Source organism: Acidovorax sp. Leaf73, from assembly GCF_916855635.1.
Taxonomy (GTDB): domain Bacteria; phylum Pseudomonadota; class Gammaproteobacteria; order Burkholderiales; family Burkholderiaceae_C; genus Acidovorax; species Acidovorax facilis.
Window position 1 is genome coordinate 1 of record NZ_CAKASI010000007.1, and the last position, 112412, is coordinate 112412.

112 protein-coding genes (1 of these 112 running past the window's edge) are annotated in these 112412 nt (G+C 65.0%); 59 read left to right on the forward strand and 53 right to left on the reverse strand.

What is annotated here, in order from left to right; translation table 11 throughout:
- Positions 1 to 341 precede the first annotated feature (341 nt).
- On the forward strand, positions 342 to 2240 hold the full coding sequence (gene abc-f / locus LPA35_RS21745) for a ribosomal protection-like ABC-F family protein (RefSeq protein ID WP_228898919.1): 1899 nt from the start codon (positions 342 to 344) through the stop codon (positions 2238 to 2240).
- Between the two features lie 77 nt (positions 2241 to 2317).
- Here abc-f and LPA35_RS21750 read toward each other — a convergent pair whose 3' ends face one another.
- The 7 genes from LPA35_RS21750 to LPA35_RS21780 form a co-directional block, all read right to left on the reverse strand.
- Positions 2318 to 3415, reverse strand: a complete 1098-nt coding sequence (locus LPA35_RS21750) for a chemotaxis response regulator protein-glutamate methylesterase (RefSeq protein ID WP_055398272.1) — start codon at positions 3413 to 3415, stop codon at positions 2318 to 2320.
- A gap of 15 nt (positions 3416 to 3430) precedes the next feature.
- Entirely contained in the window at positions 3431 to 4180 is a 750-nt protein-coding gene (gene cheD / locus LPA35_RS21755) for a chemoreceptor glutamine deamidase CheD (protein ID WP_055398273.1), read from the reverse strand.
- Between the two features lie 27 nt (positions 4181 to 4207).
- Entirely contained in the window at positions 4208 to 5113 is a 906-nt protein-coding gene (locus LPA35_RS21760; protein ID WP_121421273.1) for a CheR family methyltransferase, read from the reverse strand.
- Positions 5114 to 5214: 101 nt separating this feature from the next.
- Positions 5215 to 5703: a chemotaxis protein CheW gene (locus tag LPA35_RS21765; RefSeq protein ID WP_010466005.1), complete on the reverse strand. Its 489-nt coding sequence runs from the start codon at positions 5701 to 5703 to the stop codon at positions 5215 to 5217.
- A gap of 52 nt (positions 5704 to 5755) precedes the next feature.
- The gene (locus LPA35_RS21770; protein ID WP_228898920.1) at positions 5756 to 7909 is read right to left on the reverse strand and encodes a chemotaxis protein CheW; all 2154 of its coding nucleotides are present in this window, start codon (positions 7907 to 7909) and stop codon (positions 5756 to 5758) included.
- Between the two features lie 40 nt (positions 7910 to 7949).
- Positions 7950 to 8312: a response regulator gene (locus tag LPA35_RS21775; RefSeq protein WP_010466008.1), complete on the reverse strand. Its 363-nt coding sequence runs from the start codon at positions 8310 to 8312 to the stop codon at positions 7950 to 7952.
- A 49-nt stretch (positions 8313 to 8361) separates the two neighbouring features.
- Positions 8362 to 8808, reverse strand: a complete 447-nt coding sequence (locus LPA35_RS21780; RefSeq protein ID WP_010466010.1) for a hypothetical protein — start codon at positions 8806 to 8808, stop codon at positions 8362 to 8364.
- A 182-nt stretch (positions 8809 to 8990) separates the two neighbouring features.
- Between LPA35_RS21780 and LPA35_RS21785 the strand changes: the two genes are divergently transcribed.
- Positions 8991 to 10103, forward strand: coding sequence for an ATP-binding protein (locus tag LPA35_RS21785; RefSeq protein ID WP_228898921.1), 1113 nt, complete (start codon positions 8991 to 8993; stop codon positions 10101 to 10103).
- Entirely contained in the window at positions 10100 to 10729 is a 630-nt protein-coding gene (locus LPA35_RS21790) for a response regulator transcription factor (protein WP_228898922.1), read from the forward strand. Before LPA35_RS21785 ends, LPA35_RS21790 begins: the two co-directional genes overlap by 4 nt.
- 24 nt (positions 10730 to 10753) lie before the next feature.
- Here the strand turns inward: LPA35_RS21790 and fliR are convergent, their stop codons facing one another.
- The 13 genes from fliR to fliF all read right to left on the reverse strand — a co-directional run bounded on the left by fliR (position 10754) and on the right by fliF (position 22063).
- Positions 10754 to 11524: a flagellar biosynthetic protein FliR gene (gene fliR / locus LPA35_RS21795; RefSeq protein WP_228898924.1), complete on the reverse strand. Its 771-nt coding sequence runs from the start codon at positions 11522 to 11524 to the stop codon at positions 10754 to 10756.
- Between the two features lie 80 nt (positions 11525 to 11604).
- Positions 11605 to 11874: a flagellar biosynthesis protein FliQ gene (gene fliQ, locus LPA35_RS21800; RefSeq protein ID WP_015015801.1), complete on the reverse strand. Its 270-nt coding sequence runs from the start codon at positions 11872 to 11874 to the stop codon at positions 11605 to 11607.
- Between the two features lie 11 nt (positions 11875 to 11885).
- The gene (gene fliP / locus LPA35_RS21805) at positions 11886 to 12593 is read right to left on the reverse strand and encodes a flagellar type III secretion system pore protein FliP (protein WP_121422887.1); all 708 of its coding nucleotides are present in this window, start codon (positions 12591 to 12593) and stop codon (positions 11886 to 11888) included.
- Positions 12594 to 12648: 55 nt separating this feature from the next.
- Positions 12649 to 13005 (reverse strand): flagellar biosynthetic protein FliO, encoded by a 357-nt coding sequence (locus LPA35_RS21810; protein ID WP_228898927.1) that lies wholly within the window; start codon positions 13003 to 13005, stop codon positions 12649 to 12651.
- A gap of 7 nt (positions 13006 to 13012) precedes the next feature.
- Entirely contained in the window at positions 13013 to 13450 is a 438-nt protein-coding gene (gene fliN / locus LPA35_RS21815) for a flagellar motor switch protein FliN (RefSeq protein ID WP_055398281.1), read from the reverse strand.
- A complete protein-coding gene (fliM, locus tag LPA35_RS21820; protein ID WP_010466026.1) occupies positions 13440 to 14444 on the reverse strand; it encodes a flagellar motor switch protein FliM in 1005 nt (334 codons plus the stop codon). The genes fliN and fliM overlap by 11 nt, the downstream gene beginning before the upstream one ends.
- Positions 14445 to 14462: 18 nt before the next feature.
- On the reverse strand, positions 14463 to 15035 hold the full coding sequence (gene fliL, locus LPA35_RS21825; protein WP_228898928.1) for a flagellar basal body-associated protein FliL: 573 nt from the start codon (positions 15033 to 15035) through the stop codon (positions 14463 to 14465).
- A gap of 372 nt (positions 15036 to 15407) precedes the next feature.
- Positions 15408 to 16763, reverse strand: coding sequence for a flagellar hook-length control protein FliK (locus LPA35_RS21830; protein ID WP_228898930.1), 1356 nt, complete (start codon positions 16761 to 16763; stop codon positions 15408 to 15410).
- 2 nt (positions 16764 to 16765) lie between these two features.
- Positions 16766 to 17230: a flagellar export protein FliJ gene (gene fliJ, locus LPA35_RS21835; protein WP_228898931.1), complete on the reverse strand. Its 465-nt coding sequence runs from the start codon at positions 17228 to 17230 to the stop codon at positions 16766 to 16768.
- Positions 17231 to 17249: 19 nt separating this feature from the next.
- Positions 17250 to 18644: a flagellar protein export ATPase FliI gene (fliI, locus tag LPA35_RS21840; protein ID WP_121508460.1), complete on the reverse strand. Its 1395-nt coding sequence runs from the start codon at positions 18642 to 18644 to the stop codon at positions 17250 to 17252.
- On the reverse strand, positions 18634 to 19365 hold the full coding sequence (locus LPA35_RS21845; RefSeq protein WP_228898932.1) for a flagellar assembly protein FliH: 732 nt from the start codon (positions 19363 to 19365) through the stop codon (positions 18634 to 18636). Before LPA35_RS21845 ends, fliI begins: the two co-directional genes overlap by 11 nt.
- Complete coding sequence (fliG, locus tag LPA35_RS21850) at positions 19349 to 20344, reverse strand: flagellar motor switch protein FliG (protein ID WP_055398286.1); 996 nt, start codon at positions 20342 to 20344, stop codon at positions 19349 to 19351. Before fliG ends, LPA35_RS21845 begins: the two co-directional genes overlap by 17 nt.
- Before the next feature lie 24 nt (positions 20345 to 20368).
- Positions 20369 to 22063 (reverse strand): flagellar basal-body MS-ring/collar protein FliF, encoded by a 1695-nt coding sequence (fliF, locus tag LPA35_RS21855; protein WP_055398287.1) that lies wholly within the window; start codon positions 22061 to 22063, stop codon positions 20369 to 20371.
- Positions 22064 to 22235: 172 nt separating this feature from the next.
- On the opposite strand from fliF, the gene fliE reads away from it, so the two are divergent.
- Positions 22236 to 22547, forward strand: a complete 312-nt coding sequence (fliE, locus tag LPA35_RS21860; RefSeq protein WP_055398288.1) for a flagellar hook-basal body complex protein FliE — start codon at positions 22236 to 22238, stop codon at positions 22545 to 22547.
- Between the two features lie 412 nt (positions 22548 to 22959).
- On the opposite strand, the gene LPA35_RS21865 is transcribed toward fliE, so the two are convergent.
- From LPA35_RS21865 to LPA35_RS21880, 4 genes are all read right to left on the reverse strand, one after another.
- Positions 22960 to 23259 carry a flagellar protein FliT gene (locus tag LPA35_RS21865; protein WP_010466046.1) on the reverse strand — a complete coding sequence of 100 codons (300 nt, stop codon included), beginning with the start codon at positions 23257 to 23259 and terminating at the stop codon, positions 22960 to 22962.
- A gap of 2 nt (positions 23260 to 23261) precedes the next feature.
- Positions 23262 to 23717 (reverse strand): flagellar export chaperone FliS, encoded by a 456-nt coding sequence (fliS, locus tag LPA35_RS21870; RefSeq protein ID WP_228898933.1) that lies wholly within the window; start codon positions 23715 to 23717, stop codon positions 23262 to 23264.
- A 65-nt stretch (positions 23718 to 23782) separates the two neighbouring features.
- Positions 23783 to 25216, reverse strand: coding sequence for a flagellar filament capping protein FliD (gene fliD / locus LPA35_RS21875; RefSeq protein ID WP_218301584.1), 1434 nt, complete (start codon positions 25214 to 25216; stop codon positions 23783 to 23785).
- Between the two features lie 197 nt (positions 25217 to 25413).
- On the reverse strand, positions 25414 to 26901 hold the full coding sequence (locus LPA35_RS21880) for a flagellin (RefSeq protein WP_218301583.1): 1488 nt from the start codon (positions 26899 to 26901) through the stop codon (positions 25414 to 25416).
- A gap of 321 nt (positions 26902 to 27222) precedes the next feature.
- Here LPA35_RS21880 and LPA35_RS21885 point away from each other — a divergent pair, with 321 nt between their 5' ends.
- Both LPA35_RS21885 and LPA35_RS21890 read left to right on the forward strand, forming a co-directional pair.
- Entirely contained in the window at positions 27223 to 28707 is a 1485-nt protein-coding gene (locus LPA35_RS21885) for a flagellin (RefSeq protein WP_228898934.1), read from the forward strand.
- 118 nt (positions 28708 to 28825) lie between these two features.
- Positions 28826 to 31045 (forward strand): acetylglucosamine transferase, encoded by a 2220-nt coding sequence (locus tag LPA35_RS21890; protein ID WP_228898935.1) that lies wholly within the window; start codon positions 28826 to 28828, stop codon positions 31043 to 31045.
- 110 nt (positions 31046 to 31155) lie between these two features.
- Here the strand turns inward: LPA35_RS21890 and LPA35_RS21895 are convergent, their stop codons facing one another.
- From LPA35_RS21895 to rfbF, 7 genes are read right to left on the reverse strand one after another with little or no spacing between them, the layout of a single operon-like run.
- The gene (locus tag LPA35_RS21895; protein WP_228898937.1) at positions 31156 to 31935 is read right to left on the reverse strand and encodes a cephalosporin hydroxylase family protein; all 780 of its coding nucleotides are present in this window, start codon (positions 31933 to 31935) and stop codon (positions 31156 to 31158) included.
- On the reverse strand, positions 31932 to 32783 hold the full coding sequence (locus tag LPA35_RS21900; RefSeq protein WP_228898940.1) for an NAD(P)-dependent oxidoreductase: 852 nt from the start codon (positions 32781 to 32783) through the stop codon (positions 31932 to 31934). The genes LPA35_RS21895 and LPA35_RS21900 overlap by 4 nt, the downstream gene beginning before the upstream one ends.
- The gene (locus LPA35_RS21905) at positions 32780 to 33268 is read right to left on the reverse strand and encodes a DapH/DapD/GlmU-related protein (protein ID WP_228898942.1); all 489 of its coding nucleotides are present in this window, start codon (positions 33266 to 33268) and stop codon (positions 32780 to 32782) included. The genes LPA35_RS21900 and LPA35_RS21905 overlap by 4 nt, the downstream gene beginning before the upstream one ends.
- Complete coding sequence (locus tag LPA35_RS21910; RefSeq protein ID WP_228898944.1) at positions 33269 to 34510, reverse strand: class I SAM-dependent methyltransferase; 1242 nt, start codon at positions 34508 to 34510, stop codon at positions 33269 to 33271.
- A complete protein-coding gene (locus LPA35_RS21915; protein ID WP_228898946.1) occupies positions 34507 to 35067 on the reverse strand; it encodes a dTDP-4-dehydrorhamnose 3,5-epimerase family protein in 561 nt (186 codons plus the stop codon). The genes LPA35_RS21910 and LPA35_RS21915 overlap by 4 nt, the downstream gene beginning before the upstream one ends.
- The gene (rfbG, locus tag LPA35_RS21920) at positions 35064 to 36131 is read right to left on the reverse strand and encodes a CDP-glucose 4,6-dehydratase (protein ID WP_228898954.1); all 1068 of its coding nucleotides are present in this window, start codon (positions 36129 to 36131) and stop codon (positions 35064 to 35066) included. The genes LPA35_RS21915 and rfbG overlap by 4 nt, the downstream gene beginning before the upstream one ends.
- 5 nt (positions 36132 to 36136) lie before the next feature.
- Positions 36137 to 36907, reverse strand: a complete 771-nt coding sequence (gene rfbF / locus LPA35_RS21925) for a glucose-1-phosphate cytidylyltransferase (RefSeq protein ID WP_228898962.1) — start codon at positions 36905 to 36907, stop codon at positions 36137 to 36139.
- A 395-nt stretch (positions 36908 to 37302) separates the two neighbouring features.
- Between rfbF and motA the strand changes: the two genes are divergently transcribed.
- The 9 genes from motA to LPA35_RS21970 all read left to right on the forward strand — a co-directional run bounded on the left by motA (position 37303) and on the right by LPA35_RS21970 (position 46968).
- Entirely contained in the window at positions 37303 to 38163 is an 861-nt protein-coding gene (gene motA / locus LPA35_RS21930) for a flagellar motor stator protein MotA (protein WP_055398297.1), read from the forward strand.
- Positions 38164 to 38193: 30 nt separating this feature from the next.
- Entirely contained in the window at positions 38194 to 39126 is a 933-nt protein-coding gene (gene motB, locus LPA35_RS21935) for a flagellar motor protein MotB (RefSeq protein ID WP_055398298.1), read from the forward strand.
- A gap of 72 nt (positions 39127 to 39198) precedes the next feature.
- The gene (gene cheY / locus LPA35_RS21940) at positions 39199 to 39585 is read left to right on the forward strand and encodes a chemotaxis response regulator CheY (protein WP_010466076.1); all 387 of its coding nucleotides are present in this window, start codon (positions 39199 to 39201) and stop codon (positions 39583 to 39585) included.
- A gap of 4 nt (positions 39586 to 39589) precedes the next feature.
- Positions 39590 to 40210 carry a protein phosphatase CheZ gene (locus LPA35_RS21945; protein WP_121421289.1) on the forward strand — a complete coding sequence of 207 codons (621 nt, stop codon included), beginning with the start codon at positions 39590 to 39592 and terminating at the stop codon, positions 40208 to 40210.
- A 231-nt stretch (positions 40211 to 40441) separates the two neighbouring features.
- Positions 40442 to 41596 carry a flagellar biosynthesis protein FlhB gene (locus LPA35_RS21950; RefSeq protein WP_228898963.1) on the forward strand — a complete coding sequence of 385 codons (1155 nt, stop codon included), beginning with the start codon at positions 40442 to 40444 and terminating at the stop codon, positions 41594 to 41596.
- Positions 41593 to 43674 (forward strand): flagellar biosynthesis protein FlhA, encoded by a 2082-nt coding sequence (gene flhA, locus LPA35_RS21955; protein WP_121421290.1) that lies wholly within the window; start codon positions 41593 to 41595, stop codon positions 43672 to 43674. The genes LPA35_RS21950 and flhA overlap by 4 nt, the downstream gene beginning before the upstream one ends.
- The gene (gene flhF / locus LPA35_RS21960; protein ID WP_228898964.1) at positions 43671 to 45167 is read left to right on the forward strand and encodes a flagellar biosynthesis protein FlhF; all 1497 of its coding nucleotides are present in this window, start codon (positions 43671 to 43673) and stop codon (positions 45165 to 45167) included. The genes flhA and flhF overlap by 4 nt, the downstream gene beginning before the upstream one ends.
- The gene (locus tag LPA35_RS21965; protein ID WP_121421292.1) at positions 45160 to 45957 is read left to right on the forward strand and encodes a hypothetical protein; all 798 of its coding nucleotides are present in this window, start codon (positions 45160 to 45162) and stop codon (positions 45955 to 45957) included. Before flhF ends, LPA35_RS21965 begins: the two co-directional genes overlap by 8 nt.
- Before the next feature lie 294 nt (positions 45958 to 46251).
- Positions 46252 to 46968, forward strand: a complete 717-nt coding sequence (locus LPA35_RS21970; RefSeq protein ID WP_121421293.1) for an RNA polymerase sigma factor FliA — start codon at positions 46252 to 46254, stop codon at positions 46966 to 46968.
- Between the two features lie 262 nt (positions 46969 to 47230).
- Here the strand turns inward: LPA35_RS21970 and LPA35_RS21975 are convergent, their stop codons facing one another.
- The 3 genes from LPA35_RS21975 to flgA form a co-directional block, all read right to left on the reverse strand.
- Positions 47231 to 47605 (reverse strand): hypothetical protein, encoded by a 375-nt coding sequence (locus LPA35_RS21975; protein WP_121508443.1) that lies wholly within the window; start codon positions 47603 to 47605, stop codon positions 47231 to 47233.
- A 71-nt stretch (positions 47606 to 47676) separates the two neighbouring features.
- Positions 47677 to 47997, reverse strand: coding sequence for a flagellar biosynthesis anti-sigma factor FlgM (gene flgM / locus LPA35_RS21980; protein WP_121508442.1), 321 nt, complete (start codon positions 47995 to 47997; stop codon positions 47677 to 47679).
- Positions 47998 to 48090: 93 nt separating this feature from the next.
- Positions 48091 to 48891 (reverse strand): flagellar basal body P-ring formation chaperone FlgA, encoded by an 801-nt coding sequence (gene flgA, locus LPA35_RS21985; protein ID WP_228898966.1) that lies wholly within the window; start codon positions 48889 to 48891, stop codon positions 48091 to 48093.
- Between the two features lie 220 nt (positions 48892 to 49111).
- Here flgA and flgB point away from each other — a divergent pair, with 220 nt between their 5' ends.
- The 12 genes from flgB (at position 49112) to LPA35_RS22045 (ending at position 61529) form a co-directional block, all read left to right on the forward strand.
- Complete coding sequence (flgB, locus tag LPA35_RS21990; protein WP_121508441.1) at positions 49112 to 49570, forward strand: flagellar basal body rod protein FlgB; 459 nt, start codon at positions 49112 to 49114, stop codon at positions 49568 to 49570.
- Positions 49571 to 49606: 36 nt separating this feature from the next.
- Positions 49607 to 50011 (forward strand): flagellar basal body rod protein FlgC, encoded by a 405-nt coding sequence (gene flgC, locus LPA35_RS21995; protein ID WP_121421298.1) that lies wholly within the window; start codon positions 49607 to 49609, stop codon positions 50009 to 50011.
- Positions 50012 to 50026: 15 nt separating this feature from the next.
- Positions 50027 to 50683: a flagellar hook assembly protein FlgD gene (locus LPA35_RS22000; RefSeq protein ID WP_121421299.1), complete on the forward strand. Its 657-nt coding sequence runs from the start codon at positions 50027 to 50029 to the stop codon at positions 50681 to 50683.
- Positions 50684 to 50722: 39 nt separating this feature from the next.
- Positions 50723 to 52003 (forward strand): flagellar hook protein FlgE, encoded by a 1281-nt coding sequence (gene flgE / locus LPA35_RS22005; protein ID WP_121421300.1) that lies wholly within the window; start codon positions 50723 to 50725, stop codon positions 52001 to 52003.
- Positions 52004 to 52061: 58 nt separating this feature from the next.
- The gene (gene flgF, locus LPA35_RS22010; protein ID WP_121421301.1) at positions 52062 to 52802 is read left to right on the forward strand and encodes a flagellar basal-body rod protein FlgF; all 741 of its coding nucleotides are present in this window, start codon (positions 52062 to 52064) and stop codon (positions 52800 to 52802) included.
- 37 nt (positions 52803 to 52839) lie between these two features.
- A complete protein-coding gene (gene flgG / locus LPA35_RS22015) occupies positions 52840 to 53622 on the forward strand; it encodes a flagellar basal-body rod protein FlgG (protein ID WP_121421302.1) in 783 nt (260 codons plus the stop codon).
- A 29-nt stretch (positions 53623 to 53651) separates the two neighbouring features.
- Positions 53652 to 54344: a flagellar basal body L-ring protein FlgH gene (locus tag LPA35_RS22020; RefSeq protein ID WP_218301570.1), complete on the forward strand. Its 693-nt coding sequence runs from the start codon at positions 53652 to 53654 to the stop codon at positions 54342 to 54344.
- Positions 54345 to 54701: 357 nt separating this feature from the next.
- Entirely contained in the window at positions 54702 to 55853 is a 1152-nt protein-coding gene (locus LPA35_RS22025; protein ID WP_121421304.1) for a flagellar basal body P-ring protein FlgI, read from the forward strand.
- Positions 55854 to 55868: 15 nt separating this feature from the next.
- Complete coding sequence (gene flgJ / locus LPA35_RS22030) at positions 55869 to 56789, forward strand: flagellar assembly peptidoglycan hydrolase FlgJ (protein WP_176887176.1); 921 nt, start codon at positions 55869 to 55871, stop codon at positions 56787 to 56789.
- Positions 56790 to 56964: 175 nt separating this feature from the next.
- Positions 56965 to 58941, forward strand: coding sequence for a flagellar hook-associated protein FlgK (gene flgK, locus LPA35_RS22035; RefSeq protein WP_055398315.1), 1977 nt, complete (start codon positions 56965 to 56967; stop codon positions 58939 to 58941).
- Positions 58942 to 58968: 27 nt separating this feature from the next.
- Positions 58969 to 60222: a flagellar hook-associated protein FlgL gene (gene flgL / locus LPA35_RS22040; RefSeq protein ID WP_228898970.1), complete on the forward strand. Its 1254-nt coding sequence runs from the start codon at positions 58969 to 58971 to the stop codon at positions 60220 to 60222.
- A gap of 71 nt (positions 60223 to 60293) precedes the next feature.
- The gene (locus LPA35_RS22045) at positions 60294 to 61529 is read left to right on the forward strand and encodes an HDOD domain-containing protein (RefSeq protein ID WP_121421308.1); all 1236 of its coding nucleotides are present in this window, start codon (positions 60294 to 60296) and stop codon (positions 61527 to 61529) included.
- A 147-nt stretch (positions 61530 to 61676) separates the two neighbouring features.
- Here LPA35_RS22045 and LPA35_RS22050 read toward each other — a convergent pair whose 3' ends face one another.
- The gene (locus LPA35_RS22050) at positions 61677 to 63167 is read right to left on the reverse strand and encodes a PLP-dependent aminotransferase family protein (protein ID WP_228898972.1); all 1491 of its coding nucleotides are present in this window, start codon (positions 63165 to 63167) and stop codon (positions 61677 to 61679) included.
- 147 nt (positions 63168 to 63314) lie between these two features.
- On the opposite strand from LPA35_RS22050, the gene LPA35_RS22055 reads away from it, so the two are divergent.
- The 13 genes from LPA35_RS22055 to LPA35_RS22115 all read left to right on the forward strand — a co-directional run bounded on the left by LPA35_RS22055 (position 63315) and on the right by LPA35_RS22115 (position 73018).
- The gene (locus tag LPA35_RS22055; RefSeq protein ID WP_228898974.1) at positions 63315 to 63929 is read left to right on the forward strand and encodes a LysE family translocator; all 615 of its coding nucleotides are present in this window, start codon (positions 63315 to 63317) and stop codon (positions 63927 to 63929) included.
- A complete protein-coding gene (locus LPA35_RS22060) occupies positions 63926 to 64840 on the forward strand; it encodes a DMT family transporter (protein ID WP_228898976.1) in 915 nt (304 codons plus the stop codon). Before LPA35_RS22055 ends, LPA35_RS22060 begins: the two co-directional genes overlap by 4 nt.
- The gene (locus LPA35_RS22065) at positions 64837 to 65307 is read left to right on the forward strand and encodes a RidA family protein (RefSeq protein WP_228898978.1); all 471 of its coding nucleotides are present in this window, start codon (positions 64837 to 64839) and stop codon (positions 65305 to 65307) included. Before LPA35_RS22060 ends, LPA35_RS22065 begins: the two co-directional genes overlap by 4 nt.
- A 5-nt stretch (positions 65308 to 65312) precedes the next feature.
- Positions 65313 to 65642: a DHCW motif cupin fold protein gene (locus LPA35_RS22070; protein ID WP_228898980.1), complete on the forward strand. Its 330-nt coding sequence runs from the start codon at positions 65313 to 65315 to the stop codon at positions 65640 to 65642.
- A 20-nt stretch (positions 65643 to 65662) separates the two neighbouring features.
- Entirely contained in the window at positions 65663 to 65986 is a 324-nt protein-coding gene (locus LPA35_RS22075; protein WP_228898981.1) for a cupin domain-containing protein, read from the forward strand.
- A complete protein-coding gene (locus LPA35_RS22080; protein ID WP_228898982.1) occupies positions 65983 to 67185 on the forward strand; it encodes a PLP-dependent aminotransferase family protein in 1203 nt (400 codons plus the stop codon). The genes LPA35_RS22075 and LPA35_RS22080 overlap by 4 nt, the downstream gene beginning before the upstream one ends.
- Positions 67186 to 67354: 169 nt before the next feature.
- The gene (locus LPA35_RS22085) at positions 67355 to 67981 is read left to right on the forward strand and encodes a glutathione S-transferase (RefSeq protein ID WP_055398324.1); all 627 of its coding nucleotides are present in this window, start codon (positions 67355 to 67357) and stop codon (positions 67979 to 67981) included.
- 14 nt (positions 67982 to 67995) lie between these two features.
- Entirely contained in the window at positions 67996 to 68859 is an 864-nt protein-coding gene (locus LPA35_RS22090) for a PhzF family phenazine biosynthesis protein (protein ID WP_228898983.1), read from the forward strand.
- A gap of 172 nt (positions 68860 to 69031) precedes the next feature.
- Entirely contained in the window at positions 69032 to 69907 is an 876-nt protein-coding gene (locus tag LPA35_RS22095) for a PhzF family phenazine biosynthesis protein (RefSeq protein ID WP_228898984.1), read from the forward strand.
- A 29-nt stretch (positions 69908 to 69936) separates the two neighbouring features.
- Positions 69937 to 70623, forward strand: a complete 687-nt coding sequence (locus LPA35_RS22100) for a VOC family protein (protein ID WP_228898985.1) — start codon at positions 69937 to 69939, stop codon at positions 70621 to 70623.
- Between the two features lie 5 nt (positions 70624 to 70628).
- A complete protein-coding gene (locus tag LPA35_RS22105) occupies positions 70629 to 71270 on the forward strand; it encodes a LysE family translocator (protein ID WP_228898986.1) in 642 nt (213 codons plus the stop codon).
- A complete protein-coding gene (locus LPA35_RS22110; protein ID WP_121508428.1) occupies positions 71267 to 72250 on the forward strand; it encodes a threonine dehydratase in 984 nt (327 codons plus the stop codon). Before LPA35_RS22105 ends, LPA35_RS22110 begins: the two co-directional genes overlap by 4 nt.
- 96 nt (positions 72251 to 72346) lie before the next feature.
- Entirely contained in the window at positions 72347 to 73018 is a 672-nt protein-coding gene (locus LPA35_RS22115) for a histidine phosphatase family protein (protein ID WP_228898987.1), read from the forward strand.
- Positions 73019 to 73193: 175 nt separating this feature from the next.
- Here the strand turns inward: LPA35_RS22115 and LPA35_RS22120 are convergent, their stop codons facing one another.
- The 3 genes from LPA35_RS22120 to LPA35_RS22130 are packed head-to-tail and all read right to left on the reverse strand — an operon-like array spanning position 73194 to position 74944.
- Complete coding sequence (locus LPA35_RS22120) at positions 73194 to 73658, reverse strand: GNAT family N-acetyltransferase (protein WP_228898988.1); 465 nt, start codon at positions 73656 to 73658, stop codon at positions 73194 to 73196.
- 34 nt (positions 73659 to 73692) lie between these two features.
- Positions 73693 to 74553: a creatininase family protein gene (locus tag LPA35_RS22125; RefSeq protein ID WP_228898989.1), complete on the reverse strand. Its 861-nt coding sequence runs from the start codon at positions 74551 to 74553 to the stop codon at positions 73693 to 73695.
- Between the two features lie 31 nt (positions 74554 to 74584).
- Entirely contained in the window at positions 74585 to 74944 is a 360-nt protein-coding gene (locus LPA35_RS22130; RefSeq protein ID WP_228898995.1) for a hypothetical protein, read from the reverse strand.
- 112 nt (positions 74945 to 75056) lie between these two features.
- Between LPA35_RS22130 and LPA35_RS22135 the strand changes: the two genes are divergently transcribed.
- The 5 genes from LPA35_RS22135 to LPA35_RS22155 all read left to right on the forward strand — a co-directional run bounded on the left by LPA35_RS22135 (position 75057) and on the right by LPA35_RS22155 (position 83814).
- Positions 75057 to 75818 carry an alanyl-tRNA editing protein gene (locus LPA35_RS22135; protein WP_055398334.1) on the forward strand — a complete coding sequence of 254 codons (762 nt, stop codon included), beginning with the start codon at positions 75057 to 75059 and terminating at the stop codon, positions 75816 to 75818.
- A 178-nt stretch (positions 75819 to 75996) separates the two neighbouring features.
- Positions 75997 to 79815 (forward strand): DUF748 domain-containing protein, encoded by a 3819-nt coding sequence (locus tag LPA35_RS22140; protein ID WP_228899003.1) that lies wholly within the window; start codon positions 75997 to 75999, stop codon positions 79813 to 79815.
- A gap of 113 nt (positions 79816 to 79928) precedes the next feature.
- Positions 79929 to 82178 (forward strand): protein-disulfide reductase DsbD, encoded by a 2250-nt coding sequence (locus LPA35_RS22145; RefSeq protein WP_228899004.1) that lies wholly within the window; start codon positions 79929 to 79931, stop codon positions 82176 to 82178.
- 65 nt (positions 82179 to 82243) lie between these two features.
- Entirely contained in the window at positions 82244 to 83092 is an 849-nt protein-coding gene (gene lgt / locus LPA35_RS22150) for a prolipoprotein diacylglyceryl transferase (RefSeq protein ID WP_228899005.1), read from the forward strand.
- A 107-nt stretch (positions 83093 to 83199) separates the two neighbouring features.
- The gene (locus LPA35_RS22155) at positions 83200 to 83814 is read left to right on the forward strand and encodes a thioredoxin family protein (RefSeq protein WP_121421326.1); all 615 of its coding nucleotides are present in this window, start codon (positions 83200 to 83202) and stop codon (positions 83812 to 83814) included.
- A 9-nt stretch (positions 83815 to 83823) separates the two neighbouring features.
- Here LPA35_RS22155 and LPA35_RS22160 read toward each other — a convergent pair whose 3' ends face one another.
- Positions 83824 to 84174, reverse strand: a complete 351-nt coding sequence (locus LPA35_RS22160) for an MliC family protein (RefSeq protein WP_228899006.1) — start codon at positions 84172 to 84174, stop codon at positions 83824 to 83826.
- Between the two features lie 105 nt (positions 84175 to 84279).
- On the opposite strand from LPA35_RS22160, the gene LPA35_RS22165 reads away from it, so the two are divergent.
- A complete protein-coding gene (locus LPA35_RS22165) occupies positions 84280 to 84795 on the forward strand; it encodes a CoA-binding protein (protein ID WP_228899007.1) in 516 nt (171 codons plus the stop codon).
- Positions 84796 to 84883: 88 nt separating this feature from the next.
- A complete protein-coding gene (locus LPA35_RS22170) occupies positions 84884 to 86209 on the forward strand; it encodes an O-acetylhomoserine aminocarboxypropyltransferase/cysteine synthase family protein (RefSeq protein ID WP_228899008.1) in 1326 nt (441 codons plus the stop codon).
- On the opposite strand, the gene LPA35_RS22175 is transcribed toward LPA35_RS22170, so the two are convergent.
- Complete coding sequence (locus LPA35_RS22175; protein ID WP_218301552.1) at positions 86206 to 86661, reverse strand: isoprenylcysteine carboxylmethyltransferase family protein; 456 nt, start codon at positions 86659 to 86661, stop codon at positions 86206 to 86208. The genes LPA35_RS22170 and LPA35_RS22175 overlap by 4 nt on opposite strands.
- Positions 86662 to 86751: 90 nt before the next feature.
- Between LPA35_RS22175 and LPA35_RS22180 the strand changes: the two genes are divergently transcribed.
- Positions 86752 to 87345, forward strand: a complete 594-nt coding sequence (locus tag LPA35_RS22180) for a Crp/Fnr family transcriptional regulator (RefSeq protein ID WP_218301551.1) — start codon at positions 86752 to 86754, stop codon at positions 87343 to 87345.
- Positions 87346 to 87352: 7 nt separating this feature from the next.
- On the opposite strand, the gene LPA35_RS22185 is transcribed toward LPA35_RS22180, so the two are convergent.
- A complete protein-coding gene (locus LPA35_RS22185) occupies positions 87353 to 88165 on the reverse strand; it encodes an IclR family transcriptional regulator (protein WP_228899010.1) in 813 nt (270 codons plus the stop codon).
- A 142-nt stretch (positions 88166 to 88307) separates the two neighbouring features.
- On the opposite strand from LPA35_RS22185, the gene LPA35_RS22190 reads away from it, so the two are divergent.
- The 4 genes from LPA35_RS22190 to LPA35_RS22205 all read left to right on the forward strand — a co-directional run bounded on the left by LPA35_RS22190 (position 88308) and on the right by LPA35_RS22205 (position 92478).
- Positions 88308 to 89267, forward strand: a complete 960-nt coding sequence (locus LPA35_RS22190; RefSeq protein ID WP_228899012.1) for an MBL fold metallo-hydrolase — start codon at positions 88308 to 88310, stop codon at positions 89265 to 89267.
- Between the two features lie 187 nt (positions 89268 to 89454).
- On the forward strand, positions 89455 to 91107 hold the full coding sequence (locus LPA35_RS22195; protein ID WP_228899014.1) for an FAD-dependent oxidoreductase: 1653 nt from the start codon (positions 89455 to 89457) through the stop codon (positions 91105 to 91107).
- A 26-nt stretch (positions 91108 to 91133) separates the two neighbouring features.
- Positions 91134 to 91391: a DUF2783 domain-containing protein gene (locus LPA35_RS22200; protein ID WP_228899016.1), complete on the forward strand. Its 258-nt coding sequence runs from the start codon at positions 91134 to 91136 to the stop codon at positions 91389 to 91391.
- 118 nt (positions 91392 to 91509) lie between these two features.
- Positions 91510 to 92478, forward strand: coding sequence for a tripartite tricarboxylate transporter substrate binding protein (locus LPA35_RS22205; protein ID WP_228899017.1), 969 nt, complete (start codon positions 91510 to 91512; stop codon positions 92476 to 92478).
- A gap of 108 nt (positions 92479 to 92586) precedes the next feature.
- Here the strand turns inward: LPA35_RS22205 and LPA35_RS22210 are convergent, their stop codons facing one another.
- Positions 92587 to 93129, reverse strand: coding sequence for a DUF2062 domain-containing protein (locus LPA35_RS22210; RefSeq protein WP_228899021.1), 543 nt, complete (start codon positions 93127 to 93129; stop codon positions 92587 to 92589).
- 17 nt (positions 93130 to 93146) lie between these two features.
- Entirely contained in the window at positions 93147 to 94127 is a 981-nt protein-coding gene (locus LPA35_RS22215) for a TerC family protein (RefSeq protein ID WP_228899026.1), read from the reverse strand.
- Between the two features lie 150 nt (positions 94128 to 94277).
- Here LPA35_RS22215 and LPA35_RS22220 point away from each other — a divergent pair, with 150 nt between their 5' ends.
- The gene (locus tag LPA35_RS22220) at positions 94278 to 95180 is read left to right on the forward strand and encodes a LysR family transcriptional regulator (RefSeq protein WP_228899027.1); all 903 of its coding nucleotides are present in this window, start codon (positions 94278 to 94280) and stop codon (positions 95178 to 95180) included.
- A 76-nt stretch (positions 95181 to 95256) separates the two neighbouring features.
- Here LPA35_RS22220 and LPA35_RS22225 read toward each other — a convergent pair whose 3' ends face one another.
- From LPA35_RS22225 to LPA35_RS22240, 4 genes are all read right to left on the reverse strand, one after another.
- On the reverse strand, positions 95257 to 95985 hold the full coding sequence (locus LPA35_RS22225; RefSeq protein ID WP_228899028.1) for an alpha/beta hydrolase: 729 nt from the start codon (positions 95983 to 95985) through the stop codon (positions 95257 to 95259).
- 262 nt (positions 95986 to 96247) lie between these two features.
- Positions 96248 to 97219: a helix-turn-helix domain-containing protein gene (locus LPA35_RS22230; protein WP_228899029.1), complete on the reverse strand. Its 972-nt coding sequence runs from the start codon at positions 97217 to 97219 to the stop codon at positions 96248 to 96250.
- A gap of 65 nt (positions 97220 to 97284) precedes the next feature.
- The gene (locus LPA35_RS22235; protein WP_228899031.1) at positions 97285 to 98613 is read right to left on the reverse strand and encodes a sulfatase; all 1329 of its coding nucleotides are present in this window, start codon (positions 98611 to 98613) and stop codon (positions 97285 to 97287) included.
- Positions 98610 to 99563 carry a Bug family tripartite tricarboxylate transporter substrate binding protein gene (locus tag LPA35_RS22240; protein ID WP_228899032.1) on the reverse strand — a complete coding sequence of 318 codons (954 nt, stop codon included), beginning with the start codon at positions 99561 to 99563 and terminating at the stop codon, positions 98610 to 98612. Before LPA35_RS22240 ends, LPA35_RS22235 begins: the two co-directional genes overlap by 4 nt.
- Before the next feature lie 117 nt (positions 99564 to 99680).
- On the opposite strand from LPA35_RS22240, the gene LPA35_RS22245 reads away from it, so the two are divergent.
- Positions 99681 to 100250: a MarR family winged helix-turn-helix transcriptional regulator gene (locus LPA35_RS22245; protein ID WP_228899033.1), complete on the forward strand. Its 570-nt coding sequence runs from the start codon at positions 99681 to 99683 to the stop codon at positions 100248 to 100250.
- 49 nt (positions 100251 to 100299) lie between these two features.
- On the opposite strand, the gene LPA35_RS22250 is transcribed toward LPA35_RS22245, so the two are convergent.
- On the reverse strand, positions 100300 to 100887 hold the full coding sequence (locus LPA35_RS22250) for a hypothetical protein (RefSeq protein ID WP_228899034.1): 588 nt from the start codon (positions 100885 to 100887) through the stop codon (positions 100300 to 100302).
- 226 nt (positions 100888 to 101113) lie between these two features.
- Between LPA35_RS22250 and LPA35_RS22255 the strand changes: the two genes are divergently transcribed.
- The 3 genes from LPA35_RS22255 (at position 101114) to LPA35_RS22265 (ending at position 104902) form a co-directional block, all read left to right on the forward strand.
- Entirely contained in the window at positions 101114 to 102697 is a 1584-nt protein-coding gene (locus LPA35_RS22255; RefSeq protein ID WP_228899035.1) for an MFS transporter, read from the forward strand.
- A 155-nt stretch (positions 102698 to 102852) separates the two neighbouring features.
- Entirely contained in the window at positions 102853 to 103965 is a 1113-nt protein-coding gene (gene hemE / locus LPA35_RS22260) for a uroporphyrinogen decarboxylase (RefSeq protein WP_121508406.1), read from the forward strand.
- 58 nt (positions 103966 to 104023) lie between these two features.
- A complete protein-coding gene (locus tag LPA35_RS22265; protein WP_228899036.1) occupies positions 104024 to 104902 on the forward strand; it encodes a helix-turn-helix domain-containing protein in 879 nt (292 codons plus the stop codon).
- 26 nt (positions 104903 to 104928) lie between these two features.
- Here the strand turns inward: LPA35_RS22265 and LPA35_RS22270 are convergent, their stop codons facing one another.
- Complete coding sequence (locus LPA35_RS22270) at positions 104929 to 105390, reverse strand: NADH-quinone oxidoreductase subunit B family protein (RefSeq protein WP_370641504.1); 462 nt, start codon at positions 105388 to 105390, stop codon at positions 104929 to 104931.
- 846 nt (positions 105391 to 106236) lie between these two features.
- Between LPA35_RS22270 and priA the strand changes: the two genes are divergently transcribed.
- Positions 106237 to 108375 carry a primosomal protein N' gene (gene priA / locus LPA35_RS22275; protein WP_228899037.1) on the forward strand — a complete coding sequence of 713 codons (2139 nt, stop codon included), beginning with the start codon at positions 106237 to 106239 and terminating at the stop codon, positions 108373 to 108375.
- A gap of 6 nt (positions 108376 to 108381) precedes the next feature.
- Here priA and LPA35_RS22280 read toward each other — a convergent pair whose 3' ends face one another.
- The 3 genes from LPA35_RS22280 to LPA35_RS22290 all read right to left on the reverse strand — a co-directional run bounded on the left by LPA35_RS22280 (position 108382) and on the right by LPA35_RS22290 (position 111041).
- Complete coding sequence (locus LPA35_RS22280) at positions 108382 to 108945, reverse strand: midcut-by-XrtH protein (RefSeq protein ID WP_228899038.1); 564 nt, start codon at positions 108943 to 108945, stop codon at positions 108382 to 108384.
- A 149-nt stretch (positions 108946 to 109094) separates the two neighbouring features.
- Positions 109095 to 110612: a carotenoid oxygenase family protein gene (locus LPA35_RS22285; protein WP_228899040.1), complete on the reverse strand. Its 1518-nt coding sequence runs from the start codon at positions 110610 to 110612 to the stop codon at positions 109095 to 109097.
- An 18-nt stretch (positions 110613 to 110630) separates the two neighbouring features.
- Complete coding sequence (locus LPA35_RS22290) at positions 110631 to 111041, reverse strand: DUF2141 domain-containing protein (protein WP_228899042.1); 411 nt, start codon at positions 111039 to 111041, stop codon at positions 110631 to 110633.
- Between the two features lie 316 nt (positions 111042 to 111357).
- Between LPA35_RS22290 and LPA35_RS22295 the strand changes: the two genes are divergently transcribed.
- A complete protein-coding gene (locus tag LPA35_RS22295; protein WP_228899044.1) occupies positions 111358 to 112086 on the forward strand; it encodes a hypothetical protein in 729 nt (242 codons plus the stop codon).
- Positions 112087 to 112166: 80 nt separating this feature from the next.
- Here the strand turns inward: LPA35_RS22295 and LPA35_RS22300 are convergent, their stop codons facing one another.
- Positions 112167 to 112412 carry the end of an AEC family transporter gene (locus LPA35_RS22300; protein WP_228899045.1) on the reverse strand. Its footprint extends 708 nt past the window's final position, so the window shows 246 of its 954 coding nt (coding positions 709-954); the start codon falls outside the window, past its right edge; it ends in the stop codon at positions 112167 to 112169.

Consider the following 112412-nt stretch of genomic DNA (forward strand, 5'->3'; position numbering starts at 1 on the left):
ACCACCCACATCTTCAGCGTCACCACATTTCTGCAGAACCGCCTCAGTAGCGAAGCCCTCGACTATAGCACTAATTTAGAGAGACTGGAAAGAGATGGGGACGAAAATTCGCAAGACTACTGGGCAGGCGCTCTTGCCGCCACTCTTGGGCGGCAAGAGCGCCCGACTCATTCGATATCTGGGTTCTACCGGAGCGCGGACGGAGCAACAGGCACATACACACAGTGCTGCAAGCGCATGTCACATGCACAGCACTACCCATGTGAAGAGACGAGCCCACTGAAGCAGCGCCGAAGATCCCCAAAAGGCTTATAGGGCCCCGCCCCGATAATCTTGCTCTTATGGCACTTATCACCTTACTGGACGCCCAACTCGCATTTGGGCATGTTGCATTGCTGGACCACGCTGGCTTTTCTCTGGAGACTGCGGAACGTGTCGGCCTGATCGGCCGCAATGGCGCAGGCAAATCCTCGCTTCTCAAAATTCTTGGAGGCCTGGCAAAACCAGACGACGGCTCGCTCCAGGTACAGCAAGGAGTGCGGATTGCATTTGTGGCCCAGGAACCTTCCCTGGACGCTGCCGCCACCATCTTCAAGGCGGCATCCGAAGGATTGCAGAGGGTCATCGCTATCCGCGACCAGTACCTGTCGGGTGCGGAAGGACTGGACCTGGATGCATTGCAGTCGGAGATTGAAGCGTACGACGCCTGGAACTGGGAGCAGCGGGTGGAGGAAACCCTGCAGCGGCTGCACCTTGATCCAGACGCGGTGGTCGGCACGCTGTCGGGCGGAACCAAAAAACGCGTGGCCTTGGCACAGGCCTTGGTGGCACGCCCAGACGTACTGTTGCTGGATGAACCGACCAACCATCTGGATCTTGATTCGATTGAATGGCTGGAGGACCTTCTGCTCGATTTTCCCGGCAGCGTTGTCACCATCACCCATGATCGATCGTTCCTGGACCGGGTCGCCACGCGCATTGTGGAACTCGACCGAGGCCAGCTCCGGTCTTACCCCGGAAACTTCGCGCAGTACCAGATACAGAAAGAAGAACAGCTGGCGCAGGAGGCTGTCATCTCGGCCAAGGCCGACAAGCTTTTGGCACAGGAAGAGGTCTGGATACGCCGTGGCGTCGAAGCACGCCGTACCCGCAGCCAGAGCCGCATCAGCCGCCTGGAGCATTTGCGTGCGCGCCGCGAAGCACGTCGCGAGGTGGTCGGCAGCGTTCGCATGGATGTGGCAACAGGTGGTTCCAATGGCTACCAGGGCAAGATCGTCGCTGAACTGACCGGGGTGGGCAAATCGTTCGGCGACAAGACCATTGTTCGCAACTTCACGGGGACCATCCTGCGCGGCGACAAGGTGGGACTGATTGGCCCCAATGGTGCAGGCAAGACCACGCTCCTCAAGATGATCCTTGGCGAGCTCGCGCCTGACGAGGGCACCATCCGCCAGGGAGCCAACCTGCAAGTTGCGTATTTCGACCAGATGCGCCACGCGGTCAATCTGGATGCCACGCTGGAAGACTTCATCAGCCCGGGCAGCGAATGGATCGAGATTGGCAACCAGCGCAAACACGTGAAAAGCTATCTGAGCGATTTCCTGTTCTCTCCGGCCCGCGCGCACTCTCCGGTTCGCTCGCTATCGGGTGGGGAACGTAACCGCTTGCTGTTGGCGCGGCTGTTCGCCCGTCCTGCCAACGTCCTGGTGCTGGATGAACCCACCAATGATCTGGACATCGACACGCTGGATCTCCTAGAAGAGCTGCTGGAGAACTATGAAGGTACGGTCTTCCTCGTCAGCCACGACCGGACATTTCTCGACAACGTCGTCACCAGTACCATCGCATTTGAAGGCGATGGACTGTGGCGAGAGTACGAAGGCGGCGTGCAGGACTGGCTGCTGCAATCCAAGCGCAGCAGGGCTCTCAACGCTTCAGCACCCGCCACCAAAAAGGTTGATGCGGAAATTTTGAGTCAAAATGCCGATCAGCGCTTATCCAGAAAGCCCGAACAGCTATCAAAAAAGAAGCTTAGCTACAAGGAGCAGCGCGAACTGGATCAGCTCCCGGCGCAGATCGCCAGCCTGGAATCCGAACAGCAGGCGCTCCAAGAGGCACTGGCAGATGGGACCCTCTACAGCACCGATCCGGCGCGGGCAGCAGTCATGACCGCGAGGGCGGGCGCGATCGAAGACGAGTTGATGGCCGCACTGGAGCGCTGGACAGCCCTGTCCGCATAGCGTTAGCCGGTCGAGGAACATAGCGCGGCCCGCAGGAAACCATCCAGCCTGCAGCGCTCAAGGGCCGCGTTATTCCATCAGATGCGGTGGTGCAGCCGATCCGTAGCGCCGCGCAGACGGGTGATCAGCGCAGGCGCGATCTGCCCCAGCGGCAGAACCTCATCAGCAGCGCCATGGGCAATGGCCTCACGCGGCATGCCAAAGACAATACAGGTCGCCTCATCCTGCACATAGTTGTAGCTGCCGGCGTCCTTCATTTCGCGCATCGCAGCCGCTCCATCATTACCCATTCCAGTGAGCATGATGCCGAAGGCGTTGCGTCCAACCACTGCGGCGGCAGATTTGAACAGCACTTCCACCGAGGGCTTGTGACGATTCACGGGCGGACCATCATCCACCACCGCCACATAGTTGGCACCACTACGTGCTACATGGAACTGGGTGCCACCCGGCGCGATGTAGGCATGGCCAGGCAATATGCGCTCGCCATTGACCGCCTCTTTGACCGTAATCTGGCACAAACCATTCAAGCGGGCAGCAAAGCTGGTGGTGAACCCTGGAGGCATGTGCTGGGTAATGACAATCGCGGGCGAATCCGCAGGCATTTGCACCAGCACCTCCTTGATAGCCTCCGTCCCCCCTGTGGAAGCACCAATGCAGATCAGCTTTTCGGTGGACAGACGGCCCAGGAGAGCCGAGGCTGGGGGCGCAACAGCAGCCCCGGCGCCGCCCCCTGCTGGCGCAGCGTCACGCACGGGTGCACGGCGGACCTGGGCGACCGCAGCCACACGGATCTTGTCCACGATCTGCGCAGCGAGATCATTGAGGCCGCTGGCCAGCCCCACCCGGGGCTTGGCCACAAAATCGACGGCACCCAGTTCGAGCGCTTTCATGGTCACCTCGGCGCCCCGCTCCGTCAGCGTGGAAATCATCACCACAGGCATCGGGCGCAAGCGCATCAGACGCCCCAGAAAATCGATGCCATCCATCCGGGGCATCTCAACATCCAGTGTGATGACATCAGGATTGAGCTCGCGGATCATCTCGCGTGCCACCAAGGGATCGTTGGCCGTGCCAATGCACTCCATGTCCCGCTGCCGGTTGATGATCTCGGACAGCAGACTACGGACCAGCGCCGAATCGTCCACCACGATCACCCGGATTTTCCTGCTCATTAACTCACGCCTTCCTCAAAACAGATCGACAGAACCGCCCGAGGTAGTCTTTGCCACAGTAGCTGCATTGCCACGCACTTCCTGGGCCACCAGGGTTTCGGGATGTGCGTGTGCCAATCGCTTGACCATGGCCTTCCCCGTGATGGGGAAAAAAACCACCTTGCGCGGATAAATATCCAATACATCCTCGGAGACGATGGGAATCCGCTCCGTGTGCAGGTAGTTCAAAACAAAATTGGTGTTGCGCTCACCGACGTTCATGGTCGTGAAGTTGTGCATGACCTGCGCACCGCCAAATATCTTGGCCTGCATGGTCTCGCGCCGGGCGCCCAGCTTGAGCATCTCGTTGATCAGCAATTCCATCGCGTACGAACCATAGCGGCCCGACGCATCCGCCACGTCACCATCGGGCAGCATGAAATGGTTCATCCCTCCCACATGCGCGCGGCTGTCCCACAAGCAGGCGGCAATACACGACCCCAACACGGTCATGATGATCATGTTCTCGTCGCCCACGAAATACTCACCAGGAAGCACCTTCACAGCGTTGTGCTGGAAATGATGGTCCAGGTAGAAAAAGGATGCCTCCCCAGGCTTGCGGCTGCGCGCTTTGAGATCTTGCAGCGATGATTCCCTTGCAGGACCTGCCCCCGCAGAGTAGATGTCCGCACTCAACGGCGCAATGCGAGGGGCACGGCGCCGCTCGGACGCGCCAGAAGAGGCGGCGGCCGGAGAAAGAGAGGATCCTGATGGAATATTGGTCATGGGCTAGGTGCGAGGCAACATGGCAGGTCAGCGACGCTCGTACACGGTCTTGCCACGCAGCGTAAACAGGTCTCTGGACTCGCTAAAGTTTTCGGCATGCCCCACAAACAGCATGCCCCCGGGTTTCAGGACCCGGTGAATCCTTTCCAGCACGCGTCGCTGCGTGGCGGCGTCAAAGTAGATCATCACATTGCGGCAGAAAACCACATCGAAGGGCTCTTTGAACGGCCAGTCATCCCGGATGAGGTTCACGCTCATAAAGTCAATCGCGCGGCGCAACTCCGGCTTGGCCCGCACCATCCCCAGGTTGCCACCCTTTCCCCGCAGAAAAAACTTTTGCAGGCGCTCCGGGCTCAGCCCCTTGAGACTGTCAAGGCGGTACACCCCTTGCGCCGCCGTCGCCAGCACGCGGGAATCAATGTCACTGGCAGTCAGCTTGAAAGAAGCGTTGGCTCCCAGCGCCTCGAATGCGGTCATGACAATGGAATAAGGCTCTTCTCCGGTGGATGCCGCATTGCACCAAACCTTCCAGCTGGCAGACGGCTTGCTCCGCAGGTGCGAAGCAAAAATCTCAAAGTGGTGCTGCTCGCGGAAGAACGCAGTGAGGTTGGTGGTCAGGGCATTGATGAACTCCTGCCACTCCGGCCCGTCGTGCGTCTCCAGCCATCCCAGATAGTCGTGAAAGCTGCTGTGGCCCGTGTCCCGCAAGCGGCGTGAAAGGCGGCTATACACCATGGCGTGCTTGCCATCGTGCAAGCTGATCCCGGCCCGTTGATAGATCAAGGCCTGCACCCGCGCAAAATCTGCATTGGTCCAGACGAATTCACGCCCTTGAGCCAGCGGCCCCGACGGCGCTGCAGCAGCGGCAAACGCTGGATCCGCCCTGCCAACGGGAGGCCGGGCTGTTGAAGAGGCACTGGTGGGTTGGGCCATATTGATCATCCGACGGGAAATCCTGTTCGCTCCTAGAGATCTGCAAGCCACACCTGAAATCTGGCAGGTGCCGGGTCCACCACGTTGGTGACGGAGGAGTCCTACTCGTTGGCAGTCACCAGCCCCATGTCTACGCCGGACATGAGTTTCTCGATGTCCAGCAAAATCAGCATCCGCTCCCCCACCGACCCCAGCCCCAGGATGCAGCTGTTGTCGATGGCGCTTTCGATATCAGGCGCCGAACGGATGCTCTCAGGTGTCAGCTCCATCACATCGCTGACGGAGTCCACCACGATTCCGACCACCCGATTGCGAAGGTTCAGAATGATGACCACCGTGAAGCTGTTGTAGTCGGCTTGCGCGCAGTTGAACTTGAGCCGCATGTCAACGATGGGCACGATGGTGCCGCGCAAATTGACGACACCCTTGATGAAGTTAGGGGCGTTCGCGATCCGTGTAGGTGGCTCATAGCCACGTATCTCCTGCACCTTCAGGATGTCGATACCGTACTCTTCCTGGTCGAGACGGAAAGTCAGATATTCACGGGTGCCCGTTGGCACCGCCTCTGCTGTTTTACCCATCACACTCATGGTGCTTCTCCTTTCGTGACAGCGCCGTGCCCCTGGGAACGGCCGCTTGAATCTAGTGGCGCGCCCTGCGCACCAAGCCGCCTGTGTCCAGAATGAGTGCGACCGTGCCGTCACCCAAGATGGTGGCCCCCGATACGTTGGGAACCTTGCGGTAGTTCGACTCCAGGTTCTTGACCACCACCTGGTGTTGGCCCAGCAGCTCATCGACCAACAGCGCCACACGGCTGCCATCCGCCTCGACCACCACCATGATGTTGCTGGATTTGTTGGGATCGAAACGCGGCACCTGGAAAATTTTCTCCAGCGCAATCACCGGCATGTATTCATCGCGCACTTTCACCAGTTGCGAACCTTGGGCCACGGTGCTCACATCGTCTGCATTGACCTGGAAGGACTCCACCACCGAAGACAGCGGAAGAATGTAGACCTCATCACTCACCCCCACGGACATGCCATCCATGATGGCCAGCGTCAGTGGCAGGCGCACAGAAACCTTCATTCCGTAGCCTTCAGCGGAATCGATTTCGACCGAACCATTGAGTGCGGCGATGTTGCGCTTGACCACATCCATTCCCACGCCACGCCCGGACACATCCGTCACCTCGTCAGCTGTGGAGAAGCCGGGCGCGAAAATCAATTGCCAGACCTCCGCGTCGCTCATCTGCTCGGACACTTCAATGCCACGCTCTTGGGCCTTGCTGAGAATCTTCTCGCGCGAGAGCCCACGGCCATCGTCGCGTACCTCAATCACGATCGAGCCGCCTTGGTGAGAGGCAGACAACGTGATGGTCCCATGCTCGGATTTGCCCTTGGCCAATCGGTCTGCGGGCATCTCAATACCGTGGTCGCAACTGTTGCGCACCAAGTGAGTCAGCGGATCGGTGATCTTTTCCACCAGCCCCTTGTCCAGTTCGGTGGCTTCGCCCAGCGTCACCAGTTCCACCTTCTTGCCCAGCTTGTTGGCCAGGTCCCGGAGCATGCGGGGGAAACGGCTGAAGACAATGGACATCGGAATCATGCGGATCGACATGACCGACTCCTGAAGATCGCGGGTATTGCGATCCAGGTCAGCCAGCCCTGCCAGCAACTGCTGGTACGCACCAGCATCCAGGCCCCGGCTGTTTTGCGCCAGCATCGCCTGGGTGATCACCAGTTCGCCCACCAGATTGATGAGCTGGTCGACCTTTTTCACATCGACCCGAATGGTCGTGGACTCCATCTGCGCCTGCATGGCAACCTTCGGCTCGCTGGCCTTGGGGGCTGCAGCAACCTTCACAGCTTGGGTTGGGGCCTGCGCTGCGTGAGGTGCATCCGCACGTGGGGCGCCAGGCGCTTCGCTGAAGAAACCGTAGGCCTCACCCCCAGCGGCGCCAGCAGCAAGGACCGTTTCTTCATCCTCGTCGGCGGCAGCGCCGGACGCTGGCGCCGCAGCTTCACGGATCAGCACCTGTTCCTTGGCCACATGAAAGGCAAACAGGTCGAGCAGATCGTCATTGGTGGAGGTGGTTTCCACCGCGAAACTCCGCGTATTGGCCTGTGGACTTTCTATGTCACGGATCGCCCCGAGGCCCGGGATATCCCGAAAAAGCTCCTTGATGGCATCCGCCTGCTCCAGTCGATCCAAGGGCCCAATCTGAATCTCCAGGGTCCGCGCCTGTCCGGCTACCGACGGTGTCACTACCTTCAGTGCTGGCGCTGGTGCTGCAGCCTGTGGAGCTGGAGTTGGAGCAGGTGCGGCTGGCGGCGGGGGCGGAGCGACAGCAGGGGCATCCCCGGGGACCAGCCCTGCAGCAAGTTCACTAATGCGACGCACCAGTGAGGTGGTGGAAACAGCTTCGCCCTGCCCACCTGCTTGGTGGCGGGCCAGCAGGCTCCGTGAGGCGTCGGCAGATTCGAGGAGCACATCCACCATCTGCGGAATCGGCTGGAGCTCGTGGCGGCGCAAGCGGTCCAGGAGAGACTCCATCTGGTGGGTCAACTCCGCAACATCCGAGAATCCAAAAGTGGCTGAACCACCCTTGATGGAATGGGCGCACCGGAAGATGCCATTGAGTTCTTCGTCATTGGCGCTACTCAAATCCAGATCCAGAAGCATCTGCTCCATCTGGTCCAGGTTTTCGCCCGCTTCCTCGAAAAAGATCTGATAAAACTGGCTCAGGTCGAAGTCAGCACCTGCACCCGATCCTTCTTGGTAAGTTTCCGCCATCATGGGCTCCTGTGTACTTGGTGATCCCGGACAACCCGACTCAGCGGATCACTTTCTGGATAACTTCAATCAGGCGATTGGGATCGAAGGGCTTGACCAACCAGCCGGTCGCGCCAGCAGTACGTCCCGCCTGCTTCATCTGATCACTGGACTCGGTGGTGAGGATCAGAATGGGAATGGTCTTGAACTTAGGGTTCTCACGCAGTTTCCGAGTGAGCCCGATCCCGTCAAGCCGGGGCATGTTCTGGTCAGCCAGCACAAGATCAATATTGTGGCTCTCGGCCTTTTCCAGGGCATCCTGCCCATCCACCGCCTCCACGACGTGATAGCCGGCACCCGTCAGAGTGAACGACACCATTTTCCGCATGGACGGTGAATCATCTACGGCAAGGATCGATTGCATGTAAGGCTCCAACTGACTTAAATATATAGGTTAACCAGTGATGTAAAGATCAGAACAGGTCCACCGAACCGGCATCCATCTCGCTCTGCGTGACAGGGTTAGGCCGGTCGGGCGCCATCTCCGCAAAGGGCGCTGCTTCTTCGCCATCTTCATTGCCCATGGCTTCGGAAGCCAAACGGAACGCGCATCCTTGAAGCACCTTGGTCGTGTGCCATATCAGCTGGGACGCCATATCCTGGAACTGCAACTCAGTCACTGCACTGCGCAGCGCAGCGCGGGCAGCCACCAGCTCCGGGGAATCTGCAACGGCAGCATCCGTCAGCACCGCGTTTGCCTCCCCAAAGCGTTCCAGCAGGTTATCGGTAGCATGGTTGAGCAGTCCTTCCAGGCGATGCAGGTCATGCATAACGACCAGCAACGAATCCTGCAGTTCTGCCGCCACCATGACGGGAACCTGGACAGCAGGTCCTCCAGACGTTGTTAGCGTAGATTGCATCGTTTCTCCATCGCGGCACGCAGCAGCAAAGCACGCAAAAACACAGAACTACGACACCCGCACAGTGGCCCCAAGCCCGTGTGCACCGTGGTGTCAGCGCCCATTGGACGCTGACGCTGAAACCATCCCAATCGGACAAACACCCTTGTTTGTTCCAATTTGTATCCTATGATAGCGCTCCTATGGTCACCATAGCATCAGACCAGACCCTCAACATCCTGCATCTTGAAGATTCACTGGCAGATCATGAGTTGACCGCATTGACCCTGCGGCGCTCCGGTCTCCACTGCCACCTCCATCGGGTGGATTCGCTCTCCGAATTCCAGCGGCTCACAGATATCCAGCCGTTCGACATCATCTTGGCAGATTACCGGCTGCCCGGCTTCACGGCATTGGACGCGTGGGCACATGTGGTGCAAAAGCCGCAACACCCCCCCTTTATCCTTCTGTCGGGAGCCATCGGCGAGGCAGCAGCTGTAGATGCGATCCGCCTGGGCATTGCCGATTACCTGCTTAAAGACGACCTTCAGCGGCTGCCGCATGTCATTGCACGCGCCCTGGAGGTTCATGAAGCCCGTCAGGCGCGCGAACTGGCTGTCTCGCAACTGGAAGCCTCGGAGCGCCGACTGGCTGACCTGACGGAACATCTGCAAACCTCGATCGAGCAGGAACGTGCGTCCATTGCCCGCGAGATCCATGACGATATCGGCGGCGCACTGACCGCCGTCAGGTTCGATGTGGCATGGATCGGACGCCATAGCACCAATACGGAGATGCAAGAGCATGCAGCCTCAGCGGCAGAGATGCTGCAGCATGCCATTGGAGCAAGCCAACGCATCATGATGAACCTGCGCCCCCCGATTCTTGAACAGGGACTGGTGGCAGCGGTGCAATGGCTTGCCGCCGGATTTGAGCGTCGCTCGGGCATTCCCGCCCGGGTTATCAGCAGCAGCGAATCTATCCGGGCCACCGCAGATATTCAGCTGGTTGCCTATCGCACAGCGCAGGAGGCGCTGACCAACATCTCCAAACACGCACATCCCCGTGCAGTGCACATTGACCTCTCCGACAAAGAGGATGTCCTGACATTGGAAGTGACTGACGATGGGCAAGGCATTGACCCCTGCATGCTCGAAAAACCAAAAGCCTTTGGGCTCAAAGGCCTGCATGAGCGTGCCCGTACCGTGGGGGGATGGCTGGACATCAGCAGTCGGCCCGGCCAAGGCACGTCCGTGATCCTGTCCATACCGCTAACATCGCACCCAACACCACCAGCTCCAGGAGATGCGCAGTGATTCATGTGGTCCTGTGCGATGACCACGCCGTCTTGCGGCGCGGAATACGCGATACGCTGGCCGAGGCGCCCGACATCCAGGTAACCGGCGAGGCCGGAGGGTATTCCGAGTTGCGCGAGGTCTTGCGCTCCGCCGCCTGCGACGTATTGCTGCTGGACTTGAATATGCCGGGCCGCAGCGGCTTGGAGGTGCTCACCAGCTTGCGCGAAACCCATTCCGCCATCAAGGTGCTGGTGGTCTCGATGTATCCAGAAGATCAGTACGCCCTGCGCTGCCTGAAAGCTGGCGCGCAAGGATATGCCAACAAGGCAGGGGACCCGGTCGAGCTGATTGCTGCCGTGCGGACCGTCATGCAGGGACGCAAGTACCTCACGGCAGAAGTGGCGCAGATGCTCGCGGACAGCCTGGCACAGCCTACGCCGGAAGCGCCACACACGGCCTTGTCGGAGCGGGAGCTGCAAACGCTGGTCAAAATCGCGTCCGGACGCAGGCTGTCGGACATTGCAGAAGAGCTGATGCTGAGTCCAAAGACAGTGAGTGTCTACCGTTCACGGGTGCTGGAAAAGCTCAAGCTGTCCAACAATGCGGAGCTTACCGTCTACGCCATCCGAAACCAGCTGGTCTGAACCTGCCCCCAGCGCCACCTATGACTACCGCTGAGCAGCAAACAGATCGACTGCCTGCTGCATGAGCGCGAGCACGGGTTGCTCCAGTAGCGGCAGTGTGGCCACAATACCCAGCATGCCTACCGTCAACGTCACGGGGAAACCGACCGCATAGATATTCATTTGTGGTGCCACGCGGGAAATGATGCCCAGCGTCAAATTGACAAACAGCAACAGCGCAATCATCGGCAGAGCGATCCAGAGCGCGCTGGCGAACAGCGACGAGCCCAGTTCATAAAGGCGCATCTGCCCGAGCGCATGCAAAAAGTTTCCATCGACAGGAAAGCGGTCAAAGCTTTTCACCACGGCCATCAGGATCAGCAAGTGACCATTGATGACCACAAAAAGCAGCATGGCCATATGCCCAAAAAACCGCGCAACGGCGCTGATCTGCGCATTGGACGACGGGTCAAAGAACGACGCGAAATTCAAGCCCATCTGCAAACCGATGATTTCACCCGCCAGTTCCACGGCCGCAAACACCAGCCGGACAGAGAAACCGATCGCAAGGCCCACGGCCACCTGCTGAGCAACAGCACCAAACGCCTCACGACCATTGACGCTGATGACCGGCTGATCACCCAGCACACCCTGCGCGCACAGTGCCACCAGAAACGCCAGTCCAATTTTGACGCGCATGGGAACTGTGCGCATGGAGAACACCGGCGCGACCGAGAACACGGCCAGCACGCGCAAAAAGGGCCACAGAATGGGCGAAAGCCAAGCCATCAGCTGAGCCTCGGTGAAAGTGATCACACGATCCTCAACGGGCTTTGAAGCGGGCGTCTGGAGGACCCGGCTTCAGGAAAAAACCCATAGCTCGCCCTCTCACCGGGCTAGCCAATCATCGAAGGAATCGATTCGATGGTCCGGCGGATAAAGTCCACCAGGGTGCTGAGCATCCAGGGGCCTGCAATGGCAAAAACCACCATCGCAGCAATCAGCTTGGGAACAAACGCAAGCGTCGCTTCGTGGATCTGGGTTACGGCCTGAAAAATGCTCACGAGCAATCCCACCGCCATGACGACCCCGAGCACGGGCATCGAAATCATCAGAAGCAATGTCAGCGCGTCACGCCCGATGGTCAGCACCATTTGTGAAGTCATTGGCAGCTCCTTCAGGGTACAAAACTGGCAGCCAGCGAGCCGATCAGCAGGTTCCAGCCGTCCGCAAGCACAAACAGCATGAGCTTGAACGGCAATGCCACCAGCACCGGAGACAACATCATCATGCCCAAAGACATGAGGATGCTCGACACCACCATGTCGATCACCAGAAACGGAATGAAGATCATGAACCCGATCTGAAACGCCGATTTCAGCTCACTGGTGACAAATGCAGGCACAAGCACCCTGAGGGGTGCAGTTTCTGCGGTCACACTGGAATCCAGTCGCGCCAAGCGGGAAAACAGGGCAAAGTCAGACTGCCGGGTCTGCTTGAGCATGAAACTGCGCATCGGCGCTTCGGCCTTTTCCAGAGCCTGTTCAAAACTGATGGTGTTATTGGTGTAAGGCACATAGGCATCCTGGTACACACGGTCCAGGGTAGGCCCCATGACAAAAAAAGTGAGAAACAGCGACAGCCCGATGATGACCTGGTTGGGCGGCGCGGACTGGGTGCCCAGCGCCTGGCGCAACAGCGACAAAACAATCACGATCCGGGTAAAGCCCGTCATCATGAGCAACACCGCTGGCAAGAAGGACAGCGCCGTGAAGAACAACAGTGTCTGAATAGGCACCGAGTAACTGTTGCCAGACGGACCGCTCCCCACCACCAGCGGCAGGGACCCGGCAGACGCCTGCGCGAAGGCCAGATCATGCCCCATGAGCCCCACAGAAGCGACCGCTCCCAGCAGCGCCACGCGACGGGTGAGCGATACATCAGCCATTGGCGGTGCTTCCTGGGGCATTCACGGCGGACGCGACTACCTGCGCGAAAGAAGGCTCCGTTCTGGGTGCCGAATGGGGGGCGGCTGACGGGCCAGCAGGGAACACATGCAGACAGCTCACTTGCTGAGCGGTAACGCCCAGCACCAGCCAGGTTCGCGCATGCTCGGGCCCGACTTCCACCGTCACCACGCGCTGATGGGGGCCGACAGCCACTGCGGACAGTACCCGGGACGCGGCACCCACACCAGCGCTGCCTGCAGCCTGCCGCTGCTGCAACCGGCGGACAAGCCAGGGCAGTAGAGCCATGGCCCCCACAAAAAGGACGACCACGACCAGCGTCTGGGTCATGCTGCCACTATCCACGACTGACCCGCCGCAAACGCTCGGAAGGCGTCACCACGTCCGTGAGGCGAATACCAAACTTGTCATTTACAACCACCACCTCGCCCTGGGCAATGAGATAGCCATTGACCAGAACGTCCATCGGCTCACCCGCGAGTGCATCGAGCTCCACGACCGAGCCTTGCGCGAGCTGAAGGATGTACTTGATGGGTACCTTTGTGCGGCCAAGCTCCACCGATAACTGGACGGGTATGTCCAGCACCATATTGATGTCGTTGACCGTGCCATCGCCACCACCGGAGAAAGGGCGTACAGGCTCACCAGACAACGGGCCACCCTGCTCCCCGTCGCCCGGCTTGTCGTCGGTGCGCTTTTGTTCTTCAAGTGCCTCGGCCCAACCCGCAAACGGGTCGTCCGCGCCAGCATCCTTGTTATCTTCTTCAGTTGACATCTTTTTCTCCCAGCCAGCTCATGTCGGCATTGCGCAGGCATTCTTCGATACGAATGGCGTACTTGGAATTGTGCGTTCCGTACTGGCACTCAAAAATGGGGACCCCACCAATCGATGCGCGAATGCGGGGTTCTCGGTCCAGCTCGATGAAATCGCCAGGCTTCATGGCCAGCAACTGCTCCACGGTGGCATCGGCGCGTGCCAACTCGGCCACCAGGGTCACTTCGGCTGCCTGGATTTCCCGGGTCAGCACGCGGACCCAGCGGCGATCCACTTCAATGGAGTCGCCCTGGGTGGACGAATACAACACGTCACGGATCGGCTCCAGCGTCGCGTAGGGCATGCAGATGTGGATGGCGCCCGAAAGGTCCCCGATTTCCAGCTGAAACGCCGTGGATACGACGATTTCGCTGGGGGTGGCAATGTTGGCAAACTGCGGCTGCATCTCAGACCGCTGGTACTCCAGCTCCAGCGGGTAAATGCCCTGCCAGGCCTTTTTGTATTCAGCACAGATCACGTCCACCAGGCGGTTGATGACCCGTTGCTCCGTGGGCGAAAAATCCCGACCTTCAATCCGTGTCTGGAACTTGCCCACGCCGCCGTACAGCGTGTCGATGATGCCGAAAACCAGCGAGGGCTCGCACACGATCAGTCCGCTGCCGCGCAGCGGACGGATGGCCACAATGTTGAAGTTCGTGGGTACCGCCAGCTCGCGCAGAAAGGCGCTGTAACGCTGCACGGATACCGTGCCCACCGAAATTTCAGGACTGCGGCGGATGAAATTGAAGAGCCCGATGCGGAAGTTGCGTGCAAACCGCTCGTTGACGATTTCCATCGTCGGCATACGCCCGCGGACGATGCGCTCCTGGCTGGAAATGTCGTAGTTGCGTACGGAGCCCGCCTCCGCGACCTCCTCGACCGACTTCTGGCTCTCACCAGTAACCCCTTCAAGAAGGGCATCAACTTCTTCCTGGGAAAGAAATGAATCACTCATGACTGGTCCTCGCCCGGGTCATTGGATGATGAAGCTGGAAAAAAGCACACGGTGCACCGGGTTGCGCTCTGTGCGCCGACGCGAAGGCCGGTCCTCCGCATCCTCTTCCTTGTCGGCCGCCGCAGGCCGTGCACGCTCCGTAGGAACCGTGTAACCCAGGGGGCGGGAGACTTCCCGCAGGATGTCTGCAGCCAGCTTTTCCTTGCCTTCCCGCTGCAGCAGTTCAGTGGAAGTCCGCTGGGAAACCAGCATCAGGATGCCACTGCGTATGGAGGGCAAATACAGCTTCACCTGCTCTGCTGTCTTGGCATCTTCCAACTCCAGGGTGATACCAATCTGGGCAAACCGGTCACCGCCAGGGTCTGCCAGGTTCACCACCATGTTCTCCATGGGCAGGAACGTGGGAGCCACCTTGGGCGCCTCCTTGCGGACTGGTGCTGCCCCATCTTCTTCGTCGGCATGGGAGCGGCTGGAAATGAACCAAGCCGCCGCGCCGCCACCAATCACCAGCACCGCCACCACAACGCCGATGATGATGATGAGCATCTTCTTGCTTTTGGCCGGGGCCGCTGCGGGAGTATTGGCTGACACGTTGCGGATTCCTTGCGGTGGGAGACGGGCCGGGCCCGCGCAATCCATGGGCGAGCAAAACCGGATGGCCCATTATTGGGCGGGGCTGCAACCAATAATAGCCAGAATAAAAGCCCAAAACCATGGCATTCACTGCGCTATGGACTCTGCACGCAAGCACCGGAACAGAGTTCGGTCGCGCTGCAGCGGCAAGACCTGATGGAATGCAGGAGTAGCCACCACTGCAAAGCAACCCATCAGAAGTGCTCTGGGGTAGGGAGCAACACGGTACTCGCGTACCGCCAGCAACAGCGTAAAGACGCTGCCCGAGCGATTTCCTGACCCAAGGGGTGAAGCGGGCGGCAGGCGGGTAGCCCCGTCTGCCCGCCGGGCTCACACAAAGACGTCTACTGCGCGATCCGGGGCGCCACCGCGCAGCAGTGAAGCCGTGCCAGTGGGTGCTGCAGCGACCACCTTCGCCTGGCGAGCGCCATCGCGCTGGCCCTGCCGCTCAGCCCCACCCGCATCGTCACGTTGCCCCGCCGATGTGCCAACCGACATGCCCGACAGCACGAGGCCCTCACTGCGCAACAGCTCACTCAATTGCGCCATGCTGCGGTCCAGCAGCTCACGGGTCTGCGGCTGGTCGCTGCGGAACGTCACGTGGGCCTCATTGCCCGACAGTGACACCGACACCTCTACCGGCTGCCCGTCGCGGTTGAGCGTCAGTTCCGCATTCTGTGTTTTCTGGTTGACCCAATAAGCCACCTGCTCGGCGACCTGCTCCTCAACACCTGCCTGTGCGGGGTCGGCAAACACCGTGGCCCCATCCAGGGAGCCCGGCTCCACCGGCGCAGAACCGCTGCCGCTATCCAACCAAGCCCCGGCGCTGGAACGCCCCTCGCCAGAGCGGCCTCCAGCGTCCGCACCCTCCCCACCTCGCGCGGACGCTACCGGAGACAGCAACCCCTCTGCAACGGAGGCGACCACAGCGCCACCCGCCGGGTCCACCATGCCCCCAGGACTGCGATCAGATGCGCCAGCAACTGGCATTCCCACCATTCGCTCGCTGGCCATCTGCACCGCAGCCAGGGCCACGCCTTGATGGCCCGGCAACTGCTGCGCAGCGCCTCCTCCGAGGGAGCGACCTGTAGACATTTCCACTGCATCTGCCTTCTGGGCCAAGGCACTTTGCATGCGGGAGAAAATCCGACCCTGCGCCATCCCGCCGACCGGCGGGAGCCCTTCCTGCAAGTCTGCCGAAGTGTCGAGCCTGGCTGTTTCAGCCACGATGCCTTGCGAAAGACCGTCCGTTCCAGGAAGGATTCCCGCCAGGGACGCCAGCCCCCCTTGGGCGCTACCACCCTGCGCTTCCAGCCCCAATACCGCTCCGGTCTGCGCTCCGGCACTCAAAATGCTGCCGCCCTGCCCGCGCTCTGCCGCAGCAGCATCAACCCGCACATTAGCGCCGGGCACCAGCAAACCCTGCCAGCCAGCCATGGCCGAGGCCTCCATGGCCGCCTTTGCAGCGTCCGTCAAAGCCACATCGGAAGGAGCGGCTCCGGAGGCCGCCAGATCCAGCGGAGCGCCATCGCCTCCGCCCATCGCCCCATCGCCCAAAGCTGCCAGCAGCGCCAGAAAGCCGCCAGCGCCCGGTTCGTTAGCGTCCGGGGTCTGCGCTGTGGAGCGGTGCCGAGCGGCATGGGCGGACTGGGTGCCCTGGGGAGAAGAAATTTTGGTGGGTTCCATGGTCAATACTCCCGGCCCTCAGAGCCCTGAATCGCACTGCGGTACTGCAACGCAGCCCGCTCATCGGTTTGTTTCTGATCTCTTCGCATTTCGGCCAACTCCAGGTCGTGGCGCCGCTTTTCCATGACCTTGCGCAGGCTTGCCAGACGCAATTCCGCCTCCAGCAAGGCGCGCCTGGCGGCCTCCACCCGATGGGCGTGGTCTCCCACCACACCATGCTGGACACCCGCCGCGTGGCCCAGGCGGTCCATGAACTGGTAGTGGTGGTACATCACCTCGGGCTTCATCGTGGTATCGGCCTTCATGCCCCAACGCGCCTGGGTCTCTCGGGCGTAATCTTCCAGCTGGTCGAGCTGGGCACGCGCCGCCTGCTGCGCAGCCAACATGTCCTGCAGCGCCTGGCGCGCGTCGTCCCGCTTGCGGGAGGCGACTTCCACAGCGACGGCGAGCGAGTTCAGGCTGGACATGACTGACTACCCCAGGTGTTCAATGGTCCAACACCGCTGCCATGCCCGCCACGCTCTGGTCCATCGAGGCGGCCTCGAACATGTCCTGCTGCAAGAAGGCGGCCATCTGCGGCTGCAGGCGAATGGCTTCGTCCAGGGCAGGATCGGAGCCGCTCATGTACGCCCCGACCTGCACCAGATCCCGGCTCTTCTGGTAGCGCGAATACACCGCCCGAAAGCGTCGCGCCAGATCAAAATGCCCGCGCGACACCACGTTGTGCATCACGCGGGATGCAGACTGCTCGATGTCGATGGCGGGGAAATGCCCCGTCTCGGCCAACGCCCGCGACAGCACGATGTGCCCATCCAGAATCGCACGCGCCGCGTCAGCGATCGGGTCTTGCTGGTCATCGCCCTCAGACAGCACCGTGTAGAAAGCCGTGATCGAGCCAACCCCATGCAGCCCGTTGCCACTGCGCTCCACCAGTTGCGGCAGTTTGGCAAAGCAGGAGGGCGGATAGCCCTTGGTGGCGGGAGGCTCACCGATGGCCAGCGCAATTTCGCGCTGCGCCATGGCATAGCGGGTGAGCGAATCCATAAGCAGCAGCACATGCTTGCCCTTGTCCCGAAAGTGCTCGGCCACCGCCGTGGCATACGCAGCCCCCTGCATGCGCAAGAGCGGCGGTGCATCAGCAGGCGCTGCCACCACCACCGATCGCGCACGGCCATCCTCACCCAAAATGTCTTCCACAAATTCCTTGACCTCGCGCCCCCGCTCGCCAATAAGCCCCACCACGATCACATCTGCCTGTGTGTAGCGGGCCATCATGCCCAGCAAGACGCTTTTGCCCACCCCTGAACCGGCAAACAAACCCAGGCGCTGCCCACGCCCCACGGTAAGCAGGGCATTGATGGCGCGCACGCCCGTGTCCAGCGATTCGCGCACAGGGTCCCGGTCCATGGCATTGATCTGGCGGCGCCCCATGGGCTCAGACACCACGTCCTGCACGGGCCCGCCATGGTCCAGCGGCAGTCCCTGCGCATCCACCACCCGGCCCAGCAGGCCTTCGCCCATCGGCAAGCGCAGTACACCCGCACGCTGGATGGCCCGCGCGGGCTCGCCGAGACGGGGGATGGGGATGTAGGGCGCAGCGGGCACCACACTGGCACCACTGGAGAGTCCGTGGATATCTCCCGCAGGCATCAGAAAAGCGCGGTCCGCAGAAAAACCCACCACTTCTGCCAGCACGGGGGCATGCCCCGGCATCTGGACCATGCACTGCGAGCCCACGGGCACGCGGATGCCCACAGCCTCCAGCACCAGGCCCGTCAGCCGGGTCAGCGTGCCGCGCGTCTCCAGCGGCGCGCCTTCAGCGACGCGCGCACGCGCGTCATCCATCAGGCGTGTCCAGGCAGAAGGAGATTCAACGGCCATCACTGCCCTCTTCTTCCTCTTGCCATGGCGACTGGAGCCCCAGTGCGGCAATGGCCCGCTGCCAGCGTTTTTCAAGGCTGCCGTCCACCGCCGTACCGGCTGATTCCACCAGGCAGCCGCCCGGCGGCACCGCAGCATCCGCCATCCACTGCACACCGGGGGCATCGATTTCTTCGCGCAGAGGCTGGGCCATCGCCTCCATATCTGCAGGGTTCAGGCGGACCATGGCAGGTCGCCCCTCGGTCACCAGCATGCCTACCGCCTCCCTCACCACGGGCTGCAAGGCGTTGGGGTTGACGGACAGTTCCTGGCGCACCACCTGGCGCGCAATGTCACAGGCCAGCTCCAGCAGTTGCTGGGCCATCTGCTGCTGCATGTCGATCAGGCTTGCATCGAGGGTCTGCACCACGCTCTGCAGCCGCTGCGCCGTTTCGTGTCCTTGCTGGGCAATGTATTCGTCCATGCGCCGCTGCCATTCCAGCGCCGTTTGGGCCTGCCCCTGGGCAAAGCCCTCGGCATAGGCGTCATCACATGCCTGCTGAATCAGTGCCTGCTGCGCAGCCTCATCAATTTCGGCCGGAATCTCCGCCACAGGCTCGGGCTCCGCTGGCTCAACCAGGTCGGAGCCGTCCACCGCACCAAACTTCCACTGCGTGAAATCGCCCACTTCCTCGCTGGGAATGAAGCGCGAATAAGAGCGCTGGCTAGACGAAGGCATCATCACCGCCGGATCCAATCACGATTTGACCCTCGTCGGACAAGCGACGCACGGTCTTCAGGATTTCCTTCTGCTGAGCCTCGACCTCGGACAACCGCATCGGGCCGCGCGATTCGAGGTCTTCGCGCAATGCCTCGGAGGCACGCGAGGACATGTTCGACAGGAACTTCTCGCGCAGCTCGGGCACTGCTCCCTTGAGTGCCACGATGAGCGTTTCGGACGCCACTTCCTTGAGCACAGTCTGGATCGCCTTGTCGTCGAGCTTGAGCACGTCTTCGAACACGAACATCTTGTCCATGATCTTCTGGGCCAGATCGGGGTCGTAACCCCGGATGGATTCGAGCACCACGGCATCCATGTTGCCACCCAGCAGATTGATGATCTCGGCCGCAGCCTTGACACCACCCAGCGAGCTCTTTCGGATCTTGTCGCCACCCGCCAGCACCTTGAACAGCACCTCGTTCAGGTCCTTGAGCGCCGTCGGCTGAATACCTTCCAGCGTGGCCACGCGCAGCAAAATTTCACTGCGCTGACGGTCAGTGAGGTGCATCAGGATGCCCGACGCCTGGTCGCTGTCCAGGTGCACCAGGATGGCTGCAACGATTTGGGGATGTTCGTTGCGCAGCAGTTCAGCCACCGACAGTGGGTCCATCCACTTGAGGCTCTCGATGCCCGACACGTCGCCGCCCTGCAGGATGCGGTCGATGAGCAGGCCCGCCTTGTCGTCGCCCAGCGCGCGGCGCAGCACGGCGCGCACGTAATTACCGGTGTCGGACACCAGCAGGCTCTGCGCAGCAGCGGCGCCGGAGAACTTGTTGATGACCTCGTCCACTTTCTCGCGCGACACCGAGCGCATGCGCGCAATGGTTTCGCCGAGTTTCTGCACTTCCTTGGGCGAGAAGTGCTTGAACACTTCGGCAGCCTCTTCCTCGCCGAGGGACATCAGCATGATGGCGGCGTCGTTGAGTCCTTGGTCGTCCATGGTCGTCGTCCGTGGTGTCGGTAATTAGACCGGCTCGCCGTTCAGCCAGGTCTTCAGGATATTGGCCACAGCCACCGGGTTCTCCTTGGCCAGCACGCGCGCCTCTTCCAGACGCAATTGCTCCGGCGTGGCAGGAAGCACCTCGTTTTTCTTGGCGGGCGCAGGCAGCGCCGGGCGTTCGGGCGTTTCCGACTCCACGGCATCCAGCTGGCCACCGGCCACCGGGATGGCACGGGGCTTGGCCGCCGCGCCAGTACCCTTGAGGGCCGGACGCACCAGGCCCATCAGCACCAGGGCCGCAAACAGCACCGCACCCACCGGCCAGGCAAACGATTTGGCCAGATCGATCACTTCAGGCTGCTTCCACAGCGGAATGTCGCTGGTTGGCGTTGCAGTCACCTGGAACGGTGTGTTCATGAGATTGACGGAGTCGCCGCGATCCCGGTTGAAGCCAATGGTCTCGCGCACCAGCGCCGTCATCTGCTCCAGTTGCTCGGGTGTGAGCGCCTTCGACACGGTCTTGCCCTTGTCTTCCGTGGACTGGTAGTTCACCACCACCGCCGCGCTCACCCGCTTGAGGGCACCACTGCCGCCGCGCGTGACGCGCACCGTCTTGTCAACCTCGTAATTGGTGATGGATTCGCGCTTGCTGCCCACTGCTTGGGCGCCCTGAGCCTGCTGGCCGGCGGCGGTGGGCGGCGGGTTGGCGCCATTGATGGGCGCGGCAGACGGTGCAGGGGGCTGATTCGTCGTGGCGCCCGGCACGCCAGTGGGCAGCGGATTGCCTTGGGGGCCTGTGCTTTCCACCACCTGCTGGCTGCGGATGGCGCTGGCATCGGTGGCCAGGTTGGGCCGGTGCTGCTCGGAGGTAGATTCGGTCTGTGTGAAATCCACCTCGGCCGTCACCTGCGCCTTGACGTTGTCGCGGCCCACCACGGGCTCCAGGATGTCCAGGATGCGGCGGGTGTACTGCTGTTCGATCTGCTGCACATACAGCAGTTGCTGCGCATCCACACCGTTTCCAGCGGCGGTATCGGGCGACTGGGACAGCAGTTTGCCTGTATCGTCCAGCACGCTCACGGCGGACGGAGACAGCTCTGGCACGCTGGAAGCCACCAGGTGCACGATGCCCGCCAGCTGCGCACGGTCCAGAATACGGCCCGGGTGCAGGCTCACCAGCACCGACGCCGAAGGCTTTTGCTGCTCCCGGAAAAATCCGTTCTGGTTGGGAAGCGCCAGATGCACCCGCGCACCCTGCACCGACGACAGCGCCTGGATGGAGCGCGTGAGTTCGCCCTCCAGGCCCCGCTGAAAATTCAGGCGCTCCTGGAACTGCGTCATCCCAAATTTGCTCGATTCCATCAGTTCGAAGCCCGCCACCGAACCCTTGGGCAGGCCCTGGGTGGCCAGGCGCAGGCGCACATCGTGCACGCGGTCTGCAGGGATCAAGATGGCACCACCGCCATCGGCGTGCTTGTAAGGCACATTCATCTGCGACAACTGGGCCACGATGGCACCGCCATCTTTGTCGTTCAGATTGGCAAACAACACGCGGTAGTCAGGCTGGCGCCCCAGCACGATGGCCGCAATGGCCACCGCCACCAGCAGCGCCGCGCCCACACCCAGCCGCATGCGCTGCGCCCTGTCGAGGGCAGACAGCCGCTGCAGCCAGTTCGGGCTGGCAGGGGGGGTGAGAGGAATTTCAGCAACTGCAGACATCTTGCTTTCCAGTAGGGTGGCCCGGCAAGGACCAAAGCGTGGGGTCGATTATTCGGTCACGCCTCCAAAATGTTCGCTGGATAAGCCGCGCGTTTGGCCATCAATTCAGAGCGATGGGTCCCGGCGCGATGGCTAGGATACGCAGCATACCGCCATTCCCACGGATACAGCCATGGACCTTCGCATCTCAAGCTCTACCGCCCCGCTCACGGGCGCTGGCGTGGCGCGCCGTGCTGCAGCGCCGCAAAACGACGCCAATGACGTGGGTTTCTCGGGGGCGCTCAAAGGCGCACTGCAGTCGGTCAGCGCCGCACAAAACCGCTCTTCGAACCTGCAGACCGAGGTGCAGATGGAAAACCCTTCTGTCAGCCTCGAAGAAACCATGGTGGCGATCCAGAAGGCCCAGATCGGCTTTCAAGCCACGCTGCATGTGCGCAACCGGATGGTGCAAGCCTATACCGACATCATGAACATGCAGGTATAGCAGCGGCACTCCCCTGAGCGGCTGCGCCGCTTCCCCTCGCTCTCACAGCGCTGCGCGCTGTGGGCAAGGGGACGATGCCCTCGCTGCGGGGCGGACCTTGCTGGGCATCCCTCGCGTGGGGCGCGCCGGTATCGAGCGGTGGAGCCCCTTCTTAACTCCTAAATTTGTAGCATATTGCATTTTATGGGCAAGCACTATGGGCACTTTTTATCCCCAAAGACAAGCCACGCTCTGGGTACCAGAGGCTGAGCGATGCATCGCTGGCCGCGGCGAGCTGGATGCCAAGCGCCAGGAACCGTCTGCTCTCAATTTAATAGCTGCCTGCGCTTGATAGATAAGCGGCATAGCCCTATTCGCCCATGAAAAAGCCGACCTCACAGGGTCGGCTTTTTCTTGGGGCTCGGTACGGCCCTCAGTGCATCATCTGCGGCTGACCTTCGAACAGGTGTTCAAACTGCGCCAGCCAGGGCTCAGCGAGGCAGCGAATCTGGGCATCGTTGCGCAGGATGCGCTGCATGATGCGGGTCTTCTCACGTTTGTGCTCGGGCAGCAGTTCGTGCTCTTGCGACTTGAAGCGCAGCTGCTCAATCAGCACGGCGCAGGCGCCTTCGTAGCGCACCACCCCATCCCAGTCCTTGAGCTTGGCGGCCTCCAGCATCTTGGCGCTGCTGTCTTCAATCGCCTTGTAATAGTCAATCAGCATGTGTGACATGGTTATGCCTCCACCAGCACAGGCTGGCCAGTGGCGGCGGGCGCATCGGACGAAGCCGCGGTGCCGGTTTTCTTGATTTCGTTCCAGCCTTGGGCCACGGGCTCGATCAGGCGCATGACTTCTTGCATGATGGCGTCGTCGTTGCGGGCGTTGGCCAGGATCAGGCGGCGAATGCAGTAGTCGTACAGCGCACCCAGGTTTTCGGCCAGTTCGCCCCCATCGACTTTGTCGAGCGAGGTGCTCAGGCCCTCCTCCAGAATGCGCACGGCCTTGGAGATGGCATTGACTTTGGCCAGCACATCACCACGTGCCAGGGCGCCACGTGCCGTGGCGATGGCATTGAGGACACCTTCATACAGCAGGCTGACCAGCTGGTGCTGGTCCATCGTGTGCATGCTGGTTTCCACATTGATACGCTGGTAAGCGTTGGCTGCACGGGGGCTGTAGGCGCTGAACATGCTGACAATCCTTCCGAGGTATTACTTAAGTTATCGGCATGTGCCAGAAAAACTGAAGCCCCTGATTAACCAGTCGATTTGTTCCAGGCAGTGACCTGCTGTGAGATATACGCGTTCAGGCCATTGAGGCTGCTCAGCTGGGTATCGAGTGCGTTATACCGCTGTGTAATGCGCTTTTCAAATGCCTCGACCTTCTCATTCACACGTGTCTGGTCCTGGCTGTTGCGCTTGAGGCTCAGCTGCAGGGTGGCATCCTTGGATTTGAAGAAACCGTCGTTGGAGAGCAGGTTGGTGGTCAACGCCTTCAGCTGGACGGCAATGCCATCGGCAGCGCCGCCGCCGGTATTGCGGAACAGGTTTTTCACGTCGTCGGGGTTCTCGGACAGCGCCTTGGTGAGCTTGGAGGAATCAACCGCCAGATCTCCGCCCAGCTGCTGGGTAATGCCAATGTCCGCCAACCGCTGGAAAGCACCGCCCCCTGTAGTGACCGACTGGATGGCATTGCGCAGGGAGTTTTGCAGCGCTACGGCCGTCGAGTCGCCTTGCAGCAACCCTGCCGACTTGGTAGCGGCGTCGTACTTGGTGGCGTCCTGCAGCAACTGGTTGATGGCGTTGTAGGCCTTCACGAATCCATCAATGTTGGACTGGATCGCGGAGTTGTCCTTGCTCACGGTGATATCAATGGGAGCCGTCGTCACTTGCTCGGCCTTGAAGGTCACGCCCGAAATCGTGGAGGCAAACGTATTGGTGGCTGAAGACACCGCGATCCCATTGACCGTGGCCTTGGCATCGGCGGCAGCCTGCGTGACCGTGGCACCGTTGACGAGGCGGGACAAGCCTGTGGCGTCGGTGTTGCCCGCGCTCTGGGGGTCGGTGTCGCCGTCCTCCATCACACTCAGGCGAAACCCGAACTCCTCGCCGGTGCTCTTGCTGCGCAGCAGCAAGCGCTCGCCCGACGCATCACTGAGTACAGACGCCGTTACCCCTGCATTGGCACCATTGATCTTGCTGGCCACGTCCGACAGCTTGTCGCTCGCACTGATAGTGATGTCTACGGGCTGACCGCTGCCAGGTGTGAACGACGCGGGCGCAACACTCCACTTACCCAATTCGAGGCGCAGCGTACCGGATCCGAGCGCTCCGCCCACGGGCAGCAAAGCGGCGGACGCAGTGGCCTGCGCCTTGGCAAGGCTCTGGACCTCGACACTGAACGTGGTGGGAAGCGTGCCCCCTACGGCGGTGGCGGAAACAAATTTGGAGTCGGACGACGTGGTAGCCACGCCATTCCAACCGGTCACGCTGGTGAGCTTGCCCGCTGCGTCCTGCAGCGTGGACACCAGCGACTTGATCTGTCCAAAGGCAGAAATCTTGGTATTGACCGTGGCCGCTTGTAATTTCAGCGTGTCCAGGGGCCTCTTTTCCAGGGTGACCAGCTGGGAAATGATGCTCTTGACATCAAGTCCGTTCGTGCCGACGCCTGGGGATGAAATGGTTGCCATACAAACCTCCTGAACTGGTCCAACGGAAATTATGGCGCCGAACGGCGATCAAGAACGTCCGTAAACACGCCAGGAAACCCGTCTTATCCAGCGGTCCTGGCACCCGCCTTCCAAAAAGCCAAAGGGCGGCGACAGAAATCTGCCGCCGCCTGGGGTCCACCAGGGCGCTGCAACGCCCTGGCTGCCATGCCCGCCGCTTAACGCAGCAGGGCCAACACACCTTGGGGCAGCTGGTTGGCCTGGGCCACCATCGCCGTACCGGCCTGTTGCAGGATCTGGGCACGCGACAGGTTGGCCGTTTCTGCGGCGAAGTCGGCATCCAAAATACGCGAACGCGAGGAAGAAAGGTTTTCCGACGTCACTTGCAGGTTGCTGATCGACGTTTCAAAGCGCGATTGCAGAGCACCGAGCTTGGCACGCTCACCGTTGATGAAGGCCAGTGCAGAGTCCACCGTCTTCAGGGCGTTGGTGGCGTTGCTGAACGTGGTCACATCCAGGTTGGCCACGGTTTGCAGGGCAGAGCCACCGTTGTCCAGCTGGTTGCTGGTTGAAGTAATTGCGAAAGACTTTTCCGAGTCCAGCGTAATGTAGCCACCGGTGTTCACGTTTTCTACCGTTGCGGCAGCAGAGCTCAGCGTGGTCGTGCCGCCGTTGGCCGCGCCAGCGGCGTCGTAACCGGTGACCGTCACGTTCGCCGCGTTGGCGTTGGCTGTATCGCCCACCACGATGTTGTTACCCGTGGCATTGGTCAGAACGATCTGGCTGCCGTCAGAGCTCAGAGAAGCATTGATACCGGTCTTGGCAGACTGGTCGTTGATGGCGGACACAGCGGCCGACAGGCGGTCCGTGCCTGTGGCGGAGGTCAGCGTGAAAGACACTGTACGTGCCGCGCCGACGTTGTCACCTTCCAGCGTCAGCGAGTAAGAGCCGACAGCCGACATACCACCCAGACGCACTTCGGTACGGGCCGTGGCTGTCACACCGGTATCTGCCTTCAGGGCATTGATCTGGTCGGCCGTAGCCTTGGCCGTGGCGCTAGCAGCCACAGTCAGCGTGCCGGTGCCCAGAGCACCGCTGATGGCCACGGTACCTGTGGTCACACCGTTGGTGCCTGCGGTCGCTTGGGTGGCCGATGCACCAATGCCCGAGCCGTTGGAGGCGACGTTCTGGTTGTTGCCGTAGACGCTGGTGCGCAGATTGCCCGTGGCAGCCACGATGGTCTGGTTGGCGTTGGCACCCACTTGGAACTGCTGTGTGCCGAAACTGCCATCGAGCAGCTTGGAGCCGTTGAATTCCGTGGTTTGCGAGATACGGTCCAGTTCGGACACCAGCTGTCCCACTTCCTGTTGCAGGGCTTGGCGGTCGCCAGCGCTGTTGGAGGCGTTGGCCGATTGCACAGCCAGTTCACGCACGCGTTGCAGGATGTCACCGGAAGCCTTCAGGGCGCCTTCAGCGGTTTGTGCCAGGGAGATACCGTCATTCGCATTGCGAACAGCCTGGTTCAGGCCGCGGATCTGGCTGGTGAAGCGCTCGGAAATCGCCAAGCCAGCAGCGTCATCCTTGGCGCTGTTGATGCGCAAGCCAGACGACAGGCGCTGAATGGACGTATTGAGAGAAGTCTGACTCATGCCCAGGTTGCGTTGGGCGGTGAGCGAGGCGATGTTGGTATTGATGGTGGAAGCCATTGCAAATCTCCAGAAAAGAACTGACTGAATATGGCGTTGCCGCCAGCCGGGGCGCCAGCACCGCGCTGGCCTCCTGGGTTCCCAGCGCTGCAGGCCATCTGGTGAACGGCGGGCCGCTTACGGACCGTTGCAATTGTTTTCGGGTCGCCGCCGGAAAACTTGAGGGGCAAACGCACAAGTTGTACGACTTTTTTGCCGCTTATCTCCTAAACGCCCAAAAGCAGCGTCTCCACAATTCATCCATCGTTCCCCCATTGACAGCCGGACGGGTGCGCTTGAACCGGCAAACAGATCCGTCTAGCGACGTTAAGGAGTTTCGCCATGGCAGCAACCATCAATACCAACATCAGCTCGCTGACCGCCCAGCGCAACCTGGGCACCAGCCAGATGTCGCTGAATACAGCCATCCAGCGCCTGTCGTCCGGCTTGCGTATCAACAGCGCCAAGGACGACGCCGCCGGCCTGGCGATTTCCGAGCGCTTCACCAGCCAGATCCGCGGCCTGAACCAGGCTGTTCGCAATGCGAACGACGGGATTTCTCTGGCGCAGGTGGCTGAAGGTGCAATGGGGTCGGCTGGCAACATTTTGCAGCGGGTCCGTGAACTGGCGGTGCAGTCGGCCAATGCCTCCAACAGCGCTGGCGACCGCCAGGCCCTGCAGCAGGAAGTCGGCCAATTGGTAGCTGAACTGGACCGGATTTCGCAAACCACCGAATTCAACGGCCAGAAGTTGCTGGACGGCACCTTTGGTACGCAGCAGTTCCAAGTGGGTGCCAACGCCAACCAGACCATCGTGGCGGCCACAGCCAACCTGCGTACCAGCGTGTACGGCAACAACCAGAACGTCGCCTCCAACGGCTCGGGCATTGGCGCATCGGCCACCCAAGCCACCGCAGGCACCAACGGTGTGACCACCGGCTCGGTAGCCGTCAGCGGCTACCTGGGCACCGGCACCCTGACGGTGGCTGCAAGTGCTACCGCCAAAGCCACCGCCGACCAGATCAATGCCCTACAAGCCACCACTGGCGTGACCGCCACAGCCCGCACCGAAGTGCACCTGGGTGGCATGGCGGCGGCCGGGTCCTATTCGTTGACGCTGGAAGGTGACAACATCGGCAGTCCCCGCACCATTTCATTCACGCTGGTTGCAGGCACGGGGACCGACCGCCTCTCCCCTGCCGTGTCGGCCATCAATGAACAAGCGGCCAAGACCGGCATCAATGCCTCGCTCAACTCCGACGGCACGCAGATCATCCTGACCAACGCCACCGGCAACAACATCGTGATCGGCGACACGGTGAACGCCAACGCGGGTGCGGTGACCGTCACCGGCTATGACGCGGCAGGTGCCAGCAACGGCGCGACCCAGACGCTCGCGGCCGACGCCAACGTGGAGTTCATCAACACGGGCGGTTACATCACGCTGGACTCCGAAAAGTCCTTCGCCGTGACCTCGGCCAGCAACCAGTTGGACAACGGTGGCTCCTCGCTGCACACCGTGGCCAACCTGGACGTGACCACCTTCACCAACGCCACCGACGCGCTCAAGACCGTAGATTCGGCCCTGGCCTTCATCAACGGTGAACGCGCCAAGCTCGGCGCCCTGCAATCGCGCTTCGAAACCAGCATCTCCAGCTTGCAGATCACGGCTGAGAACCTGTCCGCATCGCGTTCGCGCATCCAGGACGCAGACTTCGCGGCCGAAACAGCCAGCCTGTCGCGAGCCCAGATCCTGCAACAGGCCGGTACGGCGATGGTGGCCCAGGCCAACCAGATCCCGCAGGGCGTGCTGTCTCTGCTCAAGTAACCTGACCAAACCACACGCTGCGCAGTGAAACAGCAACACCAAAGGGGCCCATCGGGCCCCTTTGTACATGGCACACTGCCTGCACATCCCGCTCCTTTGCTCGTAGATCGGCGCCACCGTGCACACCAAACACACCGACCAGGACGCGTCCCGCCTGCAGGCCGCACTTGCTGCCTCCGACTGGCCCCTTCTCACCCGCTTGTGCCGCCAGGTCCTGCGCAAGAACAGTCGCCACCTCAGCGCGCATCGGCTGCTGGGCTTCTCACTGAACAAGCAGCGCGAGTTCGACGCCGCCCTCAAGGCTTACCGACAGGCCTATGTGTACTGGCCTGAAGACGCCGAGCTACTCGTCAACTATGCGAACGTGCTCATTGAGCAAGCACGCAATATCGACGCCCTGCCCCTGCTGGAAAAAGTGTGCGAACTGCGCCCCCAGCAGGCCATTGGCTGGATCAAGCTGGCCGAATGCTGCTACCTGCTGACGCAACACGACAAAGGTTTTGACGCCAGCCAGAGGGCCGCCGCCCTGGCCGAGACACTGCACGACCGCGTCGCCGCACTCATGCAAAGCGCCATCCACCGGCGCGAGCTGGGCCAGGTGCGCGAGGCTGTCAAGGACTGCGAGACAGCCATCGCCCTGCGCTACAACGACCCTGGCAACTACACCAACAAGCTGTTGTTCATGCTGGCCGATCCCCAGGTGGACGCCGCGCAGCTGTCGGCGGCCGCACGGCAGTACGGCGCTGTGTTCGAGCCGCCGCTGCGCCCAGAGTGGCCCGATTTCCAGGAGCATCGGGGCTCGCCATGGCGACGCCTGAAGATCGGCTTCCTCTCCCCCGACTTCCGGGTGCACTCGGTGATGTACTTTGTGGAGGGTCTGCTGGCGCAACTGGATCGGCGGCAGTTTGAGGTTTTCGCTTTCTATCTGTTCCCGCGGGACGATCACGTCACCGAGCGCGTACAGCGCCATGCCGACCATTTTGTGCCCCTGGCCGGTTTCAGCCCGCAGCAGCAGGCCGAGGCCATTCGCGCGCAGGGCATCGACATCCTGATCGACCTGGCGGGCCACACCGGCAACAACGGCCTGCTGACGCTGGCCCACAAGGCGGCCCCGGTGCAGGTGTCCTGGCTGGGGTTCCCGGCCACCACCGGGCTCACGGCCGTGGACTACAAGTTCACCGATGAAATCACCGACCCGCCCGGCGCAGAAGCGCAGTACACCGAACAGCTCTACCGCCTGCCCACACTGTTTGCCTGCTACCGCCCCATGAGCCGCAACCCGCTGTGGCGCTACCAGCCGCGCTACCAGGTGCGCCCGGCACCCGCGCTCGCCAATGGTTTCATCACCTTCGGCTCGTGCAACAACCTGGGCAAACTCACCGACGACGTGCTGGCCCTGTGGGGCCGGGTGCTGGCCGCCGTGCCGGGCTCGCGCCTGCTCATCGAGGGCAAGAACCTGGACCGGCCGGACTTTGCCAACGCCTACCGCCAGCGCTGCGAGCGCCTGGGCCTGCCGCCGACGCAGGTAGACCTGGTGGCGCAGCGCACTGACAACCAGTACCTCACCTACCACCGCATCGACATCGCGCTCGACCCCTTCCCGCTGACGGGCGGCACCACCACCTTCGACGTGCTATGGATGGGCCTGCCCATCGTGTCGATGGTGGGCGAAAGCTTCAAGAGCCGCATGGGCGTGGGCCTGCTGGCCTACCTGGGCCGCACCGAGTGGCTGGCCGAGACGCCCGAAGACTATGTGCGCATCGCCACCGGCCTGGCGGCCGACGCGCAGGCGCTGAACACCCTGCGGCAGGGGCTGCGCGCCGAGGTGGAGGCATCGGCCCTGATGCGCGAGGACATCTTCAACCACCACTTTGCCGAAGGCCTGCGCGTGATGTGGCTGCAGTGGCTGGCCCGGGCCGAACACCCGGACGACCCCACCGCCCAGGCCCAGGCGATCCAGGACTGGCTGCCCCAGCTGCCCGAGGCCTGGACCCAGCCGCCCGTGCCCGGCGTGGGCCTGAAGCCCGGCCAGCGCGTGAGCCTGCACGAGGCCCACCAGCGCCTGCAGGACCTGGTGGACAAGGCCAAGGCCGCCCCGCCGCCCACACCCGCCACCGGCGCGGACACCAGCGCAGGCCCGGCTCTCAAGGACCGCCACTGGATCACCGTGACCGAGCTGGCCGAAACCGTGCTCAGCGCAGTTCCCAACGACCCGGTGGCCCTGGCCTGCCTGGCCGAGGTAGAACATGCCCACGGCCACACCGAATTTGCCGTGACCTACCTGCGGCACGCCACGCAGGCGATGGGCCTGGACATGGGGGCGAGCCCTGCTGCGTGATGCCCTGACGCCTTGGCGCTCAGTGACAGTGACAGTGACAGGGCTGCGCCGCGCAAAATGCTATAAACAATATAGCAACAAACACATTTTCTCCATATTTTCTGCGCGAATCACCCCTTGCGTCGCAGAAACCCGTGCGGCGCCACCGTGACCTGCAGGCGCTGCTCCATCTCGGCATCGACCTCGAACTCGGCATGGCCGGCCAGCCACTGGTGCACCGCCGTCTTGGGGTTGTTGCCCACGTCCCAGGGTCGATCGGCAAAGAACTTGGGCGGCATGTCCTCCACAAAGGTGTCGAACACCACACAGTAGCTGCCGGGAGTGACCAGCGGCGCATAGGCATCGAGTTCCCCCAGCACATGGTCGTGCGTGTGCATGGAATCCAGGCACACCAGCACGCGCTGGTAGCCCTTCGCAAAGTCGCGCACCTGCTGCACCACGTCGGGCGCCACGGCCGAGCCTTGAATCATGGCGATGCGGCTGGCCATGGGGTGGGCTTCGATGGCGGCGCGATTGTGCGCGCGGATGTCGATGTCCACGCCCAGCACCTTGCGGCGCGAGGCGCGCGGGTCCATCGTGGTGCCCGCCTCGATGGCGTCGCTCATGTCCAGCAGCGCCAGCAACGAGGCGCTGAGCACCAGTGAGCCACCGTGCGCGATGCCGGTCTCGATGATGAGGTCCGGCCGCACGCGCCACACCAGCTCCTGCATCGCCACCATGTCCTGCGGGTACTGGATGATGGGCCGGCCCATCCAGTCGAAGTTGTAGACGTACTGCCGCTGCATCGAAGCCTGCAGCCAGTCGCGTGACAGGGTCTGGAACGCGGTGTCCTGGGCATAGCGGGCGAGGCGGTCGCGGCGCTCCTGGGCAAATTGGTCAACGGGGTTCATGGCGGGGTTACTCCAACAGGATCGGTCACAACGGAAGCGTCGTTCAGCAAAAGGTCATCGGCCAGCACGGCGCGGGGTGCCACACCCCATTCACCCCGCAGGCGTTGCACGTTGATAGGGGGAAACGCCTGCAGCAGGGCCTGGGCATCCACCTCCACGGTGCAGCCCGTGCGCGCCTGCAACCAGGCCAGCCACTGGGCGTGCAGGGTCTGTCGGCCGCTGGCCACGTTGTAGGTGGCAGCGCGGCCCGCCAGCGCAATGCGCGGCAGCCAGTCCAGCAGGTCGTCCACATGCACATAGTCCTTGGCGGACTGCGGATCAGAGCGCAGCACGATGTGGCCGCCCTGCGCCTGGCGCACCAGATCGGCCACTAGGTTGCCGGAGGCAGCGTCCATGTCCGGCCCGACCACGTTGGACAGGCGCGCCACGCGCACCCCGGGGCGTCCGCAGGCATAGCACAGCGATTCGCCGGTGAGCTTGGTCAGGTTGTACAGGTATGACGGGTCACCCGGCAGCACGGACAGCGGGGCGTCCTCGTGCGTGGAGGCCGCCCCCATGTAGACCCGGGTGGACGACAGGTACAGCAGCGAGTCGAACTGCGCGCGCCGCAGCACCTCGGCCAACAGGCCCACATGGGCGTCCACCGTGTCGAACGGGCGTGTGCGGAAGTCGGCGGTAAGCCCCACGCAATACATCACATGGCCCAGCGGGCGCGTGAACACCTCGGCATCGCCGCGCGGTGGCGCCCACACGGTGTGGCCCTGGGCCCGCAGGTGCGCCACCAGGCGGCTGCCGATGTAGCCCGAGGCGCCCAGCACGGTAAACGACGAAGGGGGCAGGCCCGTCATCGGCGCTCCCCCACGGCCGCCAGCGGTTGCCCGGCATACACGGTGTACGCCAGCAGCTCACCGCGCACGATGGAGCCCGCGCCCACCACGCAGCCGCGCCGCAGCACTGCGCCGTCCAGCAGCACGCAGTTGGCGCCGATCCATACGTCGTCCTCGATCACGATGCCGCCCTTGCTGGGCAGAAAACCCTGCTCGCGGATCAAGCGGCTGCGGTCGGCATAGGCATGGTTGACCGGCGCAAAGGTGCAGTTGGCCGCAATCGCCACGCAATTACCGATATGAATACCGTTGCCGGTGTAGAGCACGCAGCCCGCGTTGATGACCACATGCTCACCCACCACCAGGTCGCCGCTGCCGCCCGCAGGCTTGACCTTGACGAAGCTGTCGATCACCGAATGCGCGCCCACCACGATGCGCGTGCCGCGCACCGAGTCTTCGATGTCGGCCAGGTGCGAAACCTTGGCGGTGGGGTGCAGCTCGATCACCTAGAACACCTCCATGCGCGGCACGGCCACCACCATCTGCGCGCCCCAGCTGCGCGTGTAGTCGAGTTGCTCGGCCACCTCGCTGCGCAGATTCCAGGGCAGGATCAGGATGCGCTGCGGCTTGTGGGCGCGCAGGTGCGCCTCGCTCACCACCGGGATGTGGCTGCCGGGCAGGTACTGGCCTTGCTTGGCGGGGTTCTTGTCCACCACGTAGGGCAGCAGGTCGAGCCGCACGCCCGCAAAATTGAGCAGGGTGTTGCCCTTGGCGGCCGCGCCGTAGGCGCCCACGGTGATGCCGTCGGCCTGGCATTGCAGCAAAAATATGAGCAGCTCACGCTTGACCCGTATGGCCTGAGCCTGGAAATCGCTGTAAAAACCGGTACCCAGCATGCCGGCCGTGGCCTCGGTGGCCAGCAGTTGCTGCACGCGGACGGCGCCTTCGGTCGTGGCCTGAGGGTGGCCGTGAGCGTCGGCGCGGGCGGCAAACACCCGCAGGCTGCCACCGTGGGTGGGCAGCTCCTGCACATCGATCACCACCAGGCCGTTGGCCGCAAAAATGCGCTGCACCGCCGTGAGCGACAAATACGAGTAGTGCTCGTGGTACGCCGTGTCGAACTGGCACCCTTCCACCATGCGCAGCAGGTGCGGAAACTCGAACGTCGCCACGCCATGGGGCTTGAGCAGCCGCGTGAAGCCGCCCACAAAGTCGTTGATGTCGGGCACATGGGCCAGCACGTTGTTGGCGGCGATCAGGTCGGCCTGGCGGTCGGCGGCGGCCAGCTCGTCGGCCAGCGCCACGCCAAAGAAGCGATCCACCACCGCTATGCCCTTGGCGCGGGCCGCCGCTGCCGTGCTGGCCGTGGGCTCCACGCCATAGCAGGGGATGCCAGCGGCCTGCACGTACTGCAGCAGGTAGCCGTCGTTGGACGCGACCTCGACCACGCGGCTGGCGGCGGTGAGGCCCAGGCGCTCACGCATCGCCTCGACATAGGCCTGGGCATGGGCCAGCCACGACGAGGAGAACGAACTGAAATACGCGTAGTCGTCGGTGAACAGCGCCTCGCGCCCGGCGTGGTCTTCGGTCTGTACCAGCCAGCAGGTTTCGCACACCAAGAGGCGCAGGGGGAACCAGGTTTCGGGCGCGCGCAACGCGGCCTCGCTCAGGTAGGCATTGGACGGGGGCGCGCTGCCCAGGTCCAGGAACGGCAGTTGCAGCGGGTTGCCGCAGTGTCGGCACTTCACAGGCGCACTCCTTCGAATTCTTCGGTCATCCCGGGCTGGCCTGCGTCGCGGGGCGAAATTTGCCCCACCGGCAGGGGCCAAGCCACGGCCAGGCGCGGGTCCAGCGGGTTCAGGCCCACTTCGGCGGCAGGCGCATAGGCCGCAGAGTGGCAATACAGCAGCTCGGCATGGTCGGTCAGCGCCTGGAAGCCATGCGCAAACCCGGGTGGGATGAGCAGCGCGTTGCCGTTGTCTGCGGATAAATGCTCGGCATGCCACTGCAAAAAGGTGGGAGAGCCCTCGCGCAGGTCCACGGCCACGTCCCAGACCTCGCCGCGCAGGCAGCTCACGAGCTTCATCTCAGCGTGCGGCGGCTTTTGGTAGTGCATGCCGCGCACGGTGCCTGTGAGGGCTGTGTAGCTCTGGTTGATCTGGGCGATGGGGCCCGCCCAGCCTGCGCCCGCCAGTTCGTCGGCGCAGAACAGGCGCGAAAAAAAGCCGCGCTCGTCCACCAGCGGCTGGCGTTGCACGCGGAACAGCCCCGCCAGTGGCAGCGGCGCCAGGGCGAGGCGGCTCATGGCCGCGCCTCCCAGGCGTCGATGTCGGCCAAGCACAGCGCGCGGGCGTCGGCGCCGCCATGTTGCTGGCGGTACCAGTTCATGGTGCGGGCCACGGCGGTGTTCAGCGACCAATGGGGGGCCACGCCCAGCACCTGGCGGGCATGGGCGGTTTCGAGCGCGAGCCAGCCGGCTTCGTGCGGGCCTTCGCTCTCGTTTTCATAGCTAGTAGCGCTTGCTGGATAGGCGGTGGAGGCCAATTCAATGACATTTTTGACCGTAGCCGCCTCGTGGGGCAGCGGGCCAAAGTTGTAGGCACCGGCCAGCGCGGGCGATTCCCACAGGCGCTGGGCCAGACGCAGGTAGGCGGCCAGCGGCTCCAGCACATGCTGCCAGGGGCGCGTGGCCTGGGGGCGGCGGATGTGCAAGGTTGCACCCTTTTCCCAGGCGCGCACGGCGTCGGGCAGCAGGCGGTCTTGGGCCCAGTCGCCACCGCCAATCACGTTGCCCGCGCGGGCGGTGGCCACGGCGATGCCCTGGGCGGCCAGAAAGGAATCGCGGTAGCTGGCCGTGACCAGCTCGGTGGCGGCCTTGCTGGCGCTATAGGGGTCGTGCCCGCCCAGGGGGTCGTCCTCGCGGTAGGGGTAGGCCCATTCGCGGTTGCGGTAGACCTTGTCGGTGGTGACCACCACGGCCACGCGCACGCCAGCCAGGCCGCGCAGGGCATCGAGCAGATGTGCCGTGCCCATGACGTTGGTGGAAAAGGTGTCGAGCGGCGCCGCGTAGCCGGGCCGCACCAGCGCCTGCGCGGCCAGGTGCAGCACCACCTCGGGCCGGGCGGCGCGCACGCGCATGGCCAGGGCCTGGGCGCTGCGGATGTCGCAAAAGTGGCTCTCCATGCCCGGGCCCACGTGCCCGAGCTGGGCCAGGGTGAAGAGATTGGGCTCGGTGGCAGGGGGCAGCGCCACGCCGGTCACCTGCGCGCCCAGGCGCTGCAGCCATAGGGCCAGCCACGCGCCCTTGAAGCCGGTGTGGCCGGTGAGCAACACGCGCTTGCCGCGCCAGAAGTCGGGATCAGGGCGCATCGGGGTTACCAGCACTTCCAGGGTGCGCGGCCCGATTGCCACAGGTCTTCAAGCAGGTTCTTCTCGCGCAGCGTGTCCATGGGTTGCCAGAAGCCGGTGTGCTCAAAGGCGCGCAGCTGGTCGCTACTGGCCAAACGGGCCATGGGTTCCAGCTCCCAGCTGGTGGCGTCGCTGTCGATGTAGTCAATGACCTCGGGCTGTAGCACAAAAAAACCGCCGTTGATCCACCCGCCATCGCCACGCGGTTTTTCCTCGAACCCAGCCACGGTGTCGCCGTCACGCACCAGGGCACCGTAGCGGCCCGGGGGCTGCACGGCCGTCACCGTGGCCTGGCGGCCATGGGCGCGGTGGAAGGCAAACTGGGCCGTCATGTCCAGGTCGGCCACACCATCGCCATAGGTAAAGCAGAAGGGCTCGCCCGCAGGCAGGTATTCCTGCACCCGTCGCAAACGCCCGCCGGTCATGGTGCTTTCGCCGGTGTCCACCAGCGTCACGCGCCAGGGCTCGGCGTGGCGGTGGTGCACTTCCATGCGGTTGTTGGCCATGTCAAAGGTCACGTCCGACATGTGCAGGAAGTAGTTGGCGAAATATTCCTTGATCACGTAGCCCCGGTAGCCCAGGCAGATGATGAAGTCATTGACGCCATGGGCGGCGTACATCTTCATGATGTGCCAAAGGATGGGCCGCCCACCTATCTCGATCATGGGCTTGGGACGCAGGTGCGACTCTTCCGAGATGCGGGTTCCCAGCCCCCCCGCGAGCAGTACGGCTTTCATGCCCGCAGCATAGTGCAGGCCCTGCGCCACCAAAAGGCCCTGTCACTGTGGAAATACAGGCCAAATGCAGGGATTGGCACCGCGCGCCGATGGAGAGGGGTGCAAACAATTGGAATATCGCTATATTTTATATAGCAACAAACCTTCTACCACCAAGCGACAGAGGCTTTTTTTACATAATCCGCGCCCCAGGACAACCGTCAAAACTCCGGCAAAAGAGGCAAAGGTGTGGCGCTGGCGCCATTTCCCGAAGAAGGCCTGTGTTGATGGCGCTCTTGAGTGCATTCCACACTCATCAATCCGATACATTTACAGTAACCTTCGGTAAGCCGCGTTGCCAGCGGCTCCGCCCGCCCACTTGTTTAGCCCCGGCTGCCGCCCAACACGTCTACAGCATGTTCGTCATCATTGGTTACGTTGTCTGCCTAGGCTGCATCTTCGGCGTGTACATCGTGCACGGGGGGAACATCAGTGTGATCCTGAAGGCCCTCCCCTTCGAGATCGTCACCATTCTGGGCGGCGCACTGGGCGCCTTCGTGGTGAACAACCAACCCAAGGTGATCAAGGCCACCCTGGCGGCCATTCCGATGGCACTCAAGGGCTCCAAGTACACCAAGGCCCGTTACATGGAGCTGATGGCCATGCTCTATGACATCCTGCAAAAGGCCCGCAAGGAAGGGCTGATGGCCATCGAAAAGGATGTGGAAGCGCCCCACGAGTCCGAGATCTTCAAGAAGTACCCCACCGTGGGCAGCGACCACCATGTGATCGAGTTCACCACCGACTACCTGCGCATGATGGTGTCGGGCAACCTCAACTCCCACGAGATCGAAGCGCTGATGGACAGCGAGATCGACACCCACCACCAGGAAGCCCACGCCCCCGTGGCCGCGCTGGCCCGCCTGGCCGGTGCCCTGCCTGCCTTCGGGATCGTGGCCGCCGTGCTGGGCGTGGTGAACACCATGGGCTCGGTGGGCCAGCCGCCCTCGGTGCTGGGCGGCATGATCGGCTCGGCGCTGGTGGGCACGTTCCTCGGGATTCTGCTGGCCTACGGTGTGGTCGAACCCCTGGGCGGCCTGGTCGAGCAAAAGACGGAGGATGCCGCCAAGGAGTTGCAGTGCATCAAGTCCACCCTGCTAGCCAGCATGCAGGGCTACAACCCCGCCACGGCCATCGAATTTGGCCGCAAGGTGCTTTTCTCCAGCGTCCGCCCCAGCTTTACCGAGCTGGAGGGGCATGTGAAAGGCAAGAAGTAGCGACGTCCGCGCCGCGAAACCCCAAACGCCATGGCAGAAAAAAAACTCCAGCCCATCATCATCAAGCGCATCAAGAAAGGCGGTCATGCGGTGCATGGCGGCGCCTGGAAGATCGCCTATGCCGACTTCGTGACGGCGATGATGGCGTTCTTCCTGCTGATGTGGCTGCTGGGCTCCACGGCCAAGGGCGAACTGCAGGGGATCGCCGCGTATTTCGCGTCGCCGCTCAAGGTGGCCATGACCGGCGGCGACGGCGCGGGCAACAGCTCCAGTGTGATTCCGGGCGGGGGCAACGATCTCTCGAAGGTGCACGGACAAGTGCGGCGCTCTGACGTGGAAGAGGCCAAGCAGCGCCGCATGAGCATTGATGCCGCCCGCGCCGAGCGCGCCAAGCAGGACCTGGACCGCATCAAGGCCCTGGAGGCCAAGATCGACGCGCTCATCACCGAAAACCCACGCCTGAACGAATACAAGTCGCAGATCCGCATCGACATCACCCCCGACGGCCTGCAGATCCAGATCATCGACGACCAGAACCGCCCCATGTTCGACAGCGGCAGCGCGTTGGTGAAACCCTACATGCGCGACATCCTGCGCGAGATCGGGGCGGCGCTGGGCGGGGTGGAAAACCGCATCAGCCTGGCCGGGCACACCGACGCCGTGCCTTACGGAAACAGCGACCGGGGCTACAGCAACTGGGAGCTGTCGGCCGACCGCGCCAATGCCTCACGCCGCGAGCTTGTGTCGGCCGGCATGCCAGACGCTAAACTGGGACGTGTGGTGGGCTTGGCGGCCAGCGATCTGCTGGAGCCAAACAACCCGCGCGCACCCGCCAACCGGCGCATCACCATCACGGTGCTGACCCGCGAGGCCGAAGAACGACTCATGGGCAAAGGGATTCCCGAAATCACTTCCACAGAACTGCTGAATGAAAAGCGGGAAAATCCCCCCCCAAGCAGGTAACAGTTACGACTTGTCACCAAACCTGCCACCCATGACAATGCCCACAGTAATTCTCGACCGAAAGGGTCCCAAGTGACCACAGCCCTTCGTTTTTTGATCGTTGACGACTTCTCCACCATGCGGCGCATCGTGCGCAATCTGCTCAAGGAAAGCGGCTTTGCCGATGCCGACGAGGCCGAAGATGGCGTGGCCGCCCTGAACAAGCTGCGCAACAGCAAGTTCGACTTCGTGGTGACGGACATCAACATGCCCAACATGAACGGCTTTCAGCTGCTGGCTGAAATCAAGAAGGACGACAAGCTCAAGCACTTGCCCGTCCTCATGGTCACAGCCGAAGCCCGCAAGGAAGACATCGTGGCAGCCGCCCAGGGTGGCGCAGCGGGTTACATCGTCAAACCCTTCACCAAGGCCACGCTGGAAGAAAAAGTGACCTTGATCCTGAAAAAGATGGGGCTATGACACCATGGACGACACACCGGACAACAGCCAGCCGCCTGCCGATGTACACCACAAGATTGGCCAGCTGACGCGCCAGCTGCACGATTCGCTCAACGAACTGGGCTATGCCGACAAGCTGCGCGGCTCCATGGGCGAACTGCCCGACGCGCAAAGCCGCCTGTCCTACATCGCGCGGTTGACGGGTGAAGCGGCCGAGAAGGTGCTCAACCGCGTCGAACAGGCCAAAGCCCAGCATGACTACATCGCGGCCGAGACGCGCCGGGTCGTCAACTCGCTGGTGGCCGACCCGGTGGCGGCCGTGGCCAAGGGCGAGATCTTCAACTTCCTGACCGATGTGGAGCGCGTGACCAAGGAAGCCGACACGCACCTCACCGAAATCATGATGGCGCAGGACTTTCACGACCTCACGGGGCAGGTGATTGCCCGCGTGGTGAACCTGGCGGCCACCATTGAAGACCAGCTGGTCCAGCTGTTGATTCAAACAGCCCCACCCAACGCGCAGGTGCCCGCCGAACCGCCCCGCACTCAGCACCTGCAGGGCCCCGTGGTGGACCCCGAGCACACCCCCGACGTGGTCACCGACCAGTCCCAGGTGGACGACCTGCTGGCCAGCCTCGGGTTCTGAGCCCATCCGGGGCTTTTTGCGGTCAAAAAGGCTGCTAGCGCTTATCCACAAGGCGCTAGCAGCTATCTTTTTTAGCATTCCATCCCGGCCTCACCCACCCTTTTTCGGGTGAGGCCACGCAGGCAAGGCCCCTTCGGCCCGCATGGAAAAGAGGGGGCTGCAACCCCCTTATCCAGCTTTAGATTTCCGGGCTGCTCACGACAATGGCATGACACCAGCCGTCATGCCACCATGGAATCCAGCCAAGAAAAAAGCCTACCCGCGTCAGAGCGCAAGCTGCAGAAAACGCGCGAAGACGGCCAGGGAGCACGCTCGCGCGATCTCTCCCACCTGGCGATTCTGGGTGCCGGGGCCGCCTGCCTGCTGGTGCTGGCGCCCCAGCTGATGGACCACATGCAGCGGGCCATGAGCCAGCAACTGGCGTTTGACGCCGCCACCGTCATGGCGCCAGGCACCATGCTCAAGCGCCTGCAGGACATGGTGGTGGTGGGCCTGGTGGCCAGTGCAGTGTTTGCCATCCTCACCAGCGCCGCCGCCCTGATCAGCGCCATTGGCGCTGGCGGCTGGATCCTGAGCCTCAAGCCCATCACGCCGCAGTTCAACCGGCTCAACCCGATCTCGGGCCTGGCCAACCTGTTCTCCAAGCAGCAGATGGCCAACGTGGCCAAGATGGTGCTGATGACAGCGATCCTGAGCTATGTGGCCTGGAAGTTCATGGGCAACAGCATCGACACCGTGGCCATGCTGGTGCTGCAGCCCTCCCCCATGGCCATTCGCCAGCTGGCTGACTGGCTGACTTCGGGCATGAGCCTGCTGCTGCTGGTCGTGTTCCTGGCCGCGCTGGTGGACGTGCCGCTGCAGGCCTACTTCTTCAAGTCGCGCCTGAAGATGTCGCACGAGGAAGTCAAGCAAGAGCACAAGGAATCCGACGGCAACCCCCACACCAAGGGCCGCATCCGCCAGAAGCAGCGCGAGATTGCCGACCGCGCCAGCGTGGGCGCAGTTCCCAAGGCCGATTTCGTGGTGATGAACCCCACCCACTATGCGGTGGCACTCAAGTACGACGAAAAGACCATGAGTGCCCCCCAAGTGATATCGCGCGGCACCGACCTCATCGCGCTCAAGATCCGCGACGTGGCCAAGGCGCACGACGTGCCCGTGCTGCAGTCGCCCATGCTGGCCCGGGCGTTGTATGCGCATGCCGAACTGGACCAGGCCATTCCCGCCACGCTCTACACCGCCGTGGCCCAGGTGCTGGCCTATGTCTACCGCCTCAAGGCCGCCCTGCGTGGCGAAGGCCGCATGCCCGACAGCCTGGTGGAGCCCTTCGTTCCGCCTGAACTTGATCCGCTGAACCGCACTCCCGTGCAAGGCGCCGCCGTATGAACACCTCCGTAACGTCTCTTCGACAATGGGCGGGCACCAATGCAGGCGCCCTGCAGGGCCTGTCGGCACCACTGCTGGTGGTGGCGATCCTGGCGCTCATGGTGTTGCCCATCCCGCCCTGGCTGCTCGACGCGTTTTTCACGCTCAACATCGCCGTGGCCCTGATGGTGATGATGGTGGCGGCCTACATGCTGCGGCCGCTCGATTTCGCAGCCTTCCCCTCGGTGCTGCTGCTGACCACCCTGATGCGCCTGTCGCTGAACGTGGCCTCCACGCGCGTGGTGCTGCTCGAAGGCCACACCGGCCCCGGCGCGGCGGGTGCGGTGATCGAGGCCTTTGGTCACTTTCTGATCGGCGGCAACTTTGCCGTGGGGCTGATCGTGTTCGCCATCCTGGTGGTGATCAACTTTGTGGTGATCACCAAGGGCGCCGAGCGCATTGCAGAAGTGTCGGCACGCTTTACCCTGGACGCCATGCCCGGCAAGCAGATGGCCGTGGACGCCGACCTGAACGCGGGCCTGATCGACGAAAAGGAAGCCAAGCGCCGCCGCGCCGAAGTGGCGGAAGAAGCCAACTTCTTTGGCTCCATGGACGGTGCCTCCAAGTTCGTGCGCGGCGATGCGGTCGCTGGCATCCTGATTTTGCTCATCAACATCATCGGTGGCTTTGCCATCGGGGTTTTGCAGCACGACCTCTCGGCCAAGCAGGCGGCTGATAGCTACATCCTGCTGGCCATTGGTGATGCGCTGGTGGCACAGATTCCCGGGCTGCTGATCTCGGTGGCTGCGGCCATGGTGATCTCGCGCGTGGGCAAGGACCACGACATGGGCCGCCAGATCGTGCAGCAGCTCTTCATGTCGCCCCGCGTGCTGGGCGTGACCGCCGGCATCCTGCTGCTGCTGGGCGTGATCCCCGGCATGCCCCACATGGTGTTCCTGACCATGGGCGGCCTCTTGGGCTACGCCGCCTGGGTGCTGTACGAACGCCAGAAGGTGCCGCCCGAAGTCGAAGCACCGCCCGCCCCGGTCAGCGATGGCGAAGCCACCTGGGACGACCTGCAACCCATAGACCTGCTGGGCCTGGAGCTGGGCTACCGCCTGATCAGCCTGGTGGACAAGAGCCGCCAGGGCGACCTGCTCACCCGCATCAAGGGCGTGCGCCGCAAGTTTGCGCAAGAAGTGGGCTTCTTGCCGCCCGCCGTGCATGTGCGCGACAACCTCGAACTCAAGCCCAGCGGCTACCGCATCACGCTGCGTGGCGTGGTGGTGGGCGAAGGCGAGGCCTTCCCCGGCATGTTCCTGGCCATCAACCCCGGCGGTATCACCACGCCCCTGATCGGCACGCCCACCACCGACCCCGCTTTTGGCCTGCCAGCCCACTGGATCGACGAACGGCAGAAGGAAGCCGCACAAATGGCGGGTTTTACCGTCGTTGATTCCGAAACCGTGATGGCCACCCATTTGTCACACTTGATGCAAGTGCAAGCCGCCAAGCTTCTGAGTCGCACAGAAACCCAGCAACTGGTGGAGCACGTGGCCAAGCTGGCCCCCAAGCTCATCGAAGAAGTGGTCCCCAAAATGGTCTCCATCGCAACGTTCCAGAAGGTCCTCCAGCTGCTGCTGGAAGAGTCTGTGCACATCCGCGATATCCGGACCATCATCGAAACGCTGGCCGAGCACGCTGGTGGCATCACAGACCCGGTCGAGCTGGCCCGCCGCGTGCGCATTGCGCTGTCGCCCGCCATCGTCCAGCAGATCTACGGCCCCACCCGCGAACTCAACGTGATTGCGATCGAGCCTGGCCTGGAACGCCTGCTGGTGCAAGCCCTGGGCAACGCAGCAGGACCGGCTCTGGACCCCGGCGTGGCCGACATCCTCACGCAAAAGGCCGCCGAGGTGGCCCTCAAGCAGGAAGAGATGGGCCTGCCCGCCTGCCTGCTGGTTCCCGACCAGATCCGCAACGCCATCTCCCGCCTGGTGCGCCGTGTGGCGCCCCGGCTGCAGGTGCTTGCGCACAGTGAAATCCCAGAGACCCACACCATCCGCATTGGGCCGATCCTTAGAGGTGCATCAGCATGAACATCAAACGCTTTACCGCCCCCACCTCCCGCGAGGCATTGGCCAAGGCGCGCATGGCCTTTGGAGAGGGCACCCTCATCCTGTCCAACCGCCCCACGGCCAACGGCGTCGAGGTTGTGGCCACGGCCGAAGACACGCTGTCGGCCCTGGATGGAAGTGCAGGCGCGTCCAGCAACCCGCCCTTGCTGGCCCCCACACCGGCGCGCAGCGCCCCCCAGCGCGCCAGCCAGACCGCCGCAGCCAGCACCCTGGGCCGCAACGCAGTCGAGGAAGACACCGAGCAGTTGGCGATGAGCACGCTGTCGTTCCAGGACTACGTGCGCGAGCGCATGCTGCGCCGCCGCCACGAGGCGCTCAACGGCCCGGCCGAACCACAAACCTTGTCGGAGCGCAGCCGCGACCAGGAGCCCGAGCGCGAACGCATGCCAGCACCCGCCGTGGTGCGCCACAACCCGCTGCGCAGCATCCCCATGGACATTCCACAGGAGCCTCCACGCCGCCGGCAGGAAGCCGCCAGCGCCCACCTGGCCCAGTCGAACAACAACCAGCAAAGCGTGATGAATGAACTCCATGCCATGAGGGAGTTGATCGAAGACCGCTTTAACACCATGGCCTGGCTGGGCCAGGCGCGCCAGAACCCGATCCAGTCCAACCTCATGCTCAAGATGATCCGTGCAGGCTACTCTCCATCTTTGGCCCGCGCCGTGCTCGAACGCATGCCGGAAGACCTGTCGGCCGCCGAGTCGGTGCGCTGGCTGATGGATGTGCTGGAGCGCAACCTCAAGACCGACCTGGCCGAGCCTCCGCTGTATGAGCAAGGCGGCATCTTCGCGATGGTGGGCTCCACCGGCGTGGGCAAGACCACGACCACGGCCAAGCTGGCCGCGCTGTGTGCGCGCATCCATGGCCCGGGCAGCGTGGGCCTGATCACTCTGGACACCTACCGCGTGGGCGCGCACGAGCAGCTGCGCAGCTACGGCCGCATGCTGGGCATCGTGGCCCATCTGGCGCACGACCGCGCCGCGCTGCAGGACCTGCTGGGCCTGCTCAGCGGCAAGAAAATGGTGCTGATCGACACCACCGGCGTGGCCCCCCGCGACCCGCGCAAGCGCGACATGCTGGACGTGCTGGATCTGCCCCACGTCAACCGCCTGCTGGTGCTCAACGCGGGCTGCCATGGCGACACGCTCGATGACGTGCTCACTGCATTCAAGACCGAAGGTTCCCAGCAAGCCATCTTGTCCAAGGTGGACGAGGCCGTGAAGCTTGGCCCCGCCATCGACGCACTGATCCGCCACCAGATGGTGCTGCGCGGCGTGACCAACGGCCAGCGTGTGCCGGAAGACTGGGAACGTGCCGATGCGCACAAGCTCATCAGCACCTCCATGCGCGCGCCTGCCAAGTCGGCCTTCGACCCCAAGGCGACCGACCTGAATTTCTTCTTCTCGCATTCGCCCGACACCATGAACGAACGGGGGCTGGTCGATGCTTGATATCGCCTTTCATCAGGCAGCCGGCCTGCACAGCTTCACTCCGCAGTCAGAGCTGCGCGTGGTGGCTGTTGCCAGCCAGGACAACGCGGGCACCGGGCTGGAGACGCTCTGGCAGATCTGCGCCAGCCTGCAGCGCCTGGGCTACCCGGTCGTGGTGCTCGACGGCACAGCGCAGGAGACGGATGAGTACCCGGGTTTGCTGCACCTGCTGCAACAAGCGCCGTGGAACGAGGGCGTCAGCCTCAACATGGGGGCCATGGCCTCATCGCTGGCAGTGATTCCCGCAGCCAAAGGCCTGCAGCGCATCAGCCGCGAGGCCAGCCGCAACGAGACCGCACCCCTGCCCTGTCTGCTGCCCTATTTCCGAACCTACGGGCTGATCGTGCTGCACGCGCCTGCGGCCACGCTGGGGCCGCTGCTGACGCACACCGCCACCGTACCGCTGGTGGTGATGGGCGACGGCTCGGCTGGTGTGCTGACCAGTTACAAGAGCCTCAAACAGATCGCGGTGCACACAGGACTGCCCTGTATGGTGGCGGCTTTGCTGCGCGGCACCACGCCCGCAGAACGGCGCAAGACCCAGCATGCGCTGATGACCTTGCAGGACTGCGCGGAACGCCACCTGGGCGGCCCGGTCCGCACGACCACCATCGCCACACAGAACCCTCAGGACCTCCAGCGCCTGGCCTTGCAACTGCTGGAAAATGCGGGCACTATCAGTGAGTCGCTGACAGCGCTGCCACCCAGCAACTTGGCAGCCATGCCTGCGCATTTTGTCCGGAGCCATTGATCTAATTTGTCCGGAGCCGTTGACTAGAGCGTGTTATGCACTTTTACGTACCCACGTTGACCCCAGAGGCCGGTGATCGCAAGGCGCAGTGCGCAGCCAAGGCCGGGGCCTTGGCAAGTGCTGCAACGCGGCGAGTGCCTGCCTCTGGGGTCAACCCGGAGGGAAAGCCGGGGCAAGGCCCGGCCACGTCGTTGCAGGCCGCTGGCAGTATTGATACTGCGGCGCGTCCTGCGTCTCGTTGTCGGGCCTTGCCCCGGCTTTCGTGGGCACGTAAAAGTGCATAACACGCTCTCTATGTACACCGCCAAAGGCCAGCTCGATCGTGATGCGATGATCCGCCAGCACGTCCCGCTGGTGCGAAGAATCGCGCACCACATGATCGCCAAGCTGCCTCCCAACGTGGAGCTGGACGACCTGATCCAGGTTGGCATGATGGGCTTGGCGGAAGCCCTGTCGCGCTACGAAGTGGCCCAGGGTGTGCAGTTCGAGACCTTTGCCACCCAGCGCATCCGGGGCGCCATGCTGGACGAACTGCGCGAGGGCGACTGGATGAGCCGCAGCTCCCGCAAGAGCCAGAAAGACATCGAACACGCCGTGCACCGGCTGGAGCAGAAGCTGGGCCGCAGCCCGCTGGAGTCTGAAATTGCCAGCGAGATGGGCATGAGCTTGGTCGAATACCAAAGCCTGCTCGGCAAGGTTCGGGGTACACAACTGGTGTATCTGGAGGACATGACGCATGGCAACGAGGACGATGACGGCTTTCTGGACCGCCATGTGGCAGACGCCGACGCAGACCCTCTGGAATTGCTGCGCGACCAACGGCTCAAGATGTCGCTGGTGAATGCCATCAAGACCCTGCCCGAACGCGAGCAGCACATCATGGGCATGTACTACGAGCACGACATGAATCTCAAGGAGATCGCGGCCGTGCTGGGGGTGACCGAATCTCGGGTGTGCCAGCTGCACAGCCAGTCCATCGCACGCCTGCGGGCCAAGATGCGGGCGCATTGACTACCCCCTGAGTCGCCTTCGGCGCCTTCCCCCTGAAGGGGGACGCCACCAGTGGCCTGGCGGAGCCAGTTCCACGGTGGCACTGGTCGGGGGCTGCGACCGTTTCAGGGGTAACCGCGCCGAGCAGACATCGAAGTTCAATCCTCCGGCCTTCACTGGTAACGGTCAAAACAATAGCTGCTTGCACTTGTAATCCGTGGCTTTGAGAGGTTTTTCCTCTCAAAGCCAACAGGGACACGCGCCAGCAGCTATCTTTTTTGGCTCAACCAGCCGATTTGTAGATACGGGCCACGCCGGGCTTGCCGGCCTGTGCGCCCCGACCGTCGCCGTAGGTGGAGGGTGTGCCCGCCTGCGGCACCAAGCCTGCCACCTGGCGATCGGCATTCACGGCCAGGCGCGCCAGGCTTTCGCGGTGCACGGCAAGCATATCGTCAATGGCCCGGGCTCGCTTTTGCAGCTGTGCCGGCACGGGCAGACCCCTGGCTGCAGTCTGCTCCAGAACGCGCGCGAACTGGGCCGCTGCATCCCGCAGGGCCACACTGTTCTTTTCCAGGGATTGGGGGTCTGCCGCGAGAAGGGCGGCGGAGACTTTTTCGATCAGCTGTTCAACAGCCGAGAGGGATTCTTCCAGGGACATGGCGCATTGTGAGGTGGATAGCGCCTGCCTGCCAAGTCTGTCAATAAAGGGGCGTGCGGGACGCTGAGGAATCAACCGCGCGAGCGGGCCAGGATTTCCTGGGCGTTGGAGAGCATCTTGTCGGCAATGGCTTCGGCGTCCACCGAGAAAGTGCCTTTTTCGATGGCCGCCCGCACCGCCTTGACCTTGCTCGCATCAAAATCACCTGTGGAACGGGATGTCTGGTCCAGCGCACGGGCAGCGGTGGAGACGGTGACGGGCACACCGGCGGTTGACACAGCCGCAGCGTCTTTGGCGGCTCCTTCAGCAGCGCTGGCAGGACTTTTGGCTTGCTTGGCAAGCCCCGTCTGCGCCAAGGCGCCCGGGAGTTCCGGTTTTTGACCAATCTTCATCGCTCTCTCCACCACCCCGTTTGATGTGGGGCACAGTAGCAATGTTTTCGACCCATTTGGCCCGGACTTTAGCCATTTATCACCGCCCCGTCATCAAAGAGCGACGACCACTGTCCCAACCTCATTCACAGTTCCACTTACTATCCTGCCATTATCCATGCGGATGCGAACAATCTGCCCCGCAGCGCCTGCCGACATGGCCTGCCCTGCGGAGGTGACTGCATAGCCGGGGCCCTGGGCAATCACCTTGACCTGGGCGCCTGCGCGAAAGAGCTGGGGGGGCCGCACCATGGTCTGGCGCAATGCCTGGCCGGCCACCAGCTGGCGCGCGGCGACCTGCCCGACCCACATTTCCGGGTTGGCCATCACGGCTGCCGACTCTTCGGCCCAGTCCACTTCCGCCTCGGTGGCGTCATTGGCGGTCAGCACCGTCCCCGGAGCCACCGGGCCGGTCAGCACCCAAGCCGGGCCAAATGCCTTGACGGTCACCGGCAGGTAAACGTTCCATGCGGTTTGCCCCTCGACACAGCGCAGCCCCAGGCGGGTGCGGCCCCAAAGCCGGGCGCCCACTGGCAGGTAGGGTTCGACCCGCGCACACGGCGCCAGCCGCAGCCGCGAGTCGAGTGAGCCAACGCTCACTTCCATGCGCAGCGGCAAGCCGGAGGCCTGGTTGCGCGACATCGCGTCATCCAGCCAGCGTTGGGTCAGCGGGCCCAGGTCGGCACTGGGGTCGGCTGCCGCCTGGGCCAGCGCGGCCCCGCTGCTGCCAGCCACTGCAGTCAACCCCAGCACCACCGCCAGAGCGTGCCGAGCCACAGCACGCCGCCCGGCGATCGCCAGAGCGCCAGCGCGAACCAAAGGGGACACGAAGGGGAAAACGAAGATCGATGGCATGGGGCCTCCTGGGCATCGCAGGTCAACAGGTCTGACCGCGCGGGGCGGCAAAGACTCTTTCACGACTGGAACTATAGGCAGGCGAGCCCTGCGCAAAACCCGAAACTGCGCACCCATTTCCGCGTTCTTCGCGCTTTAGAAAAAAGCGGCGGCTTTCACAATCGAACCACGCCGGAAACCCCCAACCGGCTCCTATTGCAACCCAGGGTGTGAGGCAACCATGCTTGACAAGATGACCAACCGGCTGGACTTTCTCGGCAACGCGCTCGTGCTGCGTGCCGAGCGCCAGCGCGCCATCGCCAGCAACATCGCCAACGCTGACACCCCGGGCTACGTGGCACGCGATTTCAGCTTTGGCGATGCGATGCGCGAAGCCACGGGCTTGGGCTCGGGCGTGACCCGCCTGGCCACGGGTGGCTCGGTGGGCACCACGGGCAACCTGGGGGCCAAGGGCGCCACAGACCCCCGCCACATTCCGCTGCCAGCGGCCAGCACGGGCACCGGCGCACCCGGCACGCTGGGTTATTCCGTGCAGACCCAGCCCAGCCTGGACAACAACACGGTGGACCTGGACCGCGAGCGCGCCAACTTTGTCGACAACGCCGTGCGCTACGAAGCCACGCTGCGTTTCATCAACGGCAACGCCAAAACCATGCTCAGCGCGATCCAGGGCCAATAAGCCATCCGCAGTGCAGCGCAGAAAGCGAGTCTCCCCATGTCCATGTTCTCCATCTTCAGCGTCTCGGGCAGCGCCGTCAGCGCGCAGTCGCAGCGGCTCAACGTGGTGGCCAGCAACCTGGCCAACGTCGATGCCGTGGCAGGCCCCGACGGCCAGGCCTACAAGGCGCGCCAAGTGGTGTTCCAGACCGCCCCCATGGGCGCGGACAGCTCGGCCGGTGTGCGCGTGAGCTCCATCAACGAAAGCAACGTTCCCGGCCGCCGCGTGCACGACCCCAGCCACCCGTCGGCAGACGCGGAAGGCTATGTGACGCACTCCAACGTCAACGCCGTGGAGGAAATGGTCAACATGATCTCCGCCTCCCGCTCTTACCAGAACAACGTCGAGGTCATGAACACGGCCAAGTCGCTGCTCCTCAAGACCCTGCAGATGGGCCAGTAACTCTAGGACGCCACCATGATCCTCAACTCCGCCACCAGCGCGCCCACGGTCACCGATGCGACCGGCACCAAGGCCAACGCCGCCACCGACCCTGCAGCCGCGCAGGACCGCTTCCTGAAACTGCTGGTTGCTCAGCTGAACAACCAGGACCCGATGAACCCGCTGGACAACGCCCAGATGACCTCGCAGATTGCGCAGATCAACACGGTGACCGGCATCCAGCAGCTCAACCAGACGATGGAGAGCATGTCGGCGCAGTTCAACTCGCTGCAGGTGATGCAGGGCACGGCCCTGATTGGCCGCAACGTGATGACCGAAGGCTCGACGCTGGCTGTGGCCGACAAGGCCGGCAAAGGTGGCTTTGAGCTGGCCTCGGCCGCCACCAAGGTGAAGGTCGAGGTGATGACCGCTGGCGGCCAGGTGATCGAGACCATGGACCTGGGTGCCAAGGCTGCAGGGCGCCACACCTTCGAGTGGGATGCCAGCAAGTACACCGGCTCCACCGAGGGACTGCAGTTCCGCGTCAGTGCCGTCAATGGGTCGACCAAGATCGACAGCACATCGCTGGCCCTGTCCAAGGTCACGGCCGCAGGTGCCGAGGACGGCCAGCTGGTGCTGACCCTGGCCAACGGAAAAACCATCAACTACAGCCAGATCAAGGCCCTGGTCTAACCCGGCCGATTCAGTGATAGCCCCCATCAGGAGAACACCATGAGTTTTCAGCAAGGCCTCTCTGGCTTGAACGCCGCCAGCAAGAACCTCGACGTCATCGGGCACAACATCGCCAACTCCAACACCGTCGGGTTCAAGGCCTCGCGGGCCGAGTTTGCCGAAATGGTGGCGTCCGCCATCGGCTCGTCCGGCGGCACCAATGCGGGCATCGGCGTCGAAGTGGGCGCGGTCTCCCAGCAGTTCACACAGGGCAATCTCACGATCACGGGCAACAGCCTGGATGTCGCCATCAACGGCAACGGCTTTTTCACGCTCACGCTGCCCGATGGCACACCCGCCTACACCCGCTCCGGCAACTTCAAGCTGGACAAGGAGGGCAACATGATCACCAACGACAACGCCAACGTGATGGGTTACCCCGTGGACCCGGTCACCGGCCTGCGTTCGGGCACCGACCCCATCCCGATGGTGTTCCCCACCTCCGAGCCCATCCCTGCCAAGCAGACCACCACGATCACGGCAGCATTCAACCTGCCGGCCACGGCCACCGATGCGGCCGGCGACCCTGCCGCCACGCCGCCCATCCCGGCCACACCGCGCGCCACCTACGGCACGTCGATCAACGTGTTCGACAGCCAGGGCGTGGCCAAGCCAGTGAGCCTGTACTTCCAGAAGACCGCCACCGACAACACCTGGGACGTGTACGACCAGCTGGACGACCCCACGGCAGTGCCTCCCGTGGTGGCAACTCCTATAGGCCAGATCACGTTTGACAACAATGGCGCCATCACGGCCCCCGTGGCCACGCCCCCCGCCACGGGCTTCGCGCTCACGCTGAACGTGAACCCGACCCCGCCCAACCCCAACAACCTGCCCGCGTTTGATGTGGCGGTGAGCCTGGACAAAGTCTCACAGAGCGGCAACAAGTTCTCGGTCTCCAACCTGAGCCAGGACGGCTACACCACGGGCGAGCTCACGGGCATCAACATCGAGAACAACGGGATGATCATGACCCGCTACTCGAACGGCGTGACCCGTGCAGAAGGCCAGCTGGCGCTGTCGAGCTTCCGCAATACGCAGGGCCTGGCTTCGGTAGGCGGCAACAACTGGGTCGCCACCTTTGAATCCGGCCAGCCGGTGGCTGGCACTGCCACCGACGGCAACTTCGGGTCGCTGCGCTCGGGCGCGCTGGAAGACTCCAACGTGGACCTGACCGCCGAGCTGGTGAACATGATGACCGCACAGCGCGCCTACCAGGCCAATGCCCAGACCATCAAGACGCAAGACCAGGTGATGTCCACCCTGGTGAACTTGCGTTGATCGGGAACGGTTCGTAAGAACTCTGCACTGAAACAGCCCTGGACAACGGAGAGCCCCCATGGACCGCATCATTTACACCGCGATGACGGGCGCCAACGCGGCCGCCCACCGGCAGGCCGTGTTGTCCAACAACCTCGCCAACGCCTCCACCCAGGGGTTTCGTGCGGAGATGTCCACCTTCCGCTCGGTCCCGATCCAGGGCGATGGCTCCAAAACCCGTGTGTTTGCGCTGGAGGCCACCTCGGGCCACGTGAGCACGCCCGGCCCCGTGCAGCGTACCGGCCGCAACCTCGACGCCATGGCCGTGGGCAATGCCTGGTTTGCCGTGCAGGGACTTGACGGTACCGAGGCCTACACCCGCGCCGGCACCTTTGAGGTGTCTGCCACGGGCCAGCTGCTCACCCCCACCGGACTGCCTGTGCTGTCCGATGGCGGCGCGCCCATTGATGTCCCTCCGGGCGCCGAAGTCACGCTGGGCTCGGATGGAACGGTCACTGCCAAGGCAGCGGGCCAGCCCGCGCAAGCCATTGGCCGCCTCAAGCTGGCCACTCCCACCCCGGAAGACCCGCTCAAGCGCGGCGACGACGGGCTGTTTCGCACCACGTCCGGCGACCCGATTGCCAATGACGCCAACGCCCGCATGCTGGCAGGCGCAGTGGAAGGCTCGAACGTGAATCCGGTCGAAAGCATGGTCGGGATGATTGCCGCATCGCGCCAGTTCGAACAGCAGATGCGCCTGCTGCAGTCCGCCGAAACCAACGACAAGACCGCCAGCCAGTTGCTGAGCATGAACGGCTGAGGTCGCGCCCCGCGCCGCCACGCCAAAAGGAAGCACCATGATCAACTCCCTCTGGATCGCCAAGACCGGCATGTCTGCCCAGCAGACCCAGCTCGACGTCATCTCGCACAACCTGGCCAACGTCTCCACCACCGGCTACAAGCGCAACAACGCGGTGTTCGAGGATCTGATCTACCAGAACCTGCGCCAGGTGGGTGCCAACACCACCGAGCAGAACCAGCTGCCCACCGGCCTGCACCTGGGCCTGGGCGTGCGCACGGTGGCCACCAGCCGCAACTTCGTGCAGGGCAGCCTGCAGGAGTCCAAGAACAACCTGGACGTGGCCATCAACGGCAATGGTTTTCTGGAAGTGACCATGCCCGACGGCACCATCGGCTACACGCGCGACGGCTCGTTCCAGGTCGATTCGCAAGGCCGCCTGGTCAACTCCAGCGGCCTGCCTGTGGCCAACGGCATCACGGTGCCCGCCAACGCCACGAGCGTGACCATCAGCGCCGACGGCGTGGTGTCGGCCACCGTACAGGGCAACACCCAGCCCCAGCCCTTGGGCAACCTGGCGATGTCGGCCTTCATCAACCCGGCCGGCCTCGAGCCCATTGGCCAGAACCTGTTCAAGGAATCGGCCGCCTCGGGCCAGCCCCAGCAGGGCACGCCCGGCACCAACGGGCTGGGTATTCTCAAGCAGGGGTTTCTGGAAGCCTCCAACGTCAACGTGGTGGAAGAGCTGGTCACCATGATCCAGGCACAGCGTGCCTATGAGATGAATTCCAAGGCCATCCAGACTTCGGACCAGATGCTGGCCAAGCTCAGCCAGCTGTGATCCCGATGCCGACACCAGGAGCGTTCGCCATGCTGCCGTTCACACGCCTTTTTGCCCTGCCCACCGCCGTGGGCGCGCTGCTGCTCACGGGCTGCGCCGCCACCTTGTCGCCGCCGCCGCCGGTGGACATCCTGCCGACCACCCCACCACCGCTGGCCGCAGCGCACCGTGCACCACCGCCCGTGACCGGAGGCCTGTTCCACAACGCCAGTTACCGCCCCGCGTTCGAAGACCGCCGCGCACGGCTGGTGGGCGACAACGTCACGATCATGATCGTCGAGAACGTGACGGCCAGCCAGAAATCCTCGTCCACCGTGGACCGTACCTCGGAGGCCTCGGCCGGCATCACCAACCTGCCTTTCGTGAAGAAGTCGCTGGCCGACCGCACCACGCTCGGCGCCGGTTCGGAAAGCACCTTCTCGGGCAAGGGCGGCACCGAAAGCGCCAACACCTTCACCGGCTCGATCACCGCCACCGTGGTGGACGTGCTGCCCAACGGCCACCTGGTCGTGACGGGCGAGAAGCAGATCGGCGTGAACCAGAACGTCGATGTGCTGCGCTTCTCGGGCACCATCGATCCGCGCGCGCTGCAGCCGGGCAGCATTGTCAACTCGACCCAGGTGGCCAATGTGCGGGTGGAATCCCGTGGCCGTGGCGCACAGAACGAAGCCCAGGCCTTGGGCTGGATGAACCGGGTCTTCAACACGATCACGCCGTTCTAGACTCCCCCCTGAGTCGCTGCGCGCCTTCCCCCTGAGGGGGACGCCGCCAGCGCGGCGGGGCGGCCCTTGCGCGGCGGCCCGCGCTTTGGCCGCGCCAGTTTTGACGAGCGATGGGCTCTGCGATATCCCCTGGCCAATAGCAGCCAACCCAAGAAAGCTATCATATTTATAGCTATTAGCGCTTATCCATAAAGCGCTAGCAGGCATTTTTATTCATATTTCACCTTGCAGCCTGCCCCGGACCAACCGCCCGGGCGCACGGTACGCCACCGCCGTTTCCACCCGCTCGGGAACCCATGCAATAGGCCGGTGAACCCGCTTCTTTTTGGGTTTTAGTTCCTGGCGGGGCCGCCCACAATCGGTGTCATGAAAGCCTTGTCCCACTCCCTCTTGTCACGCCCCGTGCGCGCGCTGTGGCTGTTGCTGGCCCTCGTGGCCGCCGGTGTGGCGGTGCCCGCCCATGCGTTGCGCATCAAGGAAGTGGCGGCGGTGCAGGGCGTGCGCAGCAACCAGTTGACGGGCTATGGCCTGGTGGTGGGGCTGGACGGCACGGGCGACCAGACCACGCAGATGCCTTACACCACGCAGGCCATGTCCAACTACCTGCAGCAGATGGGCATCAGCCTGCCGCCTGGCACGGCGAACCAGTTGCAGCTCAAGAACGTGGCGGCGGTGATCGTCACGGCACAGTTACCGGCCTTTGCCCAGCCCGGGCAGATGATCGACATCAACGTGTCCTCCATGGGCAACGCCAAGTCGCTCAAGGGCGGCACGCTCATCGTCACGCCCCTGCGCGGCGCCGACGGCGAGATCTACGCCCTGGCCCAGGGCAATGTGGTGGTGGGAGGCGCGGGCGCCTCGGCGGGCGGCAGCAAGGTGCAGATCAACCATCTGAGTGCAGGCCGGGTTCCGCAAGGCGCACAGGTCGAACGCGCCGTGCCCACCCCCCTCAACGAGGGCGACACCATCAACCTGGGGCTCAATGCCTCGGACTTCCAGACCGCACGCCGCGTGGCGCAGGCCATCAACACCAAACTGGGTAGCGGCCTGGCCACGGCGCTCGACGGGCGCACCGTGCAAGTGCGCGCACCGCTGGACCCCGGCGCCCGCGTGGGCTTCATCGCCGACCTGGAAGAACTGCCCCTGGAGGCATCCACCCCCTCGGCCAAGGTCGTCATCAATGCACGCACAGGCTCGGTGGTGCTGAACCAGGCCGTGACGCTGGGCCCCTGCGCCATTGCACACGGCAACCTGTCGATCACCATCAGCTCCACGCCCGTCATCAGCCAGCCCGCTCCACTCTCGCAAGGGCAGACCGTGGTGGCGCAGCAAAGCGACATCCGCATCAACCAGGAACCGGGCAACATCATCCAGATGCCGGCTTCACCCCAGCTGGCAGACGTGGTCAAGGCGCTCAACACGCTGGGGGCCACGCCGGGCGACCTACTGGCCATCCTGCAGGCCATCAAGGCCGCCGGCGCCCTCAACGCCGAGCTGGAAGTGATCTGACCCCGGGGAGCAACCATGGCCCTCACCCTGCCCTCGTCCAGCACCACCAGCAGCACGTCCAATGCGCTGGCGGTGGACATCCGCTCGCTCAATTCGCTCAAGTATGACGCGGGCACGGCCAACAACGCCCAGACCACGCGCGAGGTCGCCAAGCAGTTCGAGTCGCTGTTCATGCGCGAGCTGATCAAGAGCATGCGCGACGCCACGATGAAATCCGGCCTCATGGAAGGCGAGCAGGCCAACCTGGGCCAGGACATGCTGGACCAGCAGCTCTCGGTCAGCATGTCGGGCCAGCAGGGCGGGCTGTCTGAAGCGATTGCACGCCAGCTCTCGCGCCAGATGGGCGGGGCCGACGCGAATTTCTCCGTGCCCTCCACACTGAGCCTGCCGCAGGCGCTGCCCCGCGCAGCGTCCTCGGCCACCGGCACACCGGCCGAGGCCACTGGACCCGCGCCCAAGGGCCGCGATGGTTTTGTGCAGCACCTCTCGGGCACCGCCGAGCGCGTGGCCCAGGAGAGCGGCATTCCCGCCAGCTTCATGCTGGGCCAGGCTGGCCACGAAACCGGCTGGGGCAAGAGCGAGATCAAACACAAGGACGGCTCCAACTCGTTCAACCTGTTCGGCATCAAGGCCGGCAAGGGCTGGACGGGCAAGGTGGCCGAGATCACCACCACCGAATACATCAACGGCAAGGCCCAGAAGGTGACGGCGAAGTTCCGCGCCTACGACTCGTACGAGGATTCGTTCCGGGACTACGCAAAGCTCATCAAGGACAGCCCGCGCTACGAGAAGGCCGAATCCGTCGCCCAGTCCGGCTCGGCCATGGCCTATGCCTCGGCGCTGCAAAAGGCGGGCTACGCCACCGACCCCGAGTACGCCAAAAAGCTCGGCGGTGCCATCAATAGCGTGCTGCGCACGCTGCGCGCGCAGGCATGACCATGCAAACACCCCCTGAGTCGCTTCGCGCCTTCCCCCTCTCTCGCTTCGCGGGAGGGGGACGCCCCCAGCGCGGCGGGGCGGCCCTTGCGCGGGGGCACTGGCTAGGGCCGCGCCAGTCACACGCGCTGGGGGTGAATGCAGCGCTGGGGATCACTGAAATGCGAGGTAAGCCATGAGCCTGCTCAACGTCGGCGCCCGCGCCCTGTTGGCCAACCAGGTGGCGCTGCAGACGGCGGGCCACAACATTGCCAACGTCAACACGCCCGGCTATTCGCGCCAGACCGTGGTGCTGCAGACCGTGCAGGGCCAGTTCACGGGCGGCGGCTACATCGGCCAGGGCGTGGATGTGCAGACCATCCTGCGCAACCAGAGCGAGCTGCTCACGCGCCAGTCGGCCACGGCGGGTTCGGTGCAGTCGTCCGACATCGTGCGGGCCGAGCGCCTGCGCCAGCTGCAGGAGGTCTTCAGCGGCGGCACGGCGGGCCTGGGTGCAGCCATCAATGACATGATGAATGCGTTCTCGGACGTGGTAAGCGCCCCCACGGACATCACTGCGCGCACCGTGGTGCTCACGCGCATGGACGAAACCGCCTCGCGCATGCGTGCGGCCGCCGACCGCATCAACGAAATCCAGTACACCGTAACCGAACAGCTGCAAAGCAGCATCACCGCCGTCAACAGCCTGGCCGGGCAGATGGCCAGCGTGAACGAGCAGATCGCGCGCGCCAAGGGCAATGGCCAGACTCCGAACGACCTGCTGGACCAGCGCGACCAGATCATCCGCGACATCAACCAGTATGTGCAGACCACGCAGATCCCGGCCGACGATGGCACCGTGGGCCTGTTTGTGGCGGGCAGCCAGCCGCTGGTGCTGGGCACCACGGCCACGAGCCTGTCCATCGATGACGCGACGGCCTTCCCCGGCAGCGGCCAGATCAAGCTGTTCTTCAACCGGCCCGGTGCGCCAGCCGTGGAGATGGACGAGAACGTACTCGGCGGGGGCTCGATGTCGGGCCTGTTGCGCTTTAACAACAACGATCTGGCCGAAGGGCGCAACCTGCTGGGCCGCATGGCCATGGCCATCGGCATGACGATGAACGACCAGCACAACCTGGGCCTGACGCTGGACGGTGCGCTGGGCAAGGACCTGTTCGCGCTGCCCGCCAGCATGCCGGGCCACACCAACGGCGCGGGCGTGGGCACGGTGTCCTTCACCGGCCCCACGGAGTTCGCGGCGTCGGACTACGAAATCCGCTTTACCACCGGCACGGCCGGGCAGGTGGTGCGCTTGTCGGACGGCACGTCCACCCCGTTCACCGACGCGGCCAACCTGGCCACGCTGCAGATCGACGGCCTGAACTTCAACCTGACCACGCCCGGCAACCCCGGCGAGCGCATGTTGTTCAAGCCGTTCAGCACCGCGGCGGCCAACATCCAGTCGCTGGTGTACTCACCGCGTGATCTGGCTGCGGCCAACCCCATCAACGCGGCCATGGGCACCTCCAACGGCGGCACGCTGCAGCTGGCGGGCCTCAAAGCCACGGGCCTGCCCAATCCGCCGGGGCTGGTTCTGCCGCCCAACGCCAACCCGGCGGCGTTGCCCCCCATCCTGGGCGGTATCCAGCTGCAGTTCACGGCCGGCCCGCCCACCACGTACGACGTGCTGGACCGGGGCACTGCGCCCCCCACCACCATTGCCGCTGCGCAGCCCTACACGCCGGGTGCACCCATCTCGATCAACGGTTGGGAGATCAAGCTGCAGGGCAGCCCCAACACGGGCGACACCGTCGTGATCGGCAATGCATCGGACCCGCAGTACGGCGACATCTTCACGCGCAACGCGGGCAACGCGAGTGCACTCATGGGCCTGCGGGACGTGAAGATGTTCGACGAATCCACACTCTCCGACGGCTACGCAGGGGCCATGGCCCAGGTGGGCACCCGCACCCAGAGCGCGCTGTTCGCGGCCGAGCTGTCCACCACCATCGCGGCCAACCTGGAACGGGACCGTACGGCGATTTCGGGCGTGAACCTGGACGAGGAGGCTGCAAGGCTGATCCAATACCAGCAGGCGTACCAGGCATCGTCCAAAATGATCCAGATTGCGCAAAACATCTTTGACTCGCTGCTGCAGGGCCTCGGCCGCTGACGGCGGGACAGGAGTTAGGAGTTCGACATGAGTAACAGCATCTACCGCCTTGGCACGGCCAACATGTATGACAACGCGCTGCGCAACCTGGGCACGCGCCAGACCAACCTGTCGAACCTGCAGGAGAACCTGACCTCGGGCAAACGCGTGGTGCGGGCCAGCGATGACCCCGTGTCGGCCGCGCAGGCCGAACGCGCCATCAACCGGCTGGCGCGCATCCAGACCGAGCAGCGCGCCCTGGAAACGCAGCGCAACGCCATCGCGCAGGCCGAGTCCGCCCTGGGCGACGCAGTGGACCTGGTGCAGAACTTCCGCGAACTGGTGGTGAACGCCGGCAGTGCGGCCCTGACCCCCAACGACCGCAACACCATCGCCAACCAACTGCAAGGCCTTCGCGAGCAGCTGCTGGAAGTAGCCAACCGCAAGGACACCAACGGCGTTCCCCTGCTCAGCGCCCTGGGCAGCGCGCTCGCGCCGTTCCTCGGCCCCCTGAGCACCAGCCCCGACTACAGCTTTGAAGGACTGCCTGGCCAGACAGCCAGCAGTGGCGTGTCGATTCCCAACACCCTGGATGGCGAAGCCGCCTTCATGTTCGACCCGCAGCGCGATGGTGTCTACACCGCGGGCGTCAGCGCCATTCCCTCCAGTCGCTCCCTCAACACCACGGCGGTCACCCCCGTGGACCCGAGCCTGGTAACGGGCGACAACTACACCATCACCTTCAGCGCGGTCGGCCCAGGTGCCACACCCGGCACCACCACCGCCACCTACACGCTCACCAACACCACCACAGGCGCCGTGTCACCGGCCGTGGTGGTGCCCGACTATCCCACCGACAAGCCAGTGACCATCGCCATCACCAGCATCCCGGGCCTGAGCTTCGACATCAAGGGCAACCCCGCCACCGGGGACACCATTACCCTGCAGCCTAGCCCGAGCATGTTCAGCACCTTGGACAACGCGATCCGCGACATCCGCAGCGCCCCCGACAGCAATGCAGCGGCGCAGGCAGTGGGGCAGGCCCTGGGCAACATGGACATTGGCCTGGAACGCCTGCACAACATGCGCGGCTACGCAGGCGAGCTGCTCAACCGAGCGGACCGCATCACGGGCGACCAGGAAAAGCGCTCCATCCAGCTCGAAGGCGACCGCTCGCGGGCCGAGGATCTCGATATGATCCAGGGAATTTCAGACTTCCAGAACCAGCAGGTGGGCTACGAGGCAGCGCTCAAGTCCTATGCGCAGGTTCAGAAGCTGTCCCTGTTCAATTTCATCAGTTAAAGCGGGCCTGCCCACGCTGCACAGCCCCGGGCGGGACAGGCCCCAACGACGAGACAACCGCCTAAGAGCACATGGTCCAATCTGTCCTTGGCAGCCTGATTCTGGGTTACCGCCCTTTGTGGAACCGCGCCCGCAAGCTCGCGGCGATCCAGCTTTATGTGCACAGCGAGCCTTCGGCCCTGGTCGATACCGCCCACCTGCTGCGCACGCTGCAGGAGTTGTGGTCTGCCAGTTCTCCCCCGATTCTGCTGTCCCCCCAAAGCCACCAGCTGCTGTCCAACATGCTGGAGCACGCGCCGCGTGGCGCGCCGTGGATCGAGGTGCGCGGCAACTGGCTGTCCGACTCCACCATCTATGCGCTGGTCAAGGCCGCCCACCAGCGGGGCCTGAAGCTCGTGTGGCGCGGCGAGCTGGGTCGGCTGCCCGAGCCCGACATTGCCCAGTGCTTTGACAACAGCCTGCTCACCCTGCGCCCCGAAGACGCCGTGGCGGCCCTGAAGGCGGCCCCCGCCGCACGCCCTGGCGGCACCCCCACGCAGCCCGCGCGCACCACCAGCCCGGTGCTGGCCGGGCAGATGTACGAGAACATTGCCAGCCGCGCGCTCATGGAGCATTGCCTGGACCAGCACAACGCCCTGGCACTGGCCGGCTGGCCCACCGAAGACGTGCTCTACAGCCTGCGCCACCATCCCCAGCAGCCATCGCACGCGGTGATCTTCAAGCTCATGAAGGCCATCGACGCAGAGCAGTCACTGGAAACCTTTGAAGACATCATGGGCCAGGACCCGATCCTGGCGTACCGCTTCATGGTGTACACCAACTCTGCGGCCCTGGGCCTGCGCACCGGCATCGATTCGCTGCGCCGGGGCCTGGTGATGATGGGCTACGGCTCCATCAAGCGCTGGCTGTCCGACCAGCTGCCCCATGCCAGCACCGACCCCAACATGCAGCCGGTGCGCGAGGCCATGGTGATGCGAGCCCAACTCACCGCACAGCTGCTCGACGCGGGCGTGGAGAACGATCTGCGCCGCGAGATCTACCTGTGTGGCCTGCTATCACAGATCGACGACCTGCTGGGGGAGCCGCTTGGCACCATCCTGCGCCGTCTGCCCTTGTCCGAGCGTATCTATGACGCCACGGTGCTGCGCACCGGCCCCTACACCGGTGGCCTGCAGATGGCATGCGCGCTGGAGACCGACGACGCCAGTGCCATTCGCAACCTTTGCGAGACGTTCGAGCTGGACCTGGAAGAGGTCAACCGCGCGCTGCTGCGGGTGCTGGCCGACCTGGAAGTAGAGAGAAGATAACCCCCCTGAGCCGCTGCGCGTCTTCCCCCAAGGGGGACGCCACCGGTGGCCCGGCAAAGCCGGTTCCACGGTGGCACTGGCTGGGGCCGCGCCAGTATTTGCCGACAGCGCCAGTCTGGGACATGGGCTCAAAGGCAGTGGGTCGGCTCACCGTGCCTGCTCATCGCGCACCCGCGCAAAAGTCTTCCAGAACTCCGCCTCCTGCGTGGTCGCAAAGTTGATGCGCATGAGGGTGCTGGGTTGGCGCTCTGCATGGAACAGCGCGCCCGGCGCCAGCAGGTAGCCCTCGTCGAGCATGCGCTGCGACAGCGCGTCGGTGTCCACCCCCGTCTCCACCCAGCCAAACAGGCCCACGGGCTCGGCCGCAAAGGTGCAGCCCGCGCCCAGCGCCAGCTTCACGCTGCGTGCACGCGCAGCGTCGAGCCGCGTGCGGATGCGCTCGGCGTGGCGGCGCAGTTGGCCCTGTTCGATGCACAGGGCCAGGGCTTTTTCCAGCAGCGCGGGCGTGGTCAGCGTGGCCAGCAGTTTGGTGTCCAGCAATTGCTCCACCAGCGCGGGCGGTGCGGCCATGAAACCGATGCGCCAGTTGGGCGCGAGGATCTTGGCAAAGCCGCTCACGTAGATGGTGCGCTGCAGCCCATCGAGCGCCGTGAGGCGCGTGGCGTGCTCGGGCGCGATGTGGCTGTAGGTATCGTCCTCCACCACATGGAAGTTGTACTGGTTGGCCAGCTGCAGGATGCGATGCGCGCTGCCCGGAGACAGGCAGTAGCCCGTGGGGTTGTGGAACACGCTCACGCTCACGTAAAGCTTGGGCTGGTGCACCTCGCAGTACTTCGCCATGACCTCCAGGTCTGGCCCGTCGGCACGGCGCGGCACCGGCAGGATGTGCATGCCCAAAGCAGACAAGCGCGCAAACTCCACCGCCCAGCCGGGTTCCTCCACCATCACCGGGTCGCCCGGGCGCAGCAGCGTGCGGCTCACGATGTCGAGCGCGTGCGTGGCACCCACGGTGGTGATGATGTTTTCGGGGACGGCATGCACATTCAGCGTGGCCAGCTTCTTGGACAGCACCCGGCGCAGCCCCGTGTCGCCCAGAGGCTCGCCGTACTGCAGCGAAAAATCATTCAGCGCGCGTGTGCTGGTCACCTTGCGCACAGCGGCGGGCATGAACGTGGACTCCAGCCAGGCAGGCGGAAACACGCCCATGCCGGGCTGCGGCTTGTCGCTGATCTTGTGAAACATGCCCCGAATCAGCGCCGTGGCGTTGACGGGCGGCGCACCCCGCGCAGCACCGCGCCCGGCGCCCCGCGCGGCAAACCAGTGCGCGGTGCTCCAGTTGCCCATGGCACGCTCGACTTCCTGGGCACCCAGGTCGTCGTCCTCAGCGCCCCTGTCCAGCAACCCGTTGGCCATCTCGCGCACAAAGAAGCCCCGATTTTTGCGTGCCTCCACCAGCCCCTGCGCCAGCAATTGGTCGTACGCCGCCACCACAGTGGAAGGGCTCACGCCATGCTGCTGCGCGCACTGCCGCACCGAAGGCAGGCGCGCGCCGGGCGCCAGCAGCCGGTTGCGGATGCGCTCGCCAAAACGCGCCGACAGCTGCTCGGTCAGCGACTGGGTGGTGGTTTTCATCAGCATGGAGGTGTCCTTGTGTACTGTTATCGCAGCCAATACAGATCACGAACTGCGCTGCTTAACTGTACTGGTTGTGTACTGACATCGAAGATTACATTGAAGCCCAGGCGCTGACAAGCCACCCGCCATAAAGCCCGGACCCACCTGCCCATGACCGCCCCCGAACTGACTGCCTTGCTGCTGTTCTGCACCGCGATGAGTTTTTCGCCGGGGCCCAACACCACCTTGTCCACTGCGCTGGCCGCGAACCTGGGCCTCAAGCGCGCCCTGCGCTTTTGCTTTGCAGTGCCCACAGGCTGGACGCTGCTCATGCTGGGCAGCGGCCTGGGCATGGGCGCCCTGATCACCGGAGTGCCCGCGCTGCGCTGGGCCGTAACGCTGCTGGGCGTGGCCTACATGCTCTGGCTGGCCTGGAAGCTCAGCAAGGCAGGCAAGATGACCGAGATCGACACCACGCGCCTGAACGTGACCTTCTGGCAGGGCGTGGGCCTGCAGTTCGTGAACATCAAGGCCTGGATGCTGGCGCTCACGCTCAGCGCGGGCTGGGTGGTCAACGCCGCAGGCCAGCCCTCGACCAATCCGGGCGAGCGCCTGGCCATCATCTGCGGGGTGATGATGGTGTTTGCGTTCACCAGCAACTTTGCCTACGCGCTCATCGGCTCGCTGCTGCGCCAGTGGCTGGCGCAGGGCCAGCGCCTGCTCTGGTTCAACCGCGCACTGGCCCTGGTGCTCGTTGCCACTGCCCTTTGGATGCTCGCGCTATGAACAACGCACAAGAACGCGAGGCGCTGGTCTGGGGGCTGGTGGGCGTCACCCTGTTTGCGGCCACCCTGCCGATGACCCGCCTCGCCGTGGGGCCCACCGATGCACCGCAGCTGTCGCCCTGGTTCGTCACATTCGGCCGCGCCGCCGTGGCAGGGCTGCTGTCCATCGCCTACCTGTGGCTGCAGCATGCGCGCGGGCGCCTCAACCTGCCGCAGAAAGCAGAATGGCCGCTGCTGGCCATCACGGCCTTTGGCGTGATCGTGGGATTTCCGCTGTTTCTGGCTCTGGCACTGCGCCATGTGCCCAGCACGCATGGGGCCGTGGTCACCGCCTTGCTGCCACTGTCCACCGCCTTGCTCGGCGCGCTGTGGTATAGGCAAAGGCCCTCCGCCGGATTCTGGGCCTGTGCGGTGCTGGGCAGCGGCCTGGTGCTGGGCTTCATGGTGTGGCGTGCCGGCGGCATCTACCTGGGCGCAGCCAACATCTACCTGCTCATTGCCATGACCACGGGCGCGTTCGGCTACATCGGCGGCGCCCGCCTCACGCCACGCCTGGGGGCCGAGCAGGTCATCTGCTGGGTACTGGTGTGCTCCCTGCCGCTGACCATTCCCATCGCCTGGTGGTTTGCACCGGCCGTGCCCTCGGCCATTGGCGGCATGAGCTGGCTGGGCTTCGTGTACGTAGCCCTCTTCTCGATGTGGATCGGCTTCTTCGCCTGGTACCGGGCGCTGGCACTGGGCGCCGTGCGCGTGAGCCAGATCCAGCTGATCCAGCCCTTCCTGAGCCTGCTCTTCGCCGTGCCGCTGCTTGGAGAGCGGCTGGATACCGTCACGGTGGTGTTTGCATTGGCCGTGATCGCCACCGTGTTTGTGGGCAAAAAGATGCCCGTTCACCAAGGAGCCGCCGCATGACCTCCATCGACCCGGAACAACGCCTGCAGCAGCTGGGCCTGGTATTGCCCACCGTGACCGCACCCCGTGGCAACTTCGACGCCTATGTCCTCGACGGCAACACGCTGTACCTGTCGGGCAAGGGCTCTCCCGCCCGCGAAGACATGGCCACCGTGCCCAAGGTGGGGCGCGACATCAGCGCCGCAGAAGCCAGGTACCATGCCCGCGAGGTGGGACTGCACCTGATCGCGACGATGAAGGCTGCACTGGGCGACCTCTCGCGGGTGCGCCGCGTGGTCAAGGTGCTGGGCATGGTCAACGCCACCCCCGACTTCATGCAGCACACCGAGGTCATCAACGGCTGCTCAGACCTGCTGGTCGAGGTGTTCGGCGACGCGGGGCGGCATGCGCGCTCTGCCGTGGGCGTAGGCTCCCTGCCGCGTGGCTTCGCGGTGGAGATTGAAGCGGTGGTTTCCGTGAAAGACTGACAGCCATGCAGATACACAACATCCCGTTTGCCACCACCGACTGGTCCAGCATTCCCCGCGAAGAAAAAAACGCACAGGCAGGCCAGGCCTTCTGGCGCACGCAGCAGTTCGGCGACATGCGCGTTCGCATGGTGGAGTACACGGCCGGATACGTTTCGGACCACTGGTGTGTCAAGGGCCATGTGCTGCTGTGCCTCAGCGGAGAATTGCACACCGAGCTGGCCGACGGCCGCCGTTTCACGCTGACGCCGGGCATGAGCTACCAGGTGGCGGACAACGCCGAGCCCCACCGTTCCAGCTCACCCCAAGGGGCAACCCTGTTCATCGTGGACTGACCAGGAAGATGGGAACTCCTGTGAAATACTCCGTGGAACACGCATTGCAGCAGCTACCTGACCCGGCCGGCGAGCGGTTCGTGGAACTCTTGCGCCACGGCAGCATGCGCACGGAGCTGTATGCGCCACGCGGCCACGACCCGCAGCAGCCGCACGCGCAGGACGAGTTGTATTTCATCCAGCGTGGGAGCGGAGAATTCGTGCAAGGTGAAGCCCGCCACCACTTTGCAGCCGGAGACGCCTTTTTTGTACCTGCGGGACAGCACCACCGCTTTGAAAATTTTTCTGACGACTTTGCAACATGGGTAGTCTTTTGGGGACCGCCCGGAGGAGAACGAGAGTGAAACTGAACGACCTTCCACAGACCAGCACCTGGACCCTGGCGCGCCGCGCCGAGCGCATGAACCCTTCGGTCATCCGCGAAATCCTCAAGGTCACGGAAAAGCCCGGCATCATCAGCCTGGCGGGCGGCCTGCCCTCGCCCAAGACTTTCCCGGTGTCGGCCTTTGCCGAAGCCTCGGCCGCAGTGCTGGCCAATGACGGCCCCGCCGCCCTGCAATATGCCGCCAGCGAAGGGTATGCCCCGCTGCGCCAGGCCATCGCGGACTTCCTGCCCTGGGATGTGGATGCCGACCAGGTGCTCATCACCACTGGCTCGCAGCAGGCGCTGGACCTGATCGCCAAGGTGCTGATCGACACCGACAGCCGCGTTCTGGTGGAAACACCCACCTACCTGGGCGCGCTGCAGGCCTTCACGCCCATGGAGCCTGCCGTGGTGTCCGTGGCCAGCGATGACGAAGGTGTGCTCATCGACGACCTGAAGGCCAAGGTGGGCACGGGTGCCAACAGGGCGCGCTTTTTGTACGTGCTGCCCAACTTCCAGAACCCCACGGGCCGCACCATGAGCGAAGCACGTCGCGCCGCCCTGGTGCAGGCTGCCGCTGAACTGAATCTGCCGCTGGTGGAAGACAACCCCTACGGCGACCTGTGGTTTGACAACCCGCCACCCGCCCCGCTCACCGCCCGCAACCCTGAAGGCTGCATCTACATGGGCTCGTTCTCCAAGGTGCTGGCACCCGGCCTGCGCCTGGGTTTTGTGGTGGCGCCCAAGGCGGTTTACCCCAAGCTGCTGCAGGCCAAGCAGGCCGCCGACCTGCACACGCCCGGCTACAACCAGCGCCTGGTGGCCGAGGTGATGAAGGGCAATTTCCTGGACCGCCATGTTCCCACCATCCGCGCGCTGTACAAGCAGCAGTGCGAGGCCATGCTGGCCGCGCTCGACAAGGAAATGCAGGGCCTCGGTGTGCAGTGGAACCGCCCCGATGGCGGCATGTTCCTGTGGGTGCGCCTGCCCGAAGGCATGAGTGCCGTCGAACTGCTGCCCAAGGCGGTGGAGCGCAACGTGGCCTTCGTGCCCGGCGCGGCGTTTTATGCCGACAACGCCGACCCGCGCACCCTGCGCCTGTCGTTCGTCACATCGACGGTAGAGCAGATTGCCACCGGCATTGCTGCGCTGGCAGCGGCCATCCGCGATAACAAGTGAACAACCCCCTGTGGCGCTGCGCGCCTTCCCCCTTCTCTGACATCGCTGTGCGATGCGCAAGGGGGACGCCGCCAGCGCGGCGGGGCGGCCCTTGCGCGGCGGCCGCTGGCCGGGCCACGCCGGCTTCATACATCACAGTTCGTTCAACGCACATGAAAGCTGATTCAACATGCTGAGGCTCTGGGGGCGCCTGTCGTCCATCAACGTGCGCAAGGTGGTGTGGGCTGCGCAAGAACTCGGTATCACGGTGCAGCGCACCGACGCGGGCGGCCAGTTCGGGCTGGTGCGCGAGGCCGACTATCTGCAGCGCAATCCCAATGGCCTGGTGCCGCTGATGGAAGACGACGAGACCAGCACCGTGTTGTGGGAATCCAACCCCATCGTGCGCTACTTGTGCGCGCGGCACTCTCCAGGCGAGTTGTACCCTGAAACCTTGCGTGAGCGCTTTGTGGCCGAGCAGTGGATGGACTGGCAGCAGACCACTCTGAACCCGGCCGGGCGCGATGCCTTTGTGCAGTGGATACGCACCCCAGCGGCCCAGCGGGACGACGGGCTGATTGCAGCATCCGTGGCGGCCACGGAGCCTCTGATGGGACTGCTGGATGCGCATCTGGCGCGCCAGCCCTTCATGGCGGGCGACCGGTTCACCATGGCGGACATCCCTGTGGCCTGCGAGATCCACCGCTGGTGGGGCCTGCCACAAGAACGTGTGGCGCGCCCGCACCTGGAGCGGTGGTACAACACGGTCAGTACCCGGCCCGGCGCACGCGGGGTGCTGGACCAGCCCCTGTCGTGATCCCGGAGCCCCCCATGCACCAGCGTCCCTTCAAGCAAATCGATGTGTTCAGCGATCGCCCGGGTTTTGGCAACCCGGTCGCCGTGGTGCTGGATGCCGAGGGCCTGAGCGACAGCGACATGCGCCGCTTTGCGGCGTGGACCAACCTGTCGGAAACCACCTTTCTGCTGCCCGCCACCGAGGCCGGGCGCGCCGCGGGTGCCGACTACCGCCTGCGCATCTTCAGCCCCAATGGCGAACTTCCCTTTGCGGGGCACCCCACGCTGGGCACCTGCCATGCGTGGCTGCAGGCGGGCAACACGCCACGCCAGCAGGGCATGGTGATCCAGGAGTGCGCGCTGGGTTTGGTGCGTATTGCGCAGGCCGATGGCACCCTGGCTTTCGCGGCCCCACCTCTCAAACGCAGCGCGCCCAGCCCGGCCCTGGTGCCGCTGATTGCGAGCGCGTTGGGCCTGCGCCCCCCGCAGATCCTGGGGGCACAACTGCTGGACAACGGCCCGGTGTGGCTGGGCCTGCTGCTCGACAGCGCGGACACCGTGCTGGGCCTGCGCCCGGACCACGCGCGCCTGAAAGACCTGGGCCAGGACGTGGGCGTGATCTATGTCGGCCCCACCGCCAGCGACACCGCCCAGCCCGGCGTGGTGGTGCGCGCCTTTGCCGCCCCCATGGGCAACCCCGAAGACCCGGTCACCGGCACCTTGAACGCCAGCTTGGCCGAGTGGCTGATTGCCGATGGCCTGGCGCCACGCAGCTATCTGGTCGCCCAGGGTGAATGCCTGGGCCGCGCCGGCCGCGTGCACATCCGCCAGGACGACGATCACCAGATGTGGGTGGGCGGGCGCGCAGTCACCTGCATCGAGGGCACGGTGCTGCTATGAATTTAATGGCTTCCGTGCCGCGCCCCAGCGGCTGAATTTCTCGCCTGCGGGCTCCTGACGGGGCCTACCGAATCCACACCAAAAACACCGGGCAACACACCCGGTAAGCCCCCGGCGTGCCTCCACCGTCACCTCACTGGCCGCATCACCGATTTTTCTACCAAGGACCACCATGCAACAGCGCCCCTTCCAACAAGTCGATGTTTTCACCGCCCAGGCCTACCGGGGCAACCCGCTGGCCGTGGTGCTGGATGGCACGGGCCTGTCCACCGAGACCATGCAGGAGTTCACGAACTGGACCAACCTGTCCGAAGCCACCTTCTTGTTGCCACCCACTCCCGAAGGCCGCGCCGCCGGTGCCGACTACCGCGTGCGCATCTTCTGCCCGGGGCGCGAGCTGCCTTTTGCTGGCCACCCCACGCTGGGCAGCTGCCACGCTTGGCTGAGAGCTGGCGGCAAGCCCCAGGTAGCAGGCAAGGTGGTGCAGGAATGCGGCGTGGGCCTGGTCACGCTGCGCCAGGATGGCGACCGCCTGGCTTTTGCCGCGCCTGCGTTGATCAAAAGCGGCCCGCTGGCGGAAGACGACGTGGCCTTGATTGCCAGGGGCCTGGGGGTGGACCGCAGCGACATCCTGCACCACGCCTGGTGCGACAACGGCCCCAACTGGCGCGGGGTGATGCTGCGCTCGGCTGAGCAGGTGCTGGCGCTCAAGCCCGAGGCCAGCATCCTCGGCCAACTCGATGTGGGCGTGGTGGGACCGCGCGGAAAAGTGGGTGTCATCGGCAGCACGGACGCAGAAGGCATCGCCTTCGAGGTGCGCGCTTTTTTCCCCGGCAACAACGGCCTGGCCGAAGACCCCGTCACCGGAAGCCTGAATGCCGCGCTGGCGCAGTGGCTCATCGGCGCCGGGCTGGCCCCCACGCAGTATGTGGCCGCCCAAGGCACCTGCCTGGGGCGCGCCGGGCGGGTGTACGTGCAGCAGGACGGCGACACCATCTGGGTGGGCGGCAGCTCGGTCACCTGCGTGTCGGGTGAGGTGCTGCTGTGACCACGGCCATCCCCCAGCACCCACCCTGCGTGGACCACCTGGTTGTGTTGGCTACGGACCTCGCCAGCGGCGTGGCGTGGTGCGAGCGCACGCTGGGCATCACCCCCACGGCGGGCGGTGAACACCCGCTGATGGGCACACACAACCGCATCATCAACGTCTCCAGCCCGGCGCATTCGCGCGTCTATCTGGAGATCATTGCTATCAACACAGGAGCATCTCCCGCAATACCAGCGGTCGCAAGGCGCTGGTTTGACATGGATGATGCGGCTCTGCAGCAGCAGGTGGCAGCGCACGGCCCGCAGCTCATCCACTGGGTGGCCTCCGTGCCCGACGTGGCCGAGCGGTGTGCCGCGCTGGGGGCGCTCGACATCGAGCGCGGCGCCATCGTCACCGCCAGCCGGCCCACGCCAAACGGCCTGCTGCAATGGCAGATCACCGTGCGCGACGATGGCCTGCGCCTCATGGACGGCTGCCTGCCCACCCTCATCCAGTGGGGCGCGGTGCACCCGTGCGACAACCTGCCCGGCAGCGGCGTGCAACTGCAGCGGCTAACGCTGCAGCATCCGCAGGCCGCCACGCTGCAGGCCGCGTGCGAAGCGGTGGGGGTAGCAAACTGCGTCGCCATCACACCCGGCGACACGCCCCGGCTCACCGCGCAGCTCAGCACGCCACGGGGTCCGGTCACCCTCTCGTCGTTCACCCCTCAGGAGTAACCGCCATGCTTTTCTCTGTACAGGAACTGCTGCTCTTCACACTCGCCGCCCTCGTGCTGGTGCTCACGCCGGGCCCCAACATGGTGTATTGCGTTTCGCGCAGCCTCACCCAGGGGCCGCGCGCCGGGCTTGTCTCGCTGACCGGAGTGGTGCTGGGTTTTGTCGTGCACCTGCTGGCAGCGGCGCTGGGCCTCACAGCGCTGCTCGCCGCCGTGCCACTGGCGTTTGACGCCATCCGCTACGCCGGTGCCGCCTACCTGCTGTGGATGGCCTGGCAGGCCGTCAAACCCGGCGGCGCTGCTCCCTTCGAGGCGCGCAACCTGCCGCACGACAGCCCGCGCACGCTGTTCCTGATGGGCTTCATGACCAACCTCCTGAACCCCAAGGTGGCCATGTTCTACCTGTCGTTCTTCCCCCAGTTCCTGCACCCCGAGCGCGGCCAGCTGCTGCAACAAAGCCTGACGCTGGGCGCGGTGCAGATCAGCACCAGTGCCGCCGTGAACGCACTGCTGGTGCTGGGTGCAGCCCGCGTGGCGCTGCTCCTCAACCGCAATGCTGCATGGATGCGCGCCCAGCGCTATTTCATGGGCACCGTCCTGGGTCTGCTGGCCCTCAAACTGTTGACTGAAAAGAAAGCCGCCGCATGAACACCCGCCTCGACCCCACCGCCCTGCTGCCCACCCTGGCCGACATCGAAGCCGCTGCCGAGGTGGTGTACCGCGACTTCGCCGCCACGCCCCAGTACCGCTGGGGCCTGCTCAGCCAGCGCCTGGGCACCGACTGCTGGCTCAAGCACGAGAACCACACGCCGGTGGGCGCCTTCAAGATCCGCGGCGGGCTGACCTACTTTGACCAGCTCGCACAACGCGGCTCGCTGCCTATGGAAGTGATCAGCGCCACACGCGGCAACCACGGCCAGAGCATGGGCTGGGCCGCGCGCCGCCACGGCGTGGCCTGCACCATCGTCGTGCCACGCGGCAATTCGGTCGAGAAAAACGCTGCCATGCGCGCACTGGGCGTCACGCTCATCGAACACGGCGACGACTTTCAGGAAGCGCGCGAACACGCCATCCAGCTCGCGGCCCAGCGCGGCGCCCACATGGTGCCCAGCTTCCACCCCGACCTGCTGCGCGGCGTGAGCACGTATTGGTGGGAGTTCTTGCGCGCCGTGCCTCAGCTCGACGTGGTGTATGTGCCCATCGGCCAAGGCTCGGGTGCGTGCTCGGCCATCGCGGCCAAGCTGGCCCTGCAGCACTCGGTGCGCGTGGTCGGCGTTGTGAGCAGCCACGCCACCACGTACGCCGATTCGCTGGCCGCCGGCCGCGTGGTCGAGGCGCCCGTCACCACCCAGCTCGCCGACGGCATGGCCTGCCGCGTGGCCGACCCCGAAGCCCTGGCCGTGATGGCCCCGCACATCGACCATATCGTGCAGGTAAGCGATACCGAAGTGGCCGCCGCCATGCGCGCCTTGTTCACTGACACGCACAACGTGGCCGAGGGTGCAGGCGCTGCGGCGCTGGCGGCAGCGCTGCAGGAACGCGACCAGCTCCAGGGCTTGCATGTGGGCCTGGCGTTGACAGGCGGCAACGTGGACGCGCCGATGTTCAGCAGCGTTCTGGCAGGCTGATCCCGTTGCACACACAAGCTACCATGCTATTCATTCAGTAGCATTGGTCGCTTGTGTGACAAGCGCCAGGGCCCTGTTCTGGCCACAATCCGCCGCATGGGAACCCTCTACCTCGTGCGCCACGGCCAGGCCTCGTTTGGCGCAGATGACTATGACGTGCTCAGCGCGCGCGGGCGCGAACAGGCCGTGCGCCTGGGCGAATACTGGCGAGCGCGGGGGATGGCGTTCGACGCCGTCATCACCGGCACGCTGCGCCGCCACACGCAAACGCTGCAAGGCATTGCCGAAGGCTTGCAGGCCATGCCCCAAGTGCTTCAATTGCCGGGCCTCAACGAATACGACAGCCACGCACTCATCGCGGCCATCCACCCCCAGCCGCTGGGCAAAGCCGATACGCCCGAGCTGTACCGCGCGCACTTTCGCATCCTGTGCGACGCGCTGGCGCAGTGGATGGCGGGCGTCATCAGCCCGCAGGGCATGCCGACGTGGAACGAATTTTCTGCTGGCGTGCGCGCTGCGCTCGACCATGTGCGCCACCACCACGCGGGCCACAACGTGCTGCTGGTAAGCAGTGGCGGCCCCATTTCCACGGCCGTGGGAGAGGTGCTGGGCACCGCACCCGAGGTGACCATTGCGCTGAACATGCGCATCCGCAACAGCGCGGTGACGGAGTTCTCGATCTCGCCAAAGCGGTTGATGCTGCAGACGTTCAACACGCTGCCGCACCTGAACGAGCTGGAGCATGCGGGATGGGTGACGCATGCTTGACGCCTGAGGTCGGAATTTTGGGTATTTTTGGCTTCTAGCGCCTATTGGACAAGCGCCAAAAGCTATGCAATTTATAGCAAACTGACATTCCTGGCCCCCACTGCGCCCGGCAGCAGCACCGCGACTCCAGGCCGCTCCCACACCGGAATCCGTGTTGGGTAACCTTACCGCCCCTCTACAAATCCAGCGCCAGAAACCGGGTTCCCGGCACCGGGTTGAAGCTCACGGGCTCAGCCGAGACAAAGCCCAAGGATTCATAGAGCCTTTGGGCCGCAACAAATTCGGGAAGCACGTCCAGGCACATGCGCCGGTAGCCGGCCTCTCTCGCGACGCGCAGCATCTCCTCGACCAGCTTCCGCCCCAGATCCATCCCCCGGGCCACAGGCCGCACATACACGCGCTTCAACTCGCAGGTGCCATCCTCCACACGGCGCAGGGCCGCACAGCCCACCACACGGCCCTCGACGACGGCCAGCAGAACACCGCCATCGGACTCCGCGTACTTACCAGGCAGCTCCGCGAACTCCTGCTCATAGTCCTGAAAATCGAGATTGGCGGTCGGACTCTGGACGTACTCGCGAAAGATCGCGGTGACTGCGGGGAGATCGTCGGGGAAGATGGCGCGCCGGATCGTGGTCATGCGGGGACGGACGGGAGGGGTTGCGCAAATGCGCTCATTCGGTCTCGGGGCGCACAGTCTGCAACGGCAGGTGCACAAGCTCCTGCAGCAGCGCCACCAATTGCCCTGCCGCAGCGTCCACCACCGCCTGCCCTTTGTCGGCCGTGGCTCCAGCCGCATTGCCCACTGCACCGGCTGGGTGGTAGTCCTGCATCTGCCAGCCCAGCTTGGCGCTTTTGCCGTTGCCCAGAATGGCGTAGCGCTCCGACCGGTCCTGCGACGTGGAGCGGAAATCCCGCGCATGCTCCATGTGCACCGTGCCGGGTGCCAAGTGCAGCATCATCGAGGTCTCGATCTCGCCCGCGTGGATGCCAAAGCGGTGCTCCTGGGCGCTGAACTGGCCTGCCACCACCTCGGGCAGCGGCAGGCTGAACCAGCTGGCGCTGTAGACGATCAGGTCGCAGCGCGTGCGCAGCTCGCGCGCCACGATGTCCATCACGCTGACCTGGCCACCGTGGCCGTTGAACAGCAGCAGCTTCTTGATGCCCGCACGGGCCACACATTCACCGATCTCGGTCCACAGCGCAATCACCGTGGCGGGAGACAGCGTGAGCGTGCCCGGAAAGCGGATGTGCTCCGGGCTCAGGCCCACGTTCTGCGGGGGCAAGAACAGCGCGGGCAGGTCGGCGGGCAGTTGCGGCAATGCAGCGTCGATCACGCCCTGCAGTAGCGTGGCGTCCACCGACAGCGGCAGGTGCGGGCCATGCTGCTCGACGGCGGCCACGGGCAACACCGCTACGACCTGATCGGCCTGGCCGCTGTGCTGCAGCGCGGCAAAGTCGCGGGTGGACAGGTCGGCCCAAAAGTGCGAGGGCAAGGAGAGTGGTGCAGATTGGGGCGCGGCGGCAGCGGTCATGCCGCGATGTTAGGGCCTGTTCCGGGGCGCGTCACTTCAGCGCCATCTTGCCCAGCCACACCAGCAGGTGTGCCACGCCCATCACCAGCAGAGCGGTGGATGCCAGACCACTGGCCCAGCTGCCCAGGCCACGGCGGCGCTGCCAGGCGCGTACCACCAGAGCCACCACCCAGCCCACCGCTGCCAGCCCGGCCCACAGCATCCACAACAGCCCCACGCCCAGGCAGCCAAAGCTCTCGCAGTACAGCGAGAAGGTGTAGTAGGACAGGCCCCCCAATGCCACGCAAAGCCCCAGCAACAGCACGTCCAGCGTGCGCGTGACCCACACCGCCCTGCGCGAAAGCGGGGCCGAAGAAGACGACTGTGGCGATGAGGGCAAGGGCGTGTTCATGAAAAACCGAAGGTGAAGCGGCGCGGGATGATGCGTGGCAGAAACCCCTGCAGCCCAGCATAGCGCCCGCCTCACCGCCGCGCGCCGCCGCCCATCCCGCTACCATCACCGCATGACCCAAGACCTCTTCCGCCAAGACGCCTACCTGCGCGAATGCAGCGCCCACATCACCGCCGTCACCGATACCGGCATCGTGCTGGACCAGACCGTGTTCTACCCCCTGGGCGGCGGCCAGGCCGGTGACAGCGGCGTGCTGGTGCTGGCCGACGGCACAGAGATCGCCATCACCGACACCCGCAAGGGCAAGGACGCCGAAGGCAACCCCACCAGCGACATCGTGCACATCCCCGCCCCCGGGCAGGAAGACCGCGTGGCGCAGCTGGCCCAACAGGGACCGGGCACCGCCGTCACGGCCCGCATCGACTGGGAGCGCCGCCACCGCATGATGCGGCTGCACACCACCAGCCACCTGCTGTGCCATGTGGTGCCGCAGCTGGTCAACGGCTGCTCCATCACGCCCGACTACGCTCGGCTGGACTTTGCGATGACCGACCCGCTGGACAAGGAGCAGCTGACCGCCGCCATCGCCACCCTGGTGGCCGCTGCGCACCCGCTCACCGTGGCCTCGATCAGCGACGAAGAACTGGACGCCAACCCCGCGCTGGTCAAAAGCATGAGCGTGCAGCCCCCGCGCGGCACCGGGCGCATCCGCACCATCCGCATCGGTGGCGAAGACAACGCGCCGCTGATCGACCTGCAGCCCTGTGGTGGCACGCATGTGGCCAACACGTCAGAGATCGGCGCCATCGTGGTGACCAAAATCGAGAAAAAGAGCGCAACGACTCGACGGGTGGTACTGGGCTTTGCTCAGTGAGCGCAGCGACGAGCACGCTCCTCAAATGTCAACAATCTTGAGCCGCCGCAGCCCCCGGTTGCAATGGCTTACCCCGCCAGACCCACAACGGGGACAATAGCGGCCCGCGCGCGCGGCCTTTTTTGGACTTCTTGCACCCGGCTTCCTGGGGCTGCGGCGCTCACTTTTGCCTGCCGCCATGCCGATCTCCCTGCGCTCCGTTTCGTCTGCCTCCCTGCGCCAGCACCGCTGGTTCCGCCCTGTCGTTCGCGCGCTGGCGGGTTTGATCGTCCTGTGGCTGGTCACCTGGCTGGCCATTCCGCCGCTGGTCAAGGGGCCGCTGGAGCGCATTGCGTCCGAACAACTGGGCCGCACCGTCACCGTGGGGGGCATCGACTTTGAGCCCTGGAGCCTGGAATTCGCGCTGCGTGACGTGGCCGTGGCGGGAGCCAACGGCGCGCCCCCACAGCTGACCATTGGCCGCGTCTATGCCGATGGCGAGTTGCAGTCGCTGCTGCGCCTGGCGCCCGTGGTGGACGCCTTCACCATCGAAAACCCGGTGCTGCGCATCACCCACCTGGGCGACGGCCGCTATGACGTGGACGACATCATCGCCAAGGTCACCGCGCCCACCAGCGAACCCGAGCCCGACAAAGGCCCCGCACGGGTGGCGCTGTACAACCTGGCACTGACGGGTGGCAGCATCGACTTCTCGGACACCGCCGTGGATAAAACCCACGAGGTGCGCGACCTGGCCCTCAAGGTGCCTTTCATCAGCACCCTGCCGTCGCAACGCGAGGTGAAGGTCGAGCCCCACCTGGCGTTCACGCTCAATGGCAGCCGGTTTGACTCGTCCGCCCAGGGCACGCCGTTTGCGCAGACCGGCCAGGCTGACGCGCAGATTCGGCTGGACGGGCTGGACCTCGCGCCCTACTTGGGCTATTTGCCAGCCAACCTGCCCGTCAAGGTGTTGGGCGCCACGCTGGATGCGGATGTGAAGGTGGCCTTTGAGCAGCACCCGCGCATGGCCGTGAAGCTGACCGGCACCGTGCAAGCCAGCGGCGTACGCATCGCAGACCGCCAGGGCGCCGACCTTCTGAGCTATGAGCGCCTGAAAGTCGACATGGCCGATGTGCGCCCGCTGGACCAGGTGGTGCGACTGCAGCATGTGGAGCTGACCGCGCCCGTGGTCACCGCCACGCGCGATGCAGCAGGCCAGATCAACCTGGCGCAACTGGCACCGCCTGCACCGCCGCCATCGGCGGTCAAGGGCAAGACCCCCGCACCTGCGGCACCTGCATCTGCTGAACCGGCGTCTTCGCCACTGGCCAGCGCCAGCGCAGCATCGGCCTCTGCCTCGCCCGCTTCCTCCAGCAAAGCCAAGGCCAAGGCCGCACCCGCCTGGGTCGTGGAAGTCGCCACCGCCGCAGTGCGCGGCGGCACCCTGCGCTGGGCCGACCAAACCACGCGCCCCGCAGCGGCCCTGCAGGCCACACAGGTCACGCTGGATGCGGCCGACGTCGCCGTCCCCTTCGCCAAACCCTTTACCTTCAAGGGCGGGCTCAACCTGCAGGGCAGCACACTCAGCTTCACCGGCGAAGCCACGGACCAGAAGGCCCAGGTCAACGCCACCCTGAACGCCCTGGCGCTGCAGCTGGCTGCGCCCTACCTGGCCCAGGCGCTGGAGCCTACGGTGACCGGCCAGCTCAGCGGAGATGTGGGTGTGCTGTGGCAAGCGCCCACGCCACAGGCCGCGCAGGCAGGCGCCACCGGCGTCACCCTCAAGGCAGGCCCCCTGGCGCTGGAGCAACTGGCCGTCAAGCAGGGCAAGACCACCTTGGCCAGCCTGGGCAAGCTCGACATAGCGGACGCCGAAGTGCCCCTGGACGCGCGCAGCGCCACGCTGGAGCGCCTGGCCATCAGCCAGCCACAACTGGCGGTGGAACGGGGCGCGGACGGGCGCTGGATGTTCGAGCGCTGGCTGAAGGCGGCGCCAGGCGGCACCACGGCCCCGGCGACAACGGCTGACGCAGCCCCCGCCAGCACCAGCACACCCTGGAAGCTGCGCGTGGCCGATTTCTCGCTGCAGGGCGGCACCGTCTCGCTGGCCGACAACGCTCAGCCGCGCCCCGTGGCGCTGGACGTGACGGCCCTGGGCATCACCGCCCGCAACCTGGCCAGCGACGGCAGCAAGCCCGAAGCCTTCACGCTCACCGCCCGCGCCGCCGCACCGGGCAAGGGCAGCAAGGCCGCGCCGGGCAAGCTCGACTACCAGGGCACGCTGGCCCTGCAGCCGCTGGCCACCCAGGGCAAGCTCGACGCCACCCGCCTGCCGCTGCACGCACTGGACGGCTACCTGGCCAGCCAACTGTCGGTAGAACTGCTGCGCGCCGATGTGGGCTACCGGGGCCAGGTGGCCATGGCGCAGACTGACAAAGGAGTCAGCCTGCGTCTGAGCGGTGATGCCGTGGTGGAAGACCTGCAGGCCAACAGCACCGCCGCCTTCACCCCCAAGACCGAGGCCCAGGTGGGTGAGGAACTGCTGGCCTGGAAGAGCCTGAACCTGCGCGGCCTGGCCGTGGCCACCGCCCCCGGCACCGCGCCGCGCGTGGAGGTCAAAGAAACCAGCCTGGTGGACTTTTTTGCCCGGGTCACCATCAACGAGGCCGGCCGCATCAACCTGAGCGACATTGCCAAGACCCCGGCCGAGGCACGTGCGGCCAATGCGGCCAGCGCTGCGGCCAGCACGGCCGCCCCCACGGCATCGGCCCCCGCCTCAGCCGCATCGGCAACGCCCACCGCCCCTGCCCAGGCTGCGGTGGCCCAGGCCGACCCGCTGGCCCCTGTGGTGGTCTTTGGCCCCGTGAGCCTGGTCAACGGCAAGGTGCTGTTCTCGGACTTTTTCATCAAGCCCAACTACTCGGCCGACCTGTCGGAGCTGACTGGCAAGCTCAGCGCGTTCTCGTCCGAAGCCTCGGGTGGCGAGCCCGTGCTGGCCGACCTGGAGCTGCGCGGCCGCGCCGAGGGCTCGGCGTCGCTCGAAGTGACCGGCAAACTCAACCCGCTGGCCAAACCGCTGGCCCTCGACATCGTGGGCAGGGTGCGCGACCTGGAGCTGCCCCCGCTCACGCCCTATTCCGTCAAATACGCGGGCCATGGCATCGAGCGCGGCAAGCTCAGCGTGGACGTGAACTACAAGGTGCTGCCCAATGGCCAGCTCACCGCCAGCAACCGGCTGGTGCTCAACCAGCTGACCTTTGGCGAGCCCGTGGAGGGCGCGCCCAACAGCCTGCCCGTGAAGCTGGCCGTGGCCCTGCTGGCCGACCGCCAGGGCGTGATCGACCTGGACCTGCCCATCAGCGGCTCGCTCAACGACCCGCAGTTCCGCATTGGCCCGGTGATCTTCAAGATCATCGTCAATCTCATCGGCAAGGCGCTGACCTCGCCGTTCAGCCTGCTGGCCAGCGCCTTCGGCGGTGGCGACGAGATGAGCCACGTGCCCTTTGCCCCCGGCAGCGCCACGCTCACGGCCGAGGCGCAGCAGAACCTGGACAAGGTGGCCAAGGCCCTGGCCGACCGCCCCGCGCTCAAGATCACTGTGACCGGCACGGCCAGCCTGCAGGACGAGCGCGAAGGCCTGCGGCGCGAGAGCCTGCAACAACGGGTGCTGGCCGAAAAACGCCGCGCCAACCCGGGCGATACCGCCCCCGTATCGGCCGCCGAATACCCCGCCCTGCTCAAGGAGGTGTACCGCCGCGCCGACATCCCCAAGCCGCGCAACCTGGTCGGCCTGGCCAAGGAGCTCACGGTGCCCGAGATGGAAGCCCTGCTGCTGGCCAACCAGGCCGCCACCGAGGCCATGGCCGCCGAACTGGCCACGCAGCGCGGCCAGGCGATCCGCGCCTATCTGGTGGCGCAGAAGCTGCCAGTAGAGCGGTTGTTCGTAGCGGCCCCCAAGGCTGGCAAACAGCCCGAAAAGTGGACCCCGCGTGCGGATTTGAGCCTGGCGACACAATAGGCGCCTGGCTGGCGGAAGGTTCCGGGGAATCCCCCTCCGCCAGTCTGATCGCCCCGCAGGCAGCTCGCTGGGCGCCGGAACCAAACCCGTCAGCCCCGCTCCCACACTGCACCATGTCCTACCGCCTGTTCCACCGCCTTGCAGTTACTCTTCTTTTGATAGCTGCTAGCGCTTACTGGACAAGCGCTAGTGCCCAATTTAGCTCAAAAACCAGCGGACAGGGCACCAACGTGGTCACCACGCCCTATGTGCGTGCCGAGCTGCTGGCCCATGCGCCCCAGGGCGTGGCGCCCGGCCAGCCGCTGTGGCTGGGCCTCTCGATCACCCACCAGCCCGAGTGGCACACCTACTGGAAGAACCCTGGCGACTCCGGCCTGCCCACCGACCTGGCCTGGACGCTGCCCGCCGGCCTGGACGCGGGCGAGATCGCCTGGCCCCTGCCCAAGAAGATCCCCATCGGCACGCTGGCCAACTATGGCTACGAAGGCACGGTGCTGCTGCCCGTACCCGTCACCGTGGCCAGCAGTTTTGCCCCCAGCCCGCTGGCCAAGGACGCAACGATCAAGCTGCGCGCCTCCTGGCTGGTGTGCCGCAAGGAGTGCATTCCCGAAGAAGGCGAATTCACGCTGCAGTTGCCCATCCAGAGCACCACGGCGCTCAACGGCGCCGCCTTTGAGGCGGCCGCCAAGGCCCAGCCCCAACCCGTGCTGGCAGGCACCAACGGCATCGTGCCGGACAGCCAGGCGCAGATTGCCGACGGCAACCTGCTGAACGTCAGCGTGCAGGGCCTGCCCGTGGCGCTGCGTGGCAAGACACTGGACCTGTTCCCCGAAACCGCCGAAGTCATCGACAACGCCGCGCAGTGGAAGCAGGCCTGGAACGGCAGCGTGTGGACCGCGCAGATTCCCCTGTCTGCCCAGCGCAGCGCCAGCCCCAGCCTGATGCCCGTGGTGCTGGCCGAGCAGTCGCCCGCACATGCCACTGGCCCCGACACGCGCACCGGCTACCGCGCAGAGCTGAAGGTGCTGGGCACCTGGCCGCAGGTGGCGTCGGTTGCCAGCGTGTCGCCCGCGCTGGAGGCCGCGCTCAAGGCCAATGCTGCGCAGGCAAGCGGCGCTGCCGCGCCAGCCATGGGCTCCGGCGCCTCGTCCCTCACCCTCACGGCCGCGCTGCTGGGCGCCTTGCTTGGCGGGCTCATCCTCAACCTCATGCCCTGCGTGTTCCCGGTGCTGGCGATCAAGGTGGTGGGCTTTACCCAGCATGCGCAAGACCGGCGCGCGCACCGCGTGAGCGGCATCGCCTACACAGCGGGTGTGGTGCTGTCGTTCATCGCCCTGGGCGCCCTCATGCTGGGCCTGCGCGCAGCAGGCGAGGCGGTGGGCTGGGGCTTTCAGCTGCAGTCGCCCGCCGTGGTGGCATCGCTGGCGGCGCTGTTCACGCTGATCGCGCTGAACCTGGCGGGCGTGTTCGAGTTCGGGCATTTCCTGCCGTCCTCGGTGGCCAGCCTGCAGGCACGCCACCCGGTGGCAGACAGCTTCCTCACCGGCGTGCTGGCCGTGGCCGTGGCCTCGCCGTGCACGGCGCCGTTCATGGGCGCATCCCTGGGCCTGACCGCCACGCTGCCCGCGCCCCAGGCGCTGGCCGTGTTTGCGGCGCTGGGGCTGGGGCTGGCGCTGCCGTACCTGGCAGCCAGCTTTGTGCCCGCCGTGGCGCGCGCCCTGCCACGCCCCGGCGCGTGGATGGACACCTTCCGCAAGCTCATGGCCTTCCCCATGCTGGCCACTGTCGTCTGGCTGGTGTGGGTGCTGGGCCAGCAAAGCGGCATCGATGGCGCCGGTGCGCTGCTGATCCTGCTGGTGGGCCTGTCGCTGGTGGTGTGGGCCCTGTCGCTGGCCGGGCGTGCGCGCGTGTGGATGGCCACGGTGTCCATCGCGGCCATGTCCTTGCTGGTCTGGGCCTTTGCGCCCCACATCACGCACTTTCCTACCGCGCAGGCCGCCACACCGTCCACGCAGGCCTCGGCCACCGGCTGGCAACCCTGGGCACCCGGCGCGGCCGAGCAGATCGTGGCCACGGGCCGCCCGGTGTTTGTGGACTTCACCGCCGCCTGGTGCGTGACCTGCCAATACAACAAGAAGACCACGCTGGCCAACGCCGATGTGCTGGCCGACCTGCAAACCAAGAACGTCGCCCTGCTGCGTGCTGACTGGACGCGCCGCGACCCCGCCATTACTGCCGCCCTGGCGTCGCTGGGCCGCAGTGGTGTGCCCGTCTACGTGTTCTACCGCCCCGGCAAGCCGCCGGTGGTGCTGACCGAGGTGCTCAGCGTGGACGAGGTGCGCGCCACCATCGCCCAGCTATAGGGCAGGAACGTTGCAAGCGCAAGGCATGCGATGTATTTGAAAACCCCCAGCCCTAACGCCGCCCCATGCTGACCTACCCCGCCATCGACCCCGTAGCACTGCAGCTTGGACCGCTGGCCGTTCACTGGTACGGCCTGACCTACCTTGCGGCCTTCGGGCTGTTCCTGCTGCTGGGCCGTCTGCGCCTGCACCACGCACCGTTCGCCTCCATCAGCGGCCCTGGCGCCTGGTCACGCAAGGATGTGGAGGACATCCTCTTCCTTGGCGTGGTGGGCGTGGTGGTAGGTGGGCGCCTGGGCTACTGCCTGTTCTACAAGCCCGCCTACTACCTGAGCCATCCGCTGGAAATCCTGATGATCTGGACCCCGGGCATGTCGTTCCACGGTGGCCTGCTGGGCGTGGTGGCAGCCATGCTGTGGTTTGCGCATTCGCGCAAGCGCCCCTGGCTGCAGGTGGCCGACTTTGTGGCGCCCTGTGTGCCCACAGGCCTCGCTGCGGGGCGCGTGGGCAACTTCATCAACGGCGAACTGTGGGGCCGTTTTGCAAGCCCGGACCTGCCCTGGGGCATGGTGTTTGCGCACAGCGGCTCGCTGCAGCCACGCCATCCATCGATGGTCTACCAATTTCTGATGGAAGGGTTGCTGCTGTTCATCCTGCTGTGGGTGTACGCGCGCAAAGAACGCCGCCCGGGCCAGGTGGCCGCAGCCTTCCTGTTCGGCTACGGCTTGTTCCGCTTCATCGCCGAATATTTCCGCGAACCGGATGCTCACCTGGGCTTGCTGTCGCTGGGCATGAGCATGGGGCAGTGGCTGTGCCTGCCGATGATCGCGGCGGGCGTGGGGCTGTGGCTGTGGGCGCACAGAAAGGCTCGCCCAGGAGTCCCCCCTGGCGAGCCCCGACCCCGTCCAACTTGATTGCCTGAGGAGCAATCCGGTCATTGCGTGCCGAGCAGCCGCCTTCACGCTGCCCTGTTGATTGCCAGAACATTTCGCCCCCTCGTCAACCGCTAGGAGACCCTGCCATGAAGCTGCTTCGCCGTACGTTGATCGCCACCGCCGCCCTGGTTGCCCTGGGCGCACAGGCCGCCGCCACCGTGGGCCAGCCCGCACCCGACTTCACGCTCAAGGACACGTCGGGCAAAACCGTGCGCCTGTCGGACTTCAAGGGCAAACACGTGGTGCTGGAATGGACCAACCCCGGCTGCCCCTTCGTGCGCAAGCACTACGACAGCGGCAACATGCCCGCCACGCAGAAAGACGCCATCGGCAAAGGCGTGGTGTGGCTGTCCATCAACTCCACCGAAAAAGCCAGCAGCGACTACCTGGAGCCCGCCAAGCTGATGGCCTGGAAGCAGGAGCGCAAGGCCGCCCCCACCGCCGTGCTGATGGACGAGGAAGGCACCGTGGGCAAAAGCTACGGCGCCCGCACCACGCCACACCTGTACATCGTCAACCCGCAGGGCGTGCTGGTGTATGCAGGCGGTATCGACAGCATCCCTTCGGCGCGCCCGGCTGACATCGAGAAGGCCACCAACTATGTGAAGGTGGGGCTGGCAGAAGCGCTGGCGGGCAAGCCGATTTCGGCGGCCACGACGCAGCCTTACGGCTGCAGCATCAAGTACAAATCGGCCAGCTGAAAAAGAACTTCAGCGCGCCACGCAGTTCACCCGCAGAGCGCGCGGACTGTGGAAGTACATGGTGTTGCCCTTGCCACGGATGTAGGTGCCGCCATCACCGTATCCAAAACCCGACGCCACGCGCTCAGGCTGCAGCGGCACGGTGCGGCCATTCATTTCCAGCAGCGCAGGGCCATCGGGCTGGGCGGGCCAGTGCACCACCATCATGGGGCCACGGTCACAGGCGTAGGTCGTGACGCGCTGGACCTTGGGCACATCGGGGGCACGGGGCGGTGTGCAGGCGCTCAGGGCAAAGGTGGACAAGACAACAGCCGTGGCGACAAGGCCAGTGGTGCGGCGGGCGCGTGGTGGGTTCTGCACGGGATCTCCTCGGATTCTGGGTCGGTGCCACCGTGTTGATGGCAGTGTGGGTGGACAACGCGGGGGTCTGGCGCCGCAGCGGTTCGCCCCCATACACTGCCATGTATGAAACGCACGCCCGACACCATCAGCACCCTGCGCGATATTCTGACGCACTGCCGCACCCTTGCGGTGGTGGGACTGTCGCCCCAATGGCACAGACCCAGCTATTTCGCGGCCAAGTACATGCAGGCACATGGCTACCGCATCGTGCCGGTGAATCCGCTCGTCGCACGGGATGGCGGGCAGATCCTGGGCGAAACCGCCTACGCCAGCGTGACCGAAGCCGCTGCCGCGCTGGCGGCGCAGGGGCAGAAGATCGACATGGTGGACTGCTTTCGCAAAAGTGAGGACATCCCGCCGCTGGCCGATGAAGCCATCGCCATCGGCGCAAAGTGCCTGTGGCTGCAACTGGGGGTGTTCAACGAGGCGGCCAGGCAACGCGCCGAGGCCGCCGGGCTGCAGGTGATCGAAAACCGCTGCGTGAAGATCGAGCACGCGCGGCTGTTTGGCGGCCTGGGCTGGATGGGCGTGAACACACGGGTCATCAGCGCCAAGCGCCTGCGGCAGCTGCCTTACTAGCCAATTCGCAGCCAAGCTCAAAGCTATCAAATTCATAGCTGTTAGCGCTTATCCATAAAGCGCTAGCAGCCAATTTCCTCAAAATCCCATGTCCTCAGCCCCCTCCAATGGCGCCGACCGCGAGTTCGGCTTTGGCACCCGCGCCATCCACGCCGGCGCCCAGCCCGACCCCGTGACTGGCGCACGCGCCACGCCCATCCACCAGACGACGAGCTTTGTGTTCGACAACGCCGAGCACGCCAGCAGCCTGTTCAACCTGCAGACCTTTGGCAACGTCTACAGCCGCATCAGCAACCCCACGGTGGCGGTGTTCGAGGAGCGCATTGCGAGCCTCGAAAACGGCCGTGCCGCACTGGCCTGTGCCAGCGGCATGGCCGCGCAGATGGCGGCGCTGCTGGCCATCCTGAAGACCGGGGACCACATCATGGCGGCCAGCACGCTGTATGGCGGCACGGTGGGGCAGCTGGGCGTGGGCTTCGCGCGCTTAGGGATAGAGACCACCTTTGTGGACCCGGCCGACCCCGAGAACTTTGCCCGTGCCATGCGCCCCAACACCCGCGCCGTGTATGGCGAAACCATCGGCAACCCGCTGGTCAACGTGCTTGACATCGCCGCCGTGGCCGAGGTGGCGCATGCCCACGGCGTGCCGATCGTCATCGACAACACGGTGGCCAGCCCCTACCTGTGCAACCCGCTGGCGCTGGGCGCCGACATCGTGGTGCACAGCGCCACCAAGTACATCGGCGGCCACGGCACCACCATGGGCGGCGTGGTGGTGGAGGGTGGCAAGTTTCCGTGGGACAACGGCAAGTTCCCCGAGATGGTGGAGCCCAGCCGCGCCTACCACGGCGTGAAGTTCTACGAGACCTTTGGCGACTTTGGCTACACGATGAAGGCGCGCATGGAGGTCAACCGCACCTTCGGCGGCGTGCTCTCGCCCATGAATGCGTGGCAGCTGCTGCAGGGCGCTGAAACGCTGCACCTGCGCATGCGTGAGCACTGCCGCAATGCGCTGGCGGTGGCCAAGTTTTTGCAGGGCCACCCGCAGGTGGCGTGGGTCAACTACCCGGGTCTGGCGGATTCGCCGTACTACGATCTGGCGCAAAAGCAGTTTCGTGCTGTGGACGGGGCGCCGGGCGCCTCGGGCATCCTCACGTTCGGCGTGAAGGGGGGCGCTGCGGCGGGCGAGAAGTTCATCGACGCCTGCGAGTTCCTGAGCCACCTCGCCAACATCGGCGACGCCAAGACGCTGGTGATCCACCCCGCATCGACCACCCACCGCCAACTGAGCGAAAAAGAGCTGGCCCGCGCTGGCGTGAGCGCGGACATGGTGCGGCTGTCGGTGGGGATTGAAGACCTGGACGACATCCTGTGGGACGTTGACCAGGCACTGGCGCGCTCTCAAGGAGCCTAGATCCAGCGCCGCACATCCCGGCAGTAGTCCTCGTACTGGCGTCCAAAACGGGCCGCCAGCTTGCGCTCTTCGAGCGGGATGTACCAGCACTGCGCGAGCACAAAAAACTGCAACACCAGCAACCACGGCGACAAAGTGCCCAGCGCCAGCGCCACACCCGCCAGGGCCAGCAGCATGCCCAGGTACATGGGGTTGCGCGTGTGTGCAAACAGGCCTGCTGTGGTGAGCGTGCCGGGCTCGCCAAAGGTGTTGATGTTGGTGCCGATGCGCTTGAACAGGCGAGCATGCCACTGGGCCATGGCCAGGCCCGCCAGCACCAGCACACCCCCCGCCCACCAGGCCAGCACGCGCCCATCGGCGGGCAGCACGGCCACGGGCCAGGTGCGCTGCAAAATCACCATCGCACCGACCGACGCAAACCAGACCACAGGGGGCAGCAGCAAACGTTGCATTCCAACTTCTCCTTGCACAATCAAGACATGGCCCGCAGTCTGCCGATGGCGTGCTGTGCTGGCGATAACCTGGGTTAACGGAGTCCTCTTTTGCCGACCTTTTCTCATTCCACCCACACGGTGCTGGAGCAACTGGCACAGGCCCCGCTGCCCGAGTGGGAGGCTCTGGACCGCGCCACCACGGTGCGGCAGCTGCGGCCGGGCGAGGTGCTGTTCCACGCGGGCGAGGCGCAGCCCCGGGTGTTTGTGGTGAACCAAGGACTCATCAAGATGGTGTACGAGACGGCCGTAGGTGACGCCTGGGTCAAGGGGTTTGTGCCGGCCGGCATGTGTTTTGCCAGCCTCACGGCACTGCAGCCGGGCGGCGTTACCAGCTACACCGCCCTGGCGGAAGGCGGGCCCTGCACGGTGGAGCAGATCGACCATGCCGCGCTGGAAGCGCTGGCCGCGCGCCACATGGGGTGGCAACGCGCGCTGAGCAATGCCTACCGCATGTACGGCCAGCGCAAGGAGCAGCGCGAGATGGAGTTGCTCACCCTGTCGCCCGAAGAGCGCTACCGGCGCTTTCTGCAGCAGCACCCGCAGATCGCCGCCCAGGTGCGCCAGCGCGACATTGCCAGCTATGTGCGCGTGACGCCGGTGGCGCTCAGCCGCATCAAGGCGCGCATATTGCGCGGCGGCTGACGGCGGCTCAGGGTTTGGTGCCCTGCGCGGCGCCCAGGCGCTGCGACAGGCTGCGCGCGGTGTCGCGCAGATGGCCTGCGACAGCACTGCCCGGCCCCGTCTGCAGCGTGGCGCTGGGCCCTATCACCGCCAGGCACAACACCAGCTGCCCAAACCCGTCAAACACCGGCGTTGCCAGCGCGCTGATGCCGGGCAGGAGCTGGTCGGTCACCTCGCTGATCTGGTGCTGGCGCACCGCCTCCAGTTCGGCCGCAAACGCGGGTTCATCCAGGGCCCCCGCAAACCCTTCGGCCGCCAGCGCAGCCGCAGCGCGCTCTCGCGGGCCGAAGGCTGCAAACACCTTGCCCGTGGCCGTGTGCCGCACCGAGGCCGTGGTGCCATGGCGCATGGCCACGTACACGGCCGTGGGGCCTTCTTCCACACGGATGATGGTGGGGCCGTTGTCACCCCAGACCGAGGCCGACACGGTGTAGCCGATGCGCTGGGCCAGCGCGGGCAGCTCGGCAATGGCCAGGCGCACCGGGTCCACCTGCTGCAGGCTGATCAGGCCCAGTTGCATGGCCAAGGGGCCCAGGCCGTAGTGGCCGCTCACGGCGTCCTGCTCGATGAGGCCCAGCTTGCCAAAGCTCACCAGATAGGGGTGGGCCTTGGCGGCCGTCATATCCGCCGCGCGGGCCAGGTCCTTGAGAGCCATGCGCCGGCCGGTGCGCGCCAGCACCTTCAGCAGCTGGCCGCCCACCTCAACGCTCTGGATGCCGCGCGGGCTGCGGGGCGTGTCTTCGTCGTCGGCGGGGGTCAGGTCGGGGGTCGTGGTGGGCATGGGGCGATTGTCCACGCAGCGCAGCATCCACCACCCGTTCGGGTTTACACCTAAACAAATGCGTTAGACATGAACGAATTTCTTGCCTAACATCAACACATTCCGTTTAGATAAACGCATTCACCATTAACAAATCACCACCATGAGCACCGTCAAAACCTTTGCCTCCGCCGCCGACCTCGAAGTGAAGAAGGTGAGCTTCGACAAGCTCTCCGACCACGCCTATGCCTACACGGCCGAGGGCGACCCCAACACCGGCATCATCATTGGCGACGACGCAGTGATGGTCATCGACACCCAGGCCACGCCCGTGATGGCGCAGGACGTGATCCGCCGCATCCGCGAGGTGACGGACAAGCCCATCCAATACGTGCTGCTCTCCCACTACCACGCGGTGCGCGTGCTGGGCGCAAGCGCTTACGGCGCCGAGCACATCATTGCCAGCGAAGACACGCGCGACCTGATCGTGGAGCGCGGCCAGTTCGACAAGGACAGCGAGATCGGCCGCTTCCCGCGCCTGTTCCAGAACGTGGAGAGCGTGCCGGACGGCCTGACGTGGCCGACCATGACCTTCAACAAAAAGATGACCCTGTGGCTGGGCAAGCTGGAGGTGCAGATCCTGCAACTGGGCCGGGGCCACACCAAGGGCGACACGGTCGCCTGGCTGCCGCAGGAAAAGATCCTGTTCAGCGGCGACCTGGTGGAGTTCGACGCCACGCCGTATGCGGGCGATGCGTATTTCCAGGACTGGCCGCAGACCCTGGACAACATCGCGGCGCTGAAGCCCGAGAAGCTGGTGCCCGGCCGGGGCGCCGCGCTGCAGACGCCCGAGCAGGTGCAGGCGGGCCTGGCCGGCACACGCGCCTTCATCAGCGACCTGTACGAGAGCGTGAAGGCCAGTGCCGCCAAGGGCGAAGACCTGCGCAAGGTGTACGAGGCCACGTTTGCCCAACTGCAACCCAAGTACGGCCACTGGGTCATCTTCAACCACTGCATGCCGTTTGACGTGACCCGTGCGTACGACGAGGCCACGCAATACCCGGACCCACGCATCTGGACCGCCGAGCGTGATGTCCAGATGTGGAAAGCCCTGGAAGGCTAGGCAGAGAACAACCCCCTGAGGCGCTGCGCGCCTTCCCCCTTCTCTCGAACCGCTGCGCGATTCGGGAACGGGGACGACGCCCTCGCTGCGGGGCGGCCCTTGCTCGGCGTCCCTCGCTCAGGGCGCGCCAGTTGCAAAGGTCAGCTCTCTACATCAGGCAATCGATCAAACACGAAGGTCGTAGAACATGAATCCCAGAGACATTCCCCGCGAGGCTTTTCACGCCAGTGGCGCCGAGGTGCAGGCCATCGACTTCGGCTACGTGCGCTCGCCCGACCAAGACCGCGCCACGCCCGCACAGCACCCCATCGTGGTCATCGGCGCGGGCCCTGTGGGCCTGTCGCTCGCCATTGACCTGGCCCAGCGCGGGCAGCGCGTGGTGGTGCTGGACAACGACCACAAGCTCTCCATCGGCTCACGCGCCATCTGCTTTGCCAAGCGCACGCTGGAGATCTGGGACCGCCTGGGTGTGGGCCAGCGCATGGTGGACAAGGGCATTTCGTGGAACCTGGGCAAGGTGTTCCTCAAAGACGAACAGCTGTATGAATTCAATCTGCTGCCCGAAGAAGGCCACGAGCGCCCCGCCTTCATCAACCTGCAGCAGTACTACGCCGAGGCCTACCTGGTGGAACGTGCGCTGCAGTTGCCGGGCATCGATATCCGCTGGCACAACAAGCTGACCGGCGTGCAAAGCCGCGCGGACGGCGCGCTGCTGAGCATCGACACGCCCGAGGGTGCCTACCAGATCGACGCGCAATGGCTGGTGGCCTGCGACGGCGCGCGCTCGCCCACGCGGCAGATGCTGGGGCTGGAAAGCAAAGGCCGCATCTTCCAAGACCGTTTCTTGATCGCCGATGTGAAGCTGGCGGAAGAGGCCAACTTCCCGACCGAGCGCTGGTTCTGGTTCGATCCGCCTTTCCACCCCAACCAGAGCGTGCTGCTGCACCGCCAGCCCGACAACGTGTGGCGCATCGACTTTCAGTTGGGCTGGGACGCTGACCCCGAAGAAGAGAAAAAGCCTGAAAACATCATCCCGCGCGTGAAGGCGCTGCTGGGTGCAGATGCACAGTTCGAGCTGGACTGGGCCAGCGTCTACACCTTTGCCTGCCTGCGCATGGACCAGTTCGTGCACGGCCGCATCGTCTTCGCGGGCGACAGCGCGCACGGCGTCTCGCCCTTTGGCGCACGTGGAGCCAACAGCGGTGTGCAAGATGCCGAGAACCTGGCCTGGAAGCTGGACTGGGTGCTCGAGGGTCGCGCCAGCCCCGCACTGGTGGGCACGTATGGCCCCGAGCGCGAATACGCGGCCGACGAAAACCTGTGCAACTCCACTCGTGCCACCGACTTCATCACCCCCAAGAGCGAAGTGAGCCGCCTGTTCCGCGACGCGGCACTGCACCTGGCGCGTGAACACGCCTTTGCAAGGCGCATCGTCAACAGCGGCCGCCTGTCGGTGCCCGCCACGCTGCACCAGTCGCCCCTGAACACGCCGGATACCGATCACTTCGCAGGCACCCAGGTGCCCGGTGCCGTGCTGCTGGACGCGCCCTTGACGAAGCAGGGCCAGCCCACTTGGCTGCTGCGCGAGCTGGGGCCGGACTTCACGCTGCTGGTGTTTGGCCCGGCCCCGGCATGGGCCCATGACCTGCCCGGCGTGAAGGTGCTGCAGATCGGCATTGACGTGATCGACCACCAGGCGCTGGCCGCCCAGCGGCTGGATGCGCTGCCGCGCACCGTGTACCTGGTGCGGCCCGACCAGCATGTGTGCGCACGCTGGCGCACGCCCACCGAAGCGGCTGTGCGCAGCGCACTGGCCCGTGCCACGGCCGCAGCCGTCTGACCAGGAAGACGACAAGGAACATGCCCATGCTGAACACCCAACCGAACCTGCAGGCCTGCGACGACTTCTATGAAGCGCTGATTGCCGCGCACCAAGGCCTGTCCACGCCCGAGAGCCACGCCATGAACGCACGCCTGGTGCTGCTGCTGTCCAACCACATCGGCGACCAGTCCACGCTGCAGCACGCGCTGCAGCTGGCGCGCGGCAGTGCCGTGCCCACGGCCGACCGGCGCACCACCCCGGCGATCACGCCGGTGGTGCCCACCCACGCGGTGGCGGCCTAGCCGCTTACCTGCGGTCCGGCACCCCCGATTCCCAGCCACCCCACGGCTTCAGCACCGCGCAGATGGTGCAAGGCCCGGGCTTTGCCTTGATTTTTTGACAACACCACGGAGACAACACATGCAGCGCAAACACTTCCTCGCCACCCTTGCCGGGTTGGCCCTGACCACCACCCTCCCCCTGGCCCATGCCCAGGACACCAAGCCACTCGAATGGGTGGTGGGCTACGCGGCCGGTGGCGGCTCAGACATCGTGGCGCGCACGATTGCCGAATCCATGTCGGTCACGCTGGGCCGCCCCATCGTCATCAACAACAAACCCGGTGCGGGCACCAACATCGCGGCCGAGTACAGTGCGCGCAACAAGGACTTTGGCAACCTGATGTTCTCGGCCGACTTCGCCACACTGGCGGCCAACCCGTTCTTGTTCAGCAAGCTCGCCTACAACGCCGAGAAGGACTTCCAACCCGTGGGCCTGCTGGTGCGCTTTCCGATGTTCCTGGTGGTGTCCAACAACGTGCCCGCCAAGAACCTCAAAGAATTCATGGCCTGGGCCAAGGGGCAGGCCGATGGCGTGAACTGGGCGTCGGCCGGGCCGGGCAGCCCGCACCACCTGGTGGGCGAGCTGTTCCGCGAGCAAAGCGGGCTCAAGCTCACGCATGTGCCGTATCGCGGCGCGGCTCCGGCGATCCAGGATGTGATTGGTGGTCAGGTACCCGCGATGTGGATCGACAGCGCCACGGTGTACCCGTTTCTCAACGGCGGCAAGGTCAAGGCCATTGGTGTGGCCAGCCCGCAGCGCGTGACCACCATGCCCGATGTGCCCACGATTTCAGAGCAAGGCCTGCAAGGGTTTGAAGGCTTTGCATGGCAGGGCCTGGTGGTGCCCGCGGGCGCATCAGCCGATGTGGCCGCGAGTTTCAGCAAGGCGCTGCAGACGGCCCTGGCCGACACGCGCACCAAGGCCCGGCTGCAGGCCCTGGGTGTGGAACCCATGCCCGGCACGGCCGCCCAGATGGGCAGCTTTGCGCGTGCCGAGCGGGAAAAGTGGGGCCGAGTCATTACGAAGGTGGGCGTGAAACTCGATTAACTCCCTGAACGGCTGCGCCGTTTTCCCCTGGAGGGGACGCCACCCATGGCCTGGCAAAGCCAGTTCCACGGTGGCGCTGGCAAAAGCCACGCTCCTGTCGCAGGACGCTCAGCGGCTGCGTGCCAGCCGCCGCTTGCGCTGCAGGGCGGGCGCCAGCCACAAAAGTTGCACCGTGGCATAGCCCAGTGCCGCCATCACCAGGCCCAGCGTGGGCAGGCCCACCAGCAGCGGTGTGCCCAGGGCCTGCATCCAGGCGCCCAGCGCCTGCACCGAGAAGTCTCCGCCCGGCACCACGCTGCTCCACGCGGGCAAAGTCTGGGTGCCCGGCATCACCAACGCGCCCACATAGAAGGCCAGTGCATACAGCGGCACGGTGGTGAGCGGGTTGGTATAGAACGTGGCCACCCCGCCCGCCACGATGTTGCCGCGCAGCCATGCGCAGACCAGCAGCGTGCCCGGAATCTGCAGCGGCCCGGGGATCAGCCCGCAGAACAGGCCCGCCGCCACCCCGCGCGCCAGGGGCTGGCGCTGAAAGCGAAACAGCTCGCGCCGCTCCAGCCAGGGGCGCAGGCGGATGAGCCAGTCCCGGTCCAGGTGTGCGCGGGCGCGTGGCTCCAGGGCGCGCAGCCAGCGGCGCAATGAACAAAGCATCTGGCTTACCACTGCACTCAGTCCTTGCGCGGCAGGGCCGGAGCGCCATGGGCGCTTTCGCCCGAGCTGCGCAGCGACAGGAAGATGGAGCCTGCAATCAGCGACGCCGTCACCAGCAGCGCATAGCCGATCGGGATCTTCACAAAGTCGATGAGCAGCATCTTGCCGCCGATGAACACGAGCACCAGCGCCAGGCCATAGGCCAGCAGGTGGAAACGGTTGGCCAGGTCAGCCAGCAGGAAGTACAGCGCACGCAGGCCCAGGATGGCAAAGATGTTGGCCGTGAGCACGATGAACGGGTCGCTGGTGATGGCGAAGATGGCCGGGATGCTGTCCACCGCAAAGATGATGTCGGTGGTGCCGATGAGCACCAGCACCACAAACAGGGGCGTGAAGTGCTTGACGCCGTTCATCATGGTGGAGAGCTTCTCGCCATCGAACTGGTCGGTGATGCGAATGCGCTTCTTCAGGAACTTGAGCACCGGGTTGGTGGCGATGTCAGGCTCCTGCCCAGCGGCAAACCACATCTTCACGCCGGTGACGACCAGGAACGCACCGAACACATACAGCAGCCAGTGGAAGGTGGCCAGCAGCCAGGCACCTGCCAGGATGAGCAGCGTGCGCAGCACGATGGCACCGATGATGCCGATGATGAGCGCGCGCTTTTGGTACTGCGGCGGCACGGCAAAGTAGCTGAACAGCATCAGGAAGACAAAGATGTTGTCCACCGACAGGCTCTTTTCGACCAGATAGCCGGTGATGAACTGCATAGAGACGGTGTTGGCAATCTCACGGCCCTGGCTTCCGTCCAGGTACCACCACAGAATGGCCACAAACACAAACGCCAGCGAGAACCACAAAAGGCTCCAGCGCGCGGCCTCGCCCATGGTGACCTTGTGCGCGCCCTGGCGCTCCATGACCAGCAGGTCCACGCCTATGGCAATGACCACGAAGACGGCAAATCCCGCCCACATCCACCACGTTCCGATCGTTTCCATCGAGTTTCTCCAAAGATGCCCTCACACGTCCGGGCAAGCCGGACGCCCAAGCCCCGGACTGTAGGGGCTGATGTACTTCTTTAAAATCTGTTATCACAGTAGTATTGGTTCGGTTTTTACGAACTAAACCCTTTTCCCTCGGAAGAACCCATGAGCCAGAGCTTCAACTACCGCCATCTTTTCTACTTCTGGGTGGTGGCCAAGGAGGGCGGTATCGCCCGCGCCGCCGAGCGGCTGGACATGGCCATGCAGACCATCAGCGCCCAGGTGCGGGAGCTTGAAAAGTCGCTGGGCGTGAGCCTGCTGCGCACCGAGGGCCGCAACCTGGTGCTCACCGATGCGGGCGTGGCCGCGCTGCACGAGGCCGACCACATCTTTGCGCTGGGCGAGCTGCTGCCCGTGCGCGTGCGCGAGGCCGCCAGCGGCCAGACGCTGCGCCTGAACCTGGGCATTTCCGACGGCATTGCCAAGCTGGCCGTGCATCGGCTGCTCACCCCCGTGCTGGACGAACCGCACCTGCGCCTGCTGTGCCATGAGGGCGAGTTCCAGCCCCTGCTGGGCGAGCTGGCGCTGCACAAGCTCGATGCCGTGCTGGCCGACCGTGCTGCGCCCCCCAACCCCGCCCTGCGCACCACCAGCCAGCTGCTGGGCACGAGCGCGATTGCCTGGTACGCGCCGCCGCTCTGGGCCGAGGCGGCAGCCAACAACTTTCCGCACAGCCTGGCCGTGGTGCCCGTGCTGCTGCCCACCGACCACGCCGCCATGCGCGCGCGCATCGACCACTGGCTGGAACGCGAACGCATCCGCCCGCGCATCGCTGGGGAGTTTGAAGACAGCGCGCTGCTGAGCACCTTTGCCGCCACCGGCATGGGTGTGATGCCCGCGCCGGTGTCGCTGGGCGAGCACCTGGCACAGACCCACGGGCTTGTGCATGTGGGCACCACGCCGGACGTGCAGGAGCAGTTCCACCTGATCTACAGCGCCCGCAAGGTGATGCACCCGCTGCTCATGCGGCTGCTGGAGGCGGGGAGTAGCGGATCACTCCTGAATTGATAGCAATCAGCGCTTGCCCAGCAGGCGCAAGAGGCCAAAAAACCTTGTAGTCAGCGCAAAAAAAACCTGGGTCCCTTCAGTCGCGCCCTGCCCGCTCGATATGCAAGGCAGCCGATGCCGGGTCGGAAAAACACAGCTCGTGGCTGCCCGGGCACTCCACCAGGCGGAACAGGCCCAGCCGCTCCGACAGGCGCGGGTGCCAGGGCAGGCTGTGCGGCAGTGCAGTGTCCTGCTGCGCGTTGAGGTAACTCTTGCCCACCTCCAGCGCGGCCAGCGGCACGGGCAGTTGCGCGGGTTCGGTGAAGGTGCGGTAGGGATGAGGGTTGAGCAGCGCGTAGGTGCTTTGCGCCAGGGCCTCGTCGGCATCGTTGATGAAGGCCTCGCGCCAGATGGGGTACGGCAGCATCACGGCATTGCCACTGCTGGCCGCCACCTGGTCGAACAGCGCGCGGTAATGCGGCGGCACCAGGTCGTTCAGGCATTCGCCTGGCTGCGGCACGAAGGCGTTCCAGTACACCAGACGGCGGATGCGCCCAGGCAGACGCGCGGGCATATGGCTGATGACCATGCCGCCGTAGCTGTGGCCCACCAGGCGCACGTCGGTCAGGCCCTGGCCTTCGATGAAGGCCGCCAGCGAATCCACCGCGTCGGCGAGACCCGTGGCCGCGCGGTCGTCGCCGGGGCGGTTGCCTGCCAGCGTGGGGCAATGCACGGTGAGGCCGCGCGCGCGCAGGTGGGTGGCGGTGGCTTCCATTTCGGCACCGGTGTGCCAGGCGCCATGGACCAGGACATAGGTATCCGGCATGTGTGTCTCCTTGGGGTTGTGTTGCAGGACTGGGCAATCCGCCCTGCCGCTACCTTAGAAACACCCGGTGGCACGGAATGGCCCGCGCGTGCCAGCCTGCTGTGCTGGATGTGCCAGAGCGCTCACCCACAGGCCAGCGCGGCCGTCTCAACGCTTGGCCTCATTCCGTTTCCAAATCATTCGTGTCTAGGCGCGAAGCCGCAGACAGTGCTGTAGCACGGCAAGGCGAAGCAACAACGACACGGATGATTTGGAAACGGAATCAGCCGCCGCGCCGCCACTGCGCGGGCGACACGCCCATGGCGCGCTGGAAGGCGCGTGCGAAATGCGAAGGGTCCGCAAAGCCGCAGCGCCGCCCAATCTCGCCCACGGCCACATGGGCCAGCTGGGGGCGGCGCAGCAGCTCGCCTGCACGCGCCAGGCGCAGTTCGCGCAACGCGCCCGCAAAGGTGTGGCCTTGCGCCGCAAACGCCCGGTGCAGGGTGCGCAGCGACACGCCCGCCTCCTGCGCCAGCGCCGGGGCCGAGAGGCCCGGCTGGTCGATGCGCGCCCGGATCAGCGCACACAGATGGGCATGCAGGCTGCGCGCCGCAGTGGGTGCCGGTGGCTGGGGCGGCTCCAGCGCAGCGCACAACAGCGCCCCCAGGTGGTCGGACAGCAATGCTGGCGGCAAGGCCTGCGCCGAGGACGGGTCACGCGCCAGCTGCACGGCCAGCGCCCCCAGGCTCTGGCCCCAGCCCTGGTCTCGCCAGGCCACGCGCGGGCCGGGCGCCTCGGCCTGCTCCAGCCACTGCCCCACCCAGGCGCGCGGCAGCTGCAGCGACACACAGTGCACACCATCAGGAAAATGCAGTTCGTAAGGCCGTGCCGAATCCAGCAGCACCACATCGCCCGGCCGCAGATGGGCCACATGGCCATCCTGGCGCACATGCCACGCAGTCTCGGCCTGGCCGATCAGGTAGAAAGGCAGCTGGCGGCTGCGTGCAATGCCTGCGGGCGTGCGAAAGACATCCTGGGTGGAGGCCCGCACGCGGTTGATGGACAGCGTCTCCACCGGCAGGCTTTGCAGCTCGCCGCCGAACAGCGGCGCCTCGCGGGAGCTGCAATCCATCTCCAGAAACGCCTCGCAGATCGCGCCCACCCAGTAGTCCAGGCGCGCGGGCGGCGCCACCACGTCGGTGGTCCACTGGCGCAGAGCAGCGGGGGACGAGGGCACAAGGGTGGCGGCGGGCATGGCGCCCAATCTACCGGCAAGGGGGCCGGGCGGGCAACAGGGCAAGCCCTGCCGTCCCGCCAGGCTCAGCGCTGCGGCATGTCCTTCACCGAGTAGCCCAGGCTCACCGTCGCATCGTCAGGAATGGCGGGCATGGACGCATTCCACGCCTCCCACGCGGCGCGCATGGCCTGCAGGCGTTCGGGCTCCACGGGCGCGCGGTTGGCGCGCTCGCGTTCATCGTCGGCCAGGTTGAACAAGTAATCATTGCCGTCCACCCGCAGGTACTTCCACACGCCCTGGCGCATGGCGCGCTGGCCCCGGTGGTTCATGCGCCAGAACAGCGGGGGCTCGTCCAGCGCCGCCGCATTGCGCAGCAGCGGCATCAGCGAGCGGCCGTCCAGTGGGTAGTCCACATGCGCGCCGGCCCCTGCGGCTTCGAGCATCGTGGCCGACCAGTCCATGGTCATGCAGGTCTGCGCGCTCACACCGCCGGGGGCGATCACCGCAGGCCAGTGGGCGATCCAGGGCACGCGGATGCCGCCCTCGGTCAGGTCCATCTTGCCGCCCACCAGCGGCCAGTTGTCCGAGAAGCGCTCGCCACCGTTGTCGCTGGTGAACACCACCAGCGTGTCGCGCGCAAGGCCCTTTTCCTCCAGCAGCGCCATGATGCGGCCGATGCCCTCGTCCATGTGGTGGATCATGCGGCGGTAGGTTTCGATGTTGCCGCCGTGCAGGTGGAACAGGTTCGTCTTCACCTCCTGCGCCAGCGCCTCGTCGTCGCGGGTCTCCCAGGGCCAGTGGGGGGCGGTGTAGTGCAGGCTCAGGAAGAACGGCGTGCCCGCCTGCGCGCCCGGCGCCATGCGCTGCACATAGTCGAGCGCGTGGTCGGTGATGAGGTCGGTGAGGTAGCCGTCCTGCTGCTTTTCCTCCTCGCCCAGGTACAGGTCGTGCGTGCCGTTGGAGCTGCAGTGGGTGAAGTAGTCCACCCCGCCCGACATGGGCCCGAAGAACTCTTCGTAGCCCGAGCGCAGCGGCCCGAACGCGGGAGGGTAGCCCAGGTGCCACTTGCCCATCAGCGCCGTGCGGTAGCCCGCTGCGCGCAGCAGCGACGGCAGCGTGGGGTGTTCGGACGGCAGGCCCAGCGTGGTGCTGCCCCGGCTCTTGCTGTTGATGGGTTCCTCGGCCGCGCCGCGCAGGCGGTACTGGTAGCGCGCGGTCATCAGCGCAAACCGCGTGGGCGAGCAGACGGGGGAACTGGAGTAGCCCTGCGTGAGCTTGAGGCCGTTAGCCGCCAGCTGATCGAGCACCGGCGACACCGGGCCAAACGCCGCGTCGCGCCCGCCGTAGCAGCCCAGGTCGGCATAGCCGAGGTCGTCGGCAACGATGAAGATGATGTTCGGGCGGGTGGTCATGGTTTGAAGCCCGAGCGTTGGACCACCGGGGCCCATTGCGCGCGGTAGGCCTTGAGCATGGCTTCGGTCTGCGCCATGGTCGCCACCACGGGCTCCATCTTGGCCGCCTCGAACTTGCGCTGGGTGTCGGGGTCCTTCATCACTTCATGGATCAGACCAGCCAGGCGTTCGGCTTGCGCCTTGGGCATGCCCATGGGCGCAAAGAAGGTGTTCCATCCGGTCGCAGCCAGGTCCAAACCGCTTTCCTTGAAGGTGGGGATCTTTCCATCCAGCGCACTGCGCTTGGCACCCGACACCGCGAGGATGCGGATCTTGCCCGCTTCGTGCTGGGGCAGCAGGGTGTCAAACGTGTCGAACGCCACGGGCACCTGGCCGCCGAGCAGGTCGTTGAGCAGCGGCGCGGAGCCCCGGTAGCCCACCACCTCGGCGCGCACCTTGGCCGCGTCGCCCACCATCAGGCCGAAAAAGTGCGGCAGGCTCCCGGTGGCGGGCACGCCGAAGTTGGCCTTGTCGGGGTTGGCGCGCAGCCAGGCCATGAGGTGTGGCAGTTCCTTGACGGGCACGGCGCTGCCCACGGCCACGCCGAATTCGTAGCTGTTGACATGGCTCACGGGGCGGAAGTCGCGCTCGGGGTCGTAGCCCGCATCGGGGAAGACCAGCGGTGCCACGAGCATCACGGCGGGGTTGGCCAGCAGCAGCGTGGGCTGGTTGGCAGGGGCGGTTTTGACGGCCTGTGCCGACAGGCGGCCGCCCGCGCCGGTCTTGTTCTCCACGATGACGGGCGTGCCAAGCTTGCTGCCCAGCTTGTCCGCCACGATGCGGGCCACGCGGTCGGTAGAGCCGCCAGGGGCGTAGCCCACCACGATGCGCAACGGGGCTTCCTGCGCTTGCGTGATGGAGGCGGCCAGGGTCAGCGCTATGGCCAGTACCGATGAAAGGGGTTTGCGCATCGTCGAAAAGTCTCCAGGGGCAGTTGCAGGGCCCTGCACCATCGCGCAGGTTGATGGGCGCACTGTATTGGCCACACAATCGATTGATCTAATCAACTATTGCACGGAAATACCCTGATGTCCGCGCCCACCCCGGCACCCCCAGGCCCCGCCGAGCCGGGCCACCGCCTGACCCATCCGGAAGCGGCCAACGACCTGTTGATGTACCGCCTGAACCGACTGCTGGCCGTCGCGGGCAGCCTGGTGGTGCGGCTGTGCGAAGGGGGCTACGGCATCACGCGGCGCGAGTGGGGGCTGCTGATGATGCTGGCGCAGCACACGGGCATGCCCCCGGCCGAGCTGGCCCAGCGGCTGGGGCTGGACCGGTCGCGCACGTCACGCGCCATCACGTCGCTACTGGCCAAAAAGCTGCTCACCCGCGATGCGATGCCGGGCGACCGGCGCCAGGCGGTGCTATCGCTCACCCCGGCAGGGCAGGCGCTGCACGATCAACTGTTCCCCCAGGTGAAGGCGCTTAACCAGGAACTGCTGGCGGGCCTGAACACGGGCACGGTTCAGGCCCTGGACCTCGCGCTGGCCGATATGCAAAAACGGGCGGAAGCTCTGGTGGCAAGCCGCACCGATGTGCCGCGCACTTACCGGTTGCGCGGGGGCCGGAAAACCTCGCGAACAGACCAAGAATGGTGACGGCAGCGCCACCAGCGGTACTTCCCAAACCCCCTGGAATCGCTGATTCCTATTTTTCAGTATTTGCCTGAATGTCCATGAGCTGGTTCAAGTCAGCTCGCAGCATTCCATTTGGATCCACAGCGGCATCGTTTGCTGAAGATCGGATTCCTGCCGCCGTAATGGCCGCCGTGACGTCGGTAAAAGAAATTTGAACCTGATAAAGGTTTCCATCATTTGCATACTCCTTGGTGAAAGCACAAACAGCCTCCCCGGGGTCTGCAAAATAAATGACTGCCGCGTCAGTAGCCCGATTAGGAATCCGCATAAAGCTGGAATACAAGGATGCCGGCACAGGGGTTCGCGCTGAACCGTTGACGTAGTACTCCTCCTCCCAGTCGTCGTTTTGCATCACATAGTTGTATTTCAGCGAGCTGACTCTGAGCATCGGGTCACGCCCATTACCCGTCGATTCGGCAAAGATATACAGCACTTTGGTCCCACGGTACGACGGCCCATCGTATCCAGCTATAGTGCAAGCGATGGCTTCCAGATTGGTTGCAGAATGAACTCCGGTCGCGCTGATATTTTTAAGATCTGCGTGTGCAAATCCAGTCACGCAAATAAACCCCAAAGAAATAATGCTATTTCTCAACATACCCTCTCCTCCGTCGGTGAATTGACCTAGGCTTGCCACTGTTTTATACAAATAGCTACAACACGCACAAATACTAACAAACGCCCACCTCAGCGTCATCCCCCGTTTTGGGGATTGACTGCACAGGGCCGCACCCAACGGCGGGACGCGTTGGCAAAGGTCGCAGCGGTGAGCGTGGTTGCTCCAGTGCATTCCTTCTGGTCCGCCTTTTTTTTGCCCACCCGCCATGTCATCACCCCCGACCTCTTTGTGGAGCCCCCTGCGCCAACCCGCTTTCCGAGGCCTGTGGATCTGCGGTGGCATCTTTTTTGTGGGCAGCGGCATGCAGACCATGGCCGCTGCGTGGCTCATGGTGGAGTTGACGGGCTCGTCGTTCCTGGCGGCGTTGGTACAGACGGCCGTGTTTTTGCCCATGTTTTTGCTGGCCCTGCCTGCCGGTGTACTGGCCGACACCACCGACCGGCGCAGGCTGATATCGGGCGCGCTGATGGCACAGGTGGGCGCCTGTGCACTGCTCACGCTGCTGGTGCTGGGCGGTTGGGGCGGTCCGGCGTCGGTGCTGTTTCTGGTGTTTGTGTGTGGCTGCTGCACGGCGGTGCTGACGCCTGCGTGGAACTCATCCGTCATCGACCCGGTTCCGCGCGACGAGTGGCCCCAGGCCATCACCGCCGTGAGCATCGCCTACAACGCCGCGCGCGCCGTGGGGCCCACGCTGGCCGGGCTGGTGTTTGCGCAGCTGGGTGCGGGCTGGGTGTTTGCCGTCACGGTGACCACAACGCTGGTGATGTGGGAGTCCATCCGCCGCTGGCCGCCCAAGGCACACCCGCCGTCCAAGCTGCCCGCCGAGCGCCTGTGGGGCGGCACGCTCAGTGGCCTGCGTTTTGCCTGGCACTCACGCATCATCCTGGCGCAGCTGGTGCGCGTGATGGCGTTCAGCGCGGCAGGCTCGGCCCTGTGGGCGCTGCTGCCGGTGATTGCGCAGCGCCAGCTGGGCACCGGTGCGCAGGGCTTCGGGCTGCTGATGGGTTGCCTGGGTACGGGTGCCGTGGCCGTGGGCCTGGTGCTGGGGCGGCTGCGCGCGCGCTTTGGCATGGAGGTCATCGTGGGCGTGGGCGGCGTGGTTTTTGCTGCCGCCATGCTGGTGGCAGCGCTGACCAAGGTGGCGTGGGTGGTTTACGTCGCCATGCTGTTTGCGGGCGCGGCGTGGATGTCGGCGATGTCCACCTTCAACACCGCCACGCAGGCCAGTGCCCCACAGTGGGTGCGATCCCGCGCCGTGGCCATGCACATGGTGGCCGCGCTGGGCGCGTTTGCCATGGGCTCGGCATTCTGGGGCGCCGCATCCGACATCGTGGGCCTGGCTCCCACACTGTACGTGGCCGCTGCGCTCATGGGTGTGGGGCTGCTGCTGGCACGCCCCATGCCGCTGCGCATGGGTGGGCTGCACGAAGTGACGCAGGCCACACCGTGGGATGAACTCTTCATCGAGGCCGAGCCCCTGCCCGAGGCAGGCCCCGTGGCTGTGGAGGTGGGCTACCGCATTGCGCCCGGCACCGATGCAGCGTTCCTCGACACCATCAGCCGCATGAAGGCCCCGCGCAGGCGCGACGGCGCCACCTTTTGGCGGGTGTACAAGGACCTGGGTGAACCCTCGCGGTACGTGGAGCGCTTCATCGTTGAATCCTGGGCCGACTACCTGCACCAGCGCGCCCGCGCCACGATGGCCGACCAGGTGCTGGAAACCGAAGTGCGGGCGTTTTTGGCGCCCGGCGAGACCGTCCGCATGTCGCACTACATCGCAGAACGGTGAAGCCCCCCCTGAGCGGCTGCGCCGGTTCCCCCGGGAGGAGGACGCCACCCCTGGACCGGCGAAGCCGGTTCCGCGTGCGCCCCGGCTTGATGCGCATCAATTTCTGCCGCCAGGCCGGGTGCCGAGGCTGGCGGTCGGCCTGCGACAATCGCAGGATGACCTTCGCCCCCCTCGCCAACGACACCTTCCTGCGTGCCTGCCGCCGCCAGGCCACCGACTACACGCCCCTGTGGCTCATGCGCCAGGCGGGGCGCTATCTGCCGGAGTACAAGGCAACGCGCGCCCAGGCCGGCAGCTTCATGGGCCTGGCCACCAATGTGGACTACGCCACTGAAGTGACCCTGCAGCCGCTGGAGCGTTTTCCGCTCGATGCCGCCATCCTGTTCAGCGACATCCTCACCGTGCCTGATGCCATGGGCCTGGGTCTGTCGTTTGCCGAGGGCGAAGGCCCGCGCTTTGCCAAAGTGGTGCGCGACGAAGCCGCCGTGGCCGAGCTGGCGGTGCCCGACATGGACAAGCTGCGCTACGTGTTCGACGCGGTCACCAGCATCCGCAAGGCCCTGAACGGCCGCGTGCCGTTGATCGGTTTTTCGGGCAGCCCCTGGACACTGGCGTGTTACATGGTCGAAGGCAAGGGCAGCGATGACTACCGCCTCGTCAAGAGCCTGATGTACAGCCGCTCCGACCTGATGCACCGCATCCTGGCCATCAACGCCGACAGCGTGGCCGCGTACCTGAACGCCCAGATCGACGCCGGAGCCCAGGCCGTGATGATTTTTGACAGTTGGGGCGGCGTGCTGGCCGACGGCGCGTTCCAGGAGTTCAGCCTGGCCTACACCACGCGCGTGTTGGCGCAATTGAAGCGCACCGGCGTGGACGGCGCCGACGTGCCGCGCATCGTCTTCACCAAGGGCGGCGGCATCTGGCTGGAGGACATGAAAGACATCGACTGCGAGGTGCTGGGCCTGGACTGGACGGCCAACCTGGGCAAGGCCCGCGCCATCGTGGGCGGCCAGCCAGGAGGCCCGGGCAAGGCGCTGCAGGGCAACATCGACCCCAACGTGCTGTTTGCGCCGCCCGCGCAGATCGTGCAACAGGTGCACAAGGTGCTCGACAGCTTCGGCAAACCCCACACCGACCGCAGCACCACCGGCCCCACCCACATCTTCAACCTGGGCCACGGCATCAGCCAGTTCACCCCACCCGAGCATGTGGCGGCGCTGGTAGAGGCGGTGCACAGCCACTCGCGCGCACAGCGCCAGGGCTGATCCTCCGGGCGAGGGCTCCAGACCGCGCGGCGCACCCGGCAGGGACCAGGTGATGGCAATGGAACAGCCCGTACCGCCGCCAGCGGAGTCCCCCACCTGCCCGCAGGCGCTGCCCGCCTCGGCCCTGCAAGCCCCACCCGGCGCGCTCGCGGACTGCGTGCGCGCCTTTTTCTGGCGCGACCTGGGCCGCCAGCCGCCCCACACCCTGGCGGACACGCGCGTGCCGCCCAGCCCCTACCCGGGCATCATCTGGCTCACGCGGGGCACGGTCCAGCTCGTGGAATGTGCGGGTACGGCCACGGCAGCGGCCATGCCCACCATCACGCTGTCGGGCGCCCACCGCCATCCTTACCACTCGGTCTCTTCCCGCGATGGCGATTCGTTCTGCCTGGCGTTCCAGCCCGGCGCGCTGGGGCTGCTGACCGGGCAGGACCTGGCGCCGCTGACCGACCGCATCACGGACGCGGTGACCTGGTTGCCCGAGGAGTGGCACCGACTCCTGGCAGCCGTCCACACGGCGCCCGACCATGGTGCGCGCAAGGCGCTGTGTGTGGCCTTCCTCACCCCGCGCTGGGGCGCCGTGGCAGACCGGCACGCCGCCTGGCTGCAGGTGTTGCAGCAGGACTGGCAGCGCGGCGCACGCCAGGCCCTGGCCACCACGCTCGGCTGGACGCCCCGGCACCTGCAGCGCCGCACACGGCAACTGGTAGGCCTGCGGCCTGGCGAAATCGAGCGCATGCTGCGGGCCGAACACGCCCTGCTGACCATGCGCGACGGCGATGCGGGTGCGCTGGATGCCGCGCTGCTCCACGGCTACGCCGACCAGGCACACTTCAGCCGCGAGGCGCGCAGCCTTTTCGAACGCCCTCCTGCTGCACTCAAGGCCCACACCCAGCAGCCGGGTGACGATGCCGACTGGCTGCTGCGGCGCAGTTGAAGGGGCCGCCGCGCTTTGCGACCGCTTTACCGCTGGATCACACGGGGGCGCTTGATCTTGGCCTGCAGCTGCAGGATGCCGTAGAGCAGCGCCTCGGCCGTGGGCGGGCAACCGGGCACATAGACATCCACCGGCACGATGCGGTCGCAGCCGCGCACCACCGAATAGCTGTAGTGGTAGTACCCGCCGCCGTTGGCGCACGACCCCATCGAGACCACATAGCGCGGCTCGGGCATCTGGTCATACACCCTGCGGATGGCGGGCGCCATCTTGTTCGTCAGCGTGCCGGCCACGATCATCAGGTCGCTATGGCGTGGGCTGGAGCGCGGAATGATGCCGAACTGGTCCAGGTCGTAGCGCGCCATGGCGGCGTGCATCATCTCGACGGCACAGCAGGCCAGGCCAAAGGTCATGAACCACAGGCTGTTGGCGCGTGCGGCCTGCACCACATCGTCCAGCCGGGCAAGCACAAAACCATCGCGCTCCATGGAGGGAGCTATTGCAAGGGAAGGAGAAGAGTTGTTAGCCATGGCCGCATCGTCGCCACGCGGGCCCACGCCGTCTTGAAGCAAAGCGACATCGGCCTCCATCACCGGAGACCTGCGACGACACCAGCCTCACCGCACAGCGCCCCAGCAGGCCCTGCGACAATCCTTAGAACCTGTTCAAGATCTTCAGGTGCGGGCGAGCCCGCTTCCAAGGCGCACTTATGCACAAAATTGGAGCATTCACCGGCCCCGCGTCACCGCAGGTGGTAACTTGTAAAAAAACTTTGCGCAACCGCTAAGTCGTTGATTTATATGGATTTAAATCCCCTGCTTTTTTGACAGGCAATCCAGCCAAAGCACGGATTTTCAAGGGCTTGCAGGCCAAACCCAAGGGATATCAACAAAGTTATCCACAGAAATTTTGGATTTCTTACAAATACCCTGTGAAATCAAGCACTTGCAGGCCATATCGAAGAAATGCGTGAACATGACACCACACTGCTAGCACAAAAAGGGGGCCATCTGTCCTCTTGACGAAGCCCTCGTGTCCGACTTATGCACACCAACCGTGATGCGGCGCAACATACGTCCGTCACAACGGCTTAGCACAAAAAATCGTGGGGAATTTCTTCAGATGCTTGATTCATAACGATTTTTTTGGTGTGCCGCATTTCCGGGCAATCTGTTCGCAGCCAGCATTCATGCGGGCTGGCAGGGTGTCCGGACAGGATGTCAACAAAGTTATCCACAGAAAGTCGGGATTACTTGGGGCCCCTCATCAAATCAAGCACTTAGCACCCAAACCTCCAAGCGACCTCCACAAGCCTCTGTAACCCGCCCTCTGCCGTGCCTACCCCCTCCACCATCGTCCAGGTTGCCCTGCACACCCCGTCGCACAGCGGCGTGGGCGATCTGCTGAGCTACGCCAGTGAGCACCCGCTCGCGCCCGGCACGCTGGTGCGCGTGCCGCTGGGCACCCGCGAGGTGCTGGGCGTGGTGTGGGATACCGACGAGGCCACCGGCGAGTTGCCTGACGGCGCCACGCTGCGGCCGATTGCCGGTGTGCTCGACGGTGTGGCGCCGCTGGACATGCCTTGGCGCCGCCTGGTGGCATTCGCCGCGCGCTACTACCAGCGCGCCCTGGGCGAAGTCGCTACGGCCGCCTTGCCGCCCCAGCTGCGCGACCTGCGCCCCGAACAACTCGCCCGCCGCCTGCGCCGCCCGGCCAAGGCAGGGGGCGACACTTCAAATGCTATTGAAAACATAGCACTTACCCCAGAACAGGAAAGCGCTAAGGCCCGAATTTCTGCTGAAAAAGGCCCTTTCCTGCTGTTTGGCAGCACGGGCAGCGGCAAGACCGAGGTGTATTTGCGCTGTGTGCAGGAGATGCTGGAGGCCGACCCCACCGCGCAAGCCCTGGTGATGGTGCCCGAGATCAACCTGACCCCCCAGCTCGAAGAGCGCTTTGTGGGCCGCTTTGCCCCGCGCTTCGGCCCAGGTGCCGTGGTGTCGCTGCACAGCGGGATGACGAACCCACAGCGCCTCAAGAGCTGGCTGGCCGCCCACAGCGGCAGCGCACGCATCGTGCTGGGCACGCGCATGGCGGTGTTTGCCAGCCTGCCGGGGCTGAAACTCATCGTGGTCGATGAAGAACACGACCCCAGCTACAAGCAACAAGAGGGCGCGCGCTACTCGGCCCGTGATCTGGCCATCTGGCGTGGGCGCGAGCAGGGCGCCAAGGTCATTCTGGGCTCGGCCACACCGTCGCTGGAGAGCTGGTACGCCAGCCGCCCCCCTATGGCCGACGACCCCGAAGGCGGCCGCTATGTGCGGCTGCACATGCCCAGCCGCATTGGTGCCGGCGCCCTGGCGCGTGTGCGCCGGGTGGACATGAACCAGCAGCCTCGGCGCACGGTGTTCAGCGCGCCGCTGCTGCAGGCCATCACCGAACGCGTGGCGCGCGGCGAACAAAGCATGGTGCTGCTGAACCGCCGGGGCTACGCCCCCGTGCTGCACTGCGTGGACTGCGGCTGGAAAAGCGACTGCCCGCACTGCAGCGCGCACCAGGTCTTCCACAAGACCGACCGCACCCTGCGCTGCCACCACTGCGGCTACACCGTGCGCGTGCCCTACCACTGCCCCACCTGTGGCAGCCCCGACATCCACCCCATGGGCCGGGGCACCGAGCAGCTCGAAGAGCAACTGGGCGCCCTGCTGTCCGAAGTGCTGCGGCCCGACCGCACGCCGGCCCGCATCGCCCGCATCGACGCCGACACCACCAGGGCCAAGGGTGCGCTGGAGGCGCAGCTGGCGCAGGTGCATTCTGGTGAGGTGGATGTGCTGGTGGGCACGCAGATGATCGCCAAGGGGCACGACTTCCGGCGCATCACGCTGGTGGCCGCGGTGCAGCCCGATGGCGCGCTGTTCAGCAGCGACTTCCGCGCGGCCGAGCGGCTGTTTGCGCTGCTCATGCAGGCCGCAGGCCGGGCTGGGCGCGATGCGGCCTACATGGCCGCGCAAGCGGTGCATGGCACGCAGCCCGAGATGTGGGTGCAGAGTTTTCACCCCAAACATGCCGTGTTCGAAGCGCTGCGCACGCACGACTACGAGGCCTTTGCCGCCCAGCAGCTCAAGGAGCGCGAGGAGGCCGCCATGCCGCCGTTCTCTTACCAGGCGCTGGTGCGGGCCGATGCCCGCACGCAGGAGGTGGCGCAGGGTTTTCTGTCAGCAGCCACCGCCGCCGCCCACGCCGCGCAGCTGCCAGGGCTGCCCGATGGCACGGTCATCCTGTTCCCGCCCGTGCCGCTGACCATCCAGCGTGTGGCCAATGTGGAACGCGCCCAGATGCTCATGGAAAGCAGCAGCCGCGCCACCCTGCAGCGCTTTCTGGCCGCGTGGCAGCCAGTGCTGCAAACCACCCGCAGTCAGCCCGAGCACAAGGGGCTGATACGGTGGCTGGTGGATGTGGACCCGCTCGCGATATGACGCCGGTCAACCGGGCAGATTGTCGTTGTAGACCTTGATGTAACAGACTTCGTTGGGCTGCAGCACCAAGCCCACAGTACATTCTGGCGTGAAGCCCGTGGGAGGAAGCACAACCAGTCCAGATATGACGCTGACGCCGGTCACCCGCTGCGCGCGGTCCGTCAGGTTCTGGGCGGTATAGATATGAAAGAAATCCCCGAAGAAGAGTTCGGTGCTGTGGGGAATGTTGGCCACGCCGCCTGTGGCCTGGTCAAAGGCGATCTCGACCGGTGGGGGGGTTGCGATGGCGGGGTGATTCCAGAGGCTCGCTGAGAGCACTCCGCAAACCAGCAGACCCGTTGTCCAGGCCTTCAGCGCACGGCCGCCCTGGGCACGCATCGCGTGATAGGCCGCCAGGGCCACCAAAACCGCCATTCCGATCAGCCCCCATTCAGACACCGTGGGCACGTTCGAGGCCGCGAGGGGCGCGTAGGACACGCTACCCATGGATTGCGCGGCGGCGCCCTGGGCCACGAGCAATCCCACCACCGCAACGACACTAGCCCGCGCACCCAACATCACTTGCTTCATTCTGAAATCCCTTTTTTGCGTAAAACAGAAAGTGTTACAAGGGATTACTGAATCAGCAAGCAAGTTATTGCCATGCGCAGACCGTGACCGCCTGCCCAGTCCTGATCACTGGCGCCAGCCACCGGGCTGGCCAAGAGCCAGCACCTTGATCAAGCTCCAGCAGCCACAAACTGCCCGTGCAGCCCCAGCGGCAGGCCATAGGGCAGCGTGACGCTGGCCACCGGCCCGGCATTCACCGCCTGGGCGTCGAACACGGACAGCGTCGTGCGCTCCGTCGGCCAGTGGTAGGCGGTGCCCAGCACCCAGCCCCGGCCCTCGGGCGCGGTGGTGCTGGCGGGGATGTAAACATGCTCCTCTGCAATCCAGCCCGCGCCGTACCGATGGCGCTGCGGTGTTTTGTCGCCCTGCAGCGTGAGCACCGTGTCAAAGCCCTGCACTTGCGCGTCCATGCCCGGGCTGCGCGCCAGCAAGGTGGTGAAGCGCGTGGGCAGCCCGTTGCGAGCCGGGTGGATGCGCGGGAACTCCACGTGGGCAAGCCCCGGTGTCTCCAGCCGCGCCTGGCCGATGGACGGGTTGAGCGTGATGTGCGCCCACTGCGTCGCAGCCGCTACCGAGGTGCTGCGGGGGGCATCGACGTTCAGATGGCGCAGCGCGGTCAGGATGTCGGGTTGCGCCACAAACCGCACCTGCACCGTGCCACCCTCTTCCCAGGCATTGGCCAGGTGGAACAGGCCGGTGGCGGGCAACTCAAAGCGCTGGACCTTGAAGTCCGCCTTGCCCACGAGCAACACCACCAGCGGCGCCTTGTCTTCCCAGCGGTAGTGCGGCAGCGGGCTACCGGCACCGGGCTGTCCGTTGAACTTCAGCGGCATGAGCAGGAACACCAAGTGCCGCTCAGTGATGGCGAAGTCGTGCACCATGTCTGCTTGTTCCGTGGTCAGGACATGCTGGCGGCGCAACTGCCCAGTCGGTGCAATGTCGTACACCAGCAGCTTCCCCGAGCCCGGGACATAGCCAAAATTCCACACCGTGCCATCCGGCGCCACACGCGGATGGGCCGAGAAGGGCGCGCCCCGCGTCTCGGGCGACCAGGCCTTGAACCCCTGGGCCTGCAGCGTAACCGGGTCCACCGCCAGGGCCGAACCCGCTTCCCACAGCGCAAAAAGCTCCTTGCGCGCGGGCAGGGCCAGCAGATTGATGTTGGCAGGGTTGACGTCGTCCGGCCCGCTGAGCGGGGGCGAGTTGGGCAGAGTGGTGGCAAAACCCGAGTACAGCAGCCGACCGGCGGCCTCTTCGGCTGTGAGCTTGGGGGTGGCCAGCAGGGCGCCTCGGTGCGAAATCCGGGGCGACGTGGCCGGTGATAGGTTGCCGCCCTCAAAACGAAACGCCTGCAGCATTCCGTCGCCGTCAAACCAGTGGTTCATGGCCACGCTGCCGAGCTCGCGCCGGGCCGGGCCAATGCGGTACAGCGTGCCCTGCAGGGCAGCGGGCCAGCGCCCCCTCACGGGCAGCGGGCCACTGGCGAGCGGCGCCTTCAAAGGCCCGTTGTAGGGGGTGTAACTGCTGCGCCAGGCATGGGGCGCATCGGCGCTGTGGCTCAGCGTGGGCAGCAGGCTGGCGGCCAGGGCTGCCAGAACAGCGCGGCGCGGTGGATGGGGGTGGGTCATCGCGGGCTCCTGGCTGGCTTACTTGAGTTCGATGGCCTGGGGGCTGACATCGGCACCCACGCGGAAGGCCGCGTCGGCGAACTGCGGTGGGCCCAGCGCGCTGCGCGCATTGCGGCTGAAGCCGTATAACTCGGTCGGCACGCCAAACACATTGGCGTCGAGTTTCATGTTGGCGTTCTCGTCCAGAAACACCGAAACGGCGTAGTCACCTTCGGGCAGGCCCACAAACTGCACCACAGCCTTCCCATCGCCCGGCTGGGCCGCGGCCACCTGCAGCGGCTTGCCGCGCGGGAAGCCCTCGCTGTTGTCAAACAGTGCGGCCAGCACGGCGCCCTGCTTTTGCGCAGGCACGGTGACTTCAATGCGCAGGTCGGCAGCGTGTGCTGCCAGGGTGGTCAGCGCGGCCAGGAAGAGAATCAGTTTTTTCATGAAGGGGCTTTCTGTGGGGGGGTCAAGCTGGGACACGCCCAGACCGACCCGCACTGTGCCCAGCCCGCCCAGGCCCCGCGAGGCGTTTGCGACGAAATGCACAAAACGTGGCGTGACCTGCAACCCGTCGGCGTGAGGCACACCGGCCTGGCAAGGCCGCCCAGTCGGCCCAGCTTGCGCTGCCCACCTGCCCGATAAAACTTGCATCCGGGGGGATCGGCCCAGATACTGCGCCTCTTTGCAGCTCGGTATTGGCGGGCATGGCGCCCCGCGCACCGTCCCCCTGCTCCCCCTCGACTTTCAGAAAGCCCTACCAATGACAGCCATTGTTCGTGCCCTGATCTTGCTGCTCCTCCTGGCGGGGGGAACCGCCGTGCGTGCCCAGAACCTGCTCACCAACGGCAACTTCGAGGCCGGCCTGGCTGGCTGGAGTACCTGGACGGCGCCGCCGGGCTTCTGGGACGGCACCTGGATACACAGCAACGACTGCGATATCTGGGTGCCCACCCAGTGCCCGTTCGGAGGCGCCGGAATGTCCCACGCGCAGAAAAAAGGCAGTGGCGCGGGCAATGCACACGGGGGCCTGTTCCAGACCGTGGCGGTCACCCCCGGGCGGGTGTACCGGCTGCGCGGCGCCTGGTCGGGGGGCGTCACGGGCAATGCCGGCGGCAACGCCACCTGGTGGGAAGTGGTGGCCTACGACGGCGCCGTGGGCGCAGCCACCATCGACGCGGCGCCCGGCCCGCTGGATACGCTGATTGCCCGGCGCGACGTGTCGAACCTCGCGCTCAACGGCGTCTTCCAGTTCCAGTGGGAGCCCTTTGACGGCACCTTTACGGCGACCTCCAGCCAGGTGACCATCGCACTCAAAACCGGCAGCTTCTTCACCTTCGACGCGGCGGGCTACCACGACGACCTGGTGCTCGAAGAAGTGGCCTCCAGCAACATCCCTGTCAACTCGCCCTGGGCGCTGGTGGTGCTTTGCCTGGGGCTGCTGGCGACCGGCGCCTGGATGCGGCGCGGCCCGGGAACGCGGCGCGGGTAGAAGGCAGCGCCAAAAATTCAAGCAATTTGGGCCACCAGCGCTTTATGGGAAAGCGCCAATAGCTATCATAAATATAGCAATCAGGTCAGCAACGCCACCGCTGCTGAAAAGCTCAGAAACGCCAGCGTCGTGGACACCAGAATGATCCGCGCTACACGCCCATTGTTGGCGCCGAACTTTTCGGCCAGCAGCGAGACGTTGCTGGCGCTGGGCAGCGCGGCCAGCAGCACCAGCACCGTCAGCGCAAAGGGCGTGAGCGGCACCCCCATCGCCATGCCCGCCGTGCCCACGCCCCACACCAGAAGCGGGTGCACCAGGAGCTTGGC

Excerpts from the sequence above, each read along its gene's own strand:
- LPA35_RS22245 (WP_228899033.1), top strand. The coding sequence starts at position 99,681 with ATGTCCGCGCCCACCCCGGCACCCCCAGGCCCCGCCGAGCCGGGCCAC.
- LPA35_RS21900 (WP_228898940.1), bottom strand. The coding sequence starts at position 32,783 with ATGACGGGCCTGCCCCCTTCGTCGTTTACCGTGCTGGGCGCCTCGGGC.
- LPA35_RS22090 (WP_228898983.1), top strand. The coding sequence starts at position 67,996 with ATGCACCAGCGTCCCTTCAAGCAAATCGATGTGTTCAGCGATCGCCCG.
- LPA35_RS22190 (WP_228899012.1), top strand. The coding sequence starts at position 88,308 with ATGAGCACCGTCAAAACCTTTGCCTCCGCCGCCGACCTCGAAGTGAAG.
- LPA35_RS21775 (WP_010466008.1), bottom strand. The coding sequence starts at position 8,312 with ATGCAATCGATCCTTGCCGTAGATGATTCACCGTCCATGCGGAAAATG.
- LPA35_RS21750 (WP_055398272.1), bottom strand. The coding sequence starts at position 3,415 with ATGAGCAGGAAAATCCGGGTGATCGTGGTGGACGATTCGGCGCTGGTC.
- LPA35_RS22195 (WP_228899014.1), top strand. The coding sequence starts at position 89,455 with ATGAATCCCAGAGACATTCCCCGCGAGGCTTTTCACGCCAGTGGCGCC.
- LPA35_RS21965 (WP_121421292.1), top strand. The coding sequence starts at position 45,160 with ATGCTTGATATCGCCTTTCATCAGGCAGCCGGCCTGCACAGCTTCACT.
- LPA35_RS22055 (WP_228898974.1), top strand. The coding sequence starts at position 63,315 with ATGACCGCCCCCGAACTGACTGCCTTGCTGCTGTTCTGCACCGCGATG.
- LPA35_RS22230 (WP_228899029.1), bottom strand. The coding sequence starts at position 97,219 with ATGCCCGCCGCCACCCTTGTGCCCTCGTCCCCCGCTGCTCTGCGCCAG.
- LPA35_RS21885 (WP_228898934.1), top strand. The coding sequence starts at position 27,223 with ATGGCAGCAACCATCAATACCAACATCAGCTCGCTGACCGCCCAGCGC.
- LPA35_RS21765 (WP_010466005.1), bottom strand. The coding sequence starts at position 5,703 with ATGAGTGTGATGGGTAAAACAGCAGAGGCGGTGCCAACGGGCACCCGT.
- flgG (WP_121421302.1), top strand. The coding sequence starts at position 52,840 with ATGATCAACTCCCTCTGGATCGCCAAGACCGGCATGTCTGCCCAGCAG.
- lgt (WP_228899005.1), top strand. The coding sequence starts at position 82,244 with ATGCTGACCTACCCCGCCATCGACCCCGTAGCACTGCAGCTTGGACCG.
- LPA35_RS22130 (WP_228898995.1), bottom strand. The coding sequence starts at position 74,944 with ATGAACACGCCCTTGCCCTCATCGCCACAGTCGTCTTCTTCGGCCCCG.
- LPA35_RS22045 (WP_121421308.1), top strand. The coding sequence starts at position 60,294 with ATGGTCCAATCTGTCCTTGGCAGCCTGATTCTGGGTTACCGCCCTTTG.
- flgL (WP_228898970.1), top strand. The coding sequence starts at position 58,969 with ATGAGTAACAGCATCTACCGCCTTGGCACGGCCAACATGTATGACAAC.
- flgF (WP_121421301.1), top strand. The coding sequence starts at position 52,062 with ATGGACCGCATCATTTACACCGCGATGACGGGCGCCAACGCGGCCGCC.
- LPA35_RS22115 (WP_228898987.1), top strand. The coding sequence starts at position 72,347 with ATGGGAACCCTCTACCTCGTGCGCCACGGCCAGGCCTCGTTTGGCGCA.
- cheD (WP_055398273.1), bottom strand. The coding sequence starts at position 4,180 with ATGACCAATATTCCATCAGGATCCTCTCTTTCTCCGGCCGCCGCCTCT.
- LPA35_RS22215 (WP_228899026.1), bottom strand. The coding sequence starts at position 94,127 with ATGGAAACGATCGGAACGTGGTGGATGTGGGCGGGATTTGCCGTCTTC.
- LPA35_RS22235 (WP_228899031.1), bottom strand. The coding sequence starts at position 98,613 with ATGACCACCCGCCCGAACATCATCTTCATCGTTGCCGACGACCTCGGC.
- motA (WP_055398297.1), top strand. The coding sequence starts at position 37,303 with ATGTTCGTCATCATTGGTTACGTTGTCTGCCTAGGCTGCATCTTCGGC.
- LPA35_RS22000 (WP_121421299.1), top strand. The coding sequence starts at position 50,027 with ATGATCCTCAACTCCGCCACCAGCGCGCCCACGGTCACCGATGCGACC.
- LPA35_RS22135 (WP_055398334.1), top strand. The coding sequence starts at position 75,057 with ATGACCCAAGACCTCTTCCGCCAAGACGCCTACCTGCGCGAATGCAGC.
- flgM (WP_121508442.1), bottom strand. The coding sequence starts at position 47,997 with ATGAAGATTGGTCAAAAACCGGAACTCCCGGGCGCCTTGGCGCAGACG.
- fliQ (WP_015015801.1), bottom strand. The coding sequence starts at position 11,874 with ATGACTTCACAAATGGTGCTGACCATCGGGCGTGACGCGCTGACATTG.
- flgA (WP_228898966.1), bottom strand. The coding sequence starts at position 48,891 with ATGCCATCGATCTTCGTTTTCCCCTTCGTGTCCCCTTTGGTTCGCGCT.
- LPA35_RS21915 (WP_228898946.1), bottom strand. The coding sequence starts at position 35,067 with ATGAGCCGCCTCGCCCTGGCGCCGCTGCCACTGGCGGGGCTGTTCCGC.
- fliN (WP_055398281.1), bottom strand. The coding sequence starts at position 13,450 with ATGTCAACTGAAGAAGATAACAAGGATGCTGGCGCGGACGACCCGTTT.
- fliI (WP_121508460.1), bottom strand. The coding sequence starts at position 18,644 with ATGGCCGTTGAATCTCCTTCTGCCTGGACACGCCTGATGGATGACGCG.
- flhF (WP_228898964.1), top strand. The coding sequence starts at position 43,671 with ATGAACATCAAACGCTTTACCGCCCCCACCTCCCGCGAGGCATTGGCC.
- LPA35_RS22105 (WP_228898986.1), top strand. The coding sequence starts at position 70,629 with ATGCTTTTCTCTGTACAGGAACTGCTGCTCTTCACACTCGCCGCCCTC.
- fliP (WP_121422887.1), bottom strand. The coding sequence starts at position 12,593 with ATGGGGCATGATCTGGCCTTCGCGCAGGCGTCTGCCGGGTCCCTGCCG.
- fliM (WP_010466026.1), bottom strand. The coding sequence starts at position 14,444 with ATGAGTGATTCATTTCTTTCCCAGGAAGAAGTTGATGCCCTTCTTGAA.
- hemE (WP_121508406.1), top strand. The coding sequence starts at position 102,853 with ATGACCTTCGCCCCCCTCGCCAACGACACCTTCCTGCGTGCCTGCCGC.
- LPA35_RS21785 (WP_228898921.1), top strand. The coding sequence starts at position 8,991 with ATGGTCACCATAGCATCAGACCAGACCCTCAACATCCTGCATCTTGAA.
- LPA35_RS22110 (WP_121508428.1), top strand. The coding sequence starts at position 71,267 with ATGAACACCCGCCTCGACCCCACCGCCCTGCTGCCCACCCTGGCCGAC.
- LPA35_RS22185 (WP_228899010.1), bottom strand. The coding sequence starts at position 88,165 with ATGCCCACCACGACCCCCGACCTGACCCCCGCCGACGACGAAGACACG.
- LPA35_RS22255 (WP_228899035.1), top strand. The coding sequence starts at position 101,114 with ATGTCATCACCCCCGACCTCTTTGTGGAGCCCCCTGCGCCAACCCGCT.
- LPA35_RS22125 (WP_228898989.1), bottom strand. The coding sequence starts at position 74,553 with ATGACCGCTGCCGCCGCGCCCCAATCTGCACCACTCTCCTTGCCCTCG.
- fliF (WP_055398287.1), bottom strand. The coding sequence starts at position 22,063 with ATGTCTGCAGTTGCTGAAATTCCTCTCACCCCCCCTGCCAGCCCGAAC.
- LPA35_RS22280 (WP_228899038.1), bottom strand. The coding sequence starts at position 108,945 with ATGAAGCAAGTGATGTTGGGTGCGCGGGCTAGTGTCGTTGCGGTGGTG.
- LPA35_RS22250 (WP_228899034.1), bottom strand. The coding sequence starts at position 100,887 with ATGTTGAGAAATAGCATTATTTCTTTGGGGTTTATTTGCGTGACTGGA.
- LPA35_RS22220 (WP_228899027.1), top strand. The coding sequence starts at position 94,278 with ATGAGCCAGAGCTTCAACTACCGCCATCTTTTCTACTTCTGGGTGGTG.
- LPA35_RS22225 (WP_228899028.1), bottom strand. The coding sequence starts at position 95,985 with ATGCCGGATACCTATGTCCTGGTCCATGGCGCCTGGCACACCGGTGCC.
- LPA35_RS22120 (WP_228898988.1), bottom strand. The coding sequence starts at position 73,658 with ATGACCACGATCCGGCGCGCCATCTTCCCCGACGATCTCCCCGCAGTC.
- LPA35_RS22270 (WP_370641504.1), bottom strand. The coding sequence starts at position 105,390 with ATGGAGCGCGATGGTTTTGTGCTTGCCCGGCTGGACGATGTGGTGCAG.
- LPA35_RS22050 (WP_228898972.1), bottom strand. The coding sequence starts at position 63,167 with ATGCTGATGAAAACCACCACCCAGTCGCTGACCGAGCAGCTGTCGGCG.
- LPA35_RS22060 (WP_228898976.1), top strand. The coding sequence starts at position 63,926 with ATGAACAACGCACAAGAACGCGAGGCGCTGGTCTGGGGGCTGGTGGGC.
- LPA35_RS21970 (WP_121421293.1), top strand. The coding sequence starts at position 46,252 with ATGTACACCGCCAAAGGCCAGCTCGATCGTGATGCGATGATCCGCCAG.
- LPA35_RS22210 (WP_228899021.1), bottom strand. The coding sequence starts at position 93,129 with ATGCTTTGTTCATTGCGCCGCTGGCTGCGCGCCCTGGAGCCACGCGCC.
- LPA35_RS22065 (WP_228898978.1), top strand. The coding sequence starts at position 64,837 with ATGACCTCCATCGACCCGGAACAACGCCTGCAGCAGCTGGGCCTGGTA.
- LPA35_RS22145 (WP_228899004.1), top strand. The coding sequence starts at position 79,929 with ATGTCCTACCGCCTGTTCCACCGCCTTGCAGTTACTCTTCTTTTGATA.
- flgC (WP_121421298.1), top strand. The coding sequence starts at position 49,607 with ATGTCCATGTTCTCCATCTTCAGCGTCTCGGGCAGCGCCGTCAGCGCG.
- fliE (WP_055398288.1), top strand. The coding sequence starts at position 22,236 with ATGGACCTTCGCATCTCAAGCTCTACCGCCCCGCTCACGGGCGCTGGC.
- LPA35_RS21865 (WP_010466046.1), bottom strand. The coding sequence starts at position 23,259 with ATGTCACACATGCTGATTGACTATTACAAGGCGATTGAAGACAGCAGC.
- LPA35_RS21845 (WP_228898932.1), bottom strand. The coding sequence starts at position 19,365 with ATGATGCCTTCGTCTAGCCAGCGCTCTTATTCGCGCTTCATTCCCAGC.
- flgJ (WP_176887176.1), top strand. The coding sequence starts at position 55,869 with ATGGCCCTCACCCTGCCCTCGTCCAGCACCACCAGCAGCACGTCCAAT.
- LPA35_RS21780 (WP_010466010.1), bottom strand. The coding sequence starts at position 8,808 with ATGCAATCTACGCTAACAACGTCTGGAGGACCTGCTGTCCAGGTTCCC.
- flgB (WP_121508441.1), top strand. The coding sequence starts at position 49,112 with ATGCTTGACAAGATGACCAACCGGCTGGACTTTCTCGGCAACGCGCTC.
- LPA35_RS21950 (WP_228898963.1), top strand. The coding sequence starts at position 40,442 with ATGGAATCCAGCCAAGAAAAAAGCCTACCCGCGTCAGAGCGCAAGCTG.
- motB (WP_055398298.1), top strand. The coding sequence starts at position 38,194 with ATGGCAGAAAAAAAACTCCAGCCCATCATCATCAAGCGCATCAAGAAA.
- LPA35_RS21880 (WP_218301583.1), bottom strand. The coding sequence starts at position 26,901 with ATGGCTTCCACCATCAATACCAACATCGCCTCGCTCACCGCCCAACGC.
- fliS (WP_228898933.1), bottom strand. The coding sequence starts at position 23,717 with ATGTTCAGCGCCTACAGCCCCCGTGCAGCCAACGCTTACCAGCGTATC.
- LPA35_RS22020 (WP_218301570.1), top strand. The coding sequence starts at position 53,652 with ATGCTGCCGTTCACACGCCTTTTTGCCCTGCCCACCGCCGTGGGCGCG.
- flgK (WP_055398315.1), top strand. The coding sequence starts at position 56,965 with ATGAGCCTGCTCAACGTCGGCGCCCGCGCCCTGTTGGCCAACCAGGTG.
- rfbF (WP_228898962.1), bottom strand. The coding sequence starts at position 36,907 with ATGAAAGCCGTACTGCTCGCGGGGGGGCTGGGAACCCGCATCTCGGAA.
- LPA35_RS21895 (WP_228898937.1), bottom strand. The coding sequence starts at position 31,935 with ATGAACCCCGTTGACCAATTTGCCCAGGAGCGCCGCGACCGCCTCGCC.
- LPA35_RS22265 (WP_228899036.1), top strand. The coding sequence starts at position 104,024 with ATGGAACAGCCCGTACCGCCGCCAGCGGAGTCCCCCACCTGCCCGCAG.
- LPA35_RS22285 (WP_228899040.1), bottom strand. The coding sequence starts at position 110,612 with ATGACCCACCCCCATCCACCGCGCCGCGCTGTTCTGGCAGCCCTGGCC.
- LPA35_RS22170 (WP_228899008.1), top strand. The coding sequence starts at position 84,884 with ATGTCCTCAGCCCCCTCCAATGGCGCCGACCGCGAGTTCGGCTTTGGC.
- flhA (WP_121421290.1), top strand. The coding sequence starts at position 41,593 with ATGAACACCTCCGTAACGTCTCTTCGACAATGGGCGGGCACCAATGCA.
- LPA35_RS22205 (WP_228899017.1), top strand. The coding sequence starts at position 91,510 with ATGCAGCGCAAACACTTCCTCGCCACCCTTGCCGGGTTGGCCCTGACC.
- LPA35_RS21975 (WP_121508443.1), bottom strand. The coding sequence starts at position 47,605 with ATGTCCCTGGAAGAATCCCTCTCGGCTGTTGAACAGCTGATCGAAAAA.
- LPA35_RS22175 (WP_218301552.1), bottom strand. The coding sequence starts at position 86,661 with ATGCAACGTTTGCTGCTGCCCCCTGTGGTCTGGTTTGCGTCGGTCGGT.
- LPA35_RS21830 (WP_228898930.1), bottom strand. The coding sequence starts at position 16,763 with ATGGAACCCACCAAAATTTCTTCTCCCCAGGGCACCCAGTCCGCCCAT.
- LPA35_RS22240 (WP_228899032.1), bottom strand. The coding sequence starts at position 99,563 with ATGCGCAAACCCCTTTCATCGGTACTGGCCATAGCGCTGACCCTGGCC.
- LPA35_RS22200 (WP_228899016.1), top strand. The coding sequence starts at position 91,134 with ATGCTGAACACCCAACCGAACCTGCAGGCCTGCGACGACTTCTATGAA.
- LPA35_RS22070 (WP_228898980.1), top strand. The coding sequence starts at position 65,313 with ATGCAGATACACAACATCCCGTTTGCCACCACCGACTGGTCCAGCATT.
- LPA35_RS21945 (WP_121421289.1), top strand. The coding sequence starts at position 39,590 with ATGGACGACACACCGGACAACAGCCAGCCGCCTGCCGATGTACACCAC.
- flgE (WP_121421300.1), top strand. The coding sequence starts at position 50,723 with ATGAGTTTTCAGCAAGGCCTCTCTGGCTTGAACGCCGCCAGCAAGAAC.
- LPA35_RS22165 (WP_228899007.1), top strand. The coding sequence starts at position 84,280 with ATGAAACGCACGCCCGACACCATCAGCACCCTGCGCGATATTCTGACG.
- LPA35_RS22290 (WP_228899042.1), bottom strand. The coding sequence starts at position 111,041 with ATGAAAAAACTGATTCTCTTCCTGGCCGCGCTGACCACCCTGGCAGCA.
- fliJ (WP_228898931.1), bottom strand. The coding sequence starts at position 17,230 with ATGTCCAGCCTGAACTCGCTCGCCGTCGCTGTGGAAGTCGCCTCCCGC.
- abc-f (WP_228898919.1), top strand. The coding sequence starts at position 342 with ATGGCACTTATCACCTTACTGGACGCCCAACTCGCATTTGGGCATGTT.
- LPA35_RS22295 (WP_228899044.1), top strand. The coding sequence starts at position 111,358 with ATGACAGCCATTGTTCGTGCCCTGATCTTGCTGCTCCTCCTGGCGGGG.
- LPA35_RS22095 (WP_228898984.1), top strand. The coding sequence starts at position 69,032 with ATGCAACAGCGCCCCTTCCAACAAGTCGATGTTTTCACCGCCCAGGCC.
- LPA35_RS22155 (WP_121421326.1), top strand. The coding sequence starts at position 83,200 with ATGAAGCTGCTTCGCCGTACGTTGATCGCCACCGCCGCCCTGGTTGCC.
- LPA35_RS21810 (WP_228898927.1), bottom strand. The coding sequence starts at position 13,005 with ATGACCCAGACGCTGGTCGTGGTCGTCCTTTTTGTGGGGGCCATGGCT.
- LPA35_RS22085 (WP_055398324.1), top strand. The coding sequence starts at position 67,355 with ATGCTGAGGCTCTGGGGGCGCCTGTCGTCCATCAACGTGCGCAAGGTG.
- LPA35_RS22140 (WP_228899003.1), top strand. The coding sequence starts at position 75,997 with ATGCCGATCTCCCTGCGCTCCGTTTCGTCTGCCTCCCTGCGCCAGCAC.
- fliG (WP_055398286.1), bottom strand. The coding sequence starts at position 20,344 with ATGGACGACCAAGGACTCAACGACGCCGCCATCATGCTGATGTCCCTC.
- rfbG (WP_228898954.1), bottom strand. The coding sequence starts at position 36,131 with ATGCGCCCTGATCCCGACTTCTGGCGCGGCAAGCGCGTGTTGCTCACC.
- LPA35_RS21770 (WP_228898920.1), bottom strand. The coding sequence starts at position 7,909 with ATGGCGGAAACTTACCAAGAAGGATCGGGTGCAGGTGCTGACTTCGAC.
- LPA35_RS21760 (WP_121421273.1), bottom strand. The coding sequence starts at position 5,113 with ATGGCCCAACCCACCAGTGCCTCTTCAACAGCCCGGCCTCCCGTTGGC.
- fliD (WP_218301584.1), bottom strand. The coding sequence starts at position 25,216 with ATGGCAACCATTTCATCCCCAGGCGTCGGCACGAACGGACTTGATGTC.